90 protein-coding genes, 4 tRNA genes, 4 pseudogenes and 1 riboswitch are annotated in these 81137 nt (G+C 58.1%); of the genes and pseudogenes, 46 read left to right on the top strand and 52 right to left on the bottom strand.

Annotated features, from left to right (window positions below; translation table 11 throughout):
* The 5 genes and pseudogenes from ACVWYZ_RS07875 to ACVWYZ_RS07855 form a co-directional block, all read left to right on the top strand.
* Positions 1–228: pseudogene (locus tag ACVWYZ_RS07875) on the top strand (RNA-guided endonuclease TnpB family protein); the annotation flags it as partial.
* Positions 229–282: 54 nt separating this feature from the next.
* Positions 283–1623 carry a TldD/PmbA family protein gene (locus tag ACVWYZ_RS07870; protein ID WP_457466708.1) on the top strand — a complete coding sequence of 447 codons (1341 nt, stop codon included), beginning with the start codon at positions 283–285 and terminating at the stop codon, positions 1621–1623.
* A gap of 15 nt (positions 1624–1638) precedes the next feature.
* Positions 1639–2436 carry an MBL fold metallo-hydrolase gene (locus ACVWYZ_RS07865; RefSeq protein WP_457466707.1) on the top strand — a complete coding sequence of 266 codons (798 nt, stop codon included), beginning with the start codon at positions 1639–1641 and terminating at the stop codon, positions 2434–2436.
* Positions 2433–2855: a DUF2358 domain-containing protein gene (locus ACVWYZ_RS07860; protein ID WP_457466706.1), complete on the top strand. Its 423-nt coding sequence runs from the start codon at positions 2433–2435 to the stop codon at positions 2853–2855. Before ACVWYZ_RS07865 ends, ACVWYZ_RS07860 begins: the two co-directional genes overlap by 4 nt.
* Before the next feature lie 74 nt (positions 2856–2929).
* Positions 2930–3014, top strand: a tRNA-Ser gene (locus ACVWYZ_RS07855).
* A gap of 339 nt (positions 3015–3353) precedes the next feature.
* On the opposite strand, the gene ACVWYZ_RS07850 is transcribed toward ACVWYZ_RS07855, so the two are convergent.
* Entirely contained in the window at positions 3354–3713 is a 360-nt protein-coding gene (locus ACVWYZ_RS07850) for a hypothetical protein (RefSeq protein WP_414331067.1), read from the bottom strand.
* Positions 3714–3753: 40 nt separating this feature from the next.
* Entirely contained in the window at positions 3754–6165 is a 2412-nt protein-coding gene (locus tag ACVWYZ_RS07845; RefSeq protein WP_457466705.1) for a DEAD/DEAH box helicase, read from the bottom strand.
* 297 nt (positions 6166–6462) lie between these two features.
* On the opposite strand from ACVWYZ_RS07845, the gene ACVWYZ_RS07840 reads away from it, so the two are divergent.
* From ACVWYZ_RS07840 to ACVWYZ_RS07815, 6 genes and pseudogenes are all read left to right on the top strand, one after another.
* Positions 6463–7119: a CpcT/CpeT family chromophore lyase gene (locus ACVWYZ_RS07840; RefSeq protein ID WP_457466704.1), complete on the top strand. Its 657-nt coding sequence runs from the start codon at positions 6463–6465 to the stop codon at positions 7117–7119.
* A complete protein-coding gene (locus ACVWYZ_RS07835) occupies positions 7094–7234 on the top strand; it encodes a hypothetical protein (RefSeq protein ID WP_457466703.1) in 141 nt (46 codons plus the stop codon). The genes ACVWYZ_RS07840 and ACVWYZ_RS07835 overlap by 26 nt, the downstream gene beginning before the upstream one ends.
* A 39-nt stretch (positions 7235–7273) precedes the next feature.
* Positions 7274–8116: pseudogene (locus ACVWYZ_RS07830) on the top strand (YihY/virulence factor BrkB family protein).
* Positions 8117–8140: 24 nt separating this feature from the next.
* Positions 8141–9238, top strand: coding sequence for an L-threonylcarbamoyladenylate synthase (locus ACVWYZ_RS07825; RefSeq protein ID WP_457466702.1), 1098 nt, complete (start codon positions 8141–8143; stop codon positions 9236–9238).
* Positions 9208–9747, top strand: coding sequence for a 5-(carboxyamino)imidazole ribonucleotide mutase (gene purE / locus ACVWYZ_RS07820; protein ID WP_457466701.1), 540 nt, complete (start codon positions 9208–9210; stop codon positions 9745–9747). The genes ACVWYZ_RS07825 and purE overlap by 31 nt, the downstream gene beginning before the upstream one ends.
* Before the next feature lie 66 nt (positions 9748–9813).
* A complete protein-coding gene (locus ACVWYZ_RS07815; protein ID WP_457466700.1) occupies positions 9814–10572 on the top strand; it encodes a hypothetical protein in 759 nt (252 codons plus the stop codon).
* A 59-nt stretch (positions 10573–10631) separates the two neighbouring features.
* On the opposite strand, the gene pheA is transcribed toward ACVWYZ_RS07815, so the two are convergent.
* From pheA to sppA, 4 genes are all read right to left on the bottom strand, one after another.
* Positions 10632–11618, bottom strand: a complete 987-nt coding sequence (gene pheA / locus ACVWYZ_RS07810; protein WP_457466699.1) for a prephenate dehydratase — start codon at positions 11616–11618, stop codon at positions 10632–10634.
* 13 nt (positions 11619–11631) lie between these two features.
* Positions 11632–12000 carry a late competence development ComFB family protein gene (locus ACVWYZ_RS07805; protein WP_414358139.1) on the bottom strand — a complete coding sequence of 123 codons (369 nt, stop codon included), beginning with the start codon at positions 11998–12000 and terminating at the stop codon, positions 11632–11634.
* Between the two features lie 202 nt (positions 12001–12202).
* Complete coding sequence (gene alr, locus ACVWYZ_RS07800) at positions 12203–13465, bottom strand: alanine racemase (RefSeq protein ID WP_457466698.1); 1263 nt, start codon at positions 13463–13465, stop codon at positions 12203–12205.
* Positions 13466–13510: 45 nt separating this feature from the next.
* Positions 13511–14548, bottom strand: a complete 1038-nt coding sequence (gene sppA / locus ACVWYZ_RS07795; RefSeq protein WP_457466697.1) for a signal peptide peptidase SppA — start codon at positions 14546–14548, stop codon at positions 13511–13513.
* Positions 14549–14810: 262 nt separating this feature from the next.
* Here sppA and ACVWYZ_RS07790 point away from each other — a divergent pair.
* Positions 14811–14883 (top strand) — tRNA-Ala (locus tag ACVWYZ_RS07790).
* A 304-nt stretch (positions 14884–15187) separates the two neighbouring features.
* Here ACVWYZ_RS07790 and ACVWYZ_RS07785 read toward each other — a convergent pair.
* The 3 genes from ACVWYZ_RS07785 to ACVWYZ_RS07775 form a co-directional block, all read right to left on the bottom strand.
* Complete coding sequence (locus tag ACVWYZ_RS07785) at positions 15188–15466, bottom strand: hypothetical protein (protein ID WP_414523027.1); 279 nt, start codon at positions 15464–15466, stop codon at positions 15188–15190.
* 147 nt (positions 15467–15613) lie between these two features.
* Positions 15614–16606, bottom strand: a complete 993-nt coding sequence (locus ACVWYZ_RS07780; protein ID WP_457466711.1) for a heme o synthase — start codon at positions 16604–16606, stop codon at positions 15614–15616.
* A gap of 53 nt (positions 16607–16659) precedes the next feature.
* On the bottom strand, positions 16660–17667 hold the full coding sequence (locus ACVWYZ_RS07775; protein WP_457466696.1) for a COX15/CtaA family protein: 1008 nt from the start codon (positions 17665–17667) through the stop codon (positions 16660–16662).
* 739 nt (positions 17668–18406) lie between these two features.
* Here ACVWYZ_RS07775 and ACVWYZ_RS07770 point away from each other — a divergent pair.
* From ACVWYZ_RS07770 to ACVWYZ_RS07745, 6 genes and pseudogenes are all read left to right on the top strand, one after another.
* Positions 18407–20941, top strand: a complete 2535-nt coding sequence (locus tag ACVWYZ_RS07770; protein WP_457466695.1) for a dynamin family protein — start codon at positions 18407–18409, stop codon at positions 20939–20941.
* A gap of 47 nt (positions 20942–20988) precedes the next feature.
* On the top strand, positions 20989–21399 hold the full coding sequence (locus tag ACVWYZ_RS07765) for a KGK domain-containing protein (RefSeq protein WP_414332234.1): 411 nt from the start codon (positions 20989–20991) through the stop codon (positions 21397–21399).
* Positions 21374–21802, top strand: coding sequence for a KGK domain-containing protein (locus ACVWYZ_RS07760; protein WP_041436828.1), 429 nt, complete (start codon positions 21374–21376; stop codon positions 21800–21802). The genes ACVWYZ_RS07765 and ACVWYZ_RS07760 overlap by 26 nt, the downstream gene beginning before the upstream one ends.
* 81 nt (positions 21803–21883) lie before the next feature.
* Positions 21884–22201, top strand: a pseudogene (locus ACVWYZ_RS07755) (KGK domain-containing protein); the annotation flags it as partial.
* Positions 22202–22211: 10 nt separating this feature from the next.
* A complete protein-coding gene (locus tag ACVWYZ_RS07750; protein WP_414344169.1) occupies positions 22212–22628 on the top strand; it encodes a KGK domain-containing protein in 417 nt (138 codons plus the stop codon).
* 2 nt (positions 22629–22630) lie between these two features.
* Positions 22631–22885, top strand: a complete 255-nt coding sequence (locus ACVWYZ_RS07745) for an HNH endonuclease (RefSeq protein ID WP_011430012.1) — start codon at positions 22631–22633, stop codon at positions 22883–22885.
* Positions 22886–22949: 64 nt separating this feature from the next.
* Here the strand turns inward: ACVWYZ_RS07745 and ygfZ are convergent, their stop codons facing one another.
* Positions 22950–23918 (bottom strand): CAF17-like 4Fe-4S cluster assembly/insertion protein YgfZ, encoded by a 969-nt coding sequence (gene ygfZ, locus ACVWYZ_RS07740; RefSeq protein WP_457466694.1) that lies wholly within the window; start codon positions 23916–23918, stop codon positions 22950–22952.
* A gap of 94 nt (positions 23919–24012) precedes the next feature.
* On the opposite strand from ygfZ, the gene ACVWYZ_RS07735 reads away from it, so the two are divergent.
* Positions 24013–25548: a hypothetical protein gene (locus ACVWYZ_RS07735; RefSeq protein WP_457466693.1), complete on the top strand. Its 1536-nt coding sequence runs from the start codon at positions 24013–24015 to the stop codon at positions 25546–25548.
* A 171-nt stretch (positions 25549–25719) separates the two neighbouring features.
* Positions 25720–25914, top strand: coding sequence for a hypothetical protein (locus tag ACVWYZ_RS07730; protein WP_011434196.1), 195 nt, complete (start codon positions 25720–25722; stop codon positions 25912–25914).
* On the opposite strand, the gene ACVWYZ_RS07725 is transcribed toward ACVWYZ_RS07730, so the two are convergent.
* From ACVWYZ_RS07725 to glmU, 6 genes and pseudogenes are all read right to left on the bottom strand, one after another.
* The gene (locus tag ACVWYZ_RS07725) at positions 25911–26843 is read right to left on the bottom strand and encodes an AEC family transporter (RefSeq protein WP_457466692.1); all 933 of its coding nucleotides are present in this window, start codon (positions 26841–26843) and stop codon (positions 25911–25913) included. The genes ACVWYZ_RS07730 and ACVWYZ_RS07725 overlap by 4 nt on opposite strands.
* A gap of 26 nt (positions 26844–26869) precedes the next feature.
* Positions 26870–28129, bottom strand: coding sequence for a 4-hydroxy-3-methylbut-2-enyl diphosphate reductase (locus ACVWYZ_RS07720; RefSeq protein WP_414388748.1), 1260 nt, complete (start codon positions 28127–28129; stop codon positions 26870–26872).
* Between the two features lie 216 nt (positions 28130–28345).
* The gene (locus tag ACVWYZ_RS07715; RefSeq protein WP_011434193.1) at positions 28346–28621 is read right to left on the bottom strand and encodes a lipopolysaccharide assembly protein LapA domain-containing protein; all 276 of its coding nucleotides are present in this window, start codon (positions 28619–28621) and stop codon (positions 28346–28348) included.
* Positions 28622–28673: 52 nt separating this feature from the next.
* Positions 28674–29120, bottom strand: a complete 447-nt coding sequence (locus ACVWYZ_RS07710) for a pentapeptide repeat-containing protein (protein WP_414328976.1) — start codon at positions 29118–29120, stop codon at positions 28674–28676.
* Positions 29121–29511: 391 nt separating this feature from the next.
* On the bottom strand, positions 29512–30018 hold the full coding sequence (locus tag ACVWYZ_RS07705; RefSeq protein ID WP_457466710.1) for a PPC domain-containing DNA-binding protein: 507 nt from the start codon (positions 30016–30018) through the stop codon (positions 29512–29514).
* Positions 30019–30057: 39 nt separating this feature from the next.
* Positions 30058–31410, bottom strand: a pseudogene (gene glmU, locus ACVWYZ_RS07700) (bifunctional UDP-N-acetylglucosamine diphosphorylase/glucosamine-1-phosphate N-acetyltransferase GlmU); the annotation flags it as partial.
* 162 nt (positions 31411–31572) lie between these two features.
* Here glmU and ACVWYZ_RS07695 point away from each other — a divergent pair.
* The 5 genes from ACVWYZ_RS07695 (at position 31573) to ACVWYZ_RS07675 (ending at position 34177) form a co-directional block, all read left to right on the top strand.
* Positions 31573–31977, top strand: a complete 405-nt coding sequence (locus tag ACVWYZ_RS07695; protein WP_457466691.1) for an SHOCT domain-containing protein — start codon at positions 31573–31575, stop codon at positions 31975–31977.
* A 134-nt stretch (positions 31978–32111) separates the two neighbouring features.
* Positions 32112–32570 (top strand): MAPEG family protein, encoded by a 459-nt coding sequence (locus ACVWYZ_RS07690; RefSeq protein ID WP_011434188.1) that lies wholly within the window; start codon positions 32112–32114, stop codon positions 32568–32570.
* 151 nt (positions 32571–32721) lie between these two features.
* Complete coding sequence (locus ACVWYZ_RS07685) at positions 32722–32991, top strand: hypothetical protein (RefSeq protein ID WP_011434187.1); 270 nt, start codon at positions 32722–32724, stop codon at positions 32989–32991.
* A gap of 36 nt (positions 32992–33027) precedes the next feature.
* On the top strand, positions 33028–33708 hold the full coding sequence (locus ACVWYZ_RS07680; protein WP_414331746.1) for an energy-coupling factor ABC transporter ATP-binding protein: 681 nt from the start codon (positions 33028–33030) through the stop codon (positions 33706–33708).
* A gap of 256 nt (positions 33709–33964) precedes the next feature.
* A complete protein-coding gene (locus tag ACVWYZ_RS07675) occupies positions 33965–34177 on the top strand; it encodes a CP12 domain-containing protein (RefSeq protein ID WP_011434185.1) in 213 nt (70 codons plus the stop codon).
* Between the two features lie 240 nt (positions 34178–34417).
* On the opposite strand, the gene ACVWYZ_RS07670 is transcribed toward ACVWYZ_RS07675, so the two are convergent.
* Both ACVWYZ_RS07670 and msrB read right to left on the bottom strand, forming a co-directional pair.
* Positions 34418–35221, bottom strand: coding sequence for an FTR1 family iron permease (locus tag ACVWYZ_RS07670; protein WP_457466690.1), 804 nt, complete (start codon positions 35219–35221; stop codon positions 34418–34420).
* A gap of 49 nt (positions 35222–35270) precedes the next feature.
* On the bottom strand, positions 35271–35762 hold the full coding sequence (gene msrB / locus ACVWYZ_RS07665; protein ID WP_414344252.1) for a peptide-methionine (R)-S-oxide reductase MsrB: 492 nt from the start codon (positions 35760–35762) through the stop codon (positions 35271–35273).
* Positions 35763–36053: 291 nt separating this feature from the next.
* Here msrB and ndhN point away from each other — a divergent pair, with 291 nt between their 5' ends.
* The 7 genes from ndhN (at position 36054) to ACVWYZ_RS07630 (ending at position 43252) form a co-directional block, all read left to right on the top strand.
* A complete protein-coding gene (ndhN, locus tag ACVWYZ_RS07660; RefSeq protein WP_414417381.1) occupies positions 36054–36497 on the top strand; it encodes an NAD(P)H-quinone oxidoreductase subunit N in 444 nt (147 codons plus the stop codon).
* 88 nt (positions 36498–36585) lie between these two features.
* Positions 36586–37626 carry a Light dependent period protein LdpA domain-containing protein gene (locus ACVWYZ_RS07655; RefSeq protein ID WP_414413168.1) on the top strand — a complete coding sequence of 347 codons (1041 nt, stop codon included), beginning with the start codon at positions 36586–36588 and terminating at the stop codon, positions 37624–37626.
* Positions 37627–37680: 54 nt separating this feature from the next.
* Positions 37681–39567 (top strand): R3H domain-containing nucleic acid-binding protein, encoded by a 1887-nt coding sequence (locus tag ACVWYZ_RS07650; RefSeq protein ID WP_457466709.1) that lies wholly within the window; start codon positions 37681–37683, stop codon positions 39565–39567.
* A gap of 237 nt (positions 39568–39804) precedes the next feature.
* Positions 39805–40374 (top strand): Uma2 family endonuclease, encoded by a 570-nt coding sequence (locus ACVWYZ_RS07645; protein ID WP_414422398.1) that lies wholly within the window; start codon positions 39805–39807, stop codon positions 40372–40374.
* A 235-nt stretch (positions 40375–40609) separates the two neighbouring features.
* Complete coding sequence (locus tag ACVWYZ_RS07640) at positions 40610–41062, top strand: QcrA and Rieske domain-containing protein (RefSeq protein ID WP_414330183.1); 453 nt, start codon at positions 40610–40612, stop codon at positions 41060–41062.
* Between the two features lie 93 nt (positions 41063–41155).
* Positions 41156–42304 (top strand): glycosyltransferase, encoded by a 1149-nt coding sequence (locus ACVWYZ_RS07635; RefSeq protein ID WP_457466689.1) that lies wholly within the window; start codon positions 41156–41158, stop codon positions 42302–42304.
* Between the two features lie 78 nt (positions 42305–42382).
* Positions 42383–43252, top strand: a complete 870-nt coding sequence (locus ACVWYZ_RS07630; RefSeq protein ID WP_457466688.1) for a PRC-barrel domain-containing protein — start codon at positions 42383–42385, stop codon at positions 43250–43252.
* Positions 43253–43396: 144 nt separating this feature from the next.
* Here the strand turns inward: ACVWYZ_RS07630 and ACVWYZ_RS07625 are convergent, their stop codons facing one another.
* The 23 genes from ACVWYZ_RS07625 to rplC all read right to left on the bottom strand — a co-directional run bounded on the left by ACVWYZ_RS07625 (position 43397) and on the right by rplC (position 56885).
* Entirely contained in the window at positions 43397–44377 is a 981-nt protein-coding gene (locus ACVWYZ_RS07625; protein WP_457466687.1) for an alpha/beta fold hydrolase, read from the bottom strand.
* A 23-nt stretch (positions 44378–44400) separates the two neighbouring features.
* Positions 44401–44625, bottom strand: coding sequence for a translation initiation factor IF-1 (gene infA, locus ACVWYZ_RS07620; protein WP_011434173.1), 225 nt, complete (start codon positions 44623–44625; stop codon positions 44401–44403).
* Between the two features lie 130 nt (positions 44626–44755).
* Positions 44756–45529 carry a type I methionyl aminopeptidase gene (map, locus tag ACVWYZ_RS07615; protein ID WP_414344308.1) on the bottom strand — a complete coding sequence of 258 codons (774 nt, stop codon included), beginning with the start codon at positions 45527–45529 and terminating at the stop codon, positions 44756–44758.
* Positions 45530–45567: 38 nt separating this feature from the next.
* Positions 45568–46149 (bottom strand): adenylate kinase, encoded by a 582-nt coding sequence (locus tag ACVWYZ_RS07610; protein ID WP_011434171.1) that lies wholly within the window; start codon positions 46147–46149, stop codon positions 45568–45570.
* Positions 46149–47447: a preprotein translocase subunit SecY gene (gene secY, locus ACVWYZ_RS07605; protein WP_457466686.1), complete on the bottom strand. Its 1299-nt coding sequence runs from the start codon at positions 47445–47447 to the stop codon at positions 46149–46151. Before secY ends, ACVWYZ_RS07610 begins: the two co-directional genes overlap by 1 nt.
* Before the next feature lie 152 nt (positions 47448–47599).
* Positions 47600–48052, bottom strand: a complete 453-nt coding sequence (gene rplO, locus ACVWYZ_RS07600; protein WP_414355942.1) for a 50S ribosomal protein L15 — start codon at positions 48050–48052, stop codon at positions 47600–47602.
* A gap of 38 nt (positions 48053–48090) precedes the next feature.
* On the bottom strand, positions 48091–48627 hold the full coding sequence (gene rpsE, locus ACVWYZ_RS07595; RefSeq protein WP_414344276.1) for a 30S ribosomal protein S5: 537 nt from the start codon (positions 48625–48627) through the stop codon (positions 48091–48093).
* 18 nt (positions 48628–48645) lie between these two features.
* Positions 48646–49014, bottom strand: coding sequence for a 50S ribosomal protein L18 (gene rplR / locus ACVWYZ_RS07590; protein ID WP_414355943.1), 369 nt, complete (start codon positions 49012–49014; stop codon positions 48646–48648).
* A 7-nt stretch (positions 49015–49021) separates the two neighbouring features.
* Positions 49022–49567, bottom strand: coding sequence for a 50S ribosomal protein L6 (rplF, locus tag ACVWYZ_RS07585; protein WP_414355944.1), 546 nt, complete (start codon positions 49565–49567; stop codon positions 49022–49024).
* 33 nt (positions 49568–49600) lie between these two features.
* Positions 49601–50011: a 30S ribosomal protein S8 gene (gene rpsH, locus ACVWYZ_RS07580; RefSeq protein WP_011434165.1), complete on the bottom strand. Its 411-nt coding sequence runs from the start codon at positions 50009–50011 to the stop codon at positions 49601–49603.
* Between the two features lie 59 nt (positions 50012–50070).
* Positions 50071–50613, bottom strand: coding sequence for a 50S ribosomal protein L5 (gene rplE / locus ACVWYZ_RS07575; protein WP_414355946.1), 543 nt, complete (start codon positions 50611–50613; stop codon positions 50071–50073).
* Positions 50614–50681: 68 nt separating this feature from the next.
* A complete protein-coding gene (gene rplX, locus ACVWYZ_RS07570) occupies positions 50682–51080 on the bottom strand; it encodes a 50S ribosomal protein L24 (RefSeq protein WP_457466685.1) in 399 nt (132 codons plus the stop codon).
* Positions 51080–51448 (bottom strand): 50S ribosomal protein L14, encoded by a 369-nt coding sequence (gene rplN, locus ACVWYZ_RS07565; RefSeq protein ID WP_011434162.1) that lies wholly within the window; start codon positions 51446–51448, stop codon positions 51080–51082. Before rplN ends, rplX begins: the two co-directional genes overlap by 1 nt.
* A complete protein-coding gene (rpsQ, locus tag ACVWYZ_RS07560) occupies positions 51445–51696 on the bottom strand; it encodes a 30S ribosomal protein S17 (RefSeq protein WP_011434161.1) in 252 nt (83 codons plus the stop codon). Before rpsQ ends, rplN begins: the two co-directional genes overlap by 4 nt.
* Positions 51696–51917: a 50S ribosomal protein L29 gene (rpmC, locus tag ACVWYZ_RS07555; RefSeq protein ID WP_011434160.1), complete on the bottom strand. Its 222-nt coding sequence runs from the start codon at positions 51915–51917 to the stop codon at positions 51696–51698. Before rpmC ends, rpsQ begins: the two co-directional genes overlap by 1 nt.
* Positions 51918–51930: 13 nt before the next feature.
* On the bottom strand, positions 51931–52398 hold the full coding sequence (rplP, locus tag ACVWYZ_RS07550) for a 50S ribosomal protein L16 (RefSeq protein ID WP_011434159.1): 468 nt from the start codon (positions 52396–52398) through the stop codon (positions 51931–51933).
* A gap of 58 nt (positions 52399–52456) precedes the next feature.
* A complete protein-coding gene (gene rpsC, locus ACVWYZ_RS07545; RefSeq protein WP_414355948.1) occupies positions 52457–53206 on the bottom strand; it encodes a 30S ribosomal protein S3 in 750 nt (249 codons plus the stop codon).
* Between the two features lie 36 nt (positions 53207–53242).
* Positions 53243–53614: a 50S ribosomal protein L22 gene (rplV, locus tag ACVWYZ_RS07540; RefSeq protein WP_414355949.1), complete on the bottom strand. Its 372-nt coding sequence runs from the start codon at positions 53612–53614 to the stop codon at positions 53243–53245.
* A 44-nt stretch (positions 53615–53658) separates the two neighbouring features.
* The gene (gene rpsS, locus ACVWYZ_RS07535) at positions 53659–53940 is read right to left on the bottom strand and encodes a 30S ribosomal protein S19 (RefSeq protein ID WP_011434156.1); all 282 of its coding nucleotides are present in this window, start codon (positions 53938–53940) and stop codon (positions 53659–53661) included.
* A 66-nt stretch (positions 53941–54006) separates the two neighbouring features.
* Positions 54007–54891, bottom strand: a complete 885-nt coding sequence (gene rplB, locus ACVWYZ_RS07530) for a 50S ribosomal protein L2 (RefSeq protein WP_414374544.1) — start codon at positions 54889–54891, stop codon at positions 54007–54009.
* Between the two features lie 49 nt (positions 54892–54940).
* Complete coding sequence (locus ACVWYZ_RS07525; protein ID WP_414330452.1) at positions 54941–55240, bottom strand: 50S ribosomal protein L23; 300 nt, start codon at positions 55238–55240, stop codon at positions 54941–54943.
* Positions 55233–56225 carry a 50S ribosomal protein L4 gene (gene rplD / locus ACVWYZ_RS07520; protein ID WP_457466684.1) on the bottom strand — a complete coding sequence of 331 codons (993 nt, stop codon included), beginning with the start codon at positions 56223–56225 and terminating at the stop codon, positions 55233–55235. Before rplD ends, ACVWYZ_RS07525 begins: the two co-directional genes overlap by 8 nt.
* A 15-nt stretch (positions 56226–56240) precedes the next feature.
* Complete coding sequence (rplC, locus tag ACVWYZ_RS07515; protein ID WP_457466683.1) at positions 56241–56885, bottom strand: 50S ribosomal protein L3; 645 nt, start codon at positions 56883–56885, stop codon at positions 56241–56243.
* A 466-nt stretch (positions 56886–57351) separates the two neighbouring features.
* Between rplC and ACVWYZ_RS07510 the strand changes: the two genes are divergently transcribed.
* The 4 genes from ACVWYZ_RS07510 (at position 57352) to ACVWYZ_RS07495 (ending at position 61406) form a co-directional block, all read left to right on the top strand.
* Positions 57352–59382, top strand: coding sequence for a hypothetical protein (locus tag ACVWYZ_RS07510; protein WP_457466682.1), 2031 nt, complete (start codon positions 57352–57354; stop codon positions 59380–59382).
* A 369-nt stretch (positions 59383–59751) separates the two neighbouring features.
* Positions 59752–60150: a hypothetical protein gene (locus ACVWYZ_RS07505; RefSeq protein WP_457466681.1), complete on the top strand. Its 399-nt coding sequence runs from the start codon at positions 59752–59754 to the stop codon at positions 60148–60150.
* A gap of 176 nt (positions 60151–60326) precedes the next feature.
* Positions 60327–60854 carry a hypothetical protein gene (locus ACVWYZ_RS07500; protein WP_414380883.1) on the top strand — a complete coding sequence of 176 codons (528 nt, stop codon included), beginning with the start codon at positions 60327–60329 and terminating at the stop codon, positions 60852–60854.
* 36 nt (positions 60855–60890) lie between these two features.
* Positions 60891–61406: a MogA/MoaB family molybdenum cofactor biosynthesis protein gene (locus ACVWYZ_RS07495; RefSeq protein ID WP_414344296.1), complete on the top strand. Its 516-nt coding sequence runs from the start codon at positions 60891–60893 to the stop codon at positions 61404–61406.
* Between the two features lie 20 nt (positions 61407–61426).
* On the opposite strand, the gene metK is transcribed toward ACVWYZ_RS07495, so the two are convergent.
* Together metK and ACVWYZ_RS07485 are read right to left on the bottom strand one after the other, a co-directional pair.
* A complete protein-coding gene (gene metK, locus ACVWYZ_RS07490) occupies positions 61427–62686 on the bottom strand; it encodes a methionine adenosyltransferase (RefSeq protein ID WP_457466680.1) in 1260 nt (419 codons plus the stop codon).
* Between the two features lie 312 nt (positions 62687–62998).
* A riboswitch (SAM riboswitch) is annotated at positions 62999–63110 on the bottom strand.
* Between the two features lie 67 nt (positions 63111–63177).
* The gene (locus ACVWYZ_RS07485; RefSeq protein ID WP_011434147.1) at positions 63178–63546 is read right to left on the bottom strand and encodes a hypothetical protein; all 369 of its coding nucleotides are present in this window, start codon (positions 63544–63546) and stop codon (positions 63178–63180) included.
* Positions 63547–63708: 162 nt separating this feature from the next.
* Here ACVWYZ_RS07485 and cobO point away from each other — a divergent pair, with 162 nt between their 5' ends.
* Both cobO and ACVWYZ_RS07475 read left to right on the top strand, forming a co-directional pair.
* Positions 63709–64443: a cob(I)yrinic acid a,c-diamide adenosyltransferase gene (cobO, locus tag ACVWYZ_RS07480; RefSeq protein ID WP_457466679.1), complete on the top strand. Its 735-nt coding sequence runs from the start codon at positions 63709–63711 to the stop codon at positions 64441–64443.
* A gap of 16 nt (positions 64444–64459) precedes the next feature.
* On the top strand, positions 64460–65833 hold the full coding sequence (locus tag ACVWYZ_RS07475; RefSeq protein ID WP_457466678.1) for a cobyrinate a,c-diamide synthase: 1374 nt from the start codon (positions 64460–64462) through the stop codon (positions 65831–65833).
* On the opposite strand, the gene ACVWYZ_RS07470 is transcribed toward ACVWYZ_RS07475, so the two are convergent.
* Entirely contained in the window at positions 65830–67077 is a 1248-nt protein-coding gene (locus ACVWYZ_RS07470; protein ID WP_457466677.1) for a URC4/urg3 family protein, read from the bottom strand. The two genes, ACVWYZ_RS07475 and ACVWYZ_RS07470, sit on opposite strands and share 4 nt — an antisense overlap.
* 500 nt (positions 67078–67577) lie before the next feature.
* Between ACVWYZ_RS07470 and ACVWYZ_RS07465 the strand changes: the two genes are divergently transcribed.
* A complete protein-coding gene (locus tag ACVWYZ_RS07465) occupies positions 67578–67925 on the top strand; it encodes a DUF1815 family protein (RefSeq protein WP_011434143.1) in 348 nt (115 codons plus the stop codon).
* A 310-nt stretch (positions 67926–68235) separates the two neighbouring features.
* On the opposite strand, the gene ACVWYZ_RS07460 is transcribed toward ACVWYZ_RS07465, so the two are convergent.
* A tRNA-Glu gene (locus ACVWYZ_RS07460) sits at positions 68236–68308 on the bottom strand.
* A 390-nt stretch (positions 68309–68698) separates the two neighbouring features.
* Here ACVWYZ_RS07460 and clpP point away from each other — a divergent pair.
* The 4 genes from clpP (at position 68699) to ACVWYZ_RS07440 (ending at position 72050) form a co-directional block, all read left to right on the top strand.
* Complete coding sequence (clpP, locus tag ACVWYZ_RS07455) at positions 68699–69301, top strand: ATP-dependent Clp endopeptidase proteolytic subunit ClpP (protein ID WP_011434140.1); 603 nt, start codon at positions 68699–68701, stop codon at positions 69299–69301.
* Positions 69302–69810: 509 nt separating this feature from the next.
* Positions 69811–71235, top strand: a complete 1425-nt coding sequence (locus ACVWYZ_RS07450) for a form I ribulose bisphosphate carboxylase large subunit (RefSeq protein WP_011434138.1) — start codon at positions 69811–69813, stop codon at positions 71233–71235.
* Positions 71236–71301: 66 nt separating this feature from the next.
* Entirely contained in the window at positions 71302–71709 is a 408-nt protein-coding gene (rcbX, locus tag ACVWYZ_RS07445; RefSeq protein WP_457466676.1) for a RuBisCO chaperone RbcX, read from the top strand.
* 8 nt (positions 71710–71717) lie between these two features.
* Positions 71718–72050, top strand: coding sequence for a ribulose bisphosphate carboxylase small subunit (locus ACVWYZ_RS07440; protein ID WP_011434136.1), 333 nt, complete (start codon positions 71718–71720; stop codon positions 72048–72050).
* 189 nt (positions 72051–72239) lie between these two features.
* Here the strand turns inward: ACVWYZ_RS07440 and ACVWYZ_RS07435 are convergent, their stop codons facing one another.
* The 3 genes from ACVWYZ_RS07435 to ACVWYZ_RS07425 form a co-directional block, all read right to left on the bottom strand.
* A complete protein-coding gene (locus ACVWYZ_RS07435) occupies positions 72240–72998 on the bottom strand; it encodes a DUF92 domain-containing protein (RefSeq protein WP_457466675.1) in 759 nt (252 codons plus the stop codon).
* A 307-nt stretch (positions 72999–73305) separates the two neighbouring features.
* Positions 73306–73396: transfer RNA gene (locus ACVWYZ_RS07430), tRNA-Ser, on the bottom strand.
* Between the two features lie 156 nt (positions 73397–73552).
* Complete coding sequence (locus ACVWYZ_RS07425) at positions 73553–74101, bottom strand: hypothetical protein (RefSeq protein ID WP_457466674.1); 549 nt, start codon at positions 74099–74101, stop codon at positions 73553–73555.
* Positions 74102–74658: 557 nt separating this feature from the next.
* On the opposite strand from ACVWYZ_RS07425, the gene ACVWYZ_RS07420 reads away from it, so the two are divergent.
* Both ACVWYZ_RS07420 and ACVWYZ_RS07415 read left to right on the top strand, forming a co-directional pair.
* On the top strand, positions 74659–75642 hold the full coding sequence (locus ACVWYZ_RS07420) for a PhoH family protein (protein ID WP_457384250.1): 984 nt from the start codon (positions 74659–74661) through the stop codon (positions 75640–75642).
* Entirely contained in the window at positions 75639–76364 is a 726-nt protein-coding gene (locus ACVWYZ_RS07415; RefSeq protein ID WP_457466673.1) for an HAD-IA family hydrolase, read from the top strand. The genes ACVWYZ_RS07420 and ACVWYZ_RS07415 overlap by 4 nt, the downstream gene beginning before the upstream one ends.
* On the opposite strand, the gene ACVWYZ_RS07410 is transcribed toward ACVWYZ_RS07415, so the two are convergent.
* The 3 genes from ACVWYZ_RS07410 to ACVWYZ_RS07400 are packed head-to-tail and all read right to left on the bottom strand — an operon-like array spanning position 76342 to position 79051.
* Positions 76342–77157 carry an alpha/beta fold hydrolase gene (locus tag ACVWYZ_RS07410; protein ID WP_457466672.1) on the bottom strand — a complete coding sequence of 272 codons (816 nt, stop codon included), beginning with the start codon at positions 77155–77157 and terminating at the stop codon, positions 76342–76344. The genes ACVWYZ_RS07415 and ACVWYZ_RS07410 overlap by 23 nt on opposite strands.
* The gene (locus ACVWYZ_RS07405; RefSeq protein WP_414413352.1) at positions 77154–77903 is read right to left on the bottom strand and encodes a lysophospholipid acyltransferase family protein; all 750 of its coding nucleotides are present in this window, start codon (positions 77901–77903) and stop codon (positions 77154–77156) included. The genes ACVWYZ_RS07410 and ACVWYZ_RS07405 overlap by 4 nt, the downstream gene beginning before the upstream one ends.
* Positions 77903–79051, bottom strand: coding sequence for a cob(I)yrinic acid a,c-diamide adenosyltransferase (locus tag ACVWYZ_RS07400; RefSeq protein ID WP_457403276.1), 1149 nt, complete (start codon positions 79049–79051; stop codon positions 77903–77905). The genes ACVWYZ_RS07405 and ACVWYZ_RS07400 overlap by 1 nt, the downstream gene beginning before the upstream one ends.
* Positions 79052–79261: 210 nt before the next feature.
* Between ACVWYZ_RS07400 and ACVWYZ_RS07395 the strand changes: the two genes are divergently transcribed.
* Complete coding sequence (locus ACVWYZ_RS07395; RefSeq protein WP_011433884.1) at positions 79262–80164, top strand: PLP-dependent cysteine synthase family protein; 903 nt, start codon at positions 79262–79264, stop codon at positions 80162–80164.
* A gap of 19 nt (positions 80165–80183) precedes the next feature.
* Here the strand turns inward: ACVWYZ_RS07395 and ACVWYZ_RS07390 are convergent.
* A partial coding sequence (locus ACVWYZ_RS07390; RefSeq protein WP_457466671.1) for an RNA-guided endonuclease InsQ/TnpB family protein occupies positions 80184–81137 on the bottom strand: 954 nt, incomplete at its 5' end.

Genomic DNA, 81137 nt, shown 5'->3' with positions numbered 1-81137 from the left:
TTGCACATCCATCCGGACCCTGCGCAATCCTATCGCAGTGGGAAGCAGTTTAAGTGTGGGCACTGTGGATGGGAAGGGGATGCGGACTGGAATGGGGCCAACATGATTGCCAAACTTGGGGCTGCTGTAAACCAGCCTAGAGGTCCGTGGTTGGCTTGCCAACTACAGGGCTACCGAAAGCCTGCACTCTTTCGCTTTAGCGGTGCGGAGCGCTCTGCGTCAGCATGAGTGCGGGTAGTTTACTAGAGGCGCTGGATGGCAACAGGAACTTGGGGAGTGGCAATGGTGCAAGTCGAGGTGTTGGCAGAACAGGCACAAAGCTGTGCCCAGCGGTTGGGGATCCCTCAGTTTGATCTCTACGGGGCTCAAGTGGATGAAACCAGCGTGCAGGTAGATCATGGGGAACCTCGCCAGGTCAAGGCTTCCCACCGCTGCAGCGTGACGGTGCGGGCCTGGAACGACCAGGGTCAGGTGGGAGTAACTTCCACCACCGATGTGGATGAGGCGGGGCTGGAACTGGCCCTGCAAACGGCCTTTGAAGCCAGCCATTTTGGCGTGCGGGAACATGCCCCTCAATTCAGCCCGGAAGCCACTCTGCCCATTGCCCAGCCTTGTAACGACAAAGGGCCGTTGGCTTTGGCTGGCGACTTGTTGGAACAGTTGGTGGCTGCTGAAAAGGCACTCCTGGGATCCCATCCCGCCATTCAGGGGGTGCCCTACAACGGCCTAGCGCAGCGGCAGATCAACCGCTTCTACCTCAACAGCCACCAAGCCCTACGACAAGAGGAGCATACCCTCGCTTCGGTTTTTCTCTACAGCAAGGCAGAGCAAGAGGGCCGCAAACCCCGCAGTGCCGGAGCCATGCGAGTGGCCCGCAGCCTGGATGAGTTGGATATCCAGGGTTGTGTGCAGGAAGCTGCTGAGAAATTGATGAGCCATCTGGAGTACGAGCGGATCCCCTCTGGAAAATACACAGTGGTCTTTTCCGGAGAAGCCTTTTTGAGTTTGTTGAGCGCCTTCTCCAATGTGTTCAATGCTCAAAACATTTTGGACAACCAAAGCCTGTCCACCCCAGAATCCCTGGGCAAGACCATTGCCTCGCCTCTTCTATCGGTGTGTGACGATGCCCTACACCCGACCAATGTGGGAGCGATCAGCTTTGATGGCGAAGGCACCCCCACCCGCCGTGTCCCTCTCATCACCAATGGGGTCTTGACCCACTTTTTGCACAGCGCCGGTACGGCTAAGCGCCTAGGAGCCAAGCCCACTGGCCATGCCAACATCGGCGCCAAGGTCACAGTTGCCGCCCACTACTACCATGTATTTGCCGGGGCACCGCCGGAGAGCACCTATGACTTGGCTACGGCTGAAAATGTAGTTTGGATCGATGAGCTGCAAGCGCTTCATGCCGGCGTTAAGCCCCTACAGGGATCCTTCTCGCTGCCGTTTCAGGGGTGGTGGGTGCGCCAAGGAGAGCGCATCAGCATCGAAGCGGCCACGGTGGCCGGAGACTTCCTGGAGCTGTTGAAGTCGATTTTCTACGTCGAGCCCGAGCCGCAAGTCACACCCGGTGGGCTGTGTCCCCGCATTTGGGTTGCCGATCTCTCCATTACCGGGCAATAACCTCACTTCAAACTCATGCAACTGACCCGCATCGACCTCAACAGTTGGCTCATCCACACCCGGGAGCAAACCTTCCTATTGGATCCGTGGCTGGTGGATCCCCTGGTGTTTCTGGGGATCCCCTGGTTCATCCGCCTGGAGCACCGCCAGCCGCTCCCTTTTACGCCGGAGACCTTGCCCAAAATCGACGGGATCCTCCTCAGCCAAGCCCAGCCGGATCACTGCCACCCACCAACGTTGCAGCGCCTGGATAAGCGGATCCCCGTTTTGGCCTCGCCGGCTGCAGCCAGAGTCGTGAAGAGTCTAGGATTTGCAACGGTTCAGGCTCTGGATCCCTGGCAGTCCGCTCAGTGGGGGGATCTGCGCGTCACGGCCATTCCCGGTGCGCTCCTGGGGCCTGTCCGTGAGCTGGGCTATCTGCTGGAAGAGGTGTCCTCCCAGACACGGCTTTACTACGAGCCTCATCTTTCCCAACCGGATATCCGGCTGCGATTGCAGCAGGAATTGTGCCCCATTCATACTCTGCTGATCCCGGTGGTGGGGCAGATCTTTCCCCTCTTGGGAGAGGTGATCATGGGGCCAGAGCGGGCCCTGGAGGTGGTGGCAGCCCTACGCCCCCAGCAGGTGATCCCTACGGCGATGGGAGAGGTGGACTACCACGGCTGGTTTGCCGCCCAGATCCGCCCCTTGGGCAGCCTGCAGGAGTTTCGAGAAAAGCTGGCAGCCTTGAATGCCGCCACGTCCCAATCTATCCGGTTGTGTTGCCCTGCCCCCGGAGAAACGGTGTCTCTTTCTGTTGTGGCCAAGCTATGAGCCTTTCTTCCCCAGCCCCGCCTGATCTGGTGGCCATCTTGCGGGCAGATTATGCTCGCTTTCCCAAAAATCAAACTTATTCGATTTACGATCCCCAGGTTTACTTCCGGGATCCCCTCAACGAGTTTCGCGGCTTGGATCGCTATCGCCGCATGATCGAGGGGATAGGGCGTTGGATAGAGGATATCCGTCTCGAGCTGCAGGATATTCGACAAACCGGCAGCCAGATCCGCACCGAGTGGATCCTAAGCGGTTCTTTGGCTTTGCCTTGGCGTCCCCGCCTGTGCATCCCCGGCTGGACAGAGATGCAGATCAATGAGACGGGGTTGATCGGATCCCATGTTGATTACTGGCGGTGCTCTCGCCGGCAAGTGCTGCTGCAAATGTTTCGGCCTGGGGATCCCAAAGGATCCCGTTAATAGCTTCCATCCTTTGCTAGGATCACAAAGCTGACTTTTTAGCCCTCCTGGAAAGTCGCCCCTATTCTCAATCTGGAGAGATGGCCGAGTGGTCGAAGGCGCAGCACTGGAAATGCTGTGTGGGGCAACTCACCGTGGGTTCGAATCCCACTCTCTCCGCTGGAACTTGTTTGTGAGAGCAACTCACCGTGGGTAGGGCCATCCGGCCCGCTGGCGCGACCGAATCCCACTCTCTCCGTAATCCGATAACGTCCACTGAAGTCCAGAAAGCTCTTACCCAGCAAGGCTTCTGGGCTTTTTAGTGTCCACGATAGACCGGGGAAACCCACTGTAATCCAGGCTAAAGTGGGACACAATAGGGGATATAACAGACGGGGTGGGACATGGCCCTGTCAGAGATGGCCATTCGGAATGCCAAACTCAAGGACAAGCCGTACCAGTTGCCGAATAGAGAAGCAAGGCCATCCTGCCTGCCGAAGTTTTTGCCGAACCAGCTGACTATAGACTAACGGCCAACCGTAGGACGATGCCGACAAGAGCTACGGTGGCAGCTCCAATCAAGGCAAAAGCCAGGTTAACCACTTGGGCGCTAGCCTTTTGATAGGTGTCAATTCGTTCTAGGATCACCCGGTTTTCTATCCCCTGCTCGGCCCAACGTCTCTCCTGCTCAGCCCAACGTCTTTCCTGCTCGGCCCAGCGCTTTGCTTGATCGGCTGCCAGGGCTTCTAGCCGCTCGTTGGTTCTGGAGACATCCTGCCGGAGTCCTTCCACATCCTGTCGGATCTCTTCCACATCTTGCCGGATCTCTTCAATAACACTCAACACATCCCTGAGGGTGGGTTCACCGGCGGGCATCATAGAGCTGCAACCTCACTGAACAGCAAACGGTCTGAGCTCGCTAGATCAACTCGCTCACCGGGAAGCGATCCAGCATTTTTTGGGCTTGACGGGCATTTTCCCGTAACTCCGCCGGCAGATGGGGAACATAAGGGATCTGAGAAAGCAAATCCAGCGTGCGGCGGATCAGGCGCACCAGGTCTCCGGCATCTAGGTTGGTGCTGGCTTCCAGGGTCTCCCAAGGGATCCCTTGCGCCCAATGTTCGACGATCCCAGCCAAGCTGGGCTCAAACCCGATCGGCACATGAAACACCTGGTGTTGCCGTTGGCTGCGGAACAGCTGCCGCCGTAAACCCCGCAATCCGTGCAGCACATCCTCCACCAGCCCCGAGGTGCGCAGCCGGCTGTAGGTACCTGAACGGGGAGCCTCTGAGACCAAGGCAGCCACAACTCCGGCCAAATGATGGGGAGCACAGCCCTGACACTCACCCGAGAGCAGAGCCAGCGCCAGCCAGAGCTCGTTATCCCCCCGCAGCGCAGCCACCACCTCTCCGCTATCGGTAGGTTGATATTCTTGCAGACAGTTGAAATCCTGCAACACCCCCACCAAGGCCATAAATTGCTGCCAGCGCAACTCCTGCACGGAATCGCTTTGCCGCTCCAGGTGCTCGAGGCGCTTGAGCAAGCGCTGGCGTTTTTCTCGCAAACCCAGCAATTTTTTCCCCACTTGGTGAGCGGGGTTCTCTCGGATTTGAGCTTCTAGGGCGCGAATTTTTTCCTCTTGGGCTTGGATGTGGGGAAAAGCCAACAGCCGCAAGGTGGGATCCGGCTCGGCTTCCCGTTGTTTGAGCAAGTAGCGCAAAATGCGCCGTTCTTCCCGCCGTTGCGCCTGCATTTTCTCATAGCGGGCAATGTCTTCGTCGGAAACGTTTGCCAGGATGCGATCGATCTCTTGTAGCTCGGCCCGCGTGTGTTGGATTTCCTGTTGTGCGGGCAACTTTTGCAACGAGAGCAAATATTGTCCAAAGCTGCGGTTGATCAGATCCCGTGCTGCTTCCAAAGAGTGCTTTTGCAGCAGGTTCAGCACCATGCCATAGGTGGGGGTAAACTGGCTCACCAAGGGATCCGCTCCAGAGGTGGCCAGCTGTGCAGCTTCTTGGGCCCCCTCAAACGGGGATTGCACCGTCACCACATGGCCGATGATGTCCTTGCCCCGCCGTCCGGCTCGGCCCGACATTTGCATGAACTCAGAAGCGGTCAAGAGGCGGTGGCCGTTGTCGGTGCGCTTAGAAAGGGAGGAGATGACAGTTGTGCGGGCAGGCATGTTGATCCCGGCGGCCAAAGTCTCAGTGGCGAAGACCAGCTTCACTAGCCCCTGCTGAAACAGATGCTCCACCAGTCCCTTCCAGGCAGGCAACATGCCGGCATGGTGAGCGGCAATACCCCGGTAAAGGGCATCCAACTGATCTCGGCGGACAGCTTCGGGCGTTTCTCGACAAAAGCGGTCGATCTGCTCGGCCAACTGCTGCCGTTCTTCCTCGCTGGCTACCAAGTCCAGATCCCTTACGCTGGCCACGGCCATATCACAGCCTTTGCGACTGAAGATGAAATAGATGGCCGGCAGCATGTCCCGCTGGCGCAAGTTTTCCAACACCTGCGCTATGTCCGGCACTCCTGCCCAGGAGGGCTCGTGGGAGTTGGGCCGTTTGCTTTTCAAGCGGCGGTTGCGAACCCACTGCCCCGACTCCGTTTGTTCCAGCAGCGGAAATAGCCCTTTGCGATTGGCAAAGTGAAATTGCAGCGGCACCGGGCGGTGGTTGGAGTCGATCAGATGGGTGGGGCCATGCACCTGGTTCATCCAATCGGTGAGCTGGTCGCTGTTGGCCAGGGTGGCAGAAAGGGCAATGAGCTGGATCGTGGGGGGGCAGTAGATGATTGCTTCTTCCCAGACGGTGCCCCGCTGCTGGTCGTTCATGTAATGGCATTCGTCCAGGATCACCGCCTGCACCTCTCGCAAGGGATCCCGACTCAGGGCCTCCGCCTCCTCCCAAGGTTCCATCCCATCGCCGGAGGCTCCTCTCTGAACGGCCAGAGAGAGCGGCGTGCCATAGAGCATGTTGCGGAAGATCTCGGTGGTCATCACCAAGATCGGCGCCTCCCGGTTGATGGAGATGTCGCCGGTGAGCAGGCCAACCTGTTCCGGGCCGAATTGCTGGCCAAAATCCCGGAACTTTTGGTTGGAGAGGGCCTTCAGGGGCGTTGTATAGAAAACCCGCTTGCCCTGGGATAGGGCCCGATAGATGGCATACTCTCCGATCAGGGTCTTGCCGGATCCCGTGGGAGCACAGACCACCACCGATTCCCCAGCAGCCAGAACCTGAATGGCTCGGATCTGAAAGTCGTCCAGCTCGAAGGGGAAAAGCTGCCGCAACTCGTCCAGCAAATCGGTTGCCGGGGAGAGAAGCGCACTCATGGGATCCAAATCAACATTGGGAAACCTGGAAACCCGCCCAATTCACTGCTTCCTGTGGGTTGTACCTTCTAGGATACAAGCTTTCTTGGGGCGTCGACTGCTCCCCTGCAAAAAGCGCCGGCTACTCCGCTTTGGATGGCCCACTGAGCCCGAGAACAGCAGCTTGGGTAATTTTGTAAAGTGGGTCATGGAGCGCGCCATCGCGACGGAGTCCTCGACAATTGGGCAAAGTCTGCAGGATCAGGAGCGCTCGATCTGAATCTTCTCGATTTCAATCCATTGAATCCATCTGAACCTATGTCTGTTTCCCCCCAACTAGCTCAACTGGCCACCTGGATGGCAGGGCACTTCAACAACCTACAACAGGCGATTGCAGAGCCCGTCTGGTTTGCCAACATTCATGTGTACCAATGCCCCTTGCCTTGGTCGGTGTTGCAGGGGGTGGGGTTTTACGTGGAGCAACTGTACGACATTTATCCTGAGCAGCCTTACCGACAGCGGGTGATCCACCTCTTCGATACTCCAGATGGGATCCGGATTCAAAACTATGCTCTGACAGCTCCTGACTCCTACAGGTGCGCCGGTCGGGAGTTGTTGCTAAGCAACGCTTACGCGAAGGGGAAATTGGCCGGTCTGACAGCAGCGGAGTTGGAACTCTTGCCCGGCTGTGTCACCCAGGTGGAATGGACGGGATCCTGCTATCGGGGCCGCAGCCTACCCGGCAAAGGCTGTGTTGTTGAACGCAAAGGCAGAACCACCTATTTGTACAGCGAATTTGAAATCGGGGCCGACTATTTTCACAGCTTGGATCAAGGTCGGGATCGAGAGACCGATCAAGTGATCTGGGGATCCCTATCCGGGCCTTTTCGGTTTGTCAAAAAACAGGATTTTTCCCAGTACCTACCCCGGTGGGCTGAAGTGCTAAACCATGAGGCTGCTGGAGCGACTGGTTGAGCGGCTGTGGGCGCTGGGGATCCCGTTCGCGTCGTCAGGACGGACTTCCCGGCGAGAGTTGGTCTGGCTAACCCTGCGGTTGGCCTGGGAAAACGCGATGCGCTACCGGCTGTAAGGACTCCGTCCCGCTTACGCGATTGGCTTGGCCTCTGAAATGGCCTATAGCTCGGTGTTGGCGCTGTTCCCCTTCATCCTCACGCTCCTGACCGGGGTTGGGCTGTTTGTCGGCTCCTCTGAGCAAGCCTTCGAGCGCTTGATGGAGCAGTTGAGCCAAATTGCTCCCCATGAGGCTCTGGCGCTTTTGGATCGGTATGTGCGCGAGCTCCGCTTTGGGCAAAAAAGTGCTCCGCACCGCTGACGCGAACGGGGGCTGTTGTCCCTCAGCTTTTTGGGCACCCTGTGGGCTGCTTCTGGAGCCATGGGGGCGGTGATGACAGCTTTGGATCTCAGCCATGAGATCCCTCAAGATAGGCGCCGTCCCTTCTGGAGACGCAAGCTGATCTCGCTGGTTTGGATGCTCGCCACCCTGGGGTTGACCGGACTGGCCAGCTTGATCTTTTTGTTCAGTGCCAGCTTTTTGCGCTTCTTGGCCATGAAAGCGAGATCCTTAGCCCAGGAGGTTGGCGGGCCGACTCAGTTGGATCCCCTGCGAGAGCTGGGGTTGAACTTGTGGGGGATCCTCACTTGGCCAATTTCCTTGGGGCTGGTCGTCTTCTCCTGCTGGGTGCTGTATCGATTTGGCCCCAGCCTGCGCCGACCCCAAATCCCGATTTGGCCGGGGGCCATCGTGGCCAGCCTACTGTGGGTTGGGGTGTCGTGGGGGCTGCGGATTTACGTGGAGCACTTTGGGCAGTTCAACCAAGTCTACAGGGCGGTGGGGGCGGTTATTGTTCTGCTGCTCTGGGTTTGGCTCACTTCCTTGGCGCTGCTGTTTGGGGATCAAATCAACATCGCCCTCTACCAGGCGCGAAAATGGATTGCAGAACGGGATCCCTAGCCCCACCCCAAATCCGAGTTATGGATGCAGACGGAAATTCTTTCGCCCACTCCTGAGCACATTGCCGTAGCGGCGGCAGCCTTGCTGCAGGGCCAGTTGGTGGCCATCCCCACGGAGACGGTTTACGGCCTGGCGGGCAATGGCTTGGATGAGCAGGCAGTGGCAAACATTTTTGCCGCCAAGGAGCGCCCCCGCTTCGATCCCCTGATCCTGCATCTGCCGGCTGGGGTGACCCTAGAGCAGCTGCAGGGGTGGCTGGTGGATGTGTCGGCTTTTACTCCCACCGCCCGTGCTCTGCTGGGATCCCTGATCGACACCTTCTGGCCGGGGCCCCTAACCTTGGTGCTGCCCAAGTGTCCCACCGTGCCGGATCTGGTGAGCAGCGGGTTGCCTACTGTTGCCCTGCGGGTGCCTGCTCACCCGGTGGCTCAAGCTTTGTTGCAGGCGGTGCAAACCCCTCTGGCTGCCCCCAGTGCCAATCGCTTTGGCCGCATCAGCCCCACCTCGGCCCAGGCCGTCTATGCAGAGCTGGGAGGGCGGATCCCCTACATCTTGGACGGGGGAGAGTGTGCCGTGGGCCTAGAATCCACCGTGCTGAAGCTCAGCCCCGAGGGGATCCCGACGCTGCTGCGCCCAGGAGGGATCCCGCTGGAAGCCCTAGAAGCTCACCTGAAACTGCCCATCCGGGCCTCTGAGGACGGCAAAACGGGCCCGCCGGAAGCGCCAGGACGGCTGAGCAGCCACTATGCCCCCAGTAAGCCCCTCCGGCTTTTGCCCACCCCTTTTGCCCAGCTTCAGCCCGGCGATTGGCAACAGGTGCAGCACCTGACAACCGGTCATTCCCACCTGGGCATCCTCAGCTTTGCCACGGATCCGCAGGCTCTGCTGAACACCCTCTCCCGCCATTGGCCGGGGATCACGTTCAGTTTGGAGTGTTTGGGTTCGGATCTCAAGGCAGCCGCCCGCGCCCTCTTTGCCAGCTTGCGCCGCCTGGATGAGGGAGATGCCACACTCCTGTTGGCAGAACCCCCGCCCATCTTGACGGGGTTGGGCTATGCGATGATGGATCGGCTACGCCGGGCCAGCAGCCTATGGAACCTTCCCCCCTCGTTGCCATCGTAATGGGCAGCGATTCCGATTTGCCCACCCTTGCACCTGCCGCCCAGGTGTGTGAGGAGTTTGGGATCCCTTACCAATTGCAGATCCTCAGCGCCCATCGCACTCCCGAGGCGATGGTAGAGTTTGCCCGCTGCGCCCATACCCAAGGGATCCGCGTCATCATTGCCGGGGCAGGGGGAGCAGCCCATTTGCCGGGGATGGTGGCCTCTCTCACCCCCCTGCCGGTGATCGGGGTGCCGGTGCTCAGCCCATCCCTGCAGGGGATCGACTCCCTGTACTCAATTGTGCAAATGCCCAAAGGGATCCCGGTGGCCACGGTGGCCATTGGCAACGGCTACAACGCGGGTCTGTTGGCGGTGCAGATCCTAGCCAGTGGGGATCCCGATCTGCTCCGGCGGGTGATCGCCTATCGGGAAAGCCTAAAACAGGCGGTGCAGGAGAAAAACGACCAGTTGCAAACCCAAGGGTGGAAAGCCTACCTCGACTCTATAAAGCATAAGAGCATAATTTAAGGAGCGTTGATCTATCTTGACGCTTGCAAAGGGTCAGGTGCGACAGAGTTTTGGGAGTTGCCATCGGTGAAGCATCAATCGGGTCGCCCTTCTTCCGGCCAGGGATCCTGGCCAGAATATCTGCAGCGGGTGGGGCGTGGGGCAGTGGAGACGGGATCCCAAGTTGCTCTGTGGATCCTAGCAGGGCCGCAATGGCGGGTTTTGGCTCTGTCGGGCTTGGCATTGGCGGGGCTGGCCTTCTGGAACGGGCGGCTGGCGCTCTCTCTGGGGGTGGGCACCTTGGTGATGTTGGGGCTACAGGGGGTGCGCAGCCCTGAGTTCAACCGCCGCTGGCAGGAGTGGCAAGCTTGGTTTCGGCAGGCGGATCGCTGGCTTTTGCTGGCAATTGGTTCGGGAGCAGCCGCCACCTTGGGCACCTACACCCTTGTCTCCATCTGGGCGGAATCCAACCAGCGTTGGCTGGCCACCGGCGCCATTTTACAGGGATTGGCCACCCTAGCCTTGTTGTCGCTGCTGTTTGGGGAGTGGCTCAGCCGCCGACAAGAGCGGCAACGTTCTCAATTGGAGCGCGATCTCAGCGACGTTGCCTCTCCCGATCCCTTCAGACGGCTGGCGGGCGTTCGCCGCTTGCAGAGTTTAATGTCTCACTTGGATCCCGAGCAAACCCGGCTGGCGGTGGATTATCTGCGGTTGGCCCTCGACCAAGAAACGGTAGCCGTCGTGCGGGAAGCCCTGCTGGAAGCCCTACAGGGATGGGGGATCCTGCGCCGCCTCAACGATTTGACCGATCTCAAGCACCCCAGCAGGGATCCCTCTTCAAACTAATGTCACTCCCAACTTTCGGGCCTTAGAACCCAGATAATGCAACGGTTTGAAAGGCGTGTCTACGTTGGACGCGCTTTCCCCTCAGGGGACAGGGATCCTGCTGTTTGGGATAGAGCACCTTGTTTGCAGAGGTCATGCACAGGGTAGCTGCCAAAGAGCTTCAAGGTTTCGGCAATCGATTCCAGCGCCGCAATCACCTCGGCATCCAGATAGGGCTGGCCAACAGGATTCTCCAGATCGACAAAAAAGACATAAGTCCCTGCCGATTTTTTGGTGGGGCGCGACTCAATACGGGACATGTTTAAACCTCGCTCCGCAAACACTTGCAGAGGTTTCAGCAGTGCTCCCGGCACATTGTGGGGCAGGCTGAAGGCCAAGGAAGTATGGGATCCCCCCGGAGAAGCAGGATTGGCCAGGGCTCCATCCTGCTGACCCAAACGGGAAAGTGGCGCACGGCCAATGACCCAAAAGCGGGTGCAATTATCGGGGTGATCGTTGATCGGGCAGGCCAAGACCGGCAGTTGGTAGAGGGTGGCAGCTCGTTCTGAGGCGATGACGGCGGCGTTGGGCTGCTCCTGCAGGCGGTCCAATTCTTCGGTGGTCGAGCGGGTTGGGATCAAAGTGGCCTGGGGCAGATGGGATCTCAGCCAAGCCTGACATTGGGCCAAAGCTTGCGGGTGGGAGTAGACCTGCTCAATGTGCTCCAACCGCGAGGCACGTCCGATGAGGGCATGGCGAATGGGCAGGATCAGCGCCTGTCGGATCCCTAGCCCCTCCAGTTGCCACAGGGCATCCAAGGTCATCGAAACCCCGCCCTCTACGGAGTTTTCCACCGGCACCACCGCCCATTGTTGCTGGCCGACAGCTACCGCTTCTAAACAGGCGCTGATCGTTGGGTAGGGCACCAAGGGATGGGATCCCTGGCTGTGCAGGTGAGGCTGCTCAGGGCAGGCCAGCAAAGCTGCCAACTCTGTGTAGGTTCCAGCAGGGCCAAGAAAGGCCACCGGCGAAGGGGAAACGTTCGCGCCAGCGGAGCGCAGCTCCATCAGAGCCATTCCTTCAATTGTCGCTAGGGGCCAGTTCTAACTCTATCGTCTCGGCGTCGCGCAGCAGCAAAGGACATTCAGGCTCCGGGCAACGGGGATTGGCCGCCACCTTTTCCATGGCCTTCACCACCTCCAATCGGATCAGCCTCTGCAACTCCTGATCCGCTTGAATGGCTTCCAAAGTGTGGAGAGAGCCGTGAAAACTGGTGGCGTAGCGAGGTTTGAGGTTGTTCAAGGCCAGGGCGGCAGCATCGTTACAGAATTTCTCACAGAAGCAGTAGCGCTGCTGACTCTCCATCAGCAGGATGTCGTTGACCATCTCCAGAACAGCCCGTTCCATTTGATTTTCCAGGCCCTTCAGAGGCTTATGTTCCTCCGCCATCGCTACCTCCTGATGTGAATCGAACCCGCCGCCAAGCCCCTGTCTTTCAGGGAGCAGGAGTGCTCTCGATTACCTTCGATGCTGCTCTATTCTCTGTTGACAAGTCAAGCCAAATCCCCTGCTGCTGACGCGAACAGCCTCTGGCCCGCTCCTATCTGGGCTTGATGTATTTGGGTGTGCTGAGGCAATCGGATCTGTCCTGTCAGCCATCATCAAACCCCAGAGGGTTAACCAACACTCTCGGCAGACGGGCAGAAAGCCCACACAGCAACTCATAGGGAATAGTACCCAACTGATCGGCCCAATCCTGCACGGATAAACCCACATTCACCAGATTCGGGCCCAGCAGTTCCACCACATCCCCCACCTGGATATCCGGCCTTTCGGTTACATCCCACATGCACTGATCCATCGTGATCGTGCCCACCTGTTGGATCAGGCCGCCGCGCACCCATCCTCGCAGCCAGCCGGAAAGCCGCCGTGGGATCCCATCCGCATAGCCGATGGCCAGAGTGGCAATGCGACTGGGGCGAGAGGTGATGTAGCGATGTCCATAGCTCACTCCGGTCTGGGCAGGCACAGTTTGGATGTGGGTCAGCCGCGCCTTGAGTCGCAGAATCGGCTGCAGACCCGGCAGTTGCAAGTGGGGGGCAGGCGACAAGCCATAGAGGGCCAGTCCCAGGCGCACACGGGAGTAGTGGAGATGGGCCAGAGCGGCGGCTGAGTTGTCCAGATGCAGCGCCGGCAAGGGATCCCCGGCTTGACGGATCTGTTCCACCACCTGGGCAAAGCGGGCGTGCTGCTGTTCCATGACCGGAGAATGGGGCTCGTCCGCCGTCGCCAGATGGGAAAACAAGCTACAGCCCTCCAGCTCCGGGATCCGACAAATCTGCCCCCACACGGCTGCTGCTTCCTTCCAGGGGATCCCCAAACGGGTCATACCCGTATCCACGTTGACATGCACCGGGATGGGTCGCCCGGCCCAACGGGCTACCTGACACATCAGCGGGATTTGCTCTGCACAGGTGAGGCTGACCTCCAACCGGGCTGCCATGGCCTGCTGTAGTTCTGCCCAGGTATTCAAAGCTCCCAACACCAGAATCGGAGCCTGCAGCCCCGTTTGCCGCAACTCGATCCCTTCGGCCAGGGTGGCCACACACAGCCCCTTGGCACCAGCCGCAACAGCCACGGGAGCCACCAACTGCGCCCCATGCCCGTAGGCATTGGCCTTCACCACCGCCCAGATCTCCGTATCCGGCGACAGGCGAGCCTGCAATAGCCGCAGATTTTCCCGCAACTGGGCCGCGTCAATTTCCACCCAAGCCCGACTGGTCAACAGCTCCAGGTCAATCGCGCAATCCAGCTCCGCCGAGGGATTTGCCCTCTGGGATCCATTCCCCTGCACCCCCGGAGCAGCCGCTCTCAAAGTGCCCTGCGCCGCCGGCGCGACCGGTTCTCGATTCACCGTTCACCCCCCCACACCCAAAACCCGTCATGATTAGATTTAGGTTTAGCGCAAAGTCCACTCGGGCGCCATCCACAGCAGCGGCACGTCTGGGATCCCGACGGTCTCGTTGCTCTCCAACAGCCGGCCCAGCCAAGCGGCTTGTCTTTGCGAGGACAGTCCTTGGCTCAACAGTCGTCGCAGTACTCGTTGGAAACCCTCTCCCTCACCCGCCGGTGACAAAGAGGGATCCCCGGTCATGCGCCGCAGATCCTCCACCGCTTCGGTGTAGCCCCCCAAAGCATCCACCAAGCCCACCTCCACAGCTTGCGCCCCGGTGAAGATGCGTCCATCGGCCAATTGTCGCACCCGGTCTTCATCCAAGCTCTGCCGTCGCGCGATCATCTCTGCTTCCAGCACCTCATCTGCCTTTTCTGGCAAGTGCTGGCGTCCTTGGGCCACATCGCGAATGAACTGCTCGAGGGTATCCTCCACCAAGTTTTGCAGAAGGCGCTGCTCTTGAGGAGTGGCACTGCGGAAAGGAGAGAGAAGGTCTTTGTACTCGCCGGTTTTGAAGGTCTGCGGCTCTATGCCGTAGTTCTCCAGCAACTTACCAAAGCTGAGGCCGCTGATGATAACCCCTATGCTGCCGGTCAGGGTGCCAGGGTTGGCATAGATTTTGTCGGCAGCGCTGGCCACGTAGTACCCCCCACTGGCAGCAATGTTTTCTAGGATAGCGATCACCGGCTTGCCTGCTCCGTGTAGAGCGGTTACGGCGCGGTAGAGTTCCTGGCTGGATCCCACAGCTCCGCCGGGACTGTTGATGCGCAGCAATACAGCCTTGACAGAGGGATCCCGTGCTGCCTCCCGCAACTGTTCCACAGGAGAAGTGGGCAGGCCTACCAAAGTCGAACCCCCTGGGCTGCCTATCGCTCCTTCCAGGGTGACCACCTCGATGCGATCCGCCCCCCGTGCGGCCTCTAGACCGACCCCGCCTCGGGTAGACTCTGGGGCAGGGCGCGTGCCCCCGACAATGGCCGCGATAAGGCAGACGACCAGCAAAGAAGCTGCCAAAGTGCGGTTAAGCAGAGTTTCTTGTGTCACAGGCCCCTCAATTGCCACTGACTCCGTTCTACCACCCTGCGGGCTTCCTGGGATGCCGGGCAACAAAAGGCTGAGGGCCGAGCAAACCCCACTGTTGCTTCCCCCCAGTTGAGCCATCCAAACTATTGACAAGGATCCTCCCCTTATCTAGTATGGGATCCCAGCACTTTTTACCAATAAGGCAGCTTCTACAGGCTGCAGGTGTAGAATGGAATAGAAAGTTGGATCCTTGAGCGGGATTCTGGCTCGAAGCCAAGTGATTGGGGCTTTAGCTCAGTTGGTAGAGCACTTCAATGGCATTGAAGGGGTCAGCGGTTCAAGTCCGCTAAGCTCCATTGATCGTGAGTTGGTTATGATCCAACAGCATCCAAAGCCTGGAGAGTTTCCAGCAGGCCAGGGTTCTGGGACTCTTCAACCCTGGAACCTGCGAAGCTCACCAAGACGGTTAGCCCTGGCGAATTGACAGGCCAAAGGTTCGCCAGCAAGAACCAGGAGCAAAAAAACAGCAGTGGAACAAGGGATCCCCAGCCTTTCCCACAATTCACACCGATGGTGATATCGCTCCGTTCCAATCCAATGTCTTCGACCCAGCAATCTGTGGCCTCGTGGGAAACAGGCAAGGCATAGCGGCAAACCCGGTCATGGTTGCCCCTCTCCCTGGCGGCGGATTAAGAAGCGGATTTCCTGAAGGAGAACCTCAAAGCGTTGATCCGATTCAGCCTGCCGCTGCCTCAATTCTCTCAGCTCCTGCCGCAATTCCCGCACTTCCTGCCGCAATTCCAGGACAACCTCAGCGAGACGCCCCGAAAGAGTCTGCAAGGCAAGCTGAGCATCGGTAACCTTGGCAACTGTATCAGCCACCTTGGTCACAGCTTCGGCCAACTGGACAAATCGCGTCTCAATCTCCTCATTGGTCATGGCTGGGTGTGTCTTGCTTGGCTAATGATCAGCTCATTCTACCCTGCACGGTATGGAGTGTCACTCTCTGAGAATGGGCCGCAATTTTGAGGAAAAACCGGCTGGCCAACGGGGGTTATCAACCCAGGGATCCCCCATTCGTGCAAGTCAGCTGGCCAGCGCTATGAGGGTGGTGTAAATCCCTTGGAGGGACGCAGTGGCCTGGCTCCAGAGGATGTGGGTTAACGACCACCTATCCAGACCCATGGCCCCGCACAACAGCAGCAGATACAGGTTGGCAAACGTGAAGAGCGAGGCCGCCCGATCTCGGTCGCAGGGATCCTGCAGCAACTGCACCGCCTTCCAAACCAAGAGGGATCCCAGCAGCGCCGCGACGCTCAGATAAAAGGATCCCAGCATCCCTAAGGGGTAAACCAGCAACAGGCTGACCGGAACCATCAGCAGCGCGTAGAGCAAAATCTGCGCGGCAGTGATCCTTTCGCCCGCGACCACCGGCAGCATCGGCACCCCCGCGCGAGCGTAGTCTTCCCGCTTCAGAATGGCCAAAGCCCAGAAGTGGGGTGGAGTCCACAAAAAGATAATGGCAAACATCACCCAGGCAGCCCAACTCAGCTCACCTGTGGTCGCTGCCCAGCCCACCAAAGGCGGGATGGCTCCTGCCGCTCCACCGATGACGATGTTCTGCGTGCTGGAGCGCTTCAGCCAGTGGGTGTAGACCCCCACGTACACCAGGATCCCCACCATGGCCAAACCGGCAGCCAGCAGGTTGGTGAAAATAGCCAACAACCCAAAGGCAGCCAAAGCCAGGATCCCCGAAAAAATCAGAGCATCCCGCGCCCGGATTCGACCGGAAGGCAGGGGACGATGGCGGGTTCGCTCCATCATCCGATCGATATCGGTGTCATACACCATGTTGATGACGTTGGCTGCCGCCGCCGCCATTCCTCCCCCCAAAAGGGTGATGAAAAACCTGAACGGGTCGGTGTTGCCTGCCATCCACATGGCCCCAGCCGTCGTCATCAGCAAGAGGGCGATGATCTTGGGCTTCACCAACTGGCTGTAGCTGCGCAAAACCTGGACAAGCGCCTGGCGCTCGCACCCCAGAGCACATGGGCTCTGCTCAGAGGGGATCCCCCCCATCGGGTTCTGGTAGGAAGCCTGACGGTCGACTAAAACGCTATCTTGCATGAAATTCACTCACCGGTCATTTCTGCGGTCATGGCCATCCACTGGCCTTCTTCCCCTCGGCTTCGCATTTGCCAGGCCAGCACCGTAAAACCCAGCAGACAGGCCAGCAAAGCTGCCCCCATCATCTGATGGGCCACCGTTAGGGGTTCTACCTGCAGCCGGTAATGATAGGTCAAAACACCGATCCCCACCTGGGCCAACAGCAGGCCAACAGACCCATGGCCCAAGAACTTGAGAAGGCGGGGGATCCGCTTGCGCCGCAGCCCGGTGGCCACCGCTACCGCCAACACCCCAAGGGTGGCCGGAGCAACCCCCAGCAAGTGGCTATTCATCACCCAGCACAGCTCGCCGGCAGCAAAGCATTGATGCAAAGCCCATTGGGAGGCCACCAAGGCGCCCAGAAGGCTCTGGACATACACCAGCAGCACCGCCCCCAAGCCCAGCCAAGGCAAGTAGCCGACGGAAAATGGCCCTTCACCCAGTCGCAGCGGCAGGATGGAGTCCTTAGAACCGGCTCTTGTCCAGATCAGTAATCCCAGGGTGAGCAAAGTGGCAAAAAACAGCAGGCCCGTGCCCAAGTGGGCCGTCACAATATCAAAGCGCAGCAGCTCCGTGACCGTCAGCCCACCCAGGATCCCTTGCACCAAGACCAGGGCAAAAGCCAAACTCAAACCCCAGGGCAGCCAAGTGGGCAATGCCTGACGCTTCAGCCAAGCAAACCCCATCAGAACCAGCGTAGCCAAGCCTACCCCAGAAGCCACCATGCGGTGAAACCATTCCAAAAAGACTTGCAGGTTCATCTGCTGGCTGGGCACAATTGCCCCGTAGCAAAGGGGCCAATCTGGACAAGACAGCCCAGCATTCATGACGCGGGTGGCACTGCCCAACCCCATTAACAGCCAAGTGGCCAATGCTAACCCCAGTAGGGCTTGCCCCATGCGCCGGGAAAGCTTGCCCGAAGGCACGGGATCCCGCCGGGAAGAAGGTTGGGATTGAGAGATCGAAGAGTCCATCGCAGTTGAAGGCAGAACATTAAGCCAACGGTTCAAGCAGCCTGCACTGAAGAAATCGGTTGGGCTGACAAGACGCAGCGGGTTCGGTAGCAGATGATTCTGAAAACGAGGGTGCAGGTTACTCGCTAACGAACCCTAGAAGCCAATCCTAAATGCGGTTTTGCGTCTGGCGAAAGCTTTTTAAGAATTTCTTTCTTGGCTCACAATCCCAGGCACCCCCACGAAGTCAAGCCAGCACCGGCCAGCAGACTAATCCTTTCCCCCTGCCGCAAAACCTCTGCGCCAGGACGGATCCCCCACAGGGTGTCCATACATCACTCCCTTGGCCAAGACTTCCTGGCCAATACAGCAACTTTTGCCAAGGGAAGCAGCCTGCCACAAGACTGCCTTTTGGAGTCTGTAGTCTGGAGCCAGCTCTTGCTCGGTGGCGGGATGACCAGCTTCTGGGCACAGAGATTCCCAAAAATTCTGTCAGGCCCAGCTCCGCTCCGGCTTGGGATCCATATACGTCGTTGCCAGATCTGGGATGCTGGCGGAGAGGGTCACGATGGCAGCGAAGTTTCCCGGTATTGGCCAACAAAGAACCTTGCTCTCACTCAAGAGCTCAGGTAGGTATCTGGACTTAGACTTAGGTCGAAATCTCGAACAGCTCCAGCACTGAAGAAAATTGCTGTAGGAATCCTCACCTCAAGCATAGGCAAGTTATAATCCCAGCAGCCTCTGTGGAGATTGCTCTCTTATGTCTGTAAAGCTCCTGCCTCAGTGTGAGAACTTGAAAGAGCAGGTTGAAGCTATCCTGCAACTCTGGCATCAGGATTCCACTTTTTCGGGCAAGCAAGATACCACTCGGATTCAAGCTTCCCTCAGCAAAGCTATTTCTCCAACCTTCGAGATTGTCTTTGCCGGTGCTTTCAGTGCTGGCAAGTCTATGCTAATCAATGCCCTCTTAGAAAGAGAGCTTCTCTACAGCGCCGAGGGGCACGCCACAGGGACAGAGTGCTACATCGCCTACGCAGAGCCAAATGCGGAGAGGGTAGTGCTCACTTTTCTTAGCGAGCAGGAAGTGCAAGAACAGATGACCGCCTTCTGCGCTTTCCTAAACTTGGCTCCGTCACTCAGCAGGCTGGAAGACACTGCACTGAATCCCCTGAAGGAGCGTGCTGAGGCTATTATTCAGCAGGAGGGAGGTAAAAGCAAGTCAGAGCGGGCGAAGCAGGCGGATGCACTTCGCTTGTTGATTACAGGTTTCCAGCAGAACCGGGACAAAATTCACCCTACCGAGAACAAAGTTTTCTCAATGGAGCAGCTCAACTTCGGCAACCTAAGAGAAGCTGCGGGTTTTGCCCGGCGCGGCGCCAATAGCGCAGTTTTGCGAAAGGTGGAATACTATTGCCACCACCCCTTGCTGGAAGATGGAAACGTTATTGTCGATACTCCTGGGATCGATGCTCCAGTCAAAGCAGATGCAGAGCGCACCTATCGAAAAATTGCCGATCCGGATACGTCTGCAGTTGTTTGCGTTCTCAAATGTGCTGCAACAGGCGAACTAACCAAGGAAGAGACAGAACTTATTGAACACATTCAAGGTAATGACAGCATCAGGGATCGCGTCTTCTATGTGTTTAACCGGATTGATGAGACTTGGTACAACGCACAACTAAAGCAGAGACTAGAAAACATTATCGACCAGCAGTTTCGTCAACTCCGCGTATTTAAGACAAGCGGCCTTCTCGGCTTCTATGGTTCCCAGATCAAGGCAACTACCCCCGAGGATCGATTTGGACTGGATACGATTTTTTCAGAAAGCATCAAAGAATTGGGTGGTGAGGAAGAAACGCCCCAGTTTGTCAGCGAGTTTAATAAGTACTGCACGTCGGGTAGGCTAGTTGGATCCCCGTTCCGCCCTTCTGTACATGGGTACGACATACCCATAAATAACTACGTTCGGATTCTGAGGGAGTGGGGAAAACCTTTGATTGAGTATATGATTAAAGATAGCGGTATTGAAGACTTTCGGGCTGGGATCACTCGTTATTTAACGGAAGAAAAGCGGCCACAGCTATTTTCCGCGCTGGCCGATGATTTGCAACCTCTCTGCATCGAGATGAGGAAGTCCTATCTAGATCTCTACCGAGACATTGATAGCCAGCCCAAAGAGATTGACAGCATGATTTCCTATGAGCTGACGCTGATCAATCAGCAGCTAGCCAGTATTGGCCGAGAGTTTGACGAGCATATCCAGACAGTAGTCAATAAAGTTATTAACGGAGAAAACAAAGAATTTGAGAACGATTTCCGTAAATTGCAGGCTAGGATGGTACGGAGGCTAGATGAGCTTTTGGATACTTTTTCGTTGGACAATGTTTACAGTCAAGCCGTTCGCATTCGTCCCCGCAACTCCACAGCTCCATTTTTAGCTGTATTGGTCGAAGCCTTTTATTATTTGTCCAACCATCTAGAGGACATCCTGGTAGAATCAGCCAGCACGCTTGTAGAGAACTTCTTTCGTCGCCTTGTTGATGAAGTTCGCAGCTCGAGCTACTACAGGCAGTTGTTTCGCCTACTGGGATCCGATGGGGACTTGGAGAAAAAGCTTCTTTTGGTTAAGGAGGTAACTTTGAGTTCTCTTGTCAATGGTGCCCGAAAAGAGTGCGACCGCTACCTCAGAGAAAGTCCCCGCTTCTACGACGAAGGAACATTCTCGATCTACCAGTTTCGAGAAGTCCTAAAGCAAACCAGCCAATCTTATGACATCTCTGCTATTCGCGACGCAGAGCCTGGAATCCGACAATTACTCAAGCTTGACTTTGAGCCGAAAATTAACCAGACAGTGCGTTCTAGCTTCCGACAAGAGACCAACAACACTCTAAAAACTCAGCTATTGCCGGTTGCCAAGCAAGTAGCCGATGAGATTTTGCAAAAGTACCCAGAAGCAAAGCAGTTCATGGAAGCAACTCTCAGAAAAGAGGCTGAAGAGAAAATTGCGCTTAACCAACAGCGGCTGAAAGAACTGGAGGCAAGCATAGACAAGTACAACCAAGCTGTTTCTGGGATCAACCTCTGCTTGCAAGCTTTGGGCCTCAATCGTGAGATGCTGCCCTTGATTACTCGTCCTGAACCTTCCTCTGTTGGTGAGTCAGTTCAAATTTTGGCAAGTCTTCCTGAACAGCAAGTAGGTGACAGCAATGCAAGCGAAGCAGTCGCTCTTGGTCGTTCTACACCCATAGACGAGAGTTTTCCAGAGTTGGATAGCATTCTCGATGATTTGAGATAGAGCGGCTTGTCTTTGTTTTTGGCCTTTCACTTGATCCAGATAAAGTCATGGGATCCAAATCGATACCTCTACAGCAGCACCCAGAAGGGATCCTCTCTGTAAGGGAGAAAACTTTCAAGGTTGCCAACTTGGTCAAAGCAGCCCAAGAGGACTTGACCAAGAAAGAAGAGCTGCATCGCTTGTTCATTGCGGCCTTGAGATCCTCAGGGATCCTGCCGCCGGAAGACTTGCTCAACATTGCCAGTAGCCTTCTTGCTCCCAAGCCAGAAGAAAAATTGTTGCAAGAAGCGAAGTGGTTTGGGCAGGGACTTGCTTGTCAGCTCTTGGTGCCAGGCAAGAAGGATTGGGAAAAAGGCAGAGTCAGATTGCGGATCACTGTAGAGTTTGAGCCAGAGGATACAGGCTCAGAGAGCAGCAGCGGATCCCCTCTGGATGACCTTCGCGAAAGTGAGAGCTAGCCTAAGCCAGAGAGACATAGAGGGGGTTGGGCAAGTGTCAAGTAATGATCAATCTCAGGAGTGCTTTGTTGAGCTAGATATTTTCCAAAATACTGTCATTGATATAGGAGGACGCCTAATCTACTCGCAAGAGTTTGCTCAGGTGTACTCAGAGATTGTTTATGAGAGTATCAGATCCTACTTATCCAGCAAACTTAGCGAAAAGGGAGTCTCGATTCTATGGAGTAACTTGAACGGAATAACTAACGTGAAAGGAATTCCTGCTAAACTCTTACGTCCTGGCTCACCGTGGATTGCTGGTAGAGTTAGGATGAGACTAGTGGTTGAGTTTGAGCCAGAAGAAACGGGATCAGGGAGCAGTAGATCGCCTTTGGATGACATTCGGGGAGATGTCAGTCAGTAAAGTCTGTGAGCAATAGGAGACAATGCTGTGGCCGATCCGACTAGTTTTCAGAGCAAATGAAATGATAGAGAAACTGTTGTTGAGATTGGTGATCAAGTTTACCTTCCAAGTAGCTTGCATAGTGCAATTATTAATTACCTTCTTTCAGATATTTTCCAGACAAACGGTTACCTTCAATCAAGAAAGGTTTATGCGGACATTAGAATGCTCGTGGATGGAATAGAATCTAGAGTCTTACAGCCCAGAAAGTCGTGGATCTCTGGCAAGATATCAGTCAAAGTTTATCTCGAGTTTGTTCCTGATGACCCATATAGAGATTCTGGAGATAGCGCTCCCAGAAAACTAGAGGATTCTATACTGGATGATTTACGGGCTGTTCAAGTTGTCTCTATGTCTTGAGGTCGATAAGATGACAAAAACATCCATTAATCTTAGCCAACTGGGAGACGGAGTTATCACTTTTATCAACAAGAACAATAAGCAGAAAGTCTACATGATTTCCAAGCTTTGCGATTCTATCAATTCTTATTTCCTGAGGTTTGACCAAATGGGAAGCGGACTAAACAGTCACTTGAGTTCGTCTGAGATACAAACAGGTATTCCCTATGAAGATCAGGTTCATTTTTTCCATAAAGGAGTTCCATGCTCGATTCTTTCTCCTAAAACTAACGGTTGGCAGACCGGTAGAGTAAAAGTAAGAGTAGAAGTTACGATTGACTTTTATCCTGACAATCCTGAATTTCTGATAAAAGAACCCGACCAAGAGATATTAGAACCTCTAGATGAAAAGTCTCCACTGGACGATCTTCGCAGTATGGATGAATAACGATGAAAGAAAGAAAATCCGGCGAAAGGATTCTAATTCCAGCAGCCGTGCGGGAGTATGTTTTCCAAAGAGACGGCTTCCGTTGTCGCGGTTGCGGAAAGTCGCCCCCAGAGGTTCAGCTTCAGATCGATCACATCATCCCCATTGCCCAAGGGGGCAGCAACGACATCAGCAATCTGCAAACGTTGTGCAAAACCTGTAACCGACGCAAAAAGGATCGACGGGATCCCCGCTTTCGCCGTCACTTTGACTGGTAAGTTCTTAATCCTTTGCCCATTTTCTCTCTACAAAGCAGGAGAGCTTTCTGCCGCAAAAATAATGCTAGACAATAGGCGGGAAGCTGGAAAACGGCATTCGGGTCAGCACTCCTGGCACTGAGCCGACTTCTACTTCCAGCCCCTCGGCAGGATTGAATTTGGTGCGCACGTATCCCAATCCCAGGTACCCTTGCGAAGTCAAGCCCGCGCTGGTCAGTAAACCAATCTTTTCCCCCTGCCGCAAAATCTCTGTGCCAGGACGAGCTTCTCCTTGAAGGCGGATCCCCCACAGGGTTTGCCGAATGCGCCGGTAGGTTACCTGCTTGGCCAAGACTTCCTGGCCAACGTAGCAACCTTTGTCAAGGGAAACAGCCTGCCACAGGCCGGCTTCCAGGGGGTTGTAGTCTGAGGTCAGCTCTTGGTCGGCGGCGGGGCGACCCACTTCTAGACGCAGGGCTTCCCACAGCTCAGGTGGGGCCAGCTTGGCTCCGGCTTGGAGCAAGCATTCTTCAAGAGCGACTTTCTGGTCAATGGTGCCCCAGAGGGTAAACCCCGGCTGGGCAAGACCCGTGCCACAAGCCAGATGGACAGGGATCCCCTGGATCTCCACGGCGCAGTGCTCATTGAGCCTGGTCGGAATCTCTTCTGAGCTCACCACTTGCTCCAGGAGAGCCTGACTCTGGGGGCCGAGCAACCCAAAACCAAAGGTCTGGTCCGTCTCATCTTTCAACTCTGCTCCCCGCACCAAAGGCAGCATACGCCCCAAACTCTGCATCAGCAGGCTGCGCCGCTGGGGCGAAGTCCAGATCCAGCAGTCTTCTTCTCCCGCGTACACCGTGGCCAGATCCAGGATGCCAGCGGTGGGGGTCACGAAAACCGTGTCGGCCCCCTGCCCTGGCTGGAGGGCCTTCAGATTTTGGGTGCTTTGGTTGTGCAGATAGTCCAAGCCTGGGGATCCCTTCATGCGCAAACGGCCCCACCCAGAGCGATCCAGAAGCAGGGATCCCGTGGAAACAGCAGCTAGAAGAGACATCGCTCACCCCAGAGATGGGCTTTGGTTTTCTTCTCTACCCTAGAATAGGCTAGTTCACCCTACCGTCTGTGGCAGACCCCCGGCGTACTGAACTGTGATTGAGGTTGAAGTCCACCAACAGTTGCGGCAGCTTTTGCGGCAGTCTCCCGAAGCCCTGTGGCCCCACCAGTTGACGATGGCTCGCATGGTGGCGCGAGGGTTGCGGTTGGGTCGCAGCACCTTGATCCAGGTGCCTGCTGGGGGTCAGCACCGCCTCAGTTACCTGCTGCCGGCCCTGATGTGGCCCAACCCCACCTTGCTCTGCGCTACAGCTCCTGTGCAGGCGCAAATTTTGGGGGAAGAGATCCCCTGGCTACAGCACACCCTGCAGTTGCATAAGCCCGTCCTGCAAAAAGACCGTTGGCCGGATCCCGATTTCCAGGGGTTGCTGTTGGTGGATCCCCTGGATTGGCTGCAAGCTCGCTTGAGAAAGGGATCCTCGCAAGTGCCGACAGGGATCCCTTTGATCCTGGATGGAGCCGAAGACCTGGAAGATTGGGCCTACCAGGCGCTAACGGTGACCCTGGAAGCCAGCCATTGGCAACAGCTCCGGCAAATCTTCCCTGCCGAGGCGGAGCAGCTCTCCCAGGTTCAGGTCAATTTGTCCCTGCAGCTTTTGCGGCGGCCTCTTTCCCGCTGTCTGCTTCATGCGGATGAACAGGTTCACCTGGATGCTGTGCTGTCTTTGGTGACAGGCTACCCCGGCTGGCTGCCGGATCCCTGGGATCAAATCCGCCGGCGGCTCAGCTCTGAGGGGGATCCCGTCTCCAAATGGATTTGGTGGGCCGAAACCGACCGAGAAACCGGTCGCCTCACCCTTCACCACAGCCCGGCGGCTCTGCAGGATTGGTTGGCCCCCATTTGGGCCACACAGCCGGTGGTGATTATTGGGGAAGCGCTGGATCTGGATCGCCAGGCGGAAACCTACCGGCGACGGTTGGGCTTGCCGGATCTGACGCCGCTGCGGTTTGCCTCAGGCGAGGGTTGGCCACGTTCTGGCGGGGCGGAGCTTTCCCTTTACTTGCCGCGCCTGCCCTTGCCCAACAGCCCTCTATTTCGGGATCACCTGCTGCAAGAGCTGAAAAAGCTGATCCCTCAAGCGCAAGGCTTTGTGGTGGTGTTGGTGTCGGATCAGCCTCTGCAAGCACAGGTGGGAGCAGCTTTGGCTGCCGAATTCGGCTCACGGGTGCGGGTAAACAGCCCGTTCCCCGGCGAAAAGGGCATTTTGGTCTGCGACTGGCCCTACTGGCTGCACCACAAGGCCGGCTTGCCGCGCCCTGAGCTGATGGTGATCGCCACTTTGCCTTTCCCTTCTGTGGAAGACCCAAGGGTGGCCGGACGGGTGCAATATCTGCAACGCACCCAGCAGGACTGGTTTCGTCAGTACCTTTTGCCGGTGGCCGCTGCCCAGTTGCAACGGGCTGTTGCGCCTCTGCGGCAAGGCTCTGATTCGGGAGAAGATTCCAGCTCATCCACCCGATGGGTGGCCATTTTGGATAGCCGCATCATTGCCCGCAGCTACGGCGTCTCTCTTCTCAATGCCTTGGGGCCAACTTTGCGGGTCGAGCAGCGCAGCCAACTGTTTGTTTAGGGATCCCTGGGCCTCTTGCGCCAGTTGGTTGATGGTGATGGATTGGTTTTGCCTGAGCGATTGAGAGAAGGCTTGTTCAGAACAGAGGGGGAGATTTGTATCCCAGAGAGCCAAAGCCAACTGGGATCCAAGCTATTCTGAGGGTGAATCACTCCTACTCACCTTCTTCTCATGATCAGTCCTGCTCTCAGCTCCGATACAGCACTGCGCACGCAAGCAGTTTGGAAGCCATTGCGGCAGGCCATTGTGGAAAGCTCGGGTTTTCGGGGATGGCTCCAGGGCCGGGAGTTGCCCACTCAGGAAGCAGAGCTGGATCAACTGGTGCATAGCTACCTCGAGCAAACCTTGTCTCACCTGGCCTATTAGGATCCCCAGAGTCCCAGCCAGAGGGGCAAGGTCAGCAAGGCGGCCAAGTACCCCACGGCCAAGGCAGTTACGGTAATTTCCCGATCCAAGTCGTATTCTTCCGTGAGCACCAGGGTGGCGATGGCGGGGGGCATACCGCTCTGCAGGACCAGCACCAGCTTGGCCAGAGGCGGGTAGGGGGTGAAGGCAAGGCCGATTCCCACCAAGAGCGGCACAATCACAATTTTGATCAAGAGGGCCACTCCGGCGGCAAGAAAGGATCCCCAGCGCTTCACCTGGGCCAATCGCATCCCCAAAATCATCAAGCTGAGCGGGATCATGCTCCAGGCAAAAGCCGCCAACCCTTGAGAGAGCCAACCCGGCAGGGGTTCGCGGGTCAGCAGCAGGCCCATCGCAAACGACCAGAGGGCAGGGGTGCGCAAAATGTGGAGGCCCACCTGCCAAGGTTGGGCATGGGAACTGCCGTGGCGGCTGGCCACCCACACGCCAAACCCGTAGGCCATGAACAGAGTGCCCAGCAGATCGTAGAACAGGGCCCAGCCAAAGTAAGCCCTTCCGGCCACAGCCAGACAGATGGGATAGCCCAAATACCCGGTGTTCCCCAGGGTGGCGGTTAGGTGAAAGCTGCCCTGCTGGGCACTGCTCCAACAGTTGTGGCGCTGCCACCACAGCCAAGCGCTGGTCAAGGCAAACCCCAGCCCCACCGACAGCCAGCAGATCAGGGGAGCAACCCAGATTTGGCCCGACAGATCCACCCCCTGCATAAACCCGACAATGCTGAGGGGCACTCCCACCCAAAACATGAATCGCCCCAAGGCGTGGGGATCCAGCCAACGCTTCCAGCCGCCGGGCAGCCCCTTCTGGAGAGCAAACCCCAGCAGCGTCCAGCCCAGCAAGGGAGGATAAACCTGAAAAAGGGTGTTGAGCACGCTCAAAGGGAAGAGGGAAGGGATCCCTAGGCAGGGATCCGCCGAGGTTCTTCACGCAGGGCGAAGATGCGTTGAATCACCTCCTCGACAACGCGGTCTGGGGTAGAGGCACCGGAGGTAATGCCGATTTGCACCGGCCCATCGGGTAGCCACCCTTCGGTAACTGTCGGGTCTTGGTGAAGGGGCTTGTGACGGATGCGGTTGTTGGGTTGGATGCAGTCGGGGCCATCGATGTGGAAGGAAGGCAAGCCCTTGGCCAGGGCAATTTCCTGCAGGTGGGTGGTATTCGAGGAATTAAACCCCCCGATCACCACCACCACATCCAAAGGCTGCTCGAGCAGCTCGAACATGGCATCCTGCCGCTCTTGGGTGGCATTGCAGATGGTGTTGAAGCTCATGAAGTGATTGTCCAACTCCTGGGGGCCATATTTGCGCAGCATGGTGGTCTCAAACAGCTTGGCAATGGCGCGGGTCTCCCCTTCCAGCATCGTGGTTTGGTTGGCGATGCCGATCCGCTCCAGATCGCGATCCGGATCAAAACCGGGGGAAGTGGCCTTGCCGAAGCGCCGCCGAAATTCTGCCGCATCTCCGCCCTGCAAAATGTAGCGGGCGACCCATTCCGCTTCTTCCAGGTTCAGCACCACCAGGTACTTTTCGGCAAAGGAGCTGGTGGCTACGGTTTCTTCGTGGTTGTACTTGCCGTGGATGACAGAGGTAAATTGGGCCGCGCGGTGCTTGTCCACTTGGTTCCACACGCGGGAAACCCAGGGGCAGGTGGTATCGACAATCTCATTGCCCTGCGACCGAAAAAACGCCATTTCCGATGCACTTGCCCCAAAAGCAGGCCAAATCACCACATCTTGGGGCCGGATCTGAGAGAAGTCCTTCTTGCCGTCTGGGCCTTTCTCCACAAAGCGGATCCCCATCTCCTTCAGGTGCTGGTTTACCAGAGGGTTGTGGATGATCTCGTTGGTGATCCACAGTTGCCGATCCGGAAAGCGTCGCCGCGCTTCATAAGCATATTCCACCGCCCGTTCCACGCCCCAGCAAAAGCCAAAGGCCCTGGCCAGGTGAATGGTAATGTCGCCCCGCTGATAGCGGTAGGACTGGGCACGGATTTGCTCCACAAGGGGGCTTTTGTAGGTGGTTTGCAGCTCCAGTTGAGCCTGATCCTTGTGTTCTTCAAACCCCTTGGCGAAGTAGGTACTGGATCCGCGCAGGGCTTTGCGCAGGGCCCGTGGGTCTTGGGGAGAGCTATCCGGGGAAGTAGGTTGAAAATAAGCCATGGTTACGGTTGGAGATACGCACTGATCAAGCAGACGGCGAAGGGATTCTTTCTCAGCTTACGCCCAGTCTCGCATCGGTGGGCCATTCCAGCATGCTTTCCCTAGGGCCAGCGACAAGATTGTCAAGTCAACTATAGAATTGCAGGTAGAATTGCAGGGGATCGAAGCTGTTGAGCCAAAGCCAGAAAGCAGGGGGATCCCTTTGGGAATTGGCCGTTATTGGGGCGGTTGATCCTGCATTTCCAGTTGGCGCACCCGTTCCTGTAATTGGCGGGCGGTGGCAGAAAAGCTGCGCCCAGGCCAGAGGAGAGAGCCCAGCCCCACCGTCAACAGGCCCAAGCCGACAGCCGCGGCAATGAGAAATCCCAAAGGCAGCTCCACCGAGCGCCACATTAAGAAATGTACGGTCAGGGTGGTGGGGTTTTGCCCGGCCAGGACTGCCACTCCCAAAGCCAGCAGCAGTGTCAAGACCAAGTTGAACAGCAGCAACATCAGGGATCCCGTCGCAACAGTTCCATTCTGCCTTGTCTGCTGGGGGGGTGGCTCAAGCCCGCACACTCCCGTCGGGTAGGGTGGCTCCGCTGAGGTCAGCGCCGGTCAGCACTGCTCCGCCGATTTTTGCCCCGCTTAGATCGGATCCCTGCAGTTGTGCACGGGTTAGCTTGGCTTCCCAAAGGTAGGCACCGTGCAAGTTGGCTTCTCGCAAGTCGGCAAAGCTGAGATCCGCGCCGATCAAGTTGGCTTCCCAAAGATTGGCCCCGCGGAGGTTGGCCCCCATCAAGTTGGCCGAGCTGAGATCGGCGCCGCGCAAATCGGCTTCCTGCAGGTTAATGCCACTCAGCTTGCCAAAGGAGAGGTTGGCCCCTCTCAGATTCACCCCTTGCAAGTTGGAGCGCACCAAGTCCACCCCCACCAGGTTGGATTCTTGAAAGTTGCGCTCGCCAGAGGCATATTCTGTCAGCAGCTCGTCAGCAGTTGTCACTCGGGGCATGGCCGGATACTGCCATCCGTGCGTTAAGCTTAACAATTTCTGGCTGCTCAACGGGGTACTGATGACCGCTCCGAAAGACCTACGAAACGCTAACAAACACTTCCAGAGTGTTCAGTGCCTGTCGCGTCTCTGCTTTCTTCCTGCTTCCACGACTCGTGACTGGTAGTAAGCTTCAGGCTTACCACCCCGCCAGAGGAATCTCCACAGGCGTGGCGGGCTACCCCAGCGTGTTGGGCGGCTAGAGTTGTTTGCTTGCGGTTAAGAAGTTAAGAATGAGTTGCGTCCGAAAACCCAGTAACATGCCCGCCACACCGCAAAGCGTCCATGAGTTCCGTGAAGCTTTCGGCTTGGCGCTCACAAGCCCCCTTTAGCTTTAGGTAACTCATGTTGACTACTGTAAGCTTTTCGGCCTGCTGTTGTCAGCCTCTGGTTTTGTCTGCTGGTTTTGCTGGGGTTGGGGGAGTGGGGACGGCCAGCAGGGATCCCCTGCCACGGGTTCGATGTGCAACTCCAAGTAGCCGGTGGCCGGATCCGGTTGACGGGAGAAGCGGTACTCCGGGCTGTCGGCGAGGACAATTTCGGCGGTGGTGTAGATGAGGCAGCCGGGGCGCAGGTGTCCCCCCCAGGTTTGGCCTCGGGCATCGGCAACGGTGAGATGGAGATGGACTCCGTCAGGGCACAGGGATCCACTCAGGGCCAGGATCTCCAGGCGTTCCGACAGCAGGTGATCCCCCGTTTGGTCGGCCAGGCGCAGGGTGGCTTGGCTGAGGCTGCCGACGGCGCTGAGGACAAACCCCGCTTGCAAGGGCTGCTGCCGGGCCACTCGCTCCAGTTCCTGCTTGAGATCTTGGCCGGGGAAAAGGCGCAAGGGATAAATCTTGAGGGATCCCGGCGGCATGGGCTGGGGCTCCTGGGGGCGGGAAGAGCGGATCCCAAGTCGCCAACCGGGCTTGACCACCGGGCGGGAGCGAGCGATCACCAAGCAGTCATCCGGCAGGGGGTAGCGGGCAGGGATGGTGGAGCCGGCAGCAATGGTGACATCGGATCCCACCTGCAAAGGAGCCACCAACACCGAGTTGGCGCCTGTTTTGCTGCGATCCCCAATTTCGGTAAAGTGCTTTTGCTGGCCGTCGTAGTTGGCGATGATGGTGCCCGCCCCGATGTTGACCTGGGATCCCAGCTTGGCATCGCCCAGGTAGGCCAAGTGGGCGGCGTTGCTGTGGGATCCAATCTGGGTATTTTTGGTTTCCACAAAGTTGCCGATGCGGCAATGATCCCCGATCTGGCTGTAGGGGCGCACGTGGGCGTAGGGGCCTATCCAGACGTGGTTGCCGATGCGGCTGTGGCTGACCACCGAGTAGAGAATGTGACACCCAGATCCAATCTCGCTGGACTCGATCCAACTGCCCGGCCCCAGGCGGGTTCCCGAGCCAATGCGGCACACCCCTCGCAGATGGGTTTGGGGCTCGATCACCACATCGGGGGCCAATTCCACCGTTTCCTCGAGGCTGCTGCTGTCGGGATCCACAAAGGTGACCCCGGCTTCCATCCAGGCTTCTTTGAGGCGATCCTGCAAAATCTGGTACGCCTGGGCCAGTTGGCGGCGGTCGTTGATGCCCACAATTTCTTGCGGATCGGCAACATCCAGAGCGATGGCTTTGCCCACCCGCTTGACGGCATCCGTTAGGTAGTACTCCTGCTGTGCGTTGTTGCTGTTGAGATGGGGCAAAACCTGGGCCAGAGCCGGCCAGTGGAAACAATACACCCCACTGTTGATGCGGCGATTTTGCCGTTGGGCCGGGGTGCAGTCTCGCTCTTCCACCAGTTCCAGCACTCGCTGTTGGGCATCGCAGAACACCCGTCCATAGCCATAGGGATCCGCCACCTGAGCCGAGAGCAAGGTTACCTCTGGGTTCATCTGGCGGTGGCGCTCCACCAGAGCTTGCAGGGTTTCTGCCCGCAGCAGGGGCACATCCCCGTTGATCACCAGCAGATCCCCCTGAAAATCGCCCAGGACGGGCAACAGTTGCTGAACGGCGTGTCCGGTGCCCAATTGCTGGGCCTGCTCCACAAATTCAACCGGGTACTCCCGCAGGGCTTGGCGCACCTGCTCTTGTTCATAACCCACGACCACCAGACAGCGGTGGGGCTTTAACGTCAGCACCGTGCGCAGCAGCCGCTCGATCAAAGACAGGGATCCCAGTTTGTGCAGCACCTTGGGCAACTGCGACCGCATCCGGGTACCTTTGCCCGCTGCCAAGATCGCTACCGATAGTTCCCGCTCTGCCATGTTCCTTCCCCGAACCGCCCCCATCAAGTATAGGCGGCGGGATGCTGCTCAAAAATCTTCTGAGGTTGGATCCAAGTTCCTGAGCCCTGTGCGGCCAAAACTGAGCTAGCTTAATGGCACATCTAGCTGGTGCAGTCTATGGCCGAGAGCAGGGGCCCTGATATGCCCCCACAGGAACGTCGGCGGTTGGTCCGCGAGGTGGCCGGCTGGCTGGCGATGCTGGGGGTGTTCATTCCAGGGTTGCAGCGCTTCTATATGAGGCACCAACGCTGGGGCTGGGGCTACTTGGTGGTGGGGCTGATGGTGTTCGTTCCTTCCATCCCGCTGCAGATCCTCAGCTACGGGGTACGCGCCCTTTGTTTGCTGGAAGGGCTGTGGATCCTGACCATGAGCAATACCGATTTCGATTTTCGATTCAACCGAGAGTTGATCGAGCTGGAATGGACCAGTGTGGAAGGGCGAGAAGCCCGGGATCCCGAACAGCAGTTGGAAAGCCAGTTGAAACAGGGCTTGATCACCCGCGCTGAATATGAGGAGCGCCGCCGGCAAATCCGCAAGATTTCCTGACGCAAGCATCTGCCTGGATAGACAGCCCGATAGATGGATAATGGTTCTGGTGTTGATTTTCCCGGCAATAGCTCCTGCCCGAGCTGGGCTCCTTCCTCTCCCCTGTTATCTTGCACCGCCCTTTTGCCTATCTTATGTTGCCAAATCCTCCTCTCGTAGCCATCCCCCTGTTCTCTATTGCGGCAGCCATGCTCTTGGTCTATCTGCCCATGGGGGTGGTGGGCTATGCCCGTGCCCGCGTTGGCTACGACCTGCATGCTCCTCGGGCTATGTTTGATAGGCTACCTCCCTACGGGCAACGGGCCACCTGGGCCCACGCCAACGGGTTTGAGACCTTTGGGATGTTTGCGGCAGCAGCGTTGATCGCCTACATCACCGGTCCTCACTCGGATCCCTGGTATTTTGGCCTCAGCGGAGATGAAGGGGTAGCTGTGCTGTGTGGGGTGTTTCTGCTGGCGCGGCTGCTCTACAACTTTTTCTACATTGCCGATATTCCCATTGGGCGATCCCTCTCCTTCTTGGCGGGATCCCTGGCCACGTTGGGCCTGTTGCTGATTAGCCTGCTGCCTTTTCTCGGCACCGGCCTGGCCTAATCTGGCGAGAGAAACTCCCCCGTCATTTGTTGAGCCTGCCGGTACCCTGGCCCAACCTGCGATACTGGAAAAGGACTTCGTCCTGCTGTCGCCAACGGCGTCCTCTGGGTGCCTCTCTTTTGTCCCACGGCCCACTACGCAACGGTCAGCCATGTACACTCTGGAACTGCTCCTGAAAGGGAACCCTGCCCCCATCGTTGTCCACCAAAAAGAGGAAGAAGCGGCCAACCGGGCCTACCAAAGCATCGTCAATGCTCTGCAGAGTGGATCCCCTCAGAGTTTGGAGCTGACCTGCGACCGCACCGGCAAAAAGGTGTTTCTGCTCACCGGTGAGTTGTGTGGCGTGCAAATGACTTCTAAGTCGGGCAGCGCCAGCCCCATGGGAACCCGTCCCGGTTTTTTGGCCCAGTTGCAAAGCTGAGGACAGCTCTTTATCCCTCTGCCGCAAGGGATCCCCATGTCTGAGGTGGCCATTCGGGTGGAGAGCCTGACCTTTGCTTGGCCGGAACGTCCGCCGGTTTTGCAGGCGTGCAGTTTTGTCATTCCCAAGGGCCAGTTGTGGATGCTGTTGGGGCCCAATGGCAGCGGCAAGTCCACTTTGTTGCAACTGTTGTCCGGATCCCTGACCCATCCCCAGCCCCTTTCGGGCCACCTGGAGATTCGCGGTCGGCTGGGCTATGTGTTTCAAAACCCGGATCACCAACTGTTCATGCCCACGGTGGGAGCCGATGTGGCCTTTGGCTTGGGAGCAGAGGCTCTGACCTTGGCGGAAATTCACCAGCGGGTGGAAACAGCCTTGGAGCAAGTCGGATTAAAGCACCTGATCCGTCGGCCCATCCACGGCCTCAGCGGCGGACAGAAGCAACGAGTGGCAGTGGCAGGGGCTTTGGCCCGGCGCAGTGAGGTGCTGCTTTTGGACGAGCCGACAGCCCTGTTGGATCCCGACAGCCAGGCGGATTTGCTGCGGTGCATCCGGCAACTGGTGGATCAAGAAGGCATCACCGCCCTTTGGGTAACCCATCGGCTGGCGGAACTGGAATGGGCAGATGGGGCGATTTTGCTCTCGGAAGGTCAAGTGCGTCAACAGGGATCCCCAGAGCAGGTGCGGCAACGGATTGAACAACTGTTTGGAGCCTGAGGGATCCCTGCGCATCCTGATCCCAAAGAGATCGCGAAAGCGCAGCTGCACCCCCCTGCCGTCACTGTTTAGAATAGGTAATGTATCCGGTTGATCAATTCGGTTGGCACAAGGTCATTATCCTGAACTTATTCCCCGTCTGGATCGGCTGGTTTCTACTTGTTGATCCGGGATTACGCTGGATCCCTGCAGATTTGCGTCAGCCGGTTACATCAGCGGGCCACCGGCCCCATCTAGTCTAAAGGAGCTTGAGAACATGGGACTGTCTGAAGTGATCGCCAAAGAGCTGGAAAATGCTCGCAACGTCTGCTCTGAGTACGGCGAAGGGGATCCCCACTGCCGTGCGGCCTGGGATGCGGTTGAAGAAGTGCTGGCAGCTCGCAGCCACCAGCCGAGGACTCCCAGCAGCCTAGAGCAGCACTGCGCTGAAAACCCAGATGCTGTTGAATGCCGGGTCTACGATACCTGATTCTCGGGAACCCCACAGAGTGGATGCTCTCTGTCGATTCCGTAGCGATCGACAGGGTTTCCTACTGGGGATCTCCGACAAAATCCAGCAGCCTGCCGGATCCTTATCCGGTGGGTTTTGCTTTTCTGGGTTGGAAGGCGTGACTGGGTGCAGCCTTTTGGTTGCCATCCATCGAAACCAAAACCAGGACTCATCAAGCTCAAGGCTGGTGGAATCCCCAGTGCCGGTGGAGAGCGTTTTTCACGAAGAAAGCCTCTGAGCAGAATCAGCCCGCAGCCATTGCCTCACCCACAAGGCGAAAGCTATTCCCAGCAGCACCAGTTGGGGGAGCAGCGTCTGCCAAGTGGGATATATGCCCAGCCAGCGCAGCTTTGGGATCCCGACCAGGGGGGTGATGGGCAGCCAGTCCGCCACCTGTAGAGCGTGCAAGCCACTGCCCAAAAACTTAAAGCCCAAGTAGAAAATCAGCAGACTTAGACCCCGGAAAAAAACTCCCAGCGGCAATTTCAGCCCCACCTGCAGCAGCAAGATCGCCACCGCCACCAACACCAGGGATCCCAGGCCGATCCCCGCCCAAAAATCTTTTGCCGAGAGGGAAGAGGCCAACCCCACATAAAACAGCACCGTTTCCGCCCCCTCGCGAAACACCGCCACAAAGGCCAGAAAAGCCAAGGAAAACACTTGACCGGTGGCCAGTGCCGCCTGCGCCTGTTCCTGCACAAAGGTTTGCCAAGAAACCACTGCAGCCCGGCGGTGCAACCAAAGGCTGACCGAAAACAACAAACCTGCTGCCGCCAGCCCGGTGATCCCTTCCAGCACCTCTTGCCGCGTGTGGGTGAGCATCTGCTGGAAAAACAGCTTCACCAGCAGGCCGAGCATCGCCGCTGCCAGCAAGCCTGCGGATCCCCCTAGCCACACCCAGCGCTTCTGAGCCGATTGCCCGCTCTTGCTCATAAGGGCCAGCAGTGCCACCAGCACCAAGAGAGCTTCCAGGCCCTCCCGCAGCAGAATCGAAGCAGCATCCAGGAACGTGTAGTCCGACATGGGCTCACCCAGACAGGCGGCTCAGTTGTAGCTGGAGCCAAGAGGATTTCTAAGTGGTGGCTGGGATGAACTTGAGGGCAGCAGAATTGATGCAGTAGCGCAAACCCGTGGGTGGGGGGCCATCCCGAAACACGTGCCCCAAATGCCCGCCGCAGTTGGAGCAGTGGACTTCCGTGCGGGGCACAAACAATTTCCAGTCCGTCTTGGTACCGATCACATGGGGAGCAATCGGCTCCCAAAAGCTGGGCCAACCGGTGCCACTGTCGTACTTGGCCGCTGAGGAAAACAGCTCCTGCCCACAGCCGGCACAGACGTAGATGCCCGCAGCTTTGTTGTCGTAGTAAGCGTTGCGGAAGGGGGGCTCAGTGCCCTCTTGGCGCAGCACATAGTATTGCTCTTCGGTGAGCAGTTGCCGCCACTCGGCGTCGGTTTTGGTGAAGGGATAAGTCTGTTGGGCCATTGCTCTTTGCTCTCCTGCCAAGCTGAGGGGTGCTGTGACGAACCCGGCCACTGCCGAGGTCAATAGCTCGCGTCGTCGCATCGTGAGGTTCATCTGTCGTCGCTGTGTGAGTGACAGGGAGGCGATCCCTGCTCAGAGGGATCCATCCGTCTTCGTCCGCCACCGCTGGGTTGAGACTTGCGAGTAGGTCATCTATATCTTAACTCTTCTTTACGTTCCCTCCTGCAAAACAGGGAAGTAGGCAAGTATTCTTCTATGGGTTTTCTATGGCTTCTATCGACAGCTTCTATCCCCGGCTTCGGGCCCGCTCCCGCTACAATGAGCTCACGTGGGCTGCTTGTCCAACCCTAGACGAGTCATGGAGTTTTTCCTATGCTGCTGGTCGGCTCAGGTGCAAAGTTTGTGCAGCAACTGGAGCAATCTGGAGCTTTGGCCATCTTTGTAACCCCAGAAGGGGGGTCCGAAGGACATTACCTGCGGCGGCTGCGCGGAGCCGGGTATGAGGTGGTCACGCTCTCCAGCAAGGGAATCGGGGATCTGGCCAGCTATTTGACGTGCATTCATGGGGTACGGCCTGCCACATTGGGCAAGTCGGAGCGGCGCACCTATTTTTTCCCGGCGTTGATCGAGCAGTATCGGGCCACCTTGCCCCCAAAAGCTAAGGGGTTGGTGTTCTGGTTTTACGAAGGGCATGTGTTCAGCCAACAGGAACTCTCCTACCTGGTGAAGCTGAGTCGGGAAGACAAGGGAGTGAAGTTTGTGGTGGAACTGGGCCGAGAACGGTCAATTCGTTGGCAACCTCTGCAGAGCGCCTGAACCTCTCTTCAGGATCCTGGAAATTTCTTTGCTACCATCTCAAGTAGATGGCCTGCGGCTCAGATTTCCATCCTGCTAGCGGCTTCTTGTGCCTGTGACCTTGCCAACCGCCTCGCTGCAACAGGGTACCTGGTTTAAGTTGATCTGCGGTGCAAGTTTCCACCACTTGCCCTCGGTTCGGGAGCTGGCTTTCCTTTACACGCTGGCCGGGGCAGATTGCATTGATGTCGCTGCCGATCCGGCCATAGTGCGGGCCGCTCAACAAGGGATCCAACGGGCACAAGCCGAAGATCCCCAGGCGGGATCCCCTTGGTTGATGGTCAGCGTCAATGACGGTGAAGACGTGCATTTCCGCAAGGCGGTGCTGACGGCTCCTGTTTGTCCTGCCGACTGTCCTCAGCCTTGTCTGGCAGTTTGTCCCCCTCATGCTTTGACCCAGGCAGCCCTTCCTGCTCAAGTCCACATCCAGACAGAGCTGTGCTACGGCTGTGGGCGCTGTGAGCCGGTTTGCCCCCACCGGCGCATTGCCACCTTCGGCTACCAGGTCGCTTTGTCAGAAGTTTTGCCGCCTTTGGTCGAGCTGGGCATTCAAGCGGTGGAGATTCACACCTGCATCGGTCGCCAGAGGCCATTCGAGGAATTGTGGGGATCCCTGAAGCCCTGGCTACCTCAGCTCCAGGCCATCTCGATTAGCTTTAACGATGGTCCGGGCCTAGAGGCTTATTTGAGGGATCTGCTGGCCCTCATGGATCCCTTGCCGGAGGTGTTGATCTGGCAGGTGGATGGCCGGCCTATGAGTGGGGATATTGGAGCTGGCACCGGCAAAGCTGCCCTAAAGTTGGCCGAGAAGGTACTGAATATGGGTCTGCCAGGCTATGTGCAATTGGCAGGAGGAACCAACGCCCAAACGGTGCCGCTGTTGGATCCCCGGTGGCCGGTGGCGGGGGTAGCCTTCGGCAGCTACGCGCGACAGTTGGTGTCAGCCTATCTGGAAGGGCCAGCCCACAGCTCATCGGAGTCAGGATGGAATCCCGGATTGGCGGCAGGGATCCCGTTGGCCAAGCAGTTGGTGCAGCAAGTAAAGCGGCGATCCGTTGCTTTTAGGCAAACCTGTTTTTCCTGCGTTTAACGACGTTGCTCAGCCATGAGTTTCCCCGTACAGCCCTCAACCCCAAGTCCGTCGATGGATCCGGAAAGTGCTCCGCACCGCTTACGTGAACGTACCGGCTTTCCCGGCCAGGTTCAATACAGCGACGACCTGAGTAAGCTTTTGGATATCCTGCCTGCTCCGATTCGTGAGCGCCTAGAACAGCATCCCCACTTGGATCGGTTGGTGGAGGTGGTGCTGGATTTGGGTCGCCGCCCCGAAGCCCGCTTCCCCGGCTTTGCCGATTACCTTTCAGAAGACGTGATCACCCGGGCCGACTTGGATCAGGTGATCAGCCGGGTTGGAGAGTTCAGCAGTGACAACCGCGCAGGCATTGCCTCTACCCTGCACCGGATCAGTGCCATTCGCAACCGCCAAGGCACGATCATCGGCCTCACCTGTCGGGTGGGTCGCTGCGTTATCGGCGTGATCAGCATGATCCGCGACCTGGTGGAACAGGGGCGCTCTATGCTGTTGCTGGGCCGACCGGGGGTGGGTAAAACCACGGCCTTGCGGGAGATTGCCCGTGTGCTGGCCGATGAGCTGGGCAAACGAGTGGTTATTATCGACACTTCCAACGAGATCGCCGGCGATGGAGACGTGCCCCATCCGGGTATTGGTCGGGCCAGACGGATGCAGGTGGCCAGCCCAGAGCTGCAGCACAAGGTGATGATCGAGGCAGTGGAAAACCACATGCCCGAAGTGGTAGTTATCGACGAGATCGGCACCGAACTGGAAGCCTTGGCCTCTCGTACCATTGCCGAACGGGGGGTACAACTGGTGGCCACTGCCCATGGCAACCGCATCGACAACCTGATCAAAAATCCCACCCTCTCCGACTTGGTGGGCGGGATCCAATCGGTCACCCTGGGAGATGAAGAGGCGCGGCGACGGGGCTCTCAAAAGAGTGTGTTGGAGCGCAAAGCCCCCCCCACGTTTGAGATTGCTATAGAGATGCTGGAGCGATCCCGCTGGGTCATCCACGAAGATGTGGCCGCCACTGTGGATCGTCTCTTGCGCAACCGCGAGCCGCTGACCCAAACCCGCAGTTTAGACGAACACGGCCAGGTGGTGATAGTGCGGAGCACCGCTGGCGCAAACGGGCGCCCGGCTCTATCTGGCCCCCAATGGCCCCCTGCCGGCAGCACAATCTCCGCAGCACGGGAGCGGGGAGGATGGCAACGCTCTGGACGGATGGAAGCTCTGCCTTCAGAGCCGCTTGAAAGTCGCTCGCAGCAGCAAGGAGAATCGGGTTTGCTCCTGGAGAGGCGAGAGGACTCTGTCCCGCTAACGCCGGCGGGATCCCGTCCTGCCCCTCAGGTGGTGGCCGAATCCAGAGTAGAATCCGGCTCTGACGAAGAAGAAGATTTGGACTGGGAGGGATCCGCCCTAGCCCCGACAGGACGGCAGCAGAATCCAGATGGGCCGCTGATGATCTACCCCTACGGAGTGAGCCGCTTCTACCTGGAGCAGGTGATCCAAACCCTGAAACTGCCGGCGGATGTCACCAAAGACCTGGATGGGGCGGACATTGTCTTGGCCTTGCGATCCCAAGTGCGTAGCCGTTCCAAGATCCAGCAGATGGCCCACTCCCGCCAGATCCCGATTCACACCGTCAAGGCCAATACTCTGATTGCCCTGGCTCGCGCCCTGCGCCACATCCTCAACATCGAAAGCGAAGAGGGATCCGATTCCGACCTGGAGCTGTTCATTCGCGCCAGCTCAGGCGATGAAACCGAAGCTCTGGAAGAAGCCCGCCTGGCGGTGGAGCAAATTGTCATTCCCAAGTCTCAGCCGGTGGAACTTTTGCCCCGTTCGCCTCTGATCCGCAAGCTCCAACACCAGTTGGTGGAACATTACCACCTGCGGGCCCAAAGCTTTGGCGAAGAGCCCAACCGCCGCTTGCGCATCTATCCCAACTAGCCCCACACGATAGCTCAACCGATAGTTCAGCTCCGTAGAAGCTCTACCCATTGAGCCGTCGTGGCCAGAGAGGGAGGACTCCGTCCCGCTTCTGTGAACGGGATCCTGGGCTAAGATTTGGCTACGCCAAGTGTGGTTCCCGCCGTTGCGACAGCGCTGCAGGTGTCGGCCCAGTGCCGTAGGTATAGCCGCAGGGTGCCCTGGGCATAGCACCATCCATTGCTATAGGGATAGCTAATGACTGCCACAGAAGTACGCTGGACCACTCGGGATATCGAGGCTCTTCCAGAGAATGAATGGATCCGCTACGAGATCATCGACGGAGAACTGCTGGTGACTCGCTCTCCTCATCACAAACATCAGCACATTATCGGGTGTTTGTTCTCCGCACTGCATCGGTGGTCGCTAGAAACAGGATTGGGAGAACCCTCAATCATGCCAGGGATCCTCTTTTCCGAATTTGATAATGTGTCTCCCGATGTTGTTTGGGTTAGTTATGAGCGGCTATCACAGATTCAAGATGAAGCAGGACATTTTCGGGGTGCCCCTGAGCTGGTGGTTGAAGTCCTATCACCTGGAAAAGTTCATGAGGATCGAGACCGCTTGGCAAAACGGAAACTCTACTCTGTGCATGGGGTGCAAGAGTACTGGATCGTCGATCGGTTGGCTCAGAGGGTAGAGGTGTATCGCCGACAACAGGCCCAGTTGGTCTTGGTAGAAACGCTGTTGGCTCAGGATGCGTTGTCTTCCCCCCTGTTGCCCGGCTTTGTCTGCACGGTTGCTGAGCTGTTTACCTCCCGACCCTAGGCTCCAGGCGTACAACAGCCGAAAGGGATCCCATCCCATCGGCCAAATCAATGAAGCAACCAAGATGCCTGCTGCTGCGTACTCTAGCCGGAAAAAGTGCGGCTTGGCCCTGGGCGAAACCGTTCTGGTGTAACAAAATGTTAAGGGCAGCATTTGCACCGGGATCCCTTCTGAAGGGGCCGGTCTTTTGCTGGCTCATGACCTACATTTCGCACACCTCCAAGGACACATAGCCATGTACAACAATCGTCGTGGTTTTCTTCGCTGGCTGGCTCTCGGTTTTGGCTCGTTGGTGGGTTGGTTACCTGGGTTTACCCGGCGCCGTTTTGCCCTGGCCCAGGGAACTGCTTCTGGCTCTAAGGCTTCTGAGCCGGAGTTTGTGAAAGTTGCCACTCTGGCCGATCTCAAAGATGGCCCCTTCAAGGTGGAAAACGCCTTTGGGAAAAACACCGCCACCCTCTGGCTGGTCGGGGATCCGCAAAAAGAAGATTCTCTGCTGGCTTTGGATGCCGCCTGTCCCCATGCGGGGTGTGATGTGAACTGGCGGGGGGAGAACTTTGTCTGCCCCTGTCATGGCTCGGCTTTTGCTGCCGATGGCAGCCGTACCCGTGGCCCGGCCAAGGCAGACCTGGCCATCTACAAGGTCAAGGTGGAGAAGGGAGAAATTTTTGTAGCCAAAGCCTCATAAAGTTCTGGGCAGGCTGGGGGCTCTGAGACCAGGCAGAAGGAGTCGGGTATCCGGATTGAGAAGATAATGGGCTGAGCTGCCGAGACTCTCCCGATGGCTCGTCCCTACCGCTATCTGTTCCTCTCCACCCCTGTTGGACCTCTGGGATCCGGGGCCGGTGGTGGTGTGGAGCTCAATCTTGCCAACCTGACGCGTGTCTTACTCCAGATGGGATCCCAAGTGCGGGTGTTGGCCCCTGTGGGATCCCGAATGGCGGAGTTGCCGGAGGAGGTGATCGAGCCGGTGGCGGGCCTTCCCCCGGCCTATGCGCAAACCCAGCGCCGCGATCAGCCGGTTCTGATCCACACCCCCTCTCTGCTGGCCAACCTGTGGCAGCGGGCTGCCCACCTGCAAGATCAGTTCGATCTAATCGTGAACTGGAGCTACGATTGGCTCTCGTTTTATTTGACGGATTTTTTCCGCACCCCGGTGGCCCACATTGTTAGCATGGGATCCCTCAGCGATGCCGTCGATCAGGCTCTAGAGCACATTGCCCATCGCTACCCTGGTCGGCTGGCGGTGCATTCGCAGGCGCAAGCCCAGACCTTTGCCTTTGCCCGAGCCGAGATGGCGGCAGGTCGGGATCCCTTTGTCTATCTGCCCTGCGGGGTGGATCTGCGCCTCTACGACTTTGTGCCCCAAGGGAATGGATCCCTGTGTTGGATTGGGCGCATTGCCTCCGAAAAGGGCCTGGAAGACTGTGCTGCCCTAGCCGAGAAGACGGGAAGGCCGGTGGTGATCCTAGGCCACCTGCAAGAGCCAGGCTACTGGCAGCAGATCCAAGAGCAGTACCCGCATGCCCAATTGGATTACCGAGGGTTTTTGCCCACCCCGCAAATGCAGCGGATCTTGGGGCAATGCTCAGCCTTGATCATGACCCCCAAGTGGGTGGAGGCCTTTGGCTTGGTGGCGGTGGAAGCTTTGGCCTGTGGCGTGCCGGTGATTACCTACCGCCGGGGTGGGCCCGCGGAAATTGTCAGCGATGGAGAAACCGGCTGGATCGTCGAGCCGGACAACGTGGCAGCTTTGGCAGAGGCTGTAGAGCGCCTAGATCACATCGACAGGAGCCGCTGTCGGCAACGGGCAGAAGAGCACTATTCCCTGGGCGCGATGGCAGAGCAGTTTCTGGCCTGGAGCAGGCAGATTGGCCGGGATCCCACCTGGGCAGCCCGCGAGGGAGGAGACAGGCAGTGGTACTATTAACTTACTTAATTCTGGCGAACTGTGTCAGACACGCAGCCCAACAACGGGAACGTTTTGACTTACGACGGGGAAACCATCATGACGACTGGGAAAGGATCTGTTGCGCTGGTGCGATCAGAGGTTCGTCGGCGGTCACAGGTTCTGGGAACGCAGGTGATCAGCCAGGGCAACGCAGCCCGGCTTGGGGTAGTCAGCGAAGTTTGGGCAGATCTGGAAGCCAAGCAGGTTCTGGTGCTGGGGGTGCTGGAAAAAGCCCTTGCCGGATCCCCCCGTTTGATGGAGCTGCGGCAAGTAACAGCGTTGGGTCAGGATGCAGTTCTTGTCCCCAGCGAAGAAGTTTTCGATAACTTGGATTTGGAGGGCCTGAGTCGCGTGGTTGGCAGCGAGGTGGTAACCGAAGAAGGGATCCGCCTTGGCAAAGTTAAAGATTTTGAGTTCAACTCCGTCTCCGGCATCATCACGGGCTTGGTGCTCTCCAACCTTGGCCTCACCTTTTTACCTGGCTTTATCCTCAGCACCTATCTGCTCTCCACTGACGAGATTGTCTCTGTGGGCGGGGATCGCCTTATTGTTGCCGATGGCGCCGAGACCCGCCTAACCCAACTGGCCAAGGGGATTTTGGAAACCCTGGGAATCGGCAAGCCCCCTTGGGAAGCCGGAGTTAGCCCTGCTCCTGCCCTGCCCAGTGCTGTCGAGAGTTCCGCCGTCGAGGAAGATTACGAAGAAGAATACGACGAGGAATACGAAGCCGAAGAAGAAGACGTTTACGCAGAAGAAGAGCCTGAACCTGAGCCGCAGCCTGTGCGTCCACGCCCGCCTGAGCCCGCACCCGCCCCCGAACAACCGGCTTGGGAACAGGAGTATGCCAAAGAAGAGACCCCTCCCCCTTCCAGCTCCACTCCTGTGGATGGTGATCCCTGGGAAGATAAGGCCGGGGAGCCCACTTGAGTTGCCGGACTCGTACCAACTCCCCTCTGCGCTCGGGATGGTCACGTCAACCGAGAGCACGGCCCTTACCCCTGGCGCTAGGGCTGCTTCTTGCGTCAATCCCCAGCTGTTTTCTTCCAAGGGGCAAAGGGATCCCTCATCTGTCTATCCCGGTAGAGCAGGATCGGCTTCGGCCAAGAAGCGCAAAGCCACCGACAAAAAGGTCTGCGGCGCTTCAATGTGCGGAAAAGCAGCCCCTGGCAACCGGTATATCGGCACCTCCGGGCGCAAAGCGCGATACCGCTCTGCCTGTTCTGGGCCGGCGAGACGATTTTGTTCTCCCCAGACCAGAACCATGGGCTTGGTCACCACGCGAAAGTCGTCTTGGATGGGCAAATTGAGCTTGCCGGTGAGAAAAGAACGGGGGGCAAATTGAGCCCCCGCTTGGTGAGCTGCCCGGTAATAGTAGTCCACCACCGCCTCATCCAGGGCGTAGCTGGGGGAGAACAAGCTCTGCTCTGTAAACAAGCGTACACTCCAGGGGGCGGTGATGCCGTTGTAGAAGGCCAACCCCAAAACGGGCAGGCTGAGGAATCCATAGGCAATCTGGGCCAAAGGGATCCCGAGGGCATCGGGGATGAGGCTGTTGTCTCCCAGAGGGGCGATGAGCAGCAGCTTCTGCCAATTGTGGGGCTGTAGGCGGGCCGAGCGCAGCACAAACCCTGCCGAGAGGGAATTGGCAATGACGTGACACGGTCGCCCGATCACCTGCTGGACAAAATCCCCGATCATCTCGGCATAGAGGCTGCCGGTGTACTCCAAATCTGGACGTTCTGAGTTGCCCCACCCCAACAAATCCAGAGCATAGACTTGATGGTGCTGCCCCAGCTCCGCCATAATGGCACGAAACTCATAGCTGGAGGAGCCTGCCCCAATGCCGTGCAACAACAACAACGGCTGGCCGGATCCCATGACCTTGTAAAACAGGCGATGGCCGCGCCAGAAGTGATGCCTTTCCTCTCCCGGCAGCAGGCTCTGCAGAGGCTGAGTTTGGGAAGAGATCCAAGCGTTGAAAACGGCTAGAGCACCCAACCCGCCGACTGTAGCCCAGAGGCTGGTCTTGAGAACTTGGCTCAGCTCCTTCATGCTCAGCAGCCCGGCTGGGGAACTTACTTTTTCTTAAGGCGGTAGGTGATGCGCCCTTTGTTGAGGTCATAGGGGCTCAGCTCCACCTTAACCCGGTCGCCGGGCAAGATCTTGATGTAGTTGCGGCGAATTTTGCCGGAGATATGAGCGAGCACGTTGAAGCCGTTGTCCAGATCCACTCGGAACATGGCGTTGGGCAGGGATTCCGTAACAACCCCCTCCATTTCAATGGCATCTTCCTTAGACAATGAGCCCTCCCAAAAACGACATAACAAACAACAGAACAATCCACAGCCGCGACGACACGCGCTGTTAAGAAATGAAAATATACTCCATCTCTTCTATCCTAACCGTTGCAGTCCTTCATCAGGGGATCCCTTAGGACTGAAAAGGCGTGCGATCGGTCAAAATTTCTGCTCCAGACTCGGTGACCAAGACCGTGTGCTCAAACTGAGCTGACCAAGAGCCATCTACTGTGACCACCGTCCATTGGTCTGGCAACACTCGGGTTGCCTCTCCCCCCGCATTCACCATCGGCTCAATGGCCACTGTCATGCCGGAGCGCAGCTTGGGATTGGGCAGATCGCGGGTGCGATAGTTGGGAAATTGCGGCTCCTCGTGCAGGTTGCGCCCCACCCCGTGACCAACATACTGCTTCACCACCGAGTAGCCCCGCCCCTCGATGTAATCTTCAATGGCACCCGAGACATCCTGAAGCCAAACGCCGTGGCGCACACAGTCGATGCCCGTCTGCAGGGCCTTGGCCGCTGTATCGATCAGATCCCGGGCTGCGTCGCTCAGGGGTTCCAGGCCGATGGTGATACAGGAGTCCGCATGCCAGCCCTCGACGATGGCGCCAAAATCCACTTTGACCACATCTCCCGGCTGCACCACTTTGCGGGGACTGGGGATCCCGTGCACCACCTCATGGTTGACACTGACACAAACGCAGGCGGGAAAGCCGTAGTAGCCCTTGAAACTGGGCAAAGCATTGAGTTGGGCCACCCGTCTCTCAGCATAGGTATCGATATCTGCCGTAGTCCAGCCCGGCTCTAGGCGCTCCGCGATCTCCTGCAATACTTGGGCCACCACCCGACCGGCCCGCCGCATTTTCTCCACTTCGCGGCGAGATTTGATCTCAATAAGCTGCATGCCCCGCCGCTGGGAGGGATTTCCAGTTCCTGCTCTGATCACGCCGTCCTCCTGAAGCCTTCCAAAAGAGCCTGCAGATGTTCCTGTACGGATTCCATCGGCTGGTTGCCGTTGACCCGCTGCAAGCGTCCCTTGGCCTCATAAAAATCAATTAGGGGAGCCGTCTGCTGCCGATAGACCTCCAGACGCTTGAGAATCACCGACCGATCCGCATCATCGCTGCGCCCCTGTTCCTTGCCCCGGGCCAGCAGCCGGGCCACCACCACCTCATCCGGCACCTCCAAGTTGAGGACGTAGTCATAATCTTGGCCCAGCTCCTGCAGCAGTTCTTCCAAGGCCTCTGCCTGGGCTAAGGTGCGAGGAAATCCATCTAGGATCCAGCCCTGCTCTGGAGATTGCTGCAACTGCCCCTTCACCATTCCGATCAGCACCTCGTCAGGCACCAGCTCTCCCGCATCCATGTAAACCTTGGCCTGGCACCCCAGGGGCGTTTGGGCTTTCACCTCGGCCCGCAACAGATCGCCTGTGGAAATTTTGGGCGTGTGGTAAATGGCCGCCAGCCGCTCCGCCTGTGTACCTTTGCCCGCCCCCGGCGGCCCCAGAAAGATCAACCTCGGCACTACTGTTTGACCATCCCTTCGTAGCGTTGTGAGATGACATAAGTCTGGATCTGCTTGGAGGTCTCGATCGCCACCCCCACCAAAATCAGCAGCGAGGTCGCCCCCAAACCTTGGAAAGTGGTGATGCCGGTTGCCCGTTCCACCGTCGTCGGGATGATGGCCACCGCGCACAGGAACAAAGCCCCCAGCAGCGTCAGGCGGTTGAGGATCCCTTCGACATACTCGGCAGTGGCCTTGCCCGGGCGTACCCCTGGAATGCTGGCCCCCATCTTCTTCAAGTTTTGAGCCAGATCCACCGGGTTGATGAGCAAAGAGGCGTAGAAGTAGCTGAAGAAGAGGATCAGCACGAAATAGAAGGGAATGTAGAACCAGGAGGTGGGGGATAGGAAGTTGGCCACCTGCACCAAGGTCAGGTTTTGGGTGTACTGGGCCAAGGCCAAAGGCAGAGACATCACCGAGTAGGCGAAGATGATCGGCATCACCCCCCCTTGGTTTAGCCTCAGGGGCAGATAGCTTTTCTGCTCGCGGAACAGCTTGTTGCCCACCTGGCGCTTGGCGTAGACGATAGGGATCTTGCGGCTGCCTTCTTGGACAAAGACAATGCCGACAATGGTGACCAAAAAGATTGCCAGCAACAGCAAGATGCCACCGATGGTGCTGCTATCGGCACGGGCCAGGCTAATAGTCTGTCCGAGGGCACGGGGCAGAGTGGCAACAATGTTGACGAAGATCAAGAGCGAAGGGCCACTTCCCACCCCTTTCTCCGTGATCATCTCTCCCAGCCACATCACAAACATGGATCCTGCCGCCAGAGCCAAGGTGGTGGAGGCCATGAAGGCCAACTCATTGGTGGTACTGGCAAACTCCCGCACCCAAAAGGAAATGCCAATGCCCTGGATGATGGCCCAGCCCAAGGTGACATAGCGGGTGTATTGAGAAATCTGCCGCCGCCCCTGTTCTCCCTCGTTTTTCTGCAGGTTCTCCAAGGCTGGAATGGCCGAGATCAGCAACTGCATGATAATTGAGGCATTGATGAAGGGCAGGATCCCAAGGGCGAAAATTCCCAAAGCAGAAATCCCCCCGCCGGAGAAGACATCCAGCAAGCCAAACACAGGGCTGTTGGCAGCTTCGGCAGCAAAGCGGGCCCGATCGATACTGGGAATGGGGATGTAAATGCCCAGTCTGACCAACAGCAGCAAGCCCAAGGTGAGAAACAGACGGCTGCGCAGGCCAGAGGCCATAGCCATCTGCATAAAGGTCTCTTGGGCAGAGGGGGCGGAACCTCGTGTGTCAACCATAGGGAAGAGAATCTCGCAGGAGCAAAGGGCAAGGTTAGCTATCTACCACTCTACGCTGCTGGTGGAGCAGTCGGCAAAATCAAAGCAAAATCAAAAAAGTGCAACTCAGCGCCACCCGGCAGAAGCCGGCCAGAGCAACAGGAAGAAGGGGTTTAGGATCCCAAAATCTCCACCCGACCTCCGGCTGCCTCGATCTTGGCTTTGGCTGAAGCGGTAATAGCCGCCGCCCTGATCGTCAGGGGCACGCTGACTTCCCCATCCCCCAAGATCTTTAGCGGGCCATCGTTGGTGGTGACGATCCCTCGTTCCATTAAGCTTTGCAGGCTGACCTCGCTGCCGGCAGGCAGATCCGCCAAGGCGCGCAGGTTGACCAGGGTGTATTCCAGACGCCGCGTGTAGCGGGGGAAATGCTTAAGCTTGGGCAAACGCCGGTAGAGGGGAGTCTGCCCCCCTTCAAAGCCGGGTCGTGTACCACCCCCCTTGCGGGCCTTTTGCCCCCGCATCCCCTTGCCACAGGAGGCCCCCTGCCCGGCAGAAACGCCACGACCTAGCCGCCGCCGCCGCCGCGTCGAACCTGCTTGAGGCCGAATGTCTTCCAGTCGCATGTCTACCTCTAGCTCACTTGCTCAATATCACCTGTCCATCACTTGCCCAATAGGCGGCGCACATCGATGTCTCGGTCTTGGGCCACCTGCTTAAAGGTACGCATCCGCCGCAGCGCATCGATGGTAGCACGGGCATTGTTGAGGGGGTTGCTGGATCCCAGTTGCTTGGCCAAGCTGTTGCGTACTCCTGCCAGCTCCAGAACGGTGCGGACTGCCCCCCCTGCGATGACGCCTGTGCCGGGAGCTGCTGGCATGACCAAGACGGTGGCACCGCCGCCTGCCCCCTGCATGGGATGGGGTACGGACAAACCTTTGGTGAGGGGCACCTCAATGAGGTGCTTTTTACCGTCCACAACCCCCTTGCGTACTGCTCCAATCACGTCGTTGGCTTTGCCTACGCCAACCCCGACTTGGCCGCGCTCGTTGCCGACCACCACCACAGCGCGGAAGCTCAACTTCTTGCCGCCCTTGACCACCTTGGTGACGCGCCGAATCTGGATGACCCGCTCTTGCCACTCCGTGGGCTGCTCTTCGCGGCTTTTCTTGCTTCTGCGACGTTCCCTCTGCTCAGCCATGTGCTGTGTCCTCAGTAGCTAGAACTGTAACCCTGCTTCTCGGGCAGCTTCTGCCAGGGCTTGAACGCGCCCGTGATAAAGCTTGCCCCCCCGATCGAAAACCACGCGGGAAATGCCCATCTGTAAGGCTCGTTCGGCAACTGAGCGGCCCACCAAGGCAGCCGCTTCTTGAGTAGCCGTCCCGGTTTCTTTGAATTTTTCGCGCAGCTCCCTGTCCAAGGTGGAGGCGGAGGCTAAGGTATGCTGGGCTACATCGTCGATCACCTGGGCGTAGATGTGTCGATGGGAGCGAAACACGGCCAGGCGAGGCCGCTCGGCAGTGCCGAAGACTTTGCGGCGAATGCGCCGATGACGACGTTGGGTGGTGATTTTGCGGCTGGCTTTCATAGGCTATTCACTTCTTCGCTTTCCCCGATTTACCTGCCTTGCGGCGAACTTGTTCCCCTAGATAACGGATCCCTTTCCCCTTGTAGGGCTCTGGGGGCCGGACGGCTCGGATACGGGCGGCAGTATTGCCCACCAGTTCTTTATCTGTGCCTGAGACAACAATGATGTTGTTTCCCTCAACGGCAATTTGGATGCCAGGGGGAAAGGGGATCTCCACAGGATGGCTGTAGCCAACGTTCAAAACCAACTTGCTGCCTTGGATGGCAGCCCGGTAGCCCACGCCCACCAATTCCAGCCGCCGCTCAAATCCCTTGGATACTCCATCGACCATGTTGGCGACCAAGGTGCGGCAAAGGCCGTGGAGTTGGCGGGCAGGCCGAGAATCGTTGAGACGGCTGACTGTGAGCGTCTGAGCGTTTTGCTGGACTGTGATCAAGGGCGGTAAACTGCGGGACAGTTGACCTTTCGGGCCTTTCACTGCAATGTGTTGGCCGTCGATCTGGATCTCCACCTTGGCAGGAAGGGCGATGGGGCGTCTACCAATACGGGACATGGGAAAAACTCCTGACCAGAGAAAACTTAATGTCTAGTAGACAAGGCAGAGGACTTCGCCGCCAATGCCCTGCTTACGAGCCTCCCGGTCGGTCATAATGCCGTTGGAGGTGGAGATGATGGCAATTCCAATTCCTCCCAGCACTCGGGGCAGCTCTTTGTGGTTGCGGTAAACCCGCAGACCCGGTCGGCTCACCCGCTTTAGACCATTGATGATGGGCCTGCAGTTGCGGCCTTTGCCTTTGTACTTCAATCGCAACACCACCCGGGCTTGGATCCCTTCTCCCTCCTCTTTCCATTCGCTGACAAACCCTTCCTCATGAAGAACGCGAGCGATGCTGCGGGTCATGCGTGTGGCCGGAACTGCCACCGACTCGTGCCGAGCCATGGTGGCATTGCGAATGCGGGTGAGCATATCGGCGATCGTGTCGTTGGTGTGGGCCATCGGTGGGTCAGTGCTCCTCGGAAGATCGATGCAGATCAAGAAAAGTCAGGGTGGGCAACCTAGGAGGCAAAGGGCATGCCAAACGCTTTGAGCAGGGCACGGCCCTCTTCGTCGGTTTTAGCAGTGGTCACAATTGAAATATCCATACCTCGCAACTGATCTACAGAGTCATAGTTGATTTCGGGAAAAATCAGTTGTTCGCGGATGCCCAGGGTGTAGTTGCCTCGTCCATCAAAGGCTTTGGGGCTGACGCCGCGGAAGTCACGGATACGGGGCAGAGCAATGTTGATCAGGCGATCCAAAAACGCATACATGCGCTCCCGCCGTAGGGTTACCATCAGGCCAACCGGCATGCCCTTGCGAATCTTGAAGCTGGCAATTGCCTTTTTGGCGCGGGTGATCACCGGACGCTGACCGGTGATGGCGCTGATCTCGGCAATGGAAGATTCCAGAGCCTTGGCATTTTGGGAAGCTTCCCCCAAGCCGCGGTTGATGACGATCTTCTCCAGGCGGGGCACCTGGTGGATGTTGGTGTAGCCCAACTCCTTTTGCAGCTTGGGGACGATGACGGTGTTGTAGAGGATTTGCAGACGTTGGGGCATGGTGGCTTCTCCTTGCGGCTCTGGGCTGGGTCAGAGCCAGACCAATGATGGAAAAAAGAATGTAATGCCTAGTCGAGGATCTCGCCTGTTTTCTTAAGGACGCGGACTTTGCGACCATCGGCGGTGATTTGATAGCCGATGCGGCTGGCCACTTCCTGCTTCTTGGAATAGGCCATCACTTTGCAGACGGGAATGGGGGCTTCCTTGGTCTCAATCCGGCCACTTTCCCCTTCTCGCTGAGGTTTGCAGTGGTAGGTAACAATGTTAACCCCTTCCACCAAAACCATGTTGCGTTCGGGAAAGACCCGCAGCACCTCGCCGATTTTGCCTTTGTCATCGCCGGAGATCACCTGCACGGTATCCCCTTGCTTGATACGCATTTTGTAGCGCAGGCTGTTGCGGTGCTTGCGAATGCCCGGTCGCCGAACTAAGCGCCGAATTTGGCTGGGTTTGAGGGGGCGAACCATCAGAGTACCTCCGGGGCCAGGGAGATGATCTTGGTGAAGTTTTTCTCCCGCAGCTCGCGGGCTACAGGGCCGAAAACACGAGTTCCACGGGGATTGCCATCATTGTTGATGATCACGGCAGCATTGTCGTCGAAGCGGATGCACATGCCGTCAGGGCGACGTACCGTATCGACGGTGCGGATAACAACGGCCTTGACAACATCGGATTTTTTGACGGGCATGTTGGGCAGGGCATCCTTGACGACACCAATGATCACATCGCCCAAGCTGGCGTAGCGACGGCCACTGCTGCCCAGCACGCGAATGCACATCATCTTGCGAGCACCGGTGTTGTCGGCCACCGTCAGCATAGTTTGCTGCTGAATCATAGTTTCTTCACCTCCCTCAGGATTTCGGCAACTTGCCAACGCTTGGTGCGGCTAAGGGGACGGGTTTCCGTGATGCGCACCAGATCCCCTTCTTGACAGCGGTTTTCCTCGTCGTGGGCCTTAAACTTCTTGGTCTTGACGACGATCTTGCCGTACTTCGGGTGAGCAACTCGATTTTCCACAGCAACAACCACCGTTTTTTGCATCTTGTTGCTGACAACAATGCCAATCTTCTCCCGAACAGCCATTACTCCTCCTTGGTTGGGCGTTTGCCCCGCTTACGCTCTCCCTCCACAGTTAGTAGTTGCGCCAGCTTGTGTTTGCGCAGCCGGATGAGATGGGGCTGGTTCAACTGCCGCGTGGCCTGCTGCAAACGCAGCTCAAACAGCTCTTTCTTGACGGCGTAGATTTCGTTGCTCAGCTCTTCGTCCGATAAAGCACGGGCATCAGCAATTTTGGGCATGGGCATGGCTGAACTCTCCTCATACACTGCTGGTGGCCACCTCTGAAGCCGTTGCCTGGGCGGGCTCTGGCTTTTCAAAGTCGGCTTTGGTTACAAACTTGACCTTAATGGGCAGCTTCTGGGCGGCAAGGCGCATGGCCTCGCGGGCGATGGGCTCTGCCACTCCCCCCATTTCGAAGAGGATACGGCCTGGCTTGACGACACAAACCCAGTACTCAGGGTTGCCTTTGCCGGATCCCATGCGGGTTTCCGCGGCTCGCTGAGTAACGGGCTTGTCGGGAAAGATGCGAATCCAGATTTGGCCACCCCGCCGAACATAGCGGGTCATGGCCCGACGGCTGGCTTCGATCTGTCGAGCTGTAATCCAGGCGGGTTCTAGGGCCACAAGGCCGTATTCCCCAAAGTTGATGCGGTTGCCACGGGTCGCTTTGCCTTTCATGCGCCCGCGCTGCTGCTTGCGGTATTTGGTGCGTTTGGGGCTTAACATGGCCGTTCCTCAATCATGGGTAACTGATGGGGATCCCTGGGCATTGCCAAACCGGCGGTCAAGCCTCTGCTTGAGCCGAGCGATCTTCAAAGGTGGGCCGCCGCCGCTGCTGCCGACGTTTGGGCTGTTGCAGGGGAAACTTTTGTTCGTGACGTTCCTGCCCGGGCAGAACTTCCCCTTTGAAGACCCAAACTTTGACTCCGATGATGCCGAAGGTGGTATGGGCGAGGTGCTCGGCGTAGTCGATGTCGGCCCGCAAGGTGTGCAAAGGGATCCGCCCCTCCCGCGTCCATTCGGTGCGGGCGATCTCGGCCCCGTTGAGACGACCGGCAATTTGGATTTTGATCCCTTGTACGCCTGCCCGCTGGGCCCGTTGGATTACCTGGCGCACGATGCGGCGAAAAGCAATCCGCCGTTCCAACTGTTGGGCGATATTTTCCGCCAGCAAGGTCGCTTCGGCGTCGGCACGGGTGACCTCTACTACATTGATGCGAATGGTTCGTTCGCCGCCACCTCGTGAACTCAGCTCTTTTTGCAGACCTTGGCGCAAAGTCTCTAGGCCGGATCCGCCCCGACCCACGACCACCCCAGGGCGAGCAGCGCGGATCTCTAGGTCAATTTGATCTGCTTTGCGTTCAATTTGGATATCGGCCAAGCCAGCACTGCTCAATTGCTGGGTCAGGTAGGTGCGAATCTGATCATCCTCCTGTAACAGGGCTGGATAGCGGGCCGGATCGGCAAACCAGCGGCTGCGATGTTCTTTAATCACGCCGAGGCGGAAACCGGTGGGGTGGATCTTCTGTCCCATGGTGGTTAAGGGGTAGAGGTCTGGGAATACGGAAGGTTAGGAAGCTGTCACCACTTCAGCTCCTATGGGCCGGACGGCGATGGTGATGTGGCAGGTGCGCTTGCGAATGGGGTAGGCCCGCCCTTGGGCGCGGGGGCGAAACCGTTTCAGCACAGGACCCTGATCGGCGTAGGCTTGGCTGATCACCAGATCCCGGGGATCCAGGCCGTTGTTGTGCTCTGCGTTGGCCACCGCTGAGCGCAGCACCTTACGAACCGGCTCACAGGCAGCGTAGGGCATGAACTCCAGCAGGATGAGGGCATCGGCATAGGTGCGCCCGCGGATCTGATCCAGCACCCGCCGCACTTTGAAGGGGGACATGCGGATGTAGCGGGCTACCGCTTTAACCTCAGGGGATGAATCAGCCATGGCGCTCTCCCTCCTGCTCAATACTGTCCTACTCGTTGTTTATCTCAACGGCGGGCGGCTTTTTTGTCGCTACCCGCGTGGCCACGGAAGGTACGGGTGGGGACAAATTCCCCCAGCTTGTGACCCACCATCTGGTCAGTGATGTAGATGGGCACATGTTGCTTGCCGTTGTGAACAGCGATGGTGTGACCGATCATGACCGGCAAGATGGTGCTGGCCCGCGACCAAGTCTTGATCAGGTGTTTCTCGTTGCGCTCGTTCATCTTCTCCACCTTGAGAAGCAGCTTGGCATCCACAAAGGGGCCTTTTTTCAGCGAACGTCCCATAAGAACCTCAACCGTTTGATAAGCAATTCACTGTCGAAAAAGCTTCGGGGAGCGAATGGCCAGCGGCTACTGAGCAGCCCTTCCGCCCTTGTCCCGGCGGCCTCCGCGACGGCGACCGCGCACGATGAATTTGTTGCTGGGCTTGTTGCGTTTGCGGGTCTTGTACCCCAGGGTGGGCTTGCCCCAAGGGGTGACAGGGGTACTGCGGCCTATGGGGGCTCGCCCTTCCCCGCCGCCATGGGGATGATCCACAGGGTTCATCACCGAGCCACGCACCTTAGGACGGCGCCCCAACCAACGGCTACGACCCGCCTTGCCCAGGCTGATGTTGTTGTGGTCAACGTTGCCCAGTTGGCCGATGGTGGCGTAGCACTCGCCGCGGATCATGCGGACTTCGCCGGAGGGCAGCTTGAGGGAGACATATTTGCCTTCTCTGGCCACCACTTGAGCGCCAGCCCCGGCGGCGCGAACGATCTGCCCGCCGCGACCGGGATACAGCTCCACATTGTGAACCACCGTTCCCAAGGGGATCCGCTCCAGGGGCATGGCATTGCCGATCTCAAAGGGGGCCTCTGGCCCGGCCATGATGGTGGCTCCCACCTGTAGGTTGCGGGGAGCGAGGATGTAGCGTTTCTCGCCGTCTTCGTATTCCACCAGGCAGATGTGGGCGCTACGGTTGGGATCGTACTCCACAGTTTTGACGGTCGCCGGGATCCCCCGCTTGTCGCGACGGAAGTCGATGATGCGGTAAAGCCGCTTGTGGCCACCACCGCGGTGCCGGCAGGTGATGACGCCACGGTTGTTGCGCCCTTTCTTGCGGTGAATAAATTGCAGCAGCGACTTTTCCGGTCTGGGCCGCTTGCCGTTCTCGTCACGGGACAGCTCCTCGAAGTCAGAGACCGTCATGTGACGGGTGCTGGGGGTGTAGGGTCGGAGAGTACGAATGCCCATGGCTCAGGTAGGGGTGGGGGACGGGACAACAACAGCTCAAAAGGGGCGTTCAGGTGTCCGGGAAGAGGGTGATGGAATCTCCCTCCGCCAAGGTCACGATGGCTCGCTTGGGACGGGTGCGGTAGCCCACAAAGCGGCCCACCCGCCGTTGCTTGCGCGGGAGCTTCAGGGTGTTGACGGAAGTAACTCGCACGCGGAACATTTCTTCGACGGCAGCTCGGATGAGCGGCTTGGTGGCGGTGGGCAGCACTTCAAAGACATATTTGCGCTGCTCCATCAAGGCGGTTGCCTTTTCGGTGATGACGGGGCGCAACAGGACGTCGGCCAGGATCCGCTTGCTCTCAGTCATCGCTTTCCTCCTCTGCTGGGGCTGCTTCGGCCTCTTCTACCGTTGACGGCTCTGCTCCTTGAGCCAGTTCTTCTGCTGGATCTTGGGGCTCTTCGGTTTGCTCTTCTGGCCCCTGCGGATCTGCTGGACGTCCTTGGAGGGCAGCTTGGTTTTCCTGGGCCTCAGGTTGGGCTGGGGTTTGCTCTGCTTCCTCGTGTTCGCTTTCTGGAACGGCCTGATCTTCCGGCCCATCTCCGGGCAGGGCCTGATCTTCGGCTATGTCGGCCTGAGGTGCATCCTCAGAGGGAGTCTCCAGAACTGCCGGCGCAGCGTCGGATCCCCAACGGGCCTTGAGCTGCTCTAGGGCAGAAACGGTGATCAGCACCCAATCGACGTTGAGCAGATCGAAAACGTTGATCTGATCCAGGCCGATCAGCTTAACGCGGGCGATGTTGCGCACGGCCCGCTCTACGGCTTCCGAGCGTTCGGCAACGATGAGCAGAGCCGATTGATCTTCCATCACCCCCCAGCGCAGCAAAGCCTGGGCCACAGCACGGGTTTTGGGCGGGTTGAGCTGCTCCTGGAAATCCTCCACGACGATCAGGTCTTCCACCCGACTTTGCAGAGCGGTGCGCAGGGCCAGTTGCCGTTCTTTGCGGTTCATGACCAGGTTGTATTCCCGCTTGCGGGGGCCGAAGATCACCCCCCCTTTGCGCCAAAGTGGGGAGCGGATGGAGCCGGCACGGGCCCGACCGGTGCCTTTCTGCTTCCAAGGCTTGCGACCGCCGCCGCGCACCTCAGCTCGGGTCTTGGTGTGGGCGTTGCCCTGACGAGCATTGGTCATCTGCCGGCGCAGTGCCAGATAGAGGATGTGGGCGGCTGTTTCGGGACGAGCAACTTTAAGGCTCAGCTCCGCGCTGCCCACCGTTTCCCCTTGCCAATTTTTCACCACACAACTTGCCATGGTTCCCTCGTCTTTGCGGATGCCGGTCAACCTTGGTTTCACCCAGGGATCCCTCCCCTAACGCTTGTTGCCCACCTGCTTGGCAGGGGTGATCTCCAGCAGCCCTCCTTCTACGCCGGGCACGCAGCCCTTAATCACCAACAGATCCCGCTCCGGATCCACCTGCACCAACTGCAATTTGCGGGTGGTGACTCGGCCACCTCCCAGCCGCCCTGCCATGCGCATCCCCGGAAACACGCGGCCTGGGGTTGTGCCGGCGCCAATGGAACCCGGTCGGCGGTGGTTTTTGGAGCCGTGGGACATGGGGCCACGACCGAAGTGGTGGCGCTTTTGATAGCCGGTAAACCCTCGCCCGATGGAGGTACCTGCCACATCCACCAACTGGCCGGGGGAAAACATCTCGACGGTAATTTTCTGCCCCAATTGGTAAGCTTCCGGCTGATCAACGCGAAACTCTCGCAGGTGGCGCAGCAGCTCTGTCACCCCTGCTTTGCTGAGGTGGCCCCGCTGCGCCCGCGTGAGATGCTTTTCAGTGGTGGGCAAGTAGCCCAACTGAATGGCGTTGTAGCCGTCTGTGGCCTGGGTTTTGATCTGGGTCACGGTGCAAGGCCCCGCCTGTACGACGGTAACCGGAATGGCCAGCCCCTCTGGTGAGAAGATCTGGGTCATGCCGACTTTTCTTCCAAGGATGCCAAGTGCCACAAGAACCTCCAATCGAGCCTGCACGACTCGCTTTCATCAATTCAGAGCCGACTCACTCCGACAATCAGCCGACCTTTCGCGAAGCGGGCTGTAGGCCAATGGCTCAGTCAGCCGGATGGATAGACATACAGCAACAGCGTGGCAGCAGAAAGCTCAGAACAAGGCTGAGTCTGCCAACTCAGGCGAAAAAGCGAGGCAGGGAGAATCAGGGATCCCTGTCCCCAGAGCCTAAGATCAGCATCGGCAACGCTGATCCTCTCGCCTAGTTCACCCCAAAGTTACACGCCAAACTGCTTTTGCTAAGAGCTGCTCAGACTTGCCTGCAAAGAGGCAGTATCTGGGGTAGCAGCGCACCAGGTCGCCAAAGCGGATGGGCTTAGTTGGCAACGGAAAACGATCATAATGAAGCGAAGGCCCGTTTGTCCAGACTTTTGCTGAGAAAATGGGTTGGTTGGGGAGGCCAGCAATGGCGAGAGCAGCTCAGGCGGAAGAAAAGAGCCATTGGCGGGGGAAGCCATCTCCCTTCAAAAGTGTAATGGGCTGGGCAGGCAGTGGGCTGACCCAGGCTTGTGTGGATCACTATCGAAGTTTGTTGCAGGCGGGATCCGATCCGGGCCGGGTCTTGTTTTTGGTGCGGAGTCAACGGCAAGCGGATGAGGTGTTGCGGCGCTTGCAGCAGTCCAGTTCGGGCTTGGTGGGGCCGTGGCGGATCGAGACGTTCTTGCAGCGGGTTGGGCGCTCTCTGGCCGATCATTGGCCGCAGGTGTGTGCCCGCCTTCCTCAGTTGCCTCCTCAGTTTGAGCCGATCCCCTTGGCCAAAGATCTCACTCAATTTCTCTGCGAACGAGCCTGCGCTTTGTGCCCTCGGCATGGGGAAGCCTTTGCCGGGGTCGGGCTCAAGGAGTTCCAGATCTGGGATCAGATCAGCAGTGCTGCTTATATTGCGGGGGCTTCGGGTTTGCCGGCAGAGGTGGTGGGATCCCGGCTGGCCCGGGCTTGGCCCGAGGAGGCAGATCCGCGGCGGGCAGAGGCTTTGCAGGCAATGGGCTGCTGTGTGGGGCGGCTGTGGGAGGCAGCGCTTCGGTTGGGATCCCTGGATTTTGGCCTGCAAATTCGGCTGTTTGGCGAGCACATCCTGCCGCTGGCGGAGTTTTGGCAAGAGTGGGATCATCTGATCGTAGATCAGGCGGAAGACAGTTGCGGGGTGGCGCTGGAGTTTTACCGGCAGGGGCAAGCCCATTTGCAAAGCCAATTTTTCAGCTACACCCTCGGCGGCGGGGTCTCTTTGACCGGGATCCCAGAGGCAGTAGCTGACTTCTTGATGGCAAAAACGCAGGTTCGGTTTCTGGAGGGGAGCCATCGCGCTTCAGCAGGCATGATCCGCTTAGGGGTGCAGATTGCGCGGGTGTTGGATCCCCAGTTTTCTCATCCGCTGCCCGAGCCGCAGGGGGGAGGACTGCCGCTGGTGCAAACGCTGGAGGAAGAGACCCAGTTTGCGGCAGTGGAGGTGATGGTTGCTCAAATTCGCCGGCTTTTGGGGGCCGGGATCCCGGCCCATCGCATTGCTGTTTTGCTGCCCCGTATGGATGTGGGGGTGAGCCTGAGCTTGCAGGAGCAGTTGTCGGAAGTGCCGGTTTTGTCGATTGCCCCCTTCCCGGCCTTGATCCGCTATCCTTTGGTGCGGGCGGTGCTGACGGCAGCAGAATTGGCTCACCCTGAGTGGGGCGCTTTTCCCACTTTGCCGGCTTGGCGGCTGATGTTGAGCTGGGTGCTGGGGCTGGATCCCATCCGGGCGGCTCTGTTGGCCGAAGATACCTGGGATCCGGTGGGGCGTTCTCTGCGTCCCCGAACAGCAGTACGGCAGCCGGAGCGGGTGGGGTTTGCCAACCTGGAGCGCTACCAGCGACTGTTCGATTGGCTGCGCGGCTATCGTCCCGGCCCTTCATTGGCCGCTTTCTTCCAGCAGTTTTTTGCCGATCACTTGGCCTCGGTGATTGCTTCCCCTCAGGATCAAGAGCTGCTGCGCGTGTTGATGGAAGCGGCACGGCGGTTTCGCCAGGCCTTCCCCGCCGAAGGGGATCCCGCCTTTTTGGCCATGATCCGCTCGGGACAGACCCCCAGCAGCAGCCGCTTCGAGCCCGACTATTCCCGTTACTTGGTAGTTGCAACTCCGGGGGCCTACATCACTCGGGGTTTGGAGGCGGATTACCAATTTTGGTTTGATATCACCAACCCCAGCTGGTCCCGCTCCCTCTGGCATGTGCTCTACAACAGCCGTGTGCTGACGCCGGAATGGGACGGGGAGGTTTTCGATGCGGCGCGGGATTTACAGGCGCGTCAACAGATTTTGGCCCGCACGCTGCTGAACCTCTGTTGCCGCACTCAGAAGGGGCTGTGGCTGGTGCGCTCCAATTTTAATTATCGCGGCGAGGAGAACACCAGTATTCTGGACTACCTGATTTTGAAGGGGTTGAAGGCCATGGCAACCGCCGGCTAAGGGAGAGCCTATCCTGAAAGGGTGCTGGCAACTCAGGCCTCCAAGAAATCGGGGGATGCACTGCAGGAATGGTTAAAGGCAAGGGTTTTAGAAGAGCGGCGCAGCCGCCCCTCTTATCGTGGGGGTAGGAGTCGGCGGCAAAGTGTCTTAATCTTGTTTGAAACAACGATAAAGCAATACAGCAGAGCCTTTCCAAGAAATGGCTGGCCGGGATCCCTCTCAGGCAGGGGTAAGACTGATGACCTTGGGTGGCGCAGAGGGCCGGCGTCTCAAGCCGGCTGGAAACGGCTGTGGGCATTCCCTCTGTCTTCCAACACAGTCGAGTATCGAGTAGAGTGGGGGCGCCTGCTTTGATTTGGATTGGGTTTTATGAATCCAGCTACCCCTCCTGCTGCGCCCTCGTCCCGCCGCTTTCCCCTTCGTCCCGTAGCAATGGTGGCCCTCACTGCCGGCTTCTTGGCGGGGTTAGGAGCGGGGGGCTATGCCTTACTGCAGCGGCTACGGCTGCAGATGCACCGGGATCTGATCTTCTATCAGTACACCGTCTTTTCTGAGTTTGGCTATGGAGGCTCGCCAGCGTTCGATCCCGGCCAAAGTGATCGCTGGTTTCCTCTTACCTATCCGGTGTTGGCCCGCTGGGGGGGATCCGCCGACCCGAGCCGCCGCAGCTACGCCTTCTACACCTTGCAAAGCCATGGCCTGCCCTACAGCCGTTGGTGGTTGGAGGATCGGCTGCGGCAAAATTCGGCTCAGCCACTGAGTCTTTAAGCGTACCGCAGCTTTGCAGCTTTATAGCCTCTTCACAGAGCCTTCATGAAAGGCAAATAGGGGTATTCTTGGACGAGAGCTGTCTTGCGAGATCCAGGGAGAAAGGCTTTATCTCCCCTTTGTCTCGGCGGATCTGGACTAGCTTGGGTTGAGTTTCCTTGGGCTGCCATGGGCTGATGGATCCTGCCACCTTTCTGGAGCACTATGGGTTTGAGCTGGAAGGTCAACCCAGCCAGGTTTGGGTAGAGCGCTGGAGCCAGTTGTTCCCGGATCTTTGGATCCCGGCAGCCTTGCTAGAAGCCCTCTACCAGGGGCGGTACAAGGCCGCCTCTGTGGAGCAGCTTCTCCGCCTTTGGCAGCGTCGCGGCTCTCCTCATCTTACCTTTCCCCCAGAAATCGGCCAGTTCCTTTGGCAGGAGCAGCAGGAGCGGATCCGCTCTTTGGCTGCGGCTGCCTTTGCCTGTTCTCCTCTGCCGCCGGTACCCCCCGCGGGATCCCTGTTTTCCAGAGAACCGGCCATATCTCTAAACTTGTTGTTGGAGCAGTTGCAGGAGCTTCCCCCCAAGCTGCGCCGCCTGCTCGCCCAGTCCCCTCCTCCCCAACTCGCCCGTGCTGGTGGGGCAGAGTCCTCAGGGATCCTAGAGCTCCAGCAGACGGTCGTTGACCCTCCAACTCCTGCCGAGCCCCCTCAGGGACAGTCTTGATGGGCTTGCCACTCTCTTTCCTCAGGGATCCTGGCCATGACCTTTCCCCTTGATCGCGACAGCGGTGCAGAGCACATTGCCTCCTTGCCCTGTGGGGTGATCACCGTCAGCGACACACGCACCCCTGAAACCGACCACAGCGGCCAGTTCATCTGCACAGCCCTCCAGGAATCCGGCCACCGGGTGGAGAGGTATTGCATTCTCCGAGATGAACCGCAGCTCATTCGAGAGCAGGTTCAGGATTGGGCCGGATCCCTGCCGGTGATCTTGTTGAATGGTGGCACAGGCATCGCCCCCCGCGACACCACTTACGACGCCATCGAGGCTCTCCTGGAAAAGACCTTGCCCGGCTTTGGGGAGATCTTCCGCCAGCTCAGCTATGCCCAGATTGGCAGTCGGGCCATCGCCTCTCGGGCCATCGCCGGGATCCACGGAAAGTGCTTGATCTTTTCCATGCCTGGCTCCCCAGCAGCCGTGCAATTGGCTATGCGCAGCCTGATCCTGCCGGAGCTACCCCACCTGGTCAAGCAGCTTCACCAGGGCAAACATTGAGGGAGCAGACCGTCCCCCCCCTAGGCCAGGATGGCAGTCGCCTTGGCGAGAGCCTCCTCCCGCAGCAGAGCAGCTTTGTCGGTGCGCTCCCAGGGCAGATCCAGATGGGTTTGCCCAAAGTGCCCATAGACCGCTACGTCTTGGTAGAAGCGCCCTCCCCGTTGGCGAGGCAACTCCCGCAGTTGGAACTGAGCCAAAATGGCTGCCGGCCTCAGATCGAAGTGGCGCTGCACCAGCCGCAACAGCTCCTCGTCAGGGATGCGCCCTGTGCCGAAGGTTTCCACCAAAATGTTGATGGGGCGGGCTACCCCGATGGCGTAGCTCACCTGCACTTCACACTTCTGCGCCAAGCCAGCTGCCACGATGTTCTTGGCCACGTAACGAGCCGCATAGGCAGCGCTGCGATCCACCTTGGTGGGATCCTTGCCGGAGAAGGCCCCGCCCCCATGGCGAGAATAGCCGCCGTAGGTATCGACGATGATCTTGCGTCCGGTCAGGCCCGCATCTCCCTGAGGGCCGCCGATGACAAACTTGCCGGTGGGATTGGTGAGGAAGCGGGTGTGGCTATCCGGCTTGATGGGCAGCTCGGCAAACACCGGCGTGACCACCGCCTCCCAGAGATCGGCGCGGATCCGCTCTTGTACCGCTGCCTCTTCCGTAAGGGTGCCAATCGTGGGCGTGTGCTGGGTAGAGATGAGCAGGGTGTGAATGCCCACCGGGCGACCCTCCTCATAGGCTACAGTCACCTGCGTTTTGCCATCCGGGCGCAGATAGGGCAGGGTGCCGTTTTTGCGAACCGTAGCCAACTGGCGGCTGAGACGGTGAGCCAAGCTGATCGGCAAGGGCATTAACTCAGGAGTTTCATCGCAGGCAAAGCCAAACATCAATCCCTGATCCCCGGCCCCGACCAAGTCGAATTGATCTTCTCGGGATCCGCGACTTTCTAGGGCCACGTTCACCCCTTGGGCAATATCGGGAGATTGCTCATCGAAAGCCACCAACACCGCACAGCTTTCGGCACAAAAACCATTCTTGGCGTCGGTATAGCCAATTTCGGCCACTTTGTCCCGCACCAGACGGGTGAAGTTGACCTGCGCTTGTGAGGTAATCTCCCCGGTCAACAGAACCAGGCCCGTATTGACCACCACCTCGGCGGCCACCCGACTTAGGGGATCCGCCGTCAAGAGGGCATCCACGATGGCATCGGAGATCTGATCGCAGATTTTGTCGGGGTGCCCTTCTGTCACCGACTCCGAGGAAAACAAAAACGACTTGGACAACGAACCTTCTCCTTAAAAGCTAGAACTGAGAACCTGAACAAAAAACAAGGCTCACCCGCTCGTTCATCATCCGTGGGAGAGAGAGTCGGCCAGGGATCTCTAGGTGCTCCCCATCGCCAACGCAACCAGCCCCAACCCAGCCAGGGAAAAGGCCCAGCAAACAGCAGGTGACCCAAACCGCTGACGCGACCAGCGCCCTCGCGAAAGCCTTGCCCCACTGCCGCGACCAGAGCTATGGGAGCCGCTAAAGGATAAAGTCGCCAGATAAATTCCCTCAGCAAAGAGGGCTATCCTCTAGAGAAAACTTTATTGCCTTTATCTTTCGGTTACTGACTAACCGCAGGAATTGGCACCGTAGCGGAGGCTTCCGCCGGGTTGCCGCAGCTTCATTGGGCCTGATCCCTCAGTCTGCTCTGGATAAAGAACGGAACTTGTCCCTATAGTACCCCCAACCTTGATCCATTTGTCAAAAAAATGAGCTGTGGGCGGCCTCAGCCAAACAGACCCTGCCACCAGTCTGTCCCCTGAGCGGCTTTGAGAAAGAATGCGCCGGCCAAGCCCAGGGGGGAGAGAACGCCGAGAAAGCCAACTGTCCCCAATCCCCAAGCCAAGCGGTGCAGATGCTTTTTGTCGGCAGGATTTGGCGTCGTTTCGGCTGAGATGGCCAACAGGGATCCCAAGGCTGCCAATAGGGATCCCCCCAGACCTGCAAAGTAGCTGGGCGCTAGCCACGGTTGCAACTCGGCGGCAGATACGACTTGGATGCGGGGCAAGACTTGAAAACACCCTATTGCCAGCACTGCCCAGATGAAGCAGTACATTAGCAGGCTATCTCGGAAAGCAGCAGCCGGTTCTCTCATGATCCCAGCCAATGCAACCAGATGAGGGATTAGGATGGGGGCGGTCTGCTGTGGGGGAACTTGAGTTTGCCCTAACAGTCGCGTCAGCGGTGCAGTTCCCCTGCCGTAGGCACAGCACCTTCCCCTCAGCTTGTGTGGCGAATCTCAATTTTTTTTATGATTATGGCCCAACCCGCCCTGTCTGGCTGGCCTGCACCGGCTTCGGGATCCCAGCCCCTGCCCCCCTTGACAACAGAACTTGAGGCTGCTTGCGATAGCTCACCGGGCACAGAGGCCGACCCAAACTGGCGGCATCGCCAAAGAATGCAAAAACGCCAGCAGATCCAGCGGCAGCGTCTGTCGGGCATGCGAGATGACAAGGGCTTGATCATCGTGCACACGGGGCAGGGCAAGGGAAAGACCACGGCTGCCTTTGGCATGATCTTCCGCGCCCTCGGCCAGGGATTGTCGGTGGGGGTGGTGCAATTTATCAAGGGGGCCTGGGATCCAGGAGAAGCCAAGCTATTGCGGAAATTGGCCGAGCATCCAGAGCTGGGCCTGGGGAAAATAGCTTTTTACGCCATGGGAGAGGGCTTTACCTGGGAAACCCAGGATCGGGAGCGAGACATCGCCCATGCACAGGCGGCCTGGGAAAAGGGGCGGGAGCTGTTCACCAGCGGGGAGTTTCAGTTGGTGCTTCTGGATGAGATCAATGTCGCCCTCAAGTTGGGATATCTCTCGCCGGACAGGGTGTTGGCCGGGCTAGCGGAGAAACCGGAGCGGGTTCACCTGATCTTGACGGGGCGGGGCGCGCCGGCAGCGTTGATCGACCGAGCCGATCTGGTGACGGAGATGACTTTGGTCAAGCATCCCTTCCGCGACCAGGGGATCAAGGCGCAAATCGGCATCGAGTTCTAACCCTTGGGCAGGAAAGATGGCCATTCTGCTGGCGGCAGCGGCAAGCGGCAGCGGCAAAACCACCATCACTCTGGCTCTGTTGGCCGCTCTGAGACGGCGGGGCCTGCGCATCCAACCGTTCAAGGTGGGGCCGGATTACATCGATCCTCTGTTTCACACAGCGGTGAGCGGGATCCCCTGTCGCAATTTGGATCCCTTCTTGACCGACGAGGACTTTGTGCAGCGCTGCTTTCGCCACCATTGCCAGGGCAAGGATGGAGCCATTGTGGAGGGGGTAATGGGCCTCTTCGATGGACGAGCGCCGGGATCCCTGCCCCTCCCCGAGGGCGGAACGGAGCCTTTTTTTGCCAGCAGCGCCCATGTGGCCCGCCTGCTCGGGATCCCTGTGGTGCTGGTGATCGATGGCAGTGGCATGGGAACGACGGTGGCCGCTTTGCTCTACGGCTTGAGCCGCTGGGATCCCCGCCTCTCCATTGCCGGGGTGATCTTCAACCGGGTGGCCTCGGAGCGGCATGGACAAATCTTGCAGCAGGCGGCGGCTGCAGTGGGGATCCCGGTCTTGGGCCAGTTTCCCCGGCGGGAGGATTTGCGGTTGCCCAGCCGACACCTGGGGTTGGTGCCTGTCTCAGAACTGGATCACTTCCCCCACTGGCAAGCTGCCTGGGCCGAGCTGGCGGAGCAACACGTCAATTGGGATGGCCTATTGCCCCTGATTCGGACGCTTCCTCCGGCGGTGGGAGAGCTGTGGCCGTCCCGCTGCTGCGAACAGGTACGGGTGGCGGTGGCCCGAGATGCTGCCTTTAACTTCTACTACGCCGACAACTTGGATCTGTTGCGGGCCTGTGGGGCCGAGCTGCTGGAGTATTCCCCCCTCCAGGTGGGACTATGGCCGCCGGATCCCTGCGATGGCGTGCTGCTGGGGGGAGGGTTCCCGGAATTGTTTGCAGCACCTCTATCTGAGAGCATTAACCAACGCCCGCTCCCGCCCGCCCACCCACCCCTCTATGCCGAGTGTGGCGGACTGATGGTGCTGGGCCAATCCCTCACCGATTTTCAGGGAAAGACCTACCCGATGGCCGGGCTATTACCCATCCAGGTAGACATGGCCGACCGGCTGTGTTTGGGCTACCGCGAAGCTGCGGTTTTGCGCCCAACCCTGCTGGCCCCAGCCGGGGATCGCCTGCGCGGGCATGAATTTCACCGCTCCCGCAGCACCCCCATCTCCCCAAGCCCAATCTATGGCTGGGGATCCCCCGCCCAGCTTCAACAGGAAGGATGGGCCACCGAGCGCCTTCACGCTTCGTACCTGCATCTGCACTGGGGATCCCGTCCTGATTTGGCCCTGAGATTATTACAGAACTTCTTAAGAATCTCGAAAGGGGATCCCTAAAAAACCGTGCCATCGCTGAGCAGTTGGATGGGAGGAGAAGCATCTGGCCTGAGCTGGGCAGCGATTTGCCGCCCTGCCGTCCAGGTTCCCCCTTGCAGTATCTTCACCAGGGGCAACTCTTGGGCAGAGCAGCCAAGCCTTTCCCGGATTAAGGAGGCAACTTGATCCAGCAAAATCACCGTCAGGGCCCGCCACTCCACAATCACCGTCGAATCTGGGGGATGCGGTTGCTGCCCAATCTCCGGCTGCTTGAGCTGGATCACCCCCAAATCCACAAACAGCCCCCCGTTGCGATACTCCGCCAAACCCGTCAGCTCATCCAAACCCCCGATTGGGATCCCCTCCTGCTGCAACGGCTCCAGCAGGGAATAGGTCATCCATTGGGACAACTTGTGAAAAGGCACCCAATGGCTCCCCGGCTCCGTTTGGGGCAGGTGGGGATAGGGCCAGACATCCCCCAGAGGGATCCCGGCCAGCGAGACTCGCCCAGGCCAAATGGAGCTAAACCCCCTCTGAACCGCCTGTAAGACCTGTGCTGCCTCGATCCCACCGCTGGGATCCTCAGGCTGGATGGCGTCCCACAACCGGCCTGGACGAGGAAGATTGTGACCAGATCCAAAGTATTGAGGTTGAGCCCGCAAAGTTTGTGCCAACCTTTGCAGCAGTTGCCAGCGCCCCTCCAGTCCCAGTAAAGGATTTTCCGGCCCCACCTGGAAAGCTGCTGCCAAATCCGCCAAGGTGATCCGCTCCAGGCCCGCCGCATCCACCTGCAGAGGCTGCTGGGGATCGCTGGAAAACCCACCTTGCCAGAACCAGTCGAAACTGGCCAAGGCCAAACCTTCGGAACGACCCACCACCGTCTGACTTTCTGGATCCCAGTACTTCCAGGCAGAGCCTGCGCCTGCGTCCAGCAACACGCTGACGATGGCCAGATCCCACTTGCATCGCAGCCGCTCCAGCGGATCCATGTCTTTAAGTCGATTTTCCAAACGGGCTAGGCGCTCCCCGGATCCCACCTGAAAATGTTGCCAGCGGCTGTGGAAGGGAATTTCCCCGTTGGGATAATGGGCCCGCATTGTGGTGATCACATAGTCGGCTACGGATCCCATCCGATTCAGGTCGAGGCGAAAGTGCTCTGATTCATCGGCCAAAACCCTTTCCAATAGCAACTGACAGCGATCCCGAATGGCTTGGGGACTCTGAAAATAAGCCACTCGTTTCTCCAGATCAACAGGTGTCAGCATCGAGCCGTTCGTTCTCAATTGTCCATGCCGAGAGTTTTCTCAGCATAACCGGGTGGGAACCTACTTTAATCCCCATTCGTCTGCAAGCCTTAGCCCACTGGACACTCTAACGCGCTGGCCTCTTGTCAAAAGACTACGTCCCGCTTCTCGATGGTTGAAACCCTTGCAGGAGAAAGCTTTGAGGCAACTTTCCGCCCTCTGTCCTGATGACGCGAGCAGCCGCTGAGCCATTTTGAGAAAAGACTGGGCGAGCACTGAGTGAGGATCCCAATCGATAAGAGTGTTGACTCGGAGTAAACTTTGATGTCTTTGTTAAGAGAAGTGTTGAATACTACATTTCACTGAGGTAGACCTTGCCTACTCTGTGGCCTTAATCACTTCCTTGAGGGATTGTCGATTGTTATGATAGATGTAAACCTAGCCTTAAGCATAAATTACTAGTTAGGTCATTTGCAGCTAGGCGGAGCCCCACAGAGGCCAATCCATTAGGGAGGAGTGTGATGTTCACACGGTTGGCGGAACAATACCGCAGCTATGTTCAAGATCTGGTGATGAGTTTGCAGGCCCTGGCCATCGTTTTGGAGAAGCGGGGCTACCCAGCTTCTTGCTACACCTGTGGTACGTCATTCGAGAGCGCTTCGTTTATGGTCAGCTTACGAGAGGGGCACCTGATTCGCTTTTTGGTTTCTGAATGCTCCATTAGCTGGACAGAAATGCGGGATGACCGAGAGCTCATGAAATTGGAAGGAGCAGAGGCAATTCGCCAACTGCAAGAGCTGGCAGAGCTTATCAAAGATGAGCTGTTGGTCGCCGCCACGCCGGCTGAAGCTCTGGTGGCCAGCACCTGATCCTGGCAGGCCCTAGGTCTGCTCAAACCCAAGCCGTAGCCGATTGGACAACTAAGCCTAACCTTCTAGGCCGCTGCTTTGGAGATTTTTCCCCTGTTGAGGAGTAAGGGTGGAATAGGGATCCCCCTCGACGGAGTGGCAGTTGGCTGGCTGCCCATGCCGCTTGTATGGGGATCCCAGATGACCCGCTCTCCCAGCTTGTATCTGGAGTGGTTTGTGGCGGCAAAGCCTCTCTGAGTAAAGTCTGAGTAAGGTGTCACCGCTGCCAGGGATCCCCTGTTGACGGCTTTATCTTATAACTCTGACCCAATACCCCCAAGGGGATTCGAACCCCTGTCGCATCCGTGAAAGGGATGTGTCCTAGGCCTCTAGACGATGGGGGCGCTCTCCGACAAGGCGATCCTAATCCTAAAGAAGGATAAGTAAGCTTGTCAACCTTTTAATCTGCATCCCCAGACCCACGCCCTGCCAAGTTCAGGATCAAGATCCCCAACAGAGCCAGGCTCAGCAGGCTGGCAATCACAATCGGTTCATCTGGGATCACGTCCATCTTGGCTTCGCCTCACCACATCACAAAGAGCCACACCTCAGACCCGTTCCACATCCCAGAAGAAGAGGGATCTCGCCACAACCACCCCATCTCTCTGCTGTTCTAGCAGACTCACACCCCGTCGAGCCCGGTACCGAGCAAGGCCGGTGAGCCGTCCTAAGCAAAGCATCCATCCAGTGGCTTAGACTACACTAGTAAGGACTGACCCATCGCTTGGACTGGCATGATTCCCACCGTTATTGAGCAATCTGCGCGAGGCGAGCGCGCCTTTGACATCTACTCGCGTCTTTTGCGGGATCGGATCATTTTCTTGGGCACCCAGGTGGACGACGACATTGCCAACCTGATTGTGGCCCAGATGCTCTACTTGGAATCGGAAGACCCCGAAAAAGACATCTACCTCTACATCAACTCCCCCGGTGGCTCTGTCTATGCCGGCATGGCCATTTACGACACCATGCAGCACATTCAGCCGGATGTCTCCACCATCTGCATTGGTTTGGCTGCTAGCATGGGAGCTTTTCTGCTGGCAGGGGGCACCAAAGGCAAGCGCATTGCCCTTCCCCACGCCCGCATCATGATCCACCAACCCCTTGGTGGAGCTCAGGGGCCAGCTACCGATATTGAAATTCAGGCCAAAGAGATCCTCTTCATCAAAAACAGCCTCAATAGCCTGCTGGCCTACCACACCGGCCAACCTCTAGAGCGCATCGAACGAGATACCGACCGCGACAACTTCATGACCCCAGAACAAGCCAAAGAGTACGGCCTTATCGACCAGGTGATCAGCAAGAGACCCCAGCCAACCCTGGCAGCCGTTTCTTGACCGTCCAGGCCCTGCGGGTGGGTTTGCTCTGCTCCCTCAAAGAAGGGAGCTTTTGGTTTTGGCCGGGGATCCCACCCGAAGGATATTAAGAAAGCCAAAGAAATCTGTATTCTCGGCAGGCAGCAACGGGACTCACTTTAACCAAACTAATCAAACTCATAAAGAAAGTAATGTTCAGCCCACTATTGCGGATGATAGCTTAGGATTAAACCAATATAGAGTTGTGTTTGCCGAGATTCTAGCTTAGGCACTGTATAAAAATCTTTCTACTGGATTTGCAAGTCCAGGGAGTCCAAGCTAGCAATTGAAGGCACTCGAAAAGAAGGGTTTGGGGCTTCCATCCCCTGGGATGAAGAGTGTCTTAAGGCCCAACTTTGGCCTCACGGTTGTGGGGCGAGTTCGTTCACGAAAACTCGGTGGTCTTGAGTTTTGGCCCTGGGTTTTTTCCTCTTGGTTGCATCCGTGAATGGCATTTTCTGGTTCTGTGATTCGTTCAGAGGGAGATCAACGTGGCCTATTCAGCAACCCAATCCAAAAGCGGCTATCAAGCCGGTGTGAAGGATTACCGACTCACCTATTACACTCCCGACTACACGCCTAAGGATACCGACGTCTTGGCCTGTTTCCGGGTTACTCCTCAGCCGGGTGTTCCTCCCGAAGAGGCCGGGGCGGCTGTGGCGGCTGAGTCTTCGACAGGCACCTGGACAACGGTATGGACAGATTTGCTGACCGACTTGGATCGGTACAAGGGCCGCTGCTATGACATCGAGCCGGTTCCCGGCGAAGACAACCAGTACTTCTGCTTCGTCGCCTATCCGCTGGATCTGTTTGAGGAAGGCTCGGTGACCAACATGCTCACCTCGATTGTGGGCAACGTTTTTGGCTTTAAGGCCCTAAAGGCGCTGCGGCTGGAAGATGTGCGGATCCCGGTGGCCTACCTGAAAACCTTCCAAGGCCCTCCCCACGGCATTCAGGTGGAGCGGGACAAATTGAATAAGTATGGCCGTCCGCTGCTGGGCTGCACCATCAAACCCAAGTTGGGCCTTTCTGCCAAAAACTACGGGCGGGCCGTGTATGAAGCTCTGCGGGGCGGCTTGGACTTCACCAAAGATGACGAAAACATTAACTCCCAGCCCTTCCAGCGCTGGCGGGATCGCTACTTGTTCGTGATGGAGGCTGTCCACAAGGCCCAAGCGGAAACCGGCGAGATCAAGGGCCACTATTTGAACGTGACGGCGCCCACCTGCGAAGAGATGTTCAAGCGGGCCGAGTTTGCCAAGGAGTTGGGCGCTCCCATCATCATGCACGACTACTTGACAGCCGGCTTTACTGCCAACACCAGCCTGGCCAAGTGGTGCCGGGATAACGGCATTCTGCTGCACATCCACCGGGCAATGCACGCGGTGATCGACCGGCAGAAGAACCATGGCATCCACTTCCGGGTGTTGGCCAAGTGTTTGCGCATGTCCGGTGGCGACCACCTGCACTCCGGTACGGTGGTGGGCAAGCTGGAAGGCGACCGCGCCATTACGATGGGCTTTGTGGATCTCATGCGGGAAAACTACGTAGAGGCCGATCGCTCCCGCGGCATTTTCTTCACCCAAGATTGGGCTTCCATGCCAGGGGTGATGCCGGTGGCTTCCGGCGGGATCCACGTTTGGCACATGCCGGCACTGGTGGAAATCTTCGGCGACGACTCGGTGCTGCAGTTTGGCGGCGGAACCTTGGGGCACCCCTGGGGCAATGCGCCGGGCGCAACCGCCAACCGGGTGGCCTTGGAGGCTTGTATCCAAGCTCGTAACGAAGGTCGAGACCTGGCCCGTGAAGGCAACGACATCATCCGGGAAGCGGCCAAGTGGTCGCCGGAGCTGGCGGCTGCCTGCGAGCTGTGGAAGGAAATCAAGTTCGAGTTCAAGGCCGTCGACACCCTCTAGAGATCTGCTGGGGGCAAGGGATCCCTACGGTTCTCTTGCCCTGCTGGCCCCCTCCCTGGATCGGCAATGGATCTGAAACAGATCGCCAAAGACACCGCCAAGACCTTGATCAGCTACCTGACTTATCAGGCGATGCGCACGGTGCTGGCCCAACTGAGCGAAACAGATCCCCCCAGGGCCCTTTGGCTACAGCAGTTCTCCGCTCGGCAAAACCTTCAGGATGGAGAAGCCTACCTGCGGGCTTTGCTGGCTGAGCGTCCTGAGTTGGCCTATCGCATCATGACCGTTCGCGAGCACATTGCTGCGGAGGTGGTTGATTACCTGCCGGAGATGGCCAAATCCGGCATCCAGCAAGCCAACATGGAGCACCGCCGCAATCATCTGGAACGGATCACCTCGGCGACAGGATCCCTGCCTCTTACCCACCCGGAAGCGGGATCCCCCCCACAAAACCCTAGACCCGAAACGGAGTGATACCCATCATGCAAACCTTACCAAAAGAGCGCCGCTATGAAACCCTCTCCTATCTGCCGCCGCTGACGGATCTGCAGATCATCAAGCAGGTGCAGTACATCTTGGATCAGGGCTACATCCCGGCCATAGAGTTCAACGAATCGTCTGAACCAACGGTTCGCTATTGGACACTGTGGAAGCTGCCCCTGTTCAGCGCCACTTCTCCCCAGGAGGTGCTCAGTGAGGTGCAGGCTTGCCGCAGCGCCTACCCCAACTGTTTCATTCGCGTGGTGGGGTTCGACAACATTAAGCAATGCCAAGTGCTCAGCTTCCTGGTCTATAAGCCCAGCGGCCTGCGCTAGGAGAGCGTCTTGCCAGTTCCCGGTCAAGTTCTGGCCAGCAACAGGGGAGAGCTTCTCCCCTTTTTGTCTTTATATTCGCTTCAGTTTAGGGTGAGACGCCTGGGCTACTGCTCGCGCCAGCGGGACGGAGTCCTTGAAAAGCCTTCCAGCCCCGTGTATTGTTGCTCCGCAACGCTAACGCCGTTGTTTCTAGGATCCGATGCCCATAAGGGATCCCAGCCCTACCGCCAGAAGAGCGGCCAAAGTTGTTTGAATGCCGTTCACGACTTCGTTGGTCATCCAAGCCAAACGGGGTTGCAACACCACTCCCATCCAGCTTTCTGCCAAGGTGGCCAGGATCCCGGCCAGCCAGCAGATGCCCAGCCAAAATGGGCTTCCCCCTACCCATTCCCCGCCAATCCCCCAGGCCAACCCGGCCATCCCTGCCGCTGCTGCCACTCCCGCCAGGGATCCCTCTAGGCTCACGGCTCCTTCTGTGCCCGCCGGCACGGACTGGAAGGTGGTGATCAAAAAGGTCTTGCGGCCATAGGCTTTCCCCACCTCGCTGCTGACGGTATCGGCCAATTTCGCTGCAAAGCTGGCGCTGTATCCCAACCACCACAGGGGATGCGGGAAGAAAGCGTATCCTAGCGCACATCCTGCCCCGGTCAAAGCGGATCCCCAGACGTTCTCCGGCCCTCGCGCCCCCTCTCGCTTTTCGGCGATCCCCTGCGCCTGCTTGCGCCGGATCCCTAGCTTGGTTACGGCTGTCCCTATTAAAAAATAGGCGGCTACCACCGCGTAGCCCCGCCCGCCCAGCCCCCCCCACACCAGCAAGCCCAGAAGGCCCGCGTGGATGACCCCTGCTCGCGTCAGAGCTTTCTGAGGGCTCAGCAGACCCAGCACCACCAGAGCCAGGTTGAGCCAGAGTGCCACCCCCCACTGACTCAGAAGCCACGCCTGCCACATAAACGCTCAGAAGGGGGTGAAATTGCAACCGAGGTTGACATTCTCCCTGCCCTAAAGGGTAAGGATTCTTTCCCAGGTCGCAGGATGATCCCTACTTCCTGGGCCACACCACCCTTGCGAGTGATGGGGGATGCCATGACCCCAACTACTGGGATGAACTCGCAGATACTTTTCCTGTTGACACTGCGCCATATTCAAGTTGGCGGAGTTCAACCAGCACCATAGCACAAAGCCGCCCTGTTCAGCTTGCTGCCGCGCAGCGGTAGGACGGGGCTTGCAACCCAGTTTTCTTGGTCAACTACAGAAACGGAGAGGGAGGGATTCGAACCCTCGACGGAGCTTTTGGGCCCCGTAACTTCTTAGCAGGAAGCCGCTTTCGACCACTCAGCCACCTCTCCAGGGCTAGCAGGGGCAACAAGCAGGCTGGGATCCAGCCACCAGTTCACTCATTGTAGGGGATGGGATCCCACCCGGCAACTGCCCCCTGACCCGCCCTGCAAAGACTCCGTCCCGCTATCGCGATCAGCCGGGATCCCTCCTGGGGTTGGGTGAGTCTAGCTCACCACCTGCAGGTAAATATCGAAGCTGCCGCTATTGTCGCCGTAGCTGCCCTTGGCGTCATTGATGTTGAAGGCAATATCCAGGTTGGGATCCAGATCCACCTCTTGGGGCTGCTCTGGCGAGGACTTGAAAACCTGATGGGCCACCAGTTGGGCGTTGGGTTGAAACAGCACAATCCCGTAGCGGCAGAGGCCCGGGTAGCGCCACTCCTCAGGGGTCGGGATCCCTTTGCCAAGGGGCGAGCGGATGCTGGTGGAAAACGAGAAGCCATAGCGCCAAGCCACATTCCTGGGGAAAAAGCGGATACGGCTGGCCCGCAACGGACGCCCTTGCCAGCGTAAAATGTTGCCCGCCTCTTGGTTCACCCGCAGGTCACGGAAAGCCATCCAAGCCTGTAAAGCTTCTTCTTCAGGTTGGATCCCTTCGATGGCCAGGGCCTGGCTCCAATCCAAGTCACTGCCATCGCAGGTGATCTGCCGCGGAATTTGCGCCAAATCCAGTTGTGCCAACCCCAGGGTATCAGACGCAGATTGGGTAAACATCTATCTCTCCTTTTTCCATCTGATTTTTCAAAATGACTCCAGAAAGGATGGGCTCCCTCCCCAGAGATTGAGGAGCCGCAGGGATCCCAAAAATGTGTCTAGGGAAGGGTTGTAAGAGACCAACCTATCCACATCTCCCCTGCTGGGTAGAGAATGTCAGATGCACGATGACCAACGGAGTTGAAAACCTCAAGCTCTTGCCCGACCGACGAGAGACTGGGAGTTCAAGCTCCTTTAGCAGATAGATCAACGTTACTTGATGAATAAAAGCTATTCCCGAAAAGATAGCCCTTTGCAATACTTTTTTAGGGAACCTTAGGGAGTTGTTAATTCCCTGTGACTCGGCTGCCAATGAAGGCCGGAACCCAAATCCAGGTTTGCTGCAGATCTTCCAGAAGCTTGTATTTTGGAACACATTAATGGTGTAATCCCCTGTTAAGCACTCTTGCGCTCGACCCCTGGGCTCTGCAGCGGCTTTCCACAGCCCAGAGCGCCCTGACAAGCGTTTTTGGTAAGATCACCCCTACAGGTCTCCCAGGGTGCCCGGCGCCCACGGCATGCACGACAACCCTACTTCCCTCTCTTCTGATTTCGAAGTCATCTCTCTGTCCAATCCTCAACAGGCCATGTCTTTGGCGGGCACTCAGGAGGCCAACCTGAGGTGGATCAGTCGCTCCAGCGGTGCTTCTGTAACGCTGCGCGGACAGGACCTGTACCTGAAAGGCACTCCCCAACAGCGGCAGCAGGTGCGGCAATGGCTAGAATTGCTGAGGCCGCTTTGGCAAACTGGGCACCCCGTCACTGTGATCGATGCAGAGCAAGCTTTTCGCGCCCTCTCCGGACAAGAGGTTGCCGCCTACCAGCAAGCACAAGCAGGGATTTTGGCCCGCACCCGCAAAGGGGAGCTTATCCGACCGAAAACGCCCCGCCAACAGGAGTACGTGCGAGCCATTCGCACCCACGACCTCTGCTTTGGCATTGGACCGGCGGGCACAGGAAAAACCTATCTGGCTGCCGTTGTGGCCATCACGGCTCTGCAAAACCGAGAGTATGAGCGCCTGATCTTGACTCGCCCGGCTGTGGAGGCGGGAGAAAAACTGGGGTTTTTGCCGGGGGATCTGGTGGAAAAGGTGGATCCCTATCTGCGGCCCCTTTACGATGCCCTGTTCGAGTTTATCGACCCGGCCAAGCTGCCGCAGTTGATGGAGCAGGGGGTGATCGAGGTGGCGCCGCTGGCCTATATGCGAGGCCGTACTTTGAGCAATGCCTTCATCATTTTGGACGAAGCCCAGAACACCACCCCCGAGCAGATGAAGATGGCCCTCACGCGGCTGGGATTCCGGTCGCGTATGGTGGTTACCGGGGATCTCACCCAAACGGATCTGGGCAAACATCGCATGTCCGGCCTGGCAGCGGCAGAGCGTATTCTGACAGGGGTAGAGGGGGTTGCCTTTTGCTACTTCGACCAGCGGGATGTGGTGCGCCACCCTCTGGTGCAGCGGATTGTCGATGCCTACGCCCGCTACGAGGGGCAGTCGTGAAGCTGAGGGTGCTCTTTTTCGACGCTGTGGGCACTTTGTTTCGGGTGCGGGGCAGCGTGGGCCAGGTTTACGGCCAGGTGGCAGCGGAGTACGGGGTGAGGGTGGATCCCCAAGCCTTGGATCGCGCTTTTGGCCAAGTTTTTGCCCAGGCTCCAGCCCCGGCCTGCCCAGGATTGACGGGATCCCCTTTGCGGGAGTGGGAGCGGACCTGGTGGCGCCAGGTGGTGCGGGAGACTTTTGCCCGGGTGGGATCCCTGGCTGCCTTCGGAGAGCACCGGTTTGAAGACTTTTTCGCCCAATTGTTTGAGCACTTTGCCGGGGCGGATCCCTGGGAGCTGTATCCCGAGACGCTGCCGGCTTTGCGGGCCCTGCAGCAGGAAGGGATCCGGTTGGGGGTGATCTCCAACTTCGACAGCCGCTTGCCCAGGGTGCTGCAGCAGTTGCAGTTGGATCCCTACTTTTCCACCCTCACCCTCTCCACCCAAGTGGGCTATGCCAAGCCCGATCCTCGCATCTTCCAAGCTGCCCTGGCAGCCCACGGGATCCCCCCCGCAGCCGCCGGCCACATTGGCGACAGCCGCCGCGACGATTATCAGGGGGCAAAAGCAGCAGGCTTGCGAGCCCTTTGGCTGGATCGAGAGGGGAAGGATAGCTCCTGCCCAGAGCGGATAGAAGATCTGTGGGGATCCCTGTCCATGCTCAATGGGCCGAAGCAGAATTGAGCAGCAGAGGGGCAAAAAGGCCATCCGGCTTGAGCAGGTAACGCCGCAGGTTCATCCGCCGCTCCAGCAGACAAGCGTGGCCGCTCTGGGGCGAGATTTCTACCTGCGCCTGGGGCAGCCGTTCCGCCAGCCAGCCCACCTCCTGCACCGAGGGCAACAGGCGATCCCGCCCCCCCGCCACCAGCAAAGTTGGCAGGGTCATCGACTCCAGGGGCAGCTTCTCCACAACAAAGGATCCCAGCAAAGCCAAGCGCTGGGCAGCCACTGTGGGCTCAACACTGTGAACCGCCTGGCGCAGCCGCTCCCGATCCGGCGGCTCCATTTGGCTGAGCTCCGCCAAAGCCCCCAACCCTCGCTCCGACAACTGGTGATAGAGCGCCGGTGGCAAAAAAGGCAGGAGAACATGCCCTGCCCACCACCAGGGCCTACGTCGCAGCGACGAGGCTGGATTGACCAAAATGAGGCCGCGGCACCGTTCCGGCCATTGGGCGGCCACCAACAAGGCCAGGCAGGCCCCAAAGGATTCTCCACACAAGTACGCCCCCGCTTCTAGCTGGGATCCCACCCAATCGGCCAGGGTTTCCCAGCTATCCCCCGCTTCCGGGTGGTTCAAACTCAGGGGGCGAATGCGAAACTCCCGCTGCAGAGCCTGCGCCTGCCGGTAAAACAACGTACCTGTGCCATCCATACCGGGCAAATACAGCAGCAGGGGCCGCTCCTGACCGACCGCTCCCGTTGCCGGGCTGACCAAGCTAGAGGCAGATGCTACCGGCTCGCCACTCAACTTTCTCATCTCTCTGCCAATCCCAATCGCACCTGTTCTCGGGCCGCTGCAGTTAGCTCTTGAATGACCTGCATTCGCTCGCGTCGGGATCCCTGGCGCTGCTTCCTGCCCACCCAAAGGGGGGATCCCACCCTGAGCACCACCCGCCGATACAACACCACCGGATGTCCCCCTTCCTGTTGAAATCGGGGTTCAGTGGGGTCAAACCAGCGGAAAAAAGCCATAGGAATATCTACTCCCCGCCATTCTTCCTGCGCCCACACCGCCACCGGCAGAATCGGCAAGGGATCCACCGCTGCCGCCAGCGCCAGGTGGGCAAAACCTGGCTGAAACCGCCCCACCTCCCCAGGCGAGGTCTCACGGGTGATCTGCTCCGCCCCTTCTGGGAAGATCCCCACACCCACCCCCGCTGCCAAACTGGCCTGCGCCTGGCGAAAAAAATGGATTTGCTGTCGGGATCCCTGCTTGAGGGGAATGCAGTCCAAAGCCAGGGCGATTTCCCGCAGCAGCGGCACCTGAGCCAGGTAGTAATGGCAGGCAAAGCGAATCGGTCGGTCCAACCCCGCGATCAGCACCGGCGCATCCAGAAAACTGCGGTGATTGCTCACCACCACCAGCGGGCCGGCGGGAACGTGCTCCTTGCCCTCCACCCACACTTCCGTCTGGAAAAGGGTGAGCAACAACTGGGCCAGAGTCCTGGGGTCTGGAGGCCAAGAGAGAGCAGAATTGGCTGAGAACGCTGCGAAGGATCCCATCAATAGTCCACCCCGCGCCGCAGATCGGCCCCCTGCTCGGCATAGTGCTTGTGGCTCACCATTTCCGAGTGGACAGAGGCCAGCTCAAAGTAAGGTAAGGGGGCATGGCACCGCCCCGTGATGATGATCTCCGTGTCCCGCGGCTTGCGCAGCAAAGCCTGGACAATCGGCTCCACGTCCAACAGCTCCAGATCCACCGTCGGGTTCAACTCATCCAAGATGATGGTTTTGTACAGGCCAGAAGCGATGGCCGCCCGTGCCAACTCCCAGCCCCGCTCCGCTTCTACATAGTCGATTTCCTGTTGTTTGCCCCGCCAGACAATGGCATCCCGACCGCAGCGCTGGTGATCCACCAAATCGGGGTAGCTTTCCCGCAGGGCCCGAATGGCTGCATCCTCGGTGTAGCCCGTTCCCCCCTTCAGCCATTGCATGATCAGCACGCGATGAGAGAGATCCTTGCTGATGCCGCGCCCAATGGCTTGCAGAGCCCGACCCAGAGCGCTGGTGGATTTTCCCTTGCCGTTGCCGGTGTAGATCTCGATGCCGCTGGAAGGAAGCTCGCCGTTGCGGGGATCCGTCGCCCGCCGGACACTGCGCATTTCCGAGTGCAAATCCGCCAGGTCGATAATTTCCTTGGGAGCGCCGCGCCCGGTGATGATCACCTCCATGGCCTCCGGCTTTTGCTTGAGGGTACTGACCACCTCCTCCACAGGCAACAGGCCCAGATCCAGCACCGGGTTGAGCTCATCCAGCACCACCACCGAGTAAAACCCCGACGCCAAAGCCCCTTTGGCCACATCCCAACCGCGGCGGGCCTCCTGACGGTCAAACTTGGTGATCTCATCTGGGCCGAAAAACTCTCCCCGCCCGGTGCGCAATTGATCGATGAGATGGGGGAAGCCTCGCTGCAGAGCCGCAATGGCCGCATCCTCAGCATAGGTTCGGCCTGGCCCCTTGAGAAACCGCACCAGCAACACCCGGCTGGGGGCCGCCTTTTCGATCCCCAAGCCAATGGAACGCAGCACAACCCCTAGGGCCGCCTGGGACTTGCCTTTGCCCTCGCCGTCGTAGACATGGATCTGGCCCCGTCGCCGATCAAACTGCTGGGCAGTCACAATCCCAATTTCTGCCATGCCCCTCCGCGTCATCCTGCTGTGGGAAAATCCCACTTTTCTACCCCCATCTTAGAGCCTACTTGGAGCCTAGCCAGAACTTGGGCAGGAGGGGGAAACTAAAAAGCTCCCAAGAGGCCGGAAAGACCGGGGTAAGATGAGCAATGGTTGTCCAGCCGATGCCTGTCTAGCGAGGGATCCCCCTTGTATCCGACTGCATTTTCTTCTCGCCCGTTACTCCCTGCTGTGGATAGCCCTATTGAGCTGGTGGGGGGGACGCCGCTGATCCGTCTGCGGCGGGTTGCTGCCGATTTGCCGGAATCGGTACGGGTATATGGCAAGGCAGAGTGGTACAACCCTGGGGGTTCAGTCAAGGATCGCCCGGCCCTCAACATGATTCGCGCTGGCGAACGCCAGGGCAAGCTTACCCCCGGCAAGATCATCCTCGATGCCACCAGCGGTAACACCGGCATCGCCTATGCCTGGATCGGGGCCGCCTTGGGCTACAAGGTCAAGCTGGCTCTTCCCGCCAACGCCAGCCCGGAGCGCAAGAAGATCCTGGCTGCCTATGGCGTGGACTTGGTTCTGACGGATCCCGCTCTGGGATCCGATGGGGCCATCGAGAAAGCCCGCGCCCTCTATGCGGAAAACCCCGAGCTTTATTTCTACCCTGACCAGTACAGCAACCCCGCCAACTGGCAAGCCCACTACGAAACCACTGGGGTGGAGATTTGGGAGCAAACCCAGGGGCAGGTCACCCATTTTGTTACCGGGCTAGGCACCAGCGGCACCTGTATGGGGGTGGGGCGGCGCCTGCGAGAGTATCGCCCGGATATCCAAATCATTGCCATGCAGCCCGACTCTCCCTTCCATGGCCTGGAAGGGCTCAAGCACATGGCCACAGCTCTAAAACCCGAGATTTACGATCCCACCCTGCCTGACCAGCACATTGAGATCTCCACAGAAGCAGCCCAGAAAATGGTTAAGCGCTTGGCTTTAGAGGAAGGCTTGCTGGTGGGCATCTCTGCCGGGGCTAATGTGGTGGCAGCCCTAGAGGTGGCCCGTCAGCTCTCCTCTGGAGTGGTGGTGACCATCTTTTGTGACGGGGCTGACAAGTATCTTTCCGAGCGTTTCTGGACAGAGGAGTGACATCCTCCCGACGCTGACCCTACGGGTACAGCGCGGGCTTCCTAACCTCACGGTTAGGCATTCCTGCCCCACGCCACTTATCTAGGTCATAGACCCCCGACAGAACGACTTGGCAGGCTGTTTCCGTTCCCCAGAGTCCCTGGGCTACTACATTCTCTAGTCCACGATGCAAAACCATTTCTGCTGCTGCATGGTCACGATGAGTTCGATACCCACACTCAGGACAATGATGCTCTCTAATCTTCAACCCCTTACTGACAGTGGCAAAACATTTGGGGCAGGTTTGGCTAGTCCCGTTGGAGTTGACTTTAGCGAAGTACACTCCCCGTTTCCAGCACACCCATTCCAACAGAGACAGAAATTGTCCAAAAGCGACATCGACACAATCTTTTCGCAGCATTCCCCGTGTCAAGCCTGTGACATTGAGGTCTTCTGCAAAGATGGTTTGCGCTTGGTCACAAAGCTTATGAGCCGTCTTTAGGTGGAAATCTTTACGACGGTTCTCAATCCGATGGTGCATTCTGGCAACCTTGATTTGTGCCTTCTCCCAGTTTCGTGACCCCTTCTGTTTTCGTGCCGCTCTGCGTTGCAGCAATTTCAGCTTGCGTTGCATCGACCTAAAAAACTTGGGTCGCTCCTGGAAGCTACCATCTGAAACCGTCAAAAACCGTTCCAATCCCAGATCAATCCCAATCGCACGACCGTGAACCGGAGCATCGGGAACCGATATGTCCGATTCGATGGTAACGACGACATACCATTGCGTCCCTCTTACCTTGGACAACACCCTCACTTGCTTGACCTTGAACCCATCTGGGATAGGACGATGCAAGTTGATAGGCACTTTTCCTATCTTTGGTAGCTTGATACTGCTACCGGAGATGGGATTGTCCTTGAACTGGGGAAACACAAAAGACTTAAATTGGCCTTGTTTCTTGAAACGGGGAAACCCATATCCCCGCTTCTGGAATGC

The organism is Thermostichus sp. MS-CIW-37, assembly GCF_054060065.1.
Note: the sequence above shows the minus strand (reverse complement) of the source record. Positions and strands in the feature narration are given on the sequence as shown.

Excerpts from the sequence above, each read along its gene's own strand:
- ndhN (WP_414417381.1), top strand. The coding sequence starts at position 36,054 with ATGCTGCTGGTCGGCTCAGGTGCAAAGTTTGTGCAGCAACTGGAGCAA.
- ACVWYZ_RS07465 (WP_011434143.1), top strand. The coding sequence starts at position 67,578 with ATGTTCACACGGTTGGCGGAACAATACCGCAGCTATGTTCAAGATCTG.
- map (WP_414344308.1), bottom strand. The coding sequence starts at position 45,529 with ATGCAGCTTATTGAGATCAAATCTCGCCGCGAAGTGGAGAAAATGCGG.
- ACVWYZ_RS07805 (WP_414358139.1), bottom strand. The coding sequence starts at position 12,000 with ATGGCGGAGGAACATAAGCCTCTGAAGGGCCTGGAAAATCAAATGGAA.
- ACVWYZ_RS07470 (WP_457466677.1), bottom strand. The coding sequence starts at position 67,077 with ATGCTGACACCTGTTGATCTGGAGAAACGAGTGGCTTATTTTCAGAGT.
- ACVWYZ_RS07435 (WP_457466675.1), bottom strand. The coding sequence starts at position 72,998 with ATGTGGCAGGCGTGGCTTCTGAGTCAGTGGGGGGTGGCACTCTGGCTC.
- ACVWYZ_RS07505 (WP_457466681.1), top strand. The coding sequence starts at position 59,752 with ATGAATCCAGCTACCCCTCCTGCTGCGCCCTCGTCCCGCCGCTTTCCC.
- rpsQ (WP_011434161.1), bottom strand. The coding sequence starts at position 51,696 with ATGGCTGTTCGGGAGAAGATTGGCATTGTTGTCAGCAACAAGATGCAA.
- ACVWYZ_RS07720 (WP_414388748.1), bottom strand. The coding sequence starts at position 28,129 with ATGGCTTATTTTCAACCTACTTCCCCGGATAGCTCTCCCCAAGACCCA.
- rplO (WP_414355942.1), bottom strand. The coding sequence starts at position 48,052 with ATGCGACTGGAAGACATTCGGCCTCAAGCAGGTTCGACGCGGCGGCGG.
- ACVWYZ_RS07750 (WP_414344169.1), top strand. The coding sequence starts at position 22,212 with ATGACAAAAACATCCATTAATCTTAGCCAACTGGGAGACGGAGTTATC.
- ACVWYZ_RS07410 (WP_457466672.1), bottom strand. The coding sequence starts at position 77,157 with ATGAGAAAGTTGAGTGGCGAGCCGGTAGCATCTGCCTCTAGCTTGGTC.
- ACVWYZ_RS07850 (WP_414331067.1), bottom strand. The coding sequence starts at position 3,713 with ATGATGCCCGCCGGTGAACCCACCCTCAGGGATGTGTTGAGTGTTATT.
- ACVWYZ_RS07485 (WP_011434147.1), bottom strand. The coding sequence starts at position 63,546 with ATGAGAGAACCGGCTGCTGCTTTCCGAGATAGCCTGCTAATGTACTGC.
- ACVWYZ_RS07625 (WP_457466687.1), bottom strand. The coding sequence starts at position 44,377 with ATGAAGGAGCTGAGCCAAGTTCTCAAGACCAGCCTCTGGGCTACAGTC.
- rplP (WP_011434159.1), bottom strand. The coding sequence starts at position 52,398 with ATGTTAAGCCCCAAACGCACCAAATACCGCAAGCAGCAGCGCGGGCGC.
- ACVWYZ_RS07640 (WP_414330183.1), top strand. The coding sequence starts at position 40,610 with ATGTACAACAATCGTCGTGGTTTTCTTCGCTGGCTGGCTCTCGGTTTT.
- rplB (WP_414374544.1), bottom strand. The coding sequence starts at position 54,891 with ATGGGCATTCGTACTCTCCGACCCTACACCCCCAGCACCCGTCACATG.
- ACVWYZ_RS07475 (WP_457466678.1), top strand. The coding sequence starts at position 64,460 with ATGGCCATTCTGCTGGCGGCAGCGGCAAGCGGCAGCGGCAAAACCACC.
- ACVWYZ_RS07765 (WP_414332234.1), top strand. The coding sequence starts at position 20,989 with ATGGGATCCAAATCGATACCTCTACAGCAGCACCCAGAAGGGATCCTC.
- rpsH (WP_011434165.1), bottom strand. The coding sequence starts at position 50,011 with ATGGCCCACACCAACGACACGATCGCCGATATGCTCACCCGCATTCGC.
- ACVWYZ_RS07780 (WP_457466711.1), bottom strand. The coding sequence starts at position 16,606 with ATGGGGGGGATCCCCTCTGAGCAGAGCCCATGTGCTCTGGGGTGCGAG.
- ACVWYZ_RS07495 (WP_414344296.1), top strand. The coding sequence starts at position 60,891 with ATGACCTTTCCCCTTGATCGCGACAGCGGTGCAGAGCACATTGCCTCC.
- purE (WP_457466701.1), top strand. The coding sequence starts at position 9,208 with ATGGAACCTTCCCCCCTCGTTGCCATCGTAATGGGCAGCGATTCCGAT.
- ACVWYZ_RS07840 (WP_457466704.1), top strand. The coding sequence starts at position 6,463 with ATGTCTGTTTCCCCCCAACTAGCTCAACTGGCCACCTGGATGGCAGGG.
- ACVWYZ_RS07760 (WP_041436828.1), top strand. The coding sequence starts at position 21,374 with ATGACCTTCGCGAAAGTGAGAGCTAGCCTAAGCCAGAGAGACATAGAG.
- rplE (WP_414355946.1), bottom strand. The coding sequence starts at position 50,613 with ATGCCCCAACGTCTGCAAATCCTCTACAACACCGTCATCGTCCCCAAG.
- ACVWYZ_RS07670 (WP_457466690.1), bottom strand. The coding sequence starts at position 35,221 with ATGTCGGACTACACGTTCCTGGATGCTGCTTCGATTCTGCTGCGGGAG.
- ACVWYZ_RS07525 (WP_414330452.1), bottom strand. The coding sequence starts at position 55,240 with ATGACTGAGAGCAAGCGGATCCTGGCCGACGTCCTGTTGCGCCCCGTC.
- ACVWYZ_RS07860 (WP_457466706.1), top strand. The coding sequence starts at position 2,433 with ATGAGCCTTTCTTCCCCAGCCCCGCCTGATCTGGTGGCCATCTTGCGG.
- msrB (WP_414344252.1), bottom strand. The coding sequence starts at position 35,762 with ATGCGACGACGCGAGCTATTGACCTCGGCAGTGGCCGGGTTCGTCACA.
- rplV (WP_414355949.1), bottom strand. The coding sequence starts at position 53,614 with ATGGCTGATTCATCCCCTGAGGTTAAAGCGGTAGCCCGCTACATCCGC.
- secY (WP_457466686.1), bottom strand. The coding sequence starts at position 47,447 with ATGGTTGACACACGAGGTTCCGCCCCCTCTGCCCAAGAGACCTTTATG.
- ACVWYZ_RS07650 (WP_457466709.1), top strand. The coding sequence starts at position 37,681 with ATGGATCCGGAAAGTGCTCCGCACCGCTTACGTGAACGTACCGGCTTT.
- ACVWYZ_RS07510 (WP_457466682.1), top strand. The coding sequence starts at position 57,352 with ATGGCGAGAGCAGCTCAGGCGGAAGAAAAGAGCCATTGGCGGGGGAAG.
- ACVWYZ_RS07775 (WP_457466696.1), bottom strand. The coding sequence starts at position 17,667 with ATGGACTCTTCGATCTCTCAATCCCAACCTTCTTCCCGGCGGGATCCC.
- ACVWYZ_RS07705 (WP_457466710.1), bottom strand. The coding sequence starts at position 30,018 with ATGCCGCCGGGATCCCTCAAGATTTATCCCTTGCGCCTTTTCCCCGGC.
- ACVWYZ_RS07715 (WP_011434193.1), bottom strand. The coding sequence starts at position 28,621 with ATGTTGCTGCTGTTCAACTTGGTCTTGACACTGCTGCTGGCTTTGGGA.
- ACVWYZ_RS07785 (WP_414523027.1), bottom strand. The coding sequence starts at position 15,466 with ATGACCAATGAGGAGATTGAGACGCGATTTGTCCAGTTGGCCGAAGCT.
- ygfZ (WP_457466694.1), bottom strand. The coding sequence starts at position 23,918 with ATGTCTCTTCTAGCTGCTGTTTCCACGGGATCCCTGCTTCTGGATCGC.
- ACVWYZ_RS07400 (WP_457403276.1), bottom strand. The coding sequence starts at position 79,051 with ATGACGCGGAGGGGCATGGCAGAAATTGGGATTGTGACTGCCCAGCAG.
- ACVWYZ_RS07425 (WP_457466674.1), bottom strand. The coding sequence starts at position 74,101 with ATGTTTACCCAATCTGCGTCTGATACCCTGGGGTTGGCACAACTGGAT.
- ACVWYZ_RS07770 (WP_457466695.1), top strand. The coding sequence starts at position 18,407 with ATGTCTGTAAAGCTCCTGCCTCAGTGTGAGAACTTGAAAGAGCAGGTT.
- ACVWYZ_RS07405 (WP_414413352.1), bottom strand. The coding sequence starts at position 77,903 with ATGGGATCCTTCGCAGCGTTCTCAGCCAATTCTGCTCTCTCTTGGCCT.
- ACVWYZ_RS07630 (WP_457466688.1), top strand. The coding sequence starts at position 42,383 with ATGACGACTGGGAAAGGATCTGTTGCGCTGGTGCGATCAGAGGTTCGT.
- ACVWYZ_RS07420 (WP_457384250.1), top strand. The coding sequence starts at position 74,659 with ATGCACGACAACCCTACTTCCCTCTCTTCTGATTTCGAAGTCATCTCT.
- ACVWYZ_RS07845 (WP_457466705.1), bottom strand. The coding sequence starts at position 6,165 with ATGAGTGCGCTTCTCTCCCCGGCAACCGATTTGCTGGACGAGTTGCGG.
- ACVWYZ_RS07500 (WP_414380883.1), top strand. The coding sequence starts at position 60,327 with ATGGATCCTGCCACCTTTCTGGAGCACTATGGGTTTGAGCTGGAAGGT.
- ACVWYZ_RS07635 (WP_457466689.1), top strand. The coding sequence starts at position 41,156 with ATGGCTCGTCCCTACCGCTATCTGTTCCTCTCCACCCCTGTTGGACCT.
- ACVWYZ_RS07645 (WP_414422398.1), top strand. The coding sequence starts at position 39,805 with ATGACTGCCACAGAAGTACGCTGGACCACTCGGGATATCGAGGCTCTT.
- ACVWYZ_RS07835 (WP_457466703.1), top strand. The coding sequence starts at position 7,094 with ATGAGGCTGCTGGAGCGACTGGTTGAGCGGCTGTGGGCGCTGGGGATC.
- ACVWYZ_RS07685 (WP_011434187.1), top strand. The coding sequence starts at position 32,722 with ATGTACACTCTGGAACTGCTCCTGAAAGGGAACCCTGCCCCCATCGTT.
- ACVWYZ_RS07440 (WP_011434136.1), top strand. The coding sequence starts at position 71,718 with ATGCAAACCTTACCAAAAGAGCGCCGCTATGAAACCCTCTCCTATCTG.
- rpsC (WP_414355948.1), bottom strand. The coding sequence starts at position 53,206 with ATGGGACAGAAGATCCACCCCACCGGTTTCCGCCTCGGCGTGATTAAA.
- ACVWYZ_RS07675 (WP_011434185.1), top strand. The coding sequence starts at position 33,965 with ATGGGACTGTCTGAAGTGATCGCCAAAGAGCTGGAAAATGCTCGCAAC.
- pheA (WP_457466699.1), bottom strand. The coding sequence starts at position 11,618 with ATGGAGCTGCGCTCCGCTGGCGCGAACGTTTCCCCTTCGCCGGTGGCC.
- rplN (WP_011434162.1), bottom strand. The coding sequence starts at position 51,448 with ATGATTCAGCAGCAAACTATGCTGACGGTGGCCGACAACACCGGTGCT.
- rcbX (WP_457466676.1), top strand. The coding sequence starts at position 71,302 with ATGGATCTGAAACAGATCGCCAAAGACACCGCCAAGACCTTGATCAGC.
- ACVWYZ_RS07870 (WP_457466708.1), top strand. The coding sequence starts at position 283 with ATGGTGCAAGTCGAGGTGTTGGCAGAACAGGCACAAAGCTGTGCCCAG.
- ACVWYZ_RS07730 (WP_011434196.1), top strand. The coding sequence starts at position 25,720 with ATGATCAGTCCTGCTCTCAGCTCCGATACAGCACTGCGCACGCAAGCA.
- rplX (WP_457466685.1), bottom strand. The coding sequence starts at position 51,080 with ATGGTTCGCCCCCTCAAACCCAGCCAAATTCGGCGCTTAGTTCGGCGA.
- ACVWYZ_RS07695 (WP_457466691.1), top strand. The coding sequence starts at position 31,573 with ATGCCCCCACAGGAACGTCGGCGGTTGGTCCGCGAGGTGGCCGGCTGG.
- rplR (WP_414355943.1), bottom strand. The coding sequence starts at position 49,014 with ATGAAAGCCAGCCGCAAAATCACCACCCAACGTCGTCATCGGCGCATT.
- rpsS (WP_011434156.1), bottom strand. The coding sequence starts at position 53,940 with ATGGGACGTTCGCTGAAAAAAGGCCCCTTTGTGGATGCCAAGCTGCTT.
- ACVWYZ_RS07825 (WP_457466702.1), top strand. The coding sequence starts at position 8,141 with ATGCAGACGGAAATTCTTTCGCCCACTCCTGAGCACATTGCCGTAGCG.
- ACVWYZ_RS07690 (WP_011434188.1), top strand. The coding sequence starts at position 32,112 with ATGTTGCCAAATCCTCCTCTCGTAGCCATCCCCCTGTTCTCTATTGCG.
- clpP (WP_011434140.1), top strand. The coding sequence starts at position 68,699 with ATGATTCCCACCGTTATTGAGCAATCTGCGCGAGGCGAGCGCGCCTTT.
- rpsE (WP_414344276.1), bottom strand. The coding sequence starts at position 48,627 with ATGGCTGAGCAGAGGGAACGTCGCAGAAGCAAGAAAAGCCGCGAAGAG.
- ACVWYZ_RS07680 (WP_414331746.1), top strand. The coding sequence starts at position 33,028 with ATGTCTGAGGTGGCCATTCGGGTGGAGAGCCTGACCTTTGCTTGGCCG.
- rpmC (WP_011434160.1), bottom strand. The coding sequence starts at position 51,917 with ATGCCCATGCCCAAAATTGCTGATGCCCGTGCTTTATCGGACGAAGAG.
- cobO (WP_457466679.1), top strand. The coding sequence starts at position 63,709 with ATGGCCCAACCCGCCCTGTCTGGCTGGCCTGCACCGGCTTCGGGATCC.
- ACVWYZ_RS07745 (WP_011430012.1), top strand. The coding sequence starts at position 22,631 with ATGAAAGAAAGAAAATCCGGCGAAAGGATTCTAATTCCAGCAGCCGTG.
- rplF (WP_414355944.1), bottom strand. The coding sequence starts at position 49,567 with ATGTCCCGTATTGGTAGACGCCCCATCGCCCTTCCTGCCAAGGTGGAG.
- ACVWYZ_RS07865 (WP_457466707.1), top strand. The coding sequence starts at position 1,639 with ATGCAACTGACCCGCATCGACCTCAACAGTTGGCTCATCCACACCCGG.
- ACVWYZ_RS07710 (WP_414328976.1), bottom strand. The coding sequence starts at position 29,120 with ATGCCCCGAGTGACAACTGCTGACGAGCTGCTGACAGAATATGCCTCT.